Source organism: uncultured Roseobacter sp. (assembly GCF_947495025.1).
Classification (GTDB): Bacteria; Pseudomonadota; Alphaproteobacteria; order Rhodobacterales; family Rhodobacteraceae; genus Roseobacter.
Window position 1 is genome coordinate 512,063 of the sequence record NZ_CANLXG010000003.1, and the last position, 115,343, is coordinate 627,405.

The following is a 115,343-nucleotide window of genomic DNA, read 5'->3' on the forward strand; positions in this document are numbered from 1 at the left end:
CCGCGCCATGCGGACACTGCATTGCGCCAGCCATACCAGATCAGAAACGCCGCGCCACCATACCGCATGAGTGGTTCCAGCCACGGTGCCCGGGTCGACAGTGTGCCAAATCCCGCAACCCCGGCAGTAATCAGCAGCGCATCGGAAAGGCCACAGGTCAGGCATACCCAGAACACGTGCGACCGGCGCAATCCCTGGCGCAGGACGAAAGCATTCTGAGCGCCGATCGCGACAATCAGCGACACGCTCAGCAGGTATCCGGGCAGAAAATTCGTCAGCACAGCAGGCCTTTGCAACGGGTGTCAGCTTGACTAAGGCAGGCAGAACGCATTATTCAAATTAATTTAGTGATATCAGATTAAGTAATTCTTATGCGGTATGACCCTGCTCAGCTGACGGCTCTCACTGCAATTGTACGGCACGGCAGCTTTGACCTGGCCGCCGCCCGGCTGGGGGTGACGCCGTCTGCGGTCTCCCAGAGGATCAGGGCACTGGAAGAACAGGCAGGGACAGCACTGGTTGTGCGCAGTCAGCCATGTGAAGCGACCCGGGCAGGTATGGTCCTCGTGCGGCATGCTGAAAACGTGGCTCTGCTGGAGGCTCAGGTCACGGCGCACCTCGGCGCGTCAGGAAATGACACCGAACAGCCGGTGATCAGGCTCGCGGTCAATGCGGACAGTCTGGCAACCTGGCTGGTACCCGCGCTGTCAAAGGTTCCGGATGTGATATGGGACCTGGTGATTGACGATCAGGATCACGCAGCCGACTGGCTCAGGCGCGGCGAGGTCAGCGCGGCTGTCTCGGGCAACCCGGGACCAGTGCCCGGGTGCGACAGTACAAAACTTGGGTCTATGCGTTATGTGGCGACTGCCAGTCCGGCATATATGACCAGGTGGTTTCCGGACGGACTGACGCGAGAAGCGCTGCGTGTTGCTCCCCTTATGGCATTCAACGCCAAAGACCGGCTCCAGCACCGCTGGATCACTCATGCAACGGGCGAGCGGCTTTCACCGCCAACACACCGCATTGCTTCCACGCACGCGTTCGTCGATGCAGCGCTGGCCGGTATTGGATGGGGGATGAACCCCGAACCTCTTGTCCGTTCTCATCTGCAAAGCGGCAATCTGTTGCCACTCGCGCCTGATATGCCGCTTGATGTGCCGCTGTACTGGCAGGCCAGCCGCCAGATGGCACCCGCCCTGAAACCCCTGAACCGCGCAATTCGTGACGCCACGGCAACCAGACTGCAACAAATCATCACATGACTGTTATTGCTAAAATTTTATTCACGGAAATCTGAACATGCCTGATTGGCGTATACACTTTTAATCCCCATATGATGGGAAGTGTAAAAAGGATGCTCGGCCATGTTGGAAAATCTTCGCAATATCGATCTTACCGCTAAGGACATCGAACTGATCGAGTCTGCCCTGCACACACAGAAGAAAATTCTTTCGGTTCAGAGCCAGGCCGGAGGCCGTGGCGCACGCAAGAAACTGACCGATCTCAAGCACCTGATGAAACGTCTGAACCGGGCGACCCCGGTATGCGATGAACCACCGGTCGGTTTCTTTCAGACCGCGCGGGCTTTTTTCAGCACTGGCGACAGCTGCCCGCACACACGGTGAAGCACTGCCCCGTCCGTTAAACAAAAAGCCACCCGCGCATCCCGGGTGGCTTTTTCATTCAGAGGCCGGACGGCACCGCTATGCTGTCAGAGCTGCGCCATGACTTCGTCTGTCGCTTCAAAGTTTGTCGTCACGCGCTGAACGTCATCGTCATCTTCCAGCGCATCAATGAGACGCATCAGCTTCTGCATCCCGTCCAGATCCATTTCGGTCGTCGTTGTGGGTTTCCAGACCAGCTTGGTGCTTTCACTCTCCCCCAGTGCGGCCTCAAGGGCGGTTGCCACATCGTTCAGGTCTGTATCGGCACACCAGATAACGTGACCGTCTTCTGAACTTTCGACATCTTCGGCGCCCGCTTCGATCGCGGCCATCATCACGGTATCCGCGTCGCCCGCGTCGGCCGGATAGCTTACCTCACCCTTACGGTCGAACATAAATCCGACAGAGCCGGTCTCACCGAGATTGCCGCCGTTCTTGGTGAACGTAGAGCGCACCGTCGACGCCGTCCGGTTTCGGTTGTCCGTCATTGCCTCAACAATGACAGCCACGCCATTCGGACCATAACCCTCGTACCGGATTTCCTCATAATCCTCGCCGTCACCACCCGTCGCCTTGGTAATGGCGCGTTCAATGTTGTCCTTGGGCATGGACTGCGATTTTGCTTCCTTTACAGCGAGGCGCAGACGCGGATTTTTGTCCGGGTCAGGATCGCCCATTTTGGCGGCAATTGTAATCTCCTTGGACAGCTTGGAGAAAAGCTTTGCCCGCACCTTGTCCTGACGGCCTTTACGGTGCTGGATGTTTGCCCATTTTGAGTGGCCTGCCATTGATCAATCCATCGCTGTTTTCCGGTCCCGCTCCGTATAGTCCAGGAGCCGCCGGAGGAGCAAGACCAGGCGGACACGGGCAATTCCGTTTCCCGGCCCTCTCTTTTCATGTATGATCGGCCCCATGTCAGGTATCCATCAGATCACGCCGTTCATTATGACCCATGATCTTGATGGTGCGCTCCGGTTTTACTGTGACATCCTCGGGTTCAGTTGTGGTTTCCAGCATGAAAACTATGCCTTTGTGCGCTGTTCCGGCGGCGCTCTGCGCCTGCTTGAGGTTGCGCCCGACTGCGAAATCGGCGCGCAGATGGTTTATCTTGATTGCGAAGATGTGAATGACGTCTATGCCTCCATGAGAAACCGTCTGAACAGCCTTGGAAAAGCCCGTGTCCGGGCCCCGTTTGATCAACCATACCACCAGCGCGAATTTCACGTACGGGACCCGGACAACTGTCTGCTGATGTTCGGTACAGGTACGCAGCAGACTGACTGATCCCCCAAAGAGCCCGGAAAATCACGCATGACCACGGACCAGATCATCCTGTTCGCCCTTTTCGGAGCGGTTTTCGGACTGCTGCTCTGGGGCCGGTTCCGATACGATATCGTGGCGTTCTCGGCGCTGATGGTCGCGGTAGTCCTTGGGGTGGTTCCCACGGCGGATGCATTTGCGGGTTTCGGCCACCCCGCGACCATTGTGGTGGCTCTGGTTCTGGTGGTTTCCGCCGGGCTGGTCCGGTCGGGTGCGGTTTTTCTGATCACCCGCACTCTGGTGGACGCTTCACGCAGCCTTGGGGCGCATATCGCCCTGATGGGGGCCGTAGGTGGTGTGCTGTCGGCCTTTATGAACAACGTGGCCGCCCTCGCGCTGCTGATGCCCGTTGACATCCAGACGGCCCGCAAAGCAGGGCGCGCTCCGGGCCTGAGCCTGATGCCGCTGTCGTTTGCGACGATCCTCGGAGGCATGGCGACCCTCATCGGCACCCCGCCCAACATCATTATCGCATCAATCCGCGGAGATGCCCTGGGCGAACCCTTTGCAATGTTTGACTTTGCGCCGGTGGGTGGTGCCGCGGCCCTTGCAGGTCTGATTTTCGTGTCGCTCATCGGCTGGCGCCTGATCCCGCAGGGCGACGGATCGGACGCGGAACCTACTGATATTTCACAGTATATCTCTGAGCTCACTGTGCCCGACGGCAACAAACAGATCGGAAAACGCGTGGCCGAACTGACAAGCGCTGCCGAAAAGGCGGACGTTGCAGTAATCGGCCTGATCCGGGACGGCAAGCGGAGGTATGGGCAGGCACGCAACACAGTGATCCGGGCCGGCGACGCGCTGGTGATCGAGGCGACGGCCAGCGCTCTGGATGAGTTCCGCACCAGTCTCGATCTGGCTGTTGCCGACGCCCGGCGCGAAGAGCTGTTACGCGCGGACGGTGACGGTGTGGAGATACTCGAAGTCGCGGTGCCGGAAGACGCACGCATCCGTGGCAAGACGGCCCAGGCAATCGGGCTTGCCTGGCGGCAGCGCACAGTGTTGCTGGGTATCTCGCGTCAGGGCAAACGACTGACAAAGAACCTGCGTCAGACGCCAATTCAGACCGGCGATATCCTGCTTCTGCTGGTGCCCCGTGATACAGGCGCGGACGTATCTGAATGGCTCGGTGTCCTGCCGCTGGCAGACAGGGGGCTTGCGGTGACCGAAAACCGCAAGGTCTGGCTGGCCATCGGCCTGTTCGCAGGCGCTGTCGCCGCGGCGAGTACCGGTTTGATATACCTTCCGATCGCGCTTGGTCTGGTGGTCGTGGCCTATGTGCTGGCGAAAATCGTACCGCTGGCAGAGCTTTACGATCACATAAACTGGCCGGTTGTTGTGCTGCTCGGCTCTATGATCCCTTTAGGGGCAGCCCTCGAAACATCGGGCGGTACCGAGCTGATTGCCGGCGCACTGGTTGCGTGGACGGACGGCCTGCCCGCCTGGGCCGTTCTGACTGTGCTGATGATCGTTACGATGACCCTTTCTGACGTTCTGAATAACACGGCGACTACCATCGTTGCAGCACCCGTTGGCATCCAGATGGCCCTGACCCTCGATGTGTCCCCGGATCCTTTCCTGATGGCAGTGGCCGTGGCCGCGTCGAGCGCATTCCTCACGCCGATCGGACACAAGAACAACACACTCATCCTCGGTCCCGGTGGCTATCGCTTCGGCGACTACTGGCGGATGGGCCTGCCTCTGGAAATTCTGGTGGTTGCGGTTTCGATCCCGGCTATTCTGCTGTTCTGGCCGCTCTGAAAACCCACGTTTGATAAGAGCGCATTCGCGTTCTGAACAGTTCTTACCGGCAGCCGGCCAGAAAACACCGGCGCGCGTGCTGAAACGCCGGCTTTACAGACCGAAACAAGAATTCATTAACAGGTCAATGCTACACGTCATTGTCGGAAGCATGTCGGGCCCTGCGCCTGGCAGCGCGCCGTGATCACAGCTCCGGATCGGAAATGCACCAGAACCGAAGACCAGCGCATGAAGTAACCCCGGCCTCCGAGGATGCAGGGCTGTTTCAGAATGCGATCAGCAGTCTGGTTGTGGAACTGGTGCCCCAGACCCGGAGGAATGACCGCGGTGATCTGATTATCCGCGGATTTGTGAACTCAAAATACGACGTGGATGTCTTTTTCGCGGGACGGCGCGCAAAGGAGGCCGCACCCATTGAACGCCATCTCAAAACACTGTTGTCACGCGCCCGCACCGCGGCGCGGGCAGAAGGCATCGCACAGACAGACACTGACAGAGTGCGCTGGCCCATTCGTGTCGAGGGTGCATGGCGCCGCCGCGTCCAGCGGGACGAATGGGGCTGGGAAACGGGTACCTATCATCTCGTTGTCTCCCGCTGGTCAATCGTCGACGACAATGGAGTTACCAACGTCTTTGGCGCCCCCCCGATCATTCGCGCACCCTCAGAGGGGCCAGATTAAAGGGATTGTGAGCGAGACAAGTACCGCTGTCGACAGGTTCAGCGGGAGGCCGACGCGGATAAAATCAGTGAAACGGTACCCCCCTGGTCCGTAAACCAGCGTATTGGTCTGGTATCCTATCGGCGTGGCAAAGGCACAGGAGGCCGCGATCATCACGGCGACGACAAGCGGCCTGGGGTCAAGGCCCAGCGCCAGAGCCAGCCCGATGGCCAGCGGCGTCATGATAACAGCGACCGCATTGTTGGACACAAGCTCTGTCAGTGTGGACGTCATTACAAAAACAGCCAGAAGCACCGCGCCCGGTGGCAGCGAGGCAAGAAACGGCGAAACAGCATCCACAATGAGTGCTACCGCACCGGAGTTCTGCAGCGCTGCACCCACGGCAAGCATGGAAAAGATCAACGCCAGAAGTCGCCCGTCAATGAACGAGAAGGCTTCATCGGCATCAATACAGCCGCTGACCAGAACCAGCGCCACAGCCAGCACGGCCAGCAACAGGATCGGGGCCACGTTCAGCGCCGCGAGGCCTACAATCCCCACCAGCACTGCGATGGCAACCGGAGCATGGCTGCGCCGGTACGCCCGTTCCGACGGTTGTGCCACGTCGACCATATCCATATCCGCAGCCAGGCGGCTGATATCCTCAGGTGCTCCTTCGAGCAGCAGCGTGTCCCCGACACGCACCACCAGATCGTCCAGCTGGCGGCCGATGTTCTGGTTCCGCCGGTGCACCGCCAGGGTGTAGACACCATAGCGCCGCCGCAACCGCAGAGATCCCAGCATCCGACCGATCATCCGGCAGCCCGGCGTTATCAGCACCTCGACTGTTGTGGTCTCGACCGATGACACCTGGTCGACCGGGCGCAGTTCGCGGTTGTTCTGCAGGCTCAGCAGTTCGGTCATCCTGGTACGCAGCACCACACGGTCACCAACCTCCAGCGTCACCCCCTGAAGATCGCGCCGCAGCGACGCGTCGCCCCGGATCACATCGACCAGACGGACGCCCTCGCGGCGGAACAACGGTACTTCAAGCGCGACCTCCTCAATCAGGTTGCTGTCTGGTGGAATGACGACTTCGGTGAAAAACTTTTTCTGTGACGGGTCCGACAACAGACTTGCCATGCTGTCCCGTTCCGGTAGCAGACGTGGCGCGATCACGCTGAGATAAAACAGTCCCCAGACACAGACCACAAGACCCACCGGCATGATTTCGAAAATGGTGAAAGCCTGCAGCCCCTCGCCGCGCGCCACACCGTCCACGAGAAGGTTGGTCGAGGTACCGATCAGGGTCAGCGACCCACCCATGATTGCTGCATAGGACAGCGGGATCAGCAGTTTGGATGCCCGTGTCCCCAGCGTTTTGCTCAGCTGCACGACAACCGGGATCATCACAACAACCACAGGTGTGTTGTTCATAATGGCGGATGCGCCCATAACGGACAGGATCACCCCTGCAACGGCCGACCGCGGATGGGTCCGGGCGTAGCGCTCGGCAAGGCGCGTCAGCACGTCCAGTGCGCCGGTGCGGACCAGCGCACCCATCACGATAAACATCGCAGCAATCGTCCAGGGTGCCGGGTTGCTCAGAACTGCAAGCGCGTTGTCATAAGGTAGCACACCAACGGCCAGCATCAGCGCCGCCCCCGCGATGGCCACAACCTCGGTCGGAAAGGTTTCCCGCACGAACAGTGTGAACATGACAGCCACCACCAGCAGGGTCAGCAGGGCACTTGTTGTCTGGGAAACATCGAACAGGGAAATCACGGACAGCTGGTCCAGTTCTTTTGGGTCATACCGCTCCAGTCTCGCTGATTGCTCAGGATGCAGCAAGCGCCTCTCTGGGTCGCGGTTGCACCATGTACATTCCTGCGAACATCAGAGCCATGGCTGCCCAGATACCGGGCGCATAGGCCTCGCCCAGGATCATTTTAGCCCACAGAACGCCAAATCCGGTCACCAGATAGCTGACCTGCACTGCAAAGACCGCACCGGCACGCCCGACGAGCCAGACATACCCTGCATAGACCAGAACATGAATGACGGACGCCAGGACATGCGCCTGGCCTTCAATGGTCAGTGCTGCTGCGGGGGGGATCCATTGCCCTGACAAAACCGCGACCGGCAGCATGAGGACAGCGCCCATCAGAGACGCGCCATAGAGCACCTGAAACGGGTCCATGCCCGCGGTGCCTGTTTTTGCCACCAGATTGCCTTCCAGCCCGTAACACAGGCTGCTGATCAGAGCGATCATCACCCAGAACACTGGCAGGTTCAGCGCCTCGGCACCGGGCAGCGCAATCAGCAGCACACCGGCCAGGCCGCATCCCAGACCCAGCAGCCGCCGGACAGAAAAACGGTCGAGACCAAGCGCCAGCGCAATCGGAAAAGCCCACATCGGCACCATGGAGAGCAACAGGGACAAAACACCCGATGGAAGGTGCACGGCAGCCTGATATGAGGTCGAATTCGGCAGAACCGTGCCGATCACCAGCACCATCAGGCAGATGCCGAGCTGCCGGCGCGCGCGCGGCAGACGGGTCCCGCGCATCAGACCGATCACGGCCATGAGGGCTGCACCAATGGCCAGCTGCCAGAAGATGAGACCGAAATGCCTGTAGCCTGTTGAAACCGCGATTTTGGTCAGCGGCTGTGTCAGGCCCCAGCCCGCCCCCATCAGCACCAGCATACCGGTAAAATACCACAGCTCCCTGCGCGTCAGCGTTGTCATGGTGCGGCAGGTTCGAGGATGCCACCTTTTCGGATCATCGCGATCCGCGTGGTCACGCCGGTGCGGTCATCGGTTTCGATATAAACGCCCGAAAGGGTCGCCTCGCCGTTGGCAGGGGTGAAACGCTCTTTTGGCATCCCGGTGATAAACCGACGCAGTGGTTCGGTCTTTTCCATGCCGATCACAGAGTGATAATCGCCGCACATGCCCGCATCGGTGATATACCCCGTGCCCCGTGGCAGAACCATCGCGTCCGCCGTAGGAACATGTGTGTGCGTTCCCGCCACCAGGCTTGCACGCCCGTCACAGAAATGGCCCATCGCCATCTTTTCCGATGTCGCCTCGCAATGGAAATCCACGATAACGGCCTGGGCCATTCCCCCGCGCGGATGGGTTTTCAGAACCGGTTCCAGTGCCGAAAACGGATCATCAAACGGGCGCTTCATAAAGACCTGGCCCAGCGCCTGTGCCACGAGTACTTTGCGGCCCGAGCGGGTAGTGAACAGCCCCGCACCTTTGCCAGGGGCCGCTTTGGAAAAGTTCAGCGGGCGGATGACGCGCGGTTCCTGCTCGATAAACTGCAGCATATCCTTCTGATCAAAAGCATGATCGCCAAGGGTCAGGCAATCCGCACCCGCATCCAGCAGCGTTTTCGCATGTGAGCCGGAAAGCCCCATGCCCGATGTCGCGTTCTCGGCATTGACGACGACAAAGTCGAGTTTCCAGTCCGTCCGCAGACGCGACAGGTTTTCCGTGACTGCGCGCCGTCCGGCACGCCCCATGACATCTCCAAGAAACAGGATTTTCATACCCCAGCCCTATGGTGGCCCGTCAGACAGAGCAAGTGCCAGCGCGAAATTATTTGCTCCGCACAGCGCAGCCACGCCATTGCAGGCCTGACTGCGGGGCGCACCTGTTGCATATCGCAGTGCGGCCATGCGAACGTGAATGCCTCACAGATCACGTTGCGCTGGCCGGACAGGCTGCGCCGTCACCAGCGGGGAACCACTATGACCTGGACAGAAACCGAAAAACTGGGCGGCCTTGCGGTCATAACCGGTGGCGCCAGTGGCGTTGGACTTGCCGCCGCAGAGCTGCTGGCAGCGCGCGGCTTTGATCTGCTGATCGCGGATCGCAACACGGACAGCCTGAACCATGCTGCAGAAAGCCTGCGCACCGCCGGGGCACAGGTACAGACCGCCGAAGTGGATGTCGCCGATGCAGACGCTGTCGAAGCGCTCGCGGACCGGGCCTTTGATACAGGACCTGTCGCGGTGCTGATGAACAACGCCGGCATGGCCCGCCCGACCAGCACCACAACCGCTCCGGATGAGTGGCGCCAGATCTTCGACGTGAATTTCTACGGCGTCCTGAACGGTGTGCATTCTTTTGTGCCGCGTATGACGCAAGCCGGGCGTCCTGCCACGGTCATCAACACCGGGTCAAAACAGGGCATCACAACGCCCCCGGGCAACCCGGCCTATAACGTCAGCAAGGCCGCGGTTCGTGTCCTGACGGAACAGCTGGCGCATGAGCTGCGTGAAGCTGGCAGCCCTGTCAGCACTCATCTTTTTGTGCCGGGATTTACCTATACCGGCATGATCGCAGCTTTCATGCCTGAAAAACCCGCCGCGGCCTGGACCAGCGAGGAATGCGTGGAATACCTGTTCATGCGGGTCGCAAACGGGGATTTCTATGTTCTCTGCCCGGACAACGATGTGACCGAGGCAAAGGACGCCCGGCGCGTGCTGTGGTCGGCCGGGGATATTGCTGAAAACCGCCCTGCCCTTTCCCGGTGGCACCCGGACTGGAAAGACGCCTTTTCAGCATTTGAGAGCGGGTGATCAGCGCAGGTCGGTGATGCCTTCGTCCGTCACCATCAGATCAAGCGGCTGGTCGGTTGGTTCCAGCGGCAGATTATCGGTTTTTTGGGCAGCATAGGCAAAACCGACTGCCAGTGTCGCCCTGCGTCCGCGCAGCATCTGAAGCGTCCGGTCATAGAACCCGCCGCCATAGCCCAGGCGCCCGCCCGACCCGTCAAAGGCCACAAGCGGCACGATCACAATCTCCGGCTCAAAATAAACCGGATCAGCGGGGACCTGCGCGCCAAAGGGGCCCGCGGTCATCGCAACCCCCGGCTCCCATCCGGCAAACAGCAACGGCGCACCGGCAGCAGTTATCACAGGCACCCCGACAGGTCCGTGAGCGGAGGCCTCCTCCATCGCAGGAAGTGGGTTTATCTCGGTACGGATCGGCATGTATCCCGAAAGCGGCACACCGCGGTAACCGGCCAGCAGCGCAGACAAATGCCCCGCGCCCGTACCCCGGTCTGCAGCATGCGCGGCCTTGCGGCGGGCAAAACCATCCTTGCGCGCAGCCGCCTTGAGCGCCGTAAGATCAGCTGTCACAGCAGCACCATAACCGCCAGACCAAGGAACGCGAAAAAGCCGACAACGTCCGTCACCGTTGTGACAAAGGCACCCGATGCCAGTGCCGGGTCCACGCCGATGCGGTCAAGGATCACCGGAATAACCGTACCGGCGAGGCCCGCAACGACCAGATTGATCACCATCGCCGCGGCCAGGACGTACCCCAGCGCCGGAGAGCCGAACCAGATAAAGCCAACGATCCCCATAACCACGGCAAAAATTGTGCCGTTGACCAGCCCGACCAGCACCTCTCGCCGGATAACCCGCCAGACGTTGGCACCGGTAAGATCCTTGGTCGCAATCGCACGCACAGCCACGGTCAGCGACTGGGTGCCCGCGTTTCCGCCCATGGAGGCCACGATGGGCATCAGCACCGCCAGCGCGACAATCTGTGCCAGAGCGACCTCGAACTGCGCAATCACCAGCGATGCCGCGATGGCCGTGACCAGATTGACCGCCAGCCAGGGAAGCCGCTGTTTGGTTGTTTCAACAACACGGTCTGACAGCGAACCATCGCCGACACCTGCAAGCCGCAGGATGTCTTCCTCATGCTCTTCGTCCAGCACCACCATGGCATCGTCAATGGTAATCATACCGATCAGACGTTCTTCCTCGTCCACAACCGGCGCCGAAATCAGGTGGTACTGGTTGAACGCATAGGCCACATCCGACTCGTCCTGCGTGGCCGGGATCACCTGAAAGGTCTCTTCACGCAGGTCCATCAGCCTCGTTTCGCGTTTGGACCGCATAATCTTGCCCAGCGTCACATTGCCCACGGGATGCAGCCGGGGGTCAACGATGACCATGTGGTAAAACTGCGCCGGCAGATCATCCTCGGGCGTCGCGCGCAGATAATCGATTGCGTCACCTACGGTCCAGTGCTCGGGCGCCATGACCACTTCGCGCTGCATCAGACGGCCGGCAGAGTACTCCGGATAGCTCAGCGCCTGTTCCACGGCCGCTCTGTCGGATTCCTCGAGCGCCTCAAGAATGGCTTCCTGCTGATCGTCCTCGAGGTCTTCGACCAGATCAACGACGTCGTCGCTGTCCATATCGCGCACGGCCTGATTGAGCACCTGCGGCGTAAGAACGGAGATCACTTCCTCGCGCAGGCCCTCGTCGAGTTCCGACAGTATTTCGCCGTCAAACTCACGATCATACAACCGGATCAGACGCGTCCGGTCAAAAGCGTTGATCTGTTCAAGAAGGTCAGCAATGTCCGCTGCGTGCAGCGGTTCCATCAGCTCTGTGAGCTTGTCCTTGTCCTCAATATCGACAGCATAGAGGATTGCCGCGATTGCCTTTGGTCCGAGCAGATAGGCATCTTCTTCTGCCTCCGGCTCAATCTGATCCGTCTGATCCGACATCGCTGTGCTCCCCGTCTGTGTGCGGACCATAAGGGTGGCATGGACGGGATACAATGGGGGCGCGCGCCCCGTTGTGGCGCCCCCGCGAAGTGCCTAGTATTGCGCCATGAGCATGCAGACCCTCCTCACCGGCGCGACCTTTGAGACGACCGGAAACCCGATGACCGCACCGTGGCAGGATGTGGTCCGCATCAACACTTCAGGCGCCGTGCTGATAGAAAACGGCCGGATCCTCGCCGTTGGGGATGCCGAAGCACTCAGAGCTGCTCACCCGACAGCGGAGCACACGGATTATGGGAACAGACTGATCTGCCCCGGCTTTGTGGATGCACATGCCCACTATCCGCAGACAGCGATGATCGCGAGCTGGGGCAAGCAGCTGATCGACTGGCTCAACAGCTATACGTTCCCCGAAGAAATGCGGTTCGCCGACCCTGATTTCGCCCGTGAAACCTCGGCACGCTATCTCGATCTGATAACGGCTCACGGCACCACGACCGTCTGCTCATACACCACCGTCCATCCGGCAAGCGTCGACGCCTTTTTTGAGGCCGCGCTGCAGCGTGGCATGGCTGTTGTCGCGGGCAAAACCTGTATGGACCGGAATGCTCCGGACGGTCTGAGGGACACAGCCCGTTCCGCCTATGACGACAGCAGCGCCCTGCTCGCGCGCTGGCACGGAAAAGACCGCCTGCGGTATGCGATCACGCCGCGGTTTTCACCCACGTCGTCACCCGAGCAGCTTGCTGCCATGGGCGCACTCTGGGCCGAAAATCCGGACTGCCTGATGCAGACGCATCTTTCAGAACAGCCCGGCGAGATCGCCTGGGTCGCCGAACTGTTTCCACAGGCCAGGGACTATCTGGACACTTATGAAGCGCACGGCCTGCTCGGACGTCGCGCTGTTTTCGGTCATGCCGTCCATCTCACAGCCCGGGAAAAGGACCGCCTTGCGGAAACAGGTGCGGCGCTGGTGCACTGCCCCACATCAAACACGTTTATCGGATCGGGTCTGATGGATGTCGCAGGACTTGCTGCGCGCCGCATTCCTCTGGGACTTGCAACCGACACAGGCGGTGGTTCATCGTTTTCAATGCTGCGCACAATGGCCGCGGCATACGAAATCGGCCAGTTGCGCGGTACGGCACTTCACGCCGCACAGCTTCTGTGGCTGGCGACCGCCGGCTCTGCAGACAGCCTGCACATGGGCGATGAAATTGGACGCCTTGCCCCCGGTATGGCCGCGGACCTGACAATCCTCGATCTTGCATCCACACCTGCGATCGCACAGCGTCACGCGCGCGCGGGCGACATATGGGAAGCTGTTTTTCCAACAATCATGATGGGTGATGATCGTGCCATTGCGGATGTCTGGATCGGCGGCAGACGGACGCCCCCCTGGCAAGCCGCTGCAATCAGCAACCCGGGCGGGCAAGCACCATAACCCAGGTGTCTTCTGCTGCATGCACGAGAGCGAATTCTGTCACCTCGCGCGACAGCATATTGCGCCTGTGCCCTTCTGACCCCGCCCAGGCGGCCATGACCTCAGCCAGATCATTCTGTCCCTTCGCAATATTCTCTGCGACCACGCACCACGCGTAACCCGCGCGCGTAACTCTGTCAGAGACGCCCGAGCCGTCACTGCCTGTGTGCGCAAAGAACTGTTCCGCGATCATGTCACGGGCATGCGCCAGAGCCGCCGTCTCCAGCATCGCAGAATACTGCAGAGCCGTCCGTCCGTTTTCGGCACGAAATGTATTCACAGACCGCAGTGCTGCAGGATCCGCGCCGGCCGTTCCCGTGAGCACCAGAACAGCCGCAACGGCAAGAACAGCCCGCATTACAACGACTCCCGAAGGGCCCGCGCCAGCGTATTCTGACGCGCGACAAGGGACTGCAGATCGACCGTCTGCATCTGGCCATCCCGAACAACCGCCCGGCCTTCGACAAACAGATCGCGGACCGTCACAGGCCCTGCCAGCAACAGTGCAGCAGGATCCCAGCTTCCGGCCGCTTCAATGCCGGAGACGTCCCAGATGGCAATGTCTGCCCGCGCGCCCGGAGCAATACGACCACAGTCACCACGTCCGAGCACATCCGCGCCCCCACGCGTTGCAATCTCCAGTGCCTCACGTGCACTCATGGCGTCCGCACCGGATGCCACCCGCTGCAGCAACATGGCCTGTCGCGCCTCTGCCACGAGATTTCCCGCGTCATTGCTGGCTGATCCGTCGACGCCCAGCCCGACCGGCACACCCACGTCGCGCATAGCCCGCACCGGTGCAATTCCACTGCCGAGCCGGCAATTGGAACAGGGACAATGCGCGACACCTGTTTTTGTGCGGGCAAAGAGCGCCTGTTCGCTGGCATCCAGCTTGACGCAATGCGCATGCCAGACATCCGGCCCCACCCACCCCAGTTCCTCGGCATACTGGCCGGGCCGGCAGCCGAAAGTTTCCAGCGAATAGGTAATGTCCTCGTCATTTTCAGCCAGATGCGTGTGCATCATAACGCCCTTGTCCCGCGCCAGCAGCGCCGCGTCACGCATCAGGTCACGGCTGACGGAAAAGGGCGAACAGGGCGCGACACCGACGCGACACATTGATCCCGCTGAGGGGTCATGAAACGCGTCAATCACCCTGATACAGTCTTCGAGAATATCTGCCTCGCGTTCCACCAGATCATCTGGTGGCAGCCCTCCCTGCGAAACCCCGATGCTCATCGCACCTCGGGTCGGATGAAACCGCAGACCTACGTCCGCAGCGGCGTGGATTGTGTCTTCGAGCCGCGCCCCGTTGGGATAGAGGTACAGATGATCACTGCTGAGAGTACAGCCCGACAGCGCCAGTTCGCACAAGCCGACCTGCGCCGAGGTAAAGAAATGCTCCGGCGTGAACCCGGACCAGATCGGATAAAGGGTCTGCAGCCAGCCAAAGAGCAACGCGTCCTGACCACCAGGCACAGCCCGCGTCAGCGTCTGATAAAGGTGGTGATGCGTATTCACCAGACCTGGGGTCACAACGCATCCCGCGGCATCGATGGTCTGCACTCCGGACTGCAGACCAACACCCACTTCCGCAATTGCGCCGTCCTGTACCAGAACATCTGCGCCCCTAAGCTCGCGTCGCTGGTCGTCCATTGTCAGCAGACAATCTGCGCCCCGTATCAGCAGCTCGCTCACGCAGGCACCCTGCTCAGGATGCTCAGAGCCTCTGCATGTATCTCTGCATTGGCCGCCGCCACAGCCCTGCCCCCCATATGGGCAGGGCCACCCTGCCAGTCAGTGACAACACCCCCCGCTGCCTGCACTAGCGCGATCGGCGCCTGAATATCATAGGGCTGCAGTCCGGCTTCGATCACCAGATCTGCATGCCCGCCTGCCACAAGCGCATAAGCATAGCAGTCCATACCATACCGCGTCAGTGTTGCCTGGCCTGCGACAGCATGGAATGCCGACTGTTCATCTGCGCTTCCGACTTCCGGAAAGGTTGTGAACACCGTCGCATCACGAAGTGCCGTACCAGACCGGGTGCTCAGGTCACGACGTCCCAGCGGACCGTCGCAGACGGCACCCGCGCTGCTGCCCCGGAAACGCTCACCGATGTAGGGCTGATCAATAATGCCGAAAAAAGGGCCCTGATCATCAGACACGGCGATAAGAACGCCCCAGGTCGGCGTGCCGCTGACAAAGCCGCGCGTCCCGTCTATCGGATCCAGAACCCAGGTCAGACCTGTCGTGCCGGCCTGCGTTCCATATTCCTCACCAAGGACTCCGTCATCCGGGCGCCTCACCGACAGGATTTCGCGCATCGCGCGCTCGGCCGCACGGTCTGCTTCCGTTACCGGGTCGTAACCGCCATCCAGCTTGTTGTCGGTCGCGATGTGAGAGTTTCGGAAAAACGGAAGAATGGCCGCACGCGCAGCGTCGGCCATTTCGTCAGCTATCTGATGTATTGTGTCCGGATCGCAGGCGGCACGGGCGTTAACTGTCATGCCGACAGGAGTGCCACCTGCGCCGCGTCCGTGCAAGAGCCCGGGCGCGGTTTTGCGCGGATCAGGCGACGTCGCTCAGCACACGGGCAAGCTCAAAAAGACGCCGGCGCTGGTTTTCAGGAATTGCGTAATAAGACCGGACAAGGTCCATCGCTTCTTTGTCGCCCATCATATCCGCCGGGATCGCATCGGCCTGCGCATCATCGTCAGCTTCAGATTTGAGCCCTTCAAAGAAAAAGGCCACGTCAACTTCCAGAGCATCCGCAATGTCCCAGAGCCGGGACGCACTCACACGGTTCGCGCCCGTTTCGTATTTCTGGATCTGCTGAAATTTGATTCCGACGGCTTCCGCCAGCTTCTGCTGGGTCATACCAACCAGCCAGCGTCTCTGGCGAATTCTCTTCCCTACATGGACATCCACTAAGTGTGCCATTTGTATTTCCTTAAACTAGCCCGGTTACCCCCGGGCGCGAGGCGATGTAGTCCTGAACCGTGACATCGATCGCCACAAACTGATTACTGCCAAAATAATATGGATATTGGCTCACAGATCAATAAAAATGACGTGACAGGCCGCCCGCGTGAAGCTGGTCTGCGGGGATTTCGGAGATCGAAATGCCCGGAGTTATGAACCATAATGTCTCAAAACCCGGCCTCAGACGCGATAATTGCGCGCAATCATTCAGATTTTTCGTTTTTCACGGCACACTTATGAGTTGTAGCGCCGCGATGCGCAAATAAGCGTGATGGTTAACGTAATGTGCGCATTTGCAGATATATGTCTGCAAATGCGCGCAAATAAGTCTGAGAGTTCAACGTACAATAGTAACCTTCCCCAGGCGTGACGTTACGTCAACAAACAGAAGGCAAACGGTTTTTGCGAATCTTACAGACAGGAAGCATCACCCGGCGACAGATCGCAGACGGTGCGAGTCTGCGCCACCAAAAGCGCGGCGGAGCAGATCGGCGAGGCTGTCATGCACCAGGCCTTTGCCAGACTGCGCACCCAGAAGGTTGATCATCTGCATCGGCAGTTCGGGCAGGGAACCGCCATGCTCTATCCGCTCAAGATGCGGCGGTTCTGTGCCTTCGATCATCGTGTGGATGGCAAGATCGGCACTGACCGTCGCCTCAATCGTGCGGTCGCTCTCGGTTTCCACGATCACATCCCATGAGATATCCGCAGCATCCAGCGCTTCCACAACGCGGGGTCGGAAAGTACACAGCCGGCCAAACGCAAGCTTCAGTGGCCGCTGTCGCCAAGCTGCACCTCCCGGTGCGCCGATCCAGCGAAGTGGCTTCCGGCAGATCGTTTCAGCACCGGGATCGACCAGTGTTTCCGTTGTCAGGATCATATCACATTCCCCGCGCCCGAACTGTTCTTTGAGCGCACGTGTATAGGACGATATCAGCTGCACTTTGACCCGTGGAAAAGCTGCGTGAAACTGTTTGAGCACCTGCGGAATGGCGGGATAGACAATATCGTGCGGCACGCCGAGCACGATCTCCCCCTCATATGCCTGATCCGTCAGACGGCTGATCACCTCGTCATTGAGCGCGATCATGCGGCGTGCATAGACCAGCAGTTGCTCACCCGAAGCAGTCAGAGCGATGGTGCGCCCGGACCTGTCCAGCAACTCAAGGCCCAGCAGCTCCTCCAGCCGCTTCAGCTGCATCGACACGGCTGACTGCGTCAGATGCAGAAAACCCGCGGCGCGAGTCACGCCGCCAGCATCCGATACGGCCACAAATGAGCGCAGCGTGGTGATGTCCAGATTTCTCATATCAATTTTCCTGATACTTCATGTAACAAACATTCTCTTTTCAAATGAACCACAAGGCGACATATAAATCAACAACGCTGATGAGAATTAGCGAATACATCACAGGATCGAAAGGAAAGCTCTGATGTCGATGACCGAAACACGTGCCCGCCCCGCAGCCCGCAGGAACAGCAGCATATCTTTTCTGACCCGGTTCAGCCTCTGGCGGTCAAGACGTGCCCTGGCGCGCCTTGATGCTGAGGGCCTCGCGGACGTGGGACTTTCCGAGCGGCAGGCGCGGCAGGAAGCTGCGCTCACCATCTGGGATGTTCCCGACAGCTGGAAATCGCGCTGAAGCGTGGGCAATCTGCGACACGTTTACCGATTATTTACCAAATCGTCGCAAACCGGCGCATTCCTGACCGAAAAGCCTTGAAATAGACACCTTCGCCACCGATATTTGACCCGAGAGCGCGCAGAGGGTCTGACGCGCCTGTTGGTTTAACTGGAGGTCTTTAAATGGCTGACGTGAATACAATCCGGTCTGCGGCCGGATCCCGCGCCGCCCAGATTGATGAGGGACTGCGCGCCCATATGAACAAAGTCTACGCGACAATGTCCGTAGGCATGCTGATCACTTTCGCAGTTGCGTGGGCCGTCGGCACGGCGCCTTCGCTGATGGCGGTGTTCCGTGATCCGATCACGCTGCAACCCAACATCCTCGGCTGGATCGTGATGTTTGCGCCGCTGGGCATGGTCTTTATGTTCGGCGCGATGATCAACCGCTTCTCGGCCGCGGCGGCACAGCTGTTCTTCTACGCCTTCGCGGGCGTGATGGGCCTGTCGATCTCCTGGATTTTCGTCGCCTTTACGGGCATGTCGATCGCTCAGATCTTCCTGATCACATCGATCGCCTTTGCCGGCCTGTCCCTGTGGGGCTACACCACCAAGAAAGATATTTCCGGCTGGGGCAGCTTCCTCATCATGGGCGTCATCGGCCTTGTTGTTGCGTCCATCGTCAACATTTTCCTCGGCTCGACGGCGATCATGTTTGCAATCTCGGCGCTCGGCGTGCTGATCTTTGCCGGACTGACGGCGTATGATACGCAGAACATCAAGAACACGTACCTGGCACACGCCCATCACGGCGACCAAGAGTGGCTGCAGAAGTCGGGTATCATGGGCGCACTGAGCCTGTATCTGAACTTCATCAACATGTTCATGATGCTGCTGCAGCTGTTCGGTAACCGCGAATAAGCTGCCAGCTGATGCTGAAAACAGAAGAGCCGGGTGCGAAAGCGCCCGGCTTTTTCTTTGGGAGATCTGCATGACGATCATCAGAAACGGACAGGCGCAACAGGATACCGGCGCAGCGGATGACCCCCTTGGTCAGTATACCGCAGAGTTGCTGAGCGACAGCGGTGGGCTGTCGCAGTTCGGTGCCTTCATTGAGGAACTGGCACCGGGCGCTTCGTCCTCGTATGACCACTGGCATGCCGTGGAAGATGAAATGGTCTACATCCTGAGCGGAAACGTCACCCTGCGGGAAAACGATGCCGAACACACCCTTTATCCCGGAGACACCGCCTGCTGGAAAGCCGGCACCCCCGTGGCCCACTGCCTGATCAACAACACGTCGGGACCCGTGCGGTACCTTGTAATCGGGTCGCGCGCGCAAGAGGACACCGTGACCTATCCGGGGCTCGACCGCATCATGCGCTACGACAGGAAAACGGATACCCGTCGCTATACCACGCTCGACGGTGTCCCGGCGGACAAACCCTTCTGAACCGGTCCGGACACAGAAAAGCCGCGTCCGTTTCCGGCGCGGCTTTCAGTAAAAACTGTCAGGCGATCTTACTTGATCTTGCCTTCTTTGTATTCGACGTGCTTGCGCGCGACGGGGTCGTACTTACGTACGACCATTTTCTCGGTCATGGTACGCGCGTTTTTCTTTGTGACGTAGAAATGGCCTGTCCCCGCCGAGGAGTTCAGACGAATCTTGATCGTGGTTGGCTTGGCCATGTTAAGTCTCCTGCTGCTGCCCGGCTCCGGTGAGGGGCGGCGTGAAATCCTGAAGCCCGGCTTTTACCCGGATGCCGCCCCGAGTCAACCGCAAAAGCCTGCCGGAACATGTAATTCCCATGCCTTTGCGATAAAAGGCCGGAGCACTCTGCACCCCGGCCCTTTCAGCTCTGGTTTCTGCGTCCGTCAGGACGACATATCGTAAGCCCGCTCGCCGTGCGATGTCAGATCGAGGCCGCTTGTTTCGTCTTCTTCAGAGACCCGCAGAGGCACCACGGCGCGAACCACAAGGATGATCACAACCGTTGTCACCAGCGTCCAGGCTCCGACCACTGCCAGCCCCCCCAGCTGCGCTGTCCAGGATGCATGCCCGAAGACCGCCAGCATGATGATGCCGAACATTCCGCCCACACCGTGCACTGCAAAAACGTCCAGCGTGTCATCGATATTCAGCACGTTTTTCACCACGCCGCACAGCTCCTGACACATGATGCCTGCAACCGCGCCGATCAAGAGCGCCTCAACCGGGCCCACCGAACCAGATGCCGGCGTGATGGACGCCAGACCGGCAATCGTACCGGTGACCATGCCCACCAGCGAGGCTTTGCCATAGCGGATCTTTTCCCAGCCAGCCCAGGTCAGCGATGCCGTAGCGGCCGAAATATGGGTCACCGTCAGCGCCATGGCCGCACCACCGTCGGCTGCAAGCTGCGAGCCTCCGTTAAAGCCAAACCAGCCCACCCAGAGCATCGCCGCCCCGATCATCACCATTCCCGGATTGTGGGGAGGTACGTTTTTGTTGCGGCGCGGCCCCAGCATGGCGGCCAGCACAAGTGCTGCAATACCCGCGGTCTGGTGCACCACAATGCCCCCGGCAAAATCATTCACGCCATCGGCGAAGAGCGACCATTCCGCGCCGGCCAGCAGACCACCGCCCCAGATCCAGTGCGCGACCGGGGCATAACAGATCAGCATCCAAAGGCCCGAAAACATGAGAACGAAGGCATAGCCGATGCGCTCCACATAGGCGCCGACAATGAGTGCCGGCGTAATGATCGCAAAGGTCATCTGAAAGGCAAAGAAAAGGACCTCCGGAATAGTGCCCGACAAAGTGTCCGCATCCACCCCGTTGAGGAAAGACTTTCCAAGTCCGCCCCAAAATGCATTCCCGTCACCGAAAGCGATGGAATAGCCCGCGGCCAGCCACAGGATGCTCATCAGACAGGCAATGGAAAAACACTGCATGAAGACGCTGAGCACATTTCTTGCCCTCACAAGTCCGCCGTAAAACAGCGCAAGGCCGGGCAACGTCATAAACAGCACCAGTGCTGTCGCCACGATGATCCAGGCGGTATCCGCTCCGTTCATGATTCTGATCCTCCCCAATTCAGATTTGCAGAGGAGGTGAAACAAAGAGGTGCCGAATAAAACAGCAGAATTGGATGATGCTGCCCGAATTGACGCCGTTTATAAAAAAGCCTGTTTTTTGAGCGATATTTTTCGAACTTGATCAGAAATCAGGCTGAAAATGTTTGATCTGCCTACCTACAATTCGACGCGGACCTCGTGCATCCACAGCTTTGGTGGCCGGGACAGCATAAACACAACCACGTCTGCCAGATCATCGGGTTCGGTGAAAATGTGATTGGGAACATCTTCTCCGGCCTTGGCAAACATGCCTGTATTGGTGCCCGACTGATAGAGACCGGCAATTCGCACACCCGTTTCTGCCTCGTCAGATTTAAGAACATCGGTGAAACCACGCATGCCGTATTTGGTGGCCGTGTAGACCGACTGGCCAGCCTGAGCGACCACACCGGATTTGGATATGACGTTCAGCACTGCTGCCTCGTCGCGCTTTCGAAGGTCGGGCAGAAGCGCGCGGGTCAGCTGAATGGTCCCGGTCAGATTGGTTCGGATCGTCTGCTCGACCATGTCTTCCGGGATAGTATCGAGCGGCCCGGTCCTGTGCCAGATGCCCGCGTTGTTCACCAGGATGTCAGGCGCTCCCAGCCGCGTCGGGAGTGTTGCGGCAACAGAGGCAATGGCGGACGGGTCAGTCATGTCGCACACCAGACCGGCGGCCTTCGGCGCCCCTGCGGCAAGCGTTTCTGCCTCGACTGTGGCAAGCCGGTCAGCGTTCCGCCCGAGGATCGCCACGCCACAGCCGGCGGCGGCAAGTTTCAGGCAGATGTGGCGGCCGATTCCGTCGCTGCCGCCGGTTACAACTGCAAGTTTACCCCTGAGATCCATCGCTGAAGTCCTTTCTGTTTCTGACGCGCGGAAGGCCTGTAAGCCGGATTCTGTTCCCCGGAGCGAACCCCGGTTCGATGACCATTCCTCTGACTGCCCGGTTGCCCGGACAGCTACAGCTGCCAACCCGGATCTGCGAGAGCAAAAGCGGCCCCGTCCGGTCACCCGGACACGCGATCCCTATTTGGCATTGCTCCCGGTGGGGCTTGCCATGCCGCGCCTGTTGCCAGGCACGCGGTGGGCTCTTACCCCACCGTTTCACCCTGACCAGATGACGGTTTCGGTTTCCCGACCTGACACCTGGCGGTCTGTTTTCTGTGGCGCTTTCCGTCGGGTTACCCCGCCCGGGCGTTACCCGGCACCGCTGCTTCTTGGAGTCCGGACTTTCCTCGACACCGGCAAGCCGGCGCCGCGGCCATCCGGCCTTCCGCGCGCCTGACTGGCTACGCCTGACCTTTCACGGGGTCAATCAGAAACAGGTTGCTGCGCTGCCGGTAAATTCTGCCAGACCGGAAAAACAAGGCAGTGAAACACCGGCCCGGCCGGCAGAAGCGGACCTGGCAGACCTCCGCAATCAGTTTTCTGATGCAGGCGCGCAGCCCGATGCACGGGCCATATCTTCCTCATCGAGCGGGCCGAGAGCGCCCTGTCTGTGACGCAGTCTGAAGGCGGCAAGCAGGTCTGCGTCGCTGCAGGGCGCAGTGTATCCGGCCTGTACCAATGCGCTGCGAAAGGCAGCACTGTCCGGCGCCTGTGGACCTGCCCGGCGGGTTTCCACTGCCAGACCGTACGCGGCAAGTCGCTGCCAGTCGAACCGTGTACCGGGGTCGTGTTTGCGCCCGGGTGCCATGTCTGAATGCCCGATGACATTTTCCGGGGCAATCTGCCAGCGGCCCATGAGCCTTCTGAGCAGTTCCTCCAGCGCCACCATCTGGGGTTCGGGGAAAGGCTGCGCACCGGTATTGTCGAGCTCAATACCGATCGAACGTGAGTTAATGTCATCCAGACCGCGCCATTCGCCAACGCCGGCATGCCAGGCCCGGTGTTCCTCGTCAACCAGGCACGTTACCTGTCCCGACCGGTCAATCAGATAATGCGCAGAAACCTCCGCCTCGGGATCACACAGGCGCTCTTCGGCGGCGGCGGCATCCTGCATGGCTGTATAGTGGATGACAACAATCGTGGGCCTGAGGCCCTGCCTGCGCTCTCCGAAATTGGGGGACCGGCGATGGCGCACGGGCGCGTCAGCCCTGAGACGCCTTGCGGAAAGGTGTAGGGTCCCATGCACAGGCGTAGCCATCTCCATCCGGATCGAGGCCCAGCCTGTCGCGAGCGGGCCCGCCCCGTTCCAGAAAATCGATCTGCGCCAGATCAGGCGACGGGTATTTTGCGCAGTTGCGCTGTGCCCTTGCGGCCCCGTTCAGCCCGGCACGTGAATAGACACGCGCGCCGACAGGATGGGTGGTCTGCAACGCAAAGGCCACGACATTCGGCTGACTGCTGCCGCTGCGCTCCGGGAGCGCTTCCGGCTCAACCACCTGGTACTGTGCCCGGTTGCGTTCAATCCGGGCGGCATCACTTTCTATGGTCTGACGACCGGCGACGGCCTCGAAATCGTTTTCGTCCGAAATACCCGGGTTGTTTATGACCAGCGGTGCCGGGTTTGACGGGCTCGCCTGGACCGGTGCCACACCGGAGTTCAGTGCGGCACTGTCGGCGGCTGCGGTTCCGCCGGTCTGCGCGAGAATACGTGTCGTCTCTGCTGCAGTTGCCTCGGCGGATCCGGGCACGGGGCTGACACCCGTCACAGGTGGCGGCGCGCCGGTGCCACCGATCGGCGCACGCACCGTTTCAGACACACGTATCTGGCTGCCCTGAAGCGCTGCGTCCCGCGCCTGCTGTTCCTCAAAGGACGTACCGAAACCAACGCCACGGGCGCTGTCAGGGATTTGCGGTGCGCAGGCCACAAGGCCCGCCAGCACGATTGGAACAAAGACGAAACGAAAACGCATGAGACAGCCTGCCGGGTTTCTGATTTGCCTTCAGGCTACCACCATTTTCCGGGCTTTGCCACAAAGCCCGCAGACTGTTCCAGGCGCCAGGCGGCCGACAGCAGTTCGGCTTCGGCCCATGGCTGCCCGATCAGCTGCAGTCCCAGCGGCAGACCCTGATGATCAACCCCCGTCGGAACGGCAACCCCCGGCAGGCCAGCCAGGTTCACCGTCACTGTAAAGATGTCATTGAGGTACATCGCGACAGGATCGGCATCGGTCATTTCGCCAAGGCCAAAAGCCGAAGACGGTGTCGCCGGTGTCAGGATTGCGTCGATGCCCTGATCGAAAACCTGCTCGAAATCGCGTTTGATGAGCGTCCGGACACGGCGCGCGCGATTGTAATAGGCATCATAGAAGCCCGCAGAGAGAACATAGGTCCCGATCATCACGCGGCGCTGCACTTCCGGGCCAAACCCTTCGGCGCGGGTTTTTTCATACATCTCGGTGATGCCGTCGCCCTGTTCCAGCCGCGCACGGTGGCCATAACGCACCCCGTCATAGCGTGCCAGGTTCGACGACGCCTCCGCCGGGGCGATTACATAGTAAGCCGGCAAAGCGTATTTTGTATGTGGCAGCGAAATATCGACGATCTCGGCGCCCGCATCTTTCATCATTGCGATGCCCTCCTGCCAGAGAGCCTCGATCTCGTCGGGCATACCGTCCATACGGTATTCCTTCGGGATGCCGATTTTCCTGCCACGGATGTCACCGGTCAGCGCCGCTTCGAAATCAGGCACCGGCAGGTCGGCGGATGTGCTGTCCTTGGGGTCATGCCCGCACATCGCCTCAAGCATGATCGCCGCATCACGGACCGATTTGGTCATCGGACCGGCCTGATCGAGTGAAGAGGCAAAGGCGACAATGCCCCAGCGCGAGCAGCGACCATAGGTCGGCTTGATGCCGACTGTGCCGGTAAAGGCGGCGGGCTGGCGGATGGAACCGCCGGTATCGGTACCCGTTGCGGCAAGACACAGGTCGGCCGCGACCGCAGCCGCAGAACCGCCGGACGAACCGCCGGGGGTCAGCGGGGTATCATCGTTTCCGCGCCGCCACGGGTTCACCGCATTTCCATAGACAGAAGTTTCATTCGACGAGCCCATGGCGAATTCGTCCATGTTGAGCTTGCCCAGCATAACGGCGCCTGCGTCTGCAAGGTTCTGGCTGACAGTGCTTTCATATTCCGGCAGGAAGCCTTCAAGGATGCGCGAACCGGCCTGGCTTGCCACACCCTTCGTGCAGAAAAGATCCTTTATCCCGATCGGCAACCCGCACATTGCCGGCGCGTCACCGGCTGCAAGGCGCTGATCTGCAGCCGCCGCGCGCTCCAGCGCCAGCTCGGGCGTCTTGTGCACAAATGCATTGAGGACGTCAGCCTCATCAATCGCTGTCAGGCAGGCTTCGGTAAGCTCGCGTGACGTGGTCTCGCCCGCACGCAGCGCATCGCGTGCCCCGGCCAGGCCCAGTTCATTCAGCTTTGTCATTATTCAACCACCTTCGGCACAGCAAAGAAGCCCTCACGCGCATCCGGCGCATTGGAGAGAATTTTTTCCTGCTGATTGCCGTCCTGCACTTCATCCACGCGGCGCTTCAGTCGTTGCGGCGTCACAGACGTCATCGGCTCGATTCCGTCCACATCCACTTCACCCAGTTGCTCGATAAAGCCCAGAATGGTGTTGAATTCCCCGGCCAGTGCCGGCAGCGCTTCGGGCTCAACCCGGATGCGGGCCAGTTTGGCCACACGCGCAGCGGTGCTCTCGTCAATCGACATTCCGTCATCCTCTTTGCTCTTGCCGCCGTTTACCGCGCGTCCGCGCTGTTGCCAAGCCTGTGTGCATGGTAAACGGCGATCATCCAGCCCAGCATGAACCCGTTGAGCAGATGCCATGCAAAATGTGTACCCAACGGGAATGCAGCACAGAGCGGCGCATCGATGGTCCGGAAAGTAAGCGAAACAATCAGAATGACCGCGCCGACAGCCATGCCACGGGCCAGTTTCGGAGCCCGCCGGTACAGCAGCGCCGCGTAAATCAGGATCAGCAGCGGCACCGGCGCGTAGCCTGCAGATGATCCAAGGCCGGGTATCTGGTCGAACACAGGTACGGTCAGACCTGCATAGGGAATAAATAGAGCCGTGAGTCCAAATGCCCGCCAGCCCCGCAGTCCCCAGCCATCGCGATTGATCGCAAAAAGATAGAGCAGAATGAATACGCCGATCGGGATGACGTCGGCCAGCGCCGACCAGACCTGAGCATGCGTGTGGAACAGATAGCTGCCAACGCCGATGGCAAACAGCACGACACAGAGCGCCTGCGCCATCATATTTCCGCGCGTCCGGCGTCCCATAACCAGAGCGGCGATGATAAAGGCCAGATTTGTCACCGCATTCACCGGCTCTGCCCAGTAGCCGGGATCCAGCCGCTCGCAATACGCATCAATCTGACGTGTCAGTTCCAAATTTAATCCTTTTGAGCACGGAAATATCCCGATGAAGACTTTTCTGGGCGGATTTCCCGGTTACTGTGCCACCTAAAGCAACGTCGGAGAGGTTCAATGAATATCATCTGGATGGGACACGGAAGTTTTCGGATCGAAATCGGAGACCAGATTCTGCTGGTGGACCCCTGGCTGACAGGCAACCCGATGCTGACAGAGGACCAGCACGAGGCCGCCACGGCAGGTGCGACACATATTCTGATCACCCACGGACATTTCGATCACACCGCCGACCTTGTGGCGCTGTCAAAATCACTTTCGGCGCCTGCTGTGGGCATCTACGACCTGATGGGCCACTTTGAGCAGACAGAAGGCCTGAGCACCGTCGGGTTTAACATGAGCGGCAAAGTGATGCTGGGCAATGTGGCCGTCAGCATGGTCCCGGCCATGCATTCCACGTCGCTGCCCGGGGCTGACGGCGCGCCCGTCGGGCGCGAGTGTGGGTTTATCATCGAAGGCGACGGGCGCACGATCTATCTGTCCGGTGACACCGGCATAATGGCGGACATGGGATGGATTGCCGAATACTACCGCCCGGAAATCGGCATTCTGAGCGCCGGCGGACATTTCACCATGGATATGAAGGGCGCGGCCTGGGCTGCAAAGAAGTACTTCGATTTCAAAACCGTAATCCCCTGCCACTACAGGACGTTTGATTTTCTTGAACAGTCCGCGGCTGACCTCGTCGAAGGGCTGCCCGGGGTGAATGTGATTGAACCGGAAGTCCTGCAGCCGATCAGTCTCTGACAGGCCGCCGGGCCTTCTGTCAGCGTCGGTAGCGGAAAAAGGCACGCAGCATCACTTCAGCTTCTTCGGCTGCTATGCCGTCAAAAATCTCCGGCACATGGTGACACTGCGGATGGGTGAAAACCCGCGCGCCATGCGCCACCCCGCCCGATTTAGGATCATCCGCGCCATAATAGAGCCGCCCGATCCGCGCTGACGATATGGCCGCGGCGCACATCGGACAGGGTTCAAGTGTCACGTAAAGATCATGTCCGGTCAGCCGTTCGCTGCCTGCCGCCCTGCAGGCCGCCCGGATGGCCAGCACCTCGGCATGTGCCGTGGGATCATTCAGTTCACGCGTCCGGTTTCCCGCAGCAGCCACAACCCGGCCATGGGGATCCACGACGACGGCGCCCACCGGCACCTCATCGCGTTTTGCTGCCGCCCGCGCCTCTGACAGGGCCTGTTCCATATGCGACGTAAAACTCATACCCGGTGATGCCCCCAAAGCCGTCCCTTTCGCAAGACCCGCAAACAGGATATGCCGCCGCCATGAGCACAGACGATACACCCGCCGGCGACCGCATCGCCAAAGTCCTCAGCCGTGCCGGTGTAGCCAGCCGCCGCGAAGCAGAGCGTATGATTGAAGCCGGGCGTGTCACCGTCAACGGCGAAAAGATCACCTCGCCCGCCCTGAACGTCACCGCTGCCGATAAGATTACCGTGGACGGGAAAGACGTGGGCGAACCCGACCCGCCGCGCATCTGGCTCTATCACAAACCCACCGGCCTGGTGAGTACGGACAACGATGAAAAGGGCCGCGACACGATTTATGACAAGCTGCCCGCGGACATGCCGCGGGTCATGAGTATAGGCCGGCTCGACCTGAATTCCGAAGGACTGCTGCTTCTGACCAATGACGGTGGGGTCAAAAGGCGGCTGGAACTGCCTTCGACCGGATGGCTCCGCCGGTACCGCGTGCGCGTGAACGGCCGTCCCACTGATGAGACGTTCGAGCCATTGCGCAGGGGAATTTCTGCCGATGGCGAAAATTTCCAGCCGATGACCGTCAGCCTCGACCGCCAGCAGGGCGCAAATGCCTGGCTGACCGTTGGCCTGCGCGAGGGTCGCAACCGTGAAATCCGCCGCGCCATGACAGAAATCGGGCTGTCTGTGAACCGGCTGATCCGCATCAGCTATGGCCCTTTTCAGCTTGGCGATCTGAAACAGGGCGAGGTCGAGGAAGTGCGCCGGAAAATCGTGCGCGATCAGCTTGGCCTTGAGGCCGCCCCGGAAAAGCCGGCACCCCGTACCCCACAGCGCGGAAAAGGTGCAGGACGACCGCAGGTGCGCCGCGGCCCGCGCCGCAAAGGTGGTCCGGGCGACCGGAAAAGGCCCGGCTGACAGGCGCAGGTGAAAAACCTGCCTGCTTTCCCCCTGCCGTCCCGTTTCTTCAGCCATCACATTAAAGCCATCGCCTGCTGCGCAAGCACAAACCGCTGAAAACACGGCCCGGACGCCTGATCCGGACAGAAAACTGGCGCGGTTGTAAATGTGCGCATATATTCGCAGAGTGTCCGGGACGAGGGAGAGCCATGACGCCCACAACATTTCAGAAAACGGCCTATGTGGCGCTTTTGCTTGTGATGCTGGGTGTTTCATCCGGCTTGCTGACTGGTCTCTGACGGCATGGCGCAGAGATACGGCGGAAAATACAGCCCCGATGGCAAAACTGACAACGCGCCGTCCCGACCGGGGGCCTATGCGGGCGCGCGTGTTGATCCTGTAGGCGCCCGCGCAAATCTGATGTTCCTGCCTGCAATCGTTCTGCTGTTTACAGCGATTTTCAACGGTGCTCTGGGGCTGGCCACCGGTGTTGCCGGAGCGGGTGTTCTGAGCCTGGGTGCCTGGCTGTTGCGCGGTGGCCTGCAGGCCGAAGCGGCATGGCATGCCCGCAAGGTCGCACGCCGCCCTGCCGTACCGCGCAAAATACTGGCCGCGCTCCTTGCGGGCGCCGGCATTGCGCTTGGCGCTTTCAGTCACGGGGCGGGCATTACAGCCGCCGTTCTGTTCGGAGCCGTGGTCACCGGGCTTCATTTTGCCGCTTTCGGCGCAGATCCGCTCAGCGATAAGGGCATGGAAGGGATAGATACTTTCCAGCAGGACCGCGTAGCCCGTGTCGTGGACGAAGCCGAAGATCACCTGCGTGCAATGAATGATGCACTGAAACGCGCGGCGGACCGCGACGTCAATGCGCGGATGGAGCAGTTTCAGGCCGCCGCGCGCAGGCTTATCGCCACGGTTGAGGACGATCCGCGCGACCTGACAGCGGCCCGGAAATACCTCGGCGTCTATCTGATGGGCGCGCGCGACGCTTCTGCCAAATTTGCCGACATCTACGCACGCTCGCGCGATGTACAGGCGAAAACGGATTACCTCGTCCTGCTGGATGATATGGAAAAGAATTTTGCGGCACGCACAGAAACGCTGCTGCTTGATGACCAGACCGACCTTACGGTCGAGATTGAGGTCCTGCGGGACCGACTTAAACGCGAAGGGGTGCGCACGGAATGACGCAGCCCGCACAGGAGAGGAACCGGAATGTCTGAGACGATACGCGAAAAAGCCCAGGCCGCGCTGGCCGAGGTCGAAGAAGTGACTGCCGTTGTGCTGCCCGAACCTGCTGAGGCCACGGCGATCGTGCCTCTGGCAGAAGCAGACGCGCCGGTTGGTGCCGAGATCACCAGGCGCATGGCCGAGATTGACATGGAAGACACCAACTCCATCGTTTCCTTCGGCAGCCGCGCACAGGTGGAACTGCAGGAAATCAGCCAGGCGATGCTGGGCGGAGTGCGCAACAAGGATGTGGGCCCGGCGGGTGACAGCCTGCGCAACATCGTCTCGACCATCCGTGGCTTTTCCGTCTCTGAACTGGACGTCCGCCGTAAACGCAGTTTCTGGGAGAAACTGCTGGGCAAAGCCGCGCCCTTTGCGCAGTTCACAGCCAAATTCGAGCAGGTCCAGGACCAGATCGACCGGATCACCGACGATCTGCTCAAACACGAACACACCCTGCTCAAGGACATCAAATCACTTGATATTCTGTACGACAAGACGCTGCAGTTCTACGACGAGCTGGCGCTCTACATCGCTGCGGGTGAGGAAAAACTGCGGGTTCTGGACGAAACCACCATCCCGGCGAAGGCGGCAGAAGTAGATGCAGCACCCGAGGGCGATCAGGTAATGGTTGCGCAGGAGCTGCGTGATCTGCGTGCGGCGCGGGACGATCTGGAACGCCGGGTACACGATCTGAAACTGACGCGTCAGGTGACGATGCAGTCCCTGCCCTCGATCCGGCTCGTTCAGGAAAACGACAAGTCGCTTGTTACCAAGATCAATTCGACGCTTGTAAACACTGTGCCCCTGTGGGAGACGCAGCTGGCTCAGGCTGTGACCATCCAGCGCTCTGCCGAGGCTGCGGCGGCCGTACGGGACGCCAATGATCTGACCAACGAGCTGCTGACCGCAAATGCGAAGAACCTGCGCGAGAGCAACAAGATCATCCGCGAGGAAATGGAGCGCGGCGTCTTCGACATTGAAGCGGTCAAACAGGCCAATGCCGATCTGATCGGCACTATCGAGGAAAGCCTGCAGATTGCAGATGAAGGCAAGGCACGCCGTGCCGCCGCCGAAACAGAGCTGCAGGAGATGGAAGCCCGTTTGCGCGATACCCTCGCCTCTGCCAAAGCGCGGGGTGACGGCACGGGTGATAACGCCGGCACTGCCGTTCCGGGCTGACCGGCTGTGCTGCGTGGCATGTGGAAGACAAGTGCTGCGGTGCTGGCTCTGCTGGCTCTGGCTGCCTGTGACGTGCCGCTGGCCACCAGTGCTGTCCCAAAGGCGCGCCCGCCACAGGGCGCGCCTGTCGAGATACGCCCGACATCCGAGAAAAGTGCCGCCCTGCGCAGCTACTTCGGACAGGTTCAGACAGCTCAGCTGAACCAGGGCCTGCTGCGAACGGACGGTGGCGGGCCGGACACGCCCTACACCGCTGACATGCTGGCGCGCAATTTCGAGCAGATCGTCTTTTTCAACGAATACGCCAGCGCGCTGCAGGGGCGTGGCGGAGAAAGCCCGCTGCGCAAGTGGCGTTCGCCGGTGCGCATGAAAGTGATCACAGGGCCCGGCCTTCCACCATCGCAGGCCAGCGGAGATACCGAAGCAATCCGCAGCTATGCACGCCGCCTGGCCAGCATCACCGGGCACCCGATCAGCTTTTTCGGTCGGCCGAATTTCGTCGTGATTGTTGCCTCAGAGGATGACCGGGACATGGCGCTCGACATGGCCGCCGCAGAGATTCCCGGCATCACAGCCCAGAGCCTGGACGCATTGCGCAACCTCAATCGTGACACCTATTGCGCGGTCGCCGCCTATGCTTCGGGCGCAGGGGCCAACACCTACACGGCAGCGGTGGCGCTTATCAGAGCAGAAAACCCAGGGCTTCTGCGCCAGAGCTGCATCCACGAAGAACTCGCTCAGGGGCTCGGCCTTGCCAATGACAGCCGCGACGCGAGGCCGTCAATTTTCAACGATGATGACGAATTTGCACTGCTGACCGGCCATGACGAACTGCTCCTGCGCATGCTCTACGACGACCGGCTGACCCCGGGTATGACGGCAGACCAGGCAGCACCAATAACCCGGATCATCGCACGCGAACTGACAACCGGGCCGCTCTGAAAACCTCATGTGAAACATGAGAAGGTACAAACAAAGGACTGATTAAATGGGAATATTTGATTTTCTATCCGGAGAATTCATCGATGTCATTCACTGGACGGACAACACCCGTGACACGATGGTCTGGCGGTTCGAACGCGAGGGGCACGAAATCAAATACGGCGCCAAACTGACGGTCCGCGAAGGTCAGGCTGCCGTATTTGTACACGAAGGGCAACTTGCAGATGTATTCACCCCCGGGCTCTATATGCTCGAAACCAACAACATGCCGGTGATGACGACCCTCCAGCACTGGGATCATGGCTTCCGCAGCCCCTTCAAATCCGAAATCTATTTCGTCAACACCACCCGGTTCAACGATCTGAAGTGGGGTACAAAAAATCCGATCATCTGCCGCGATCCCGAGTTCGGGCCGGTGCGCCTGCGTGCCTTCGGGACCTATTCCATCAAGGTTGCGGACCCCGCGAAATTTCTTGTGGAGATCGTTGGAACAGACGGCGAATTCACCATGGACGAGATCAGCTTTCAGATCCGCAACATCCTCGTACAGGAGTTTTCGCGCACACTGGCCCGTGCGGGCATTCCGGTCATGGACATGGCCGCAAACACACGTGAGCTGGGTCAGCTCGTCGGACGTGAGATCGCCTCACAACTGGCGGAATATGGCCTTGCCATGCCGGAATTATATATAGAAAACATATCTCTGCCGCCCGCAGTTGAAGAAGTGATGGACAAGCGGTCTTCCATGGGCGTGATCGGCAATCTCAATGAATATATGCAGTTTCAGGCAGCCGAGGCGCTTGGGCGGGATGGTGCGGGCGCCGCAGCTATTCAGGCCGGTCTCGGAGCGGGACTGGGGATGCAGATCGGACAGGCCGCAGCGCAGCAGCAGGGGCCGTGGGGCGCACGTGCAGCCGCACCGGCGGCAGTTCCACCGCCACCGCCGCCCGTAGAACATGTCTGGCACATTGCGGAAAGCGGTCAGACCAAAGGCCCGTATTCAAAAGCTGCCCTCGGACGTATGGCGACCGACGGATCGCTGACACGGGAAACTCTGGTCTGGACACCGGGCCAGGACGGCTGGCTGGCGGCCGGAGATGTCACCGAGCTGGCGCAGCTCTTTACGGTGCTGCCGCCCCCCCCACCGCCCCCTGCCGGCTGATCCGGTATGCGGCGGAACGCCACCATACTTCTGCACTGGTCCGTGCTGATCCTGCTGATGCTCCTGCTTGCGGCGGGCACCGGCAGCGCGGTGCTGTCGTGGCTCTTTGGTGTCGCGGGTCTGGCCATGTGCAGCCTGGCGGTGGTCTTTGGCCTGTTAAACGGGCCAGGACCTGCGCTTGCAGGGACCCTGCGCCGTGTGCATCCCTGGGCGCACCGTGGCATGTATCTGTTTCTGGGCATCTGTTCTGTGTCCGTACTGGCGGCCCGTTTTGGCCTGACACTGCCCGGTCCGGCACCGCGGGAGCTTCTGATCGGTCTGCTGGGCGCGGGGTTGTTGCATGGCATCTTTAATCTCTGGCGAAGCAGCGCTCTGAATGACGGGGCGTTAAGGCGCATGCTGCCAGGAGGCTGGCTGTGAGCGATACCCACATAGGCGGCACGCCCCCGGTGCCCGAAGCCGAACACCACTTCCCCTGTGACGCCTGCGGCGCGGACCTTCGGTTTGATCCGGCGGGCGGGCAGATGAGCTGTGACCACTGTGGCAACACCGAAGCACTGGATCACGGTCCCTGGGCTGCGGCGTCCATCCGCGAACTGGATTTTCAGGACGCCCTGGGCAATGCGCTGCCTCAGGCCGATATGGAGGAAACCCGGGTTTCCAGATGCCCGAACTGCGCGGCAGAGGTCGAATTTGATCCGGCAGTGCACGCCACGGAATGCCCGTTCTGCGCGACACCCGTTGTCGCAGATACCGGAACACACAGGCACATAAAACCGCGCGCGGTCCTCCCCTTTGCCTTTGATGAACCTGCAGCCCACGCCGCCATGAGTGACTGGCTGGGCGGTCTGTGGTTCGCGCCGGGCGGACTGCAGGCCTATGCCCGCAAAGGGCGCCGGATGCAGGGCATCTACGTGCCCTACTGGACTTTTGATGCGGACACCGCCTCGCGTTACACGGGCGAGCGGGGCACGGTCTATTACGAAACCCGTACGGTCACACGGAACGGAAAAACCTCTCAGGTGCGTGTGGCCCGCGTCCGCTGGAGCCCCGCATCAGGTCGCGTGGCCCGGTTTTTTGACGACGTCCTGGTGCTCGCCTCGCGCAGCCTGCCAAAGAAATTCACGGACGGTCTGGCCCCCTGGGACCTGTCGGCGCTGGAGCCCTATACTCCCGAGTACCTCGCCGGATTTCGCGCCGAAGGATATGCCGTAAGCCTCGAAGAGGGCTTCCGCGAGGCGCGGGGCCTTATGGATGCTACGATTGCGCGCGACGTCCGCTTTGACATCGGTGGCGATCGTCAGCGTATACACAATGTCGATACGACTGTTCGGGACGTGACCTTCAAGCACGTACTGCTGCCTGTCTGGCTGGCGGCCTATAAGTACCGGGGGGAGACGTACCGGTTTGTCGTCAACGGACGCACCGGCAGAGTTCAGGGCGAACGCCCCTGGTCTGCCATCAAAATTGCGCTGGCCGTTGTCGCCGGAGCCGTACTGGCCGCGGGCGCGGCCTATATCTATGCGATTAACCAATGACACGCTACGACACGCTTTCCGCCCTTCTTGACGAGCGCTATTCCTGCAGAGCCTTTCGCCCCGATCCGGTGCCCCGGCAGGACATCGAGCGTATTCTTGATGCAGCCCGACAGGTGCCGTCCTGGTGCAATGCACAGCCCTGGCAGATCTCTGTGACCTCGGTCGCGGCCACCGACCGGTTCCGCACAGCTTTGAAAGCGGAAGTCGCATCCGGCACCCCTGCCCCGGATCTGGATGCCCCTGAGGGGTATCCGGGTGTCTACGGCGACCGGCGGCGCACCTGCGGCTGGCAGCTTTACGACGCCGTTGGGGTGGAAAAGGGTGACCGCACCGGTTCCGCAAAACAGATGCTGCGGAATTATGATCTGTTTGACGCACCGCATGTGGCCATTGTCACCAGTCCACGGGCTCTCGGACCTTACGGCGCCATGGATACCGGCGGATTTGTCACCGCATTCACCCTGGCGGCCCGCGCCTGTGGCGTGGACACAATCCCGCAGGCGGCTGTTGCCTTTTACGCGGAATTTGTGCGCAGCCATTTCGGGATAGCGGATGACCGCATGGTATTGTGTGCCATTTCCTTCGGATACGCAGACCCGCACCACCCCGCCAACAGCTTCCGCACCGACCGCGCAGCACTGGCTGATATCGTGGACTGGCAGACGTGAGAGCGCTGCTGCAACGGGTGCGCCATGCGCAGGTTGAAACCGGCGGCGAAGTCGTCGGGCGCACCGGGCCGGGCCTTCTGATCCTGGTGTGCGCAATGCCTGGTGACAGCACGGAAACAGCCCGGAATCTGGCTGCGAAAATATCAAAGCTGCGCATCTTTCACGACGAAAACGGCAAGATGAACCTCTCAGTGGTCCAGACCGGCGGCTCCGCTCTCGTGGTAAGCCAGTTCACCCTGGCCGCGGACACGTCGCGGGGGAACAGACCGGGCTTTTCCGGCGCGGCGCGGCCGCCGGAGGCCGAAGAGCTTTATCTGGATTTCGCAGGCCATCTGCGCGACCTTGGCGTGGCGACTGAAACAGGCCGGTTCGGTGCAGAGATGCAGGTCAGTCTTGTGAACGACGGGCCGGTGACCATCTGGCTGGACACTGAAACCCCCTGATCAGCATTGCCATTCGCCGAAAATCGCGACACAAACCCCGCATGCAACAGGACGATCTGCTTCAAAGGCTTTTTCAGGCTGGCGTGCGTGCGGTGCGCGGCGATGTTTCGGTGACCCAGTCACTGGAAGAAACCCCCTGCCCCGCACCGGATCAGATCATTGCCGTCGGCAAAGCGGCGACAGCCATGGCCCGCGCAGCGGCCCTGCTTTTCGGCGATGCGCCGATGCTGATCGTTACCAAATATCAACACGCAGATGGTGCACCCGGGCATGCCGAAGTGATCGAGGCAGCGCATCCCGTTCTTGATGAGAATTCACTGCGCGCCGGACGCAGAATACGTGAAACAGTGGCCGCTATGGCTCCGGACAGCCATCTGCTGATGCTGGTTTCGGGTGGTGCCTCGGCGCTGGCCGAAGACCCGGTGGACGGGCTTGACCTTGCCGGGCTGAGTGCGCGCGCACGCGACATGCTTGCCTCGGGCGCGGACATTCACGCGATGAACGCCGCACGCAAAAAGCTCAGCCGGATCAAGGGCGGGGCGCTGCTGGACAGTTTCCGGGGCGCGCGGGTGACAACTCTGGCCATTTCGGATGTCGAGGGTGACGCTTTGTCGGTCATTGGTTCCGGCATCGGGGATGCACGGGAGGGTGTGCCTTTTGAATTTGCCCCCCGGATTGTGGCCAGCAACGCAATCGCACGCGCGGCGGTTGCCGCCGAGGTGGCGCGTCTGAATATACCTCTGATAACCAATGACGAAACGCTCTACGACGACGTGAATACCGTTGCAAAACAGGTCGCGGCGCGTTTGCGCGATGGTGCTCCGGGGCTGCATCTCTTTGGCGGGGAGCCTACTGTTGTACTGCCCGAAACGCCCGGTGAAGGTGGCCGGAACCAGGCCCTCGGGCTGCTTATTGCCCGCGAAACCGCGGGTATGGGTGATCTGCAGGTCCTTGTTGCGGGCACCGACGGGACAGACGGACCGACAGATGCCGCCGGGGCTGTGGTGAGTGGCCGGACATGGGACGCCAGCGGACAGCAGGCGCTGGACCGGGCGGATGCGGGGCCATGGCTCGCAGAGCGCGATGCGCTTCTGAAAACCGGACCCACAGGAACCAATGTCATGGACCTTGTCATAGCGTTAAAGCGCTGAGGCTTGACAGAATCTGTCACCAGCGCGACCGTCGCGTCATGACTGCTGCCAACACTCTGCGCGACATCGAAGAACTGCCCGATATGGGCATCACGCTATCCGACGGCTGCCGGCTTTCTGCCAGGGTCTGGCGACCAAAAGACGCCAGCGACAGCCCGGTTCCCGCGATCCTCGAATACCTGCCCTATCGCAAGCGCGACGGCACCTGCGCGCGCGACGCGCTGACCCATCCGTGGTTTGCGCAACGTGGATATGCCTGCATCCGGGTGGACATGCGCGGCAACGGCGACAGTGAAGGCATCATGGAGGACGAGTACACGCCACAGGAGCTTGCCGATGCCGTTGAGGTCATACACTGGCTGGCAAAGCAGGAATGGTGCAGCGGCACGGTCGGTATGATGGGGATCAGCTGGGGCGGGTTCAACGGGCTGCAGGTCGCGGCGCTGGCCCCGGACCCGCTCAAAGCTGTGATCACGCTGTGTTCCACGGTGGACAGGTTCGCCGACGACATCCATTACAAAGGGGGCTGTCTGCTGAACGAAAACCTTGGCTGGGGTGCCACGATGTGGGCCTATTCGTCCCGCGCACCCGACCCGGCCCTGCGTGAGAACTGGCGGGACCTGTGGCTGCGGCGGCTTGAAAACGAACCCTTTCTGCCATCAGTCTGGCTGCGACATCAGCGCCGCGACGCCTACTGGCGGCATGGGTCGGTGATCGAGAACTACAGCGCAATCAAGGCTAAGGTGCTGGCCATCGGCGGCTGGGGCGATGCCTATAAGAACGCCGTCCCACAACTGGTCCAGAGCCTGCCCGGCGCCAAAGGGATCGTTGGCCCCTGGGTACATAAGTATCCGCATTTTGCTGTTCCGGAACCGCGCATCGGCTTTTTGCAGGAAGCGCTGCGCTGGTGGGATCACTGGCTGAAAGGCGAGGATACCGGCGTTGACGATGACCCAGATTATCGCGCTTATCTGATGGACGGCGTACGCCCCGCGCGGTGGTACGAAGAGCGCCCCGGTCGCTGGGTTGCGGAACAGGATGGCGCAACGGCCCATCTGCCCTATCGCTCACTGTACTTTACCCGTGACGGCCTGGCCGATGGCCCTGCCCGCCTTGCAGCGACGGTGTGCTCTCCGCAGGATTGTGGGGCAGAAGCCGGAGAATACTGCGCAATCTGGCTCGGTCCCGAGATGCCCGGTGATCAGCGGGACGACGATACCAGATCGGTCTGCTTTGACAGCGGTCCGCTGGAACGGGACACCGACGTCTTCGGAGGACCTGTTGTACGATTGTCCGTCGCATCCGACGAACCACAGGCACAGGTCGCTGTCCGGCTTGGCCATGTGCATCCCGACGGTGCCGTGACAAGGATCACCTATGGCGTGCTGAATCTCAGCCACCGCAATGGCTCGGCGGCCCCGGAGCCCATGCAACCGGGAGAAATTGTGGACGTCGAGCTGAAACTGGATCAGATCGCATACAGGGTGCCCGCGGGACACAGGCTCCGGGTTTCTGTTTCCACCGCATACTGGCCTCTTGTCTGGCCGTCGCCGGTGAAAACTCAGCTTACGCTGACCGGTGGTGCGCTGCATCTTCCGGTGCGAAAAACGGCAAAACAGGCTGAATACACCTTTCCCGAGCCAGACGCGGCAGCGCCATGGGAGACAACGACCCTGCGTGAGTCCGCCAGCAGCCGGCGGCGCGAAACGGATATGGCTACGGGCTTTGTGCACCTGCATATTGAAGATGACTTTGGCAAGGTCCGGGATAACGATCACGGTCTCATTTCAGGATCGGTTGCGCGCGAGACATGGAGTATTCATCCGGATGATCCGCTGTCTGCCCGGGGTGCCTGCCACTGGACCGAAGAACTGGAGCGGGACGAAATACGCCTGCGGACCGAGACCACCTGCGAGATGTGGTCCGATGCGACCACCTTCTATCTGCGTGCGCGGCTGGAGGCCTGGGAGAATGACGAACTGATCTACGCGCGGGATCACACGGACCAGACAGAACGGGATCATCTGTGAAAGTGGACTCATGATAATTAAATGACAGGCCTTGCGACACGCTCAGAAATGCGCAAGCCTGTTGCCATAACCGAAAACCAAGAAAAAATGCGTCTCAAACGCTGTTCCAACCGGGAGAAACCAATGAACGATCAACTCAAACACCTCAGTGAACGTGTGACCAAAGGCCTGATGACACGCCGCGAATTCGTCGGCCGCGCTGCGGCACTCGGCGTGACGGCGGCCGTTGCCAACTCGATGCTGGCCACAGCGGCCAAAGCCGCAGGCCCCGTCCGCGGCGGTACGATCAAGCTCGGCGCATCCGGCGGCGAAAGCACGAACACTCAGGATCCGGCACTGACCGCCTCCGAGGTACCGCTCTACAACCTGCGCCACTGGGGTGAAACGCTGGTGGACGTCGGCGCCGACGGCAACCTGGAAATGCGGATGGCCGAGAGCGTCGAAGGCTCGTCTGATGCCAAGCAGTGGGTCTTTAAGATCCGCAAGGGCATCCCCTTCTCCAACGGCAAGGACATGACACCCGAAGACGTCATGCTGACCATGCAGCGCCACTCCAACGAGGACAGCCAGTCGGGCGCTCTGGGTATTATGCGCGGTATCGAAAGCATGAAGGTCGATGGCGACAACTTCATCGTTGATCTCAGCACCGGCAACGCCGACCTGCCCTATCTGATGGCCGACTATCACCTGATGATCCAGCCCGGCGGCGGCATGGACGATCCGGCAGCAGGCATCGGCACAGGCCCCTACACCATCGAATTTGATGAACCCGGCGTGCGCCACGGCTTTAAACGTCGCGATGACTACTGGGATGCGGACAACCGCGGCTTTGCCGAATTCTCCGAACAGCTGGTGCTGAACGACGCCACAGCGCGGACAGCCGCCCTGCAGTCGGGCCAGGTGCATATGATCAACCGCGTTGATCCCAAAGTGGCCAGCCTGCTGGACCGCGCGCCCAGCCTCAGCGTGAAATCCACAGCCGGTCGCGGCCACTATGTCTTTATCATGCATGTGGACACAGCGCCCTTTGACAGCAACGAACTGCGTCTGGCGCTGAAATACGCGATCAACCGTCAGGAAATGGTCGACAAAATCCTGCGCGGCTACGGCTCCATCGGCAACGACTTCCCGATCAACGCAGGCTACCCGCTCTTTGACAACACCATCGAGCAGCGCGACTACGATGCGGCCAAAGCGGCAGAGCACTACAAGAAATCCGGCCATGACGGCTCGCCGATCATTCTGCGCACCGCAGACGGTGCCTTCCCGGGTGCGGTGGATGCCGCAGCGCTCTTCCAGCAGTCGGCACAGGCCGCCGGTATCCCGCTGGAAATCAAGCGTGAACCCAATGACGGCTACTGGTCCGAAGTTTGGAACGTACAGCCCTTCTGTGCGTCCTACTGGGGCGGTCGTCCTGTGCAGGACCAGATGTATTCGACAGCCTATCTGTCGACCGCAGACTGGAACGACACACGCTTCAAGGTACCGGCATTCGACGACATGCTGCTCCAGGCCCGCGCCGAGATCGACGAGGTCAAGCGCAAGGAAATCTACTCCAGAATGGCCGTCATGCTGCGTGACGAAGGCGGCCTGATCCTGCCGATGTTCAACGACTTTGTGGGCGCGATTGCCCAGAACGTCGGCGGCTGGGTAGACGATCCCAACGGCCCGCTGATGAACAACAAGGCCCCGATCAAGTGCTGGCTGACGGACGCGTAAGGCGCGGATCCAGCAGATGCACCCGATCCTCAAACTGGTTGCCCAGCGCTTAGCGCTGGGCTTCCTGCTGCTCATCGCGGCCTCGGTTCTCATCTTTGCCGGCACCTCTATCCTGCCCGGCGACGTTGCTCAGCAGATCCTCGGCCAGTCCGCAACACCCGAAGCGCTGGAAAACCTGCGCCGCGAACTCGGGCTGAACGAACCAGCCCTGTCACGATATTTCTCCTGGCTCGGAGGCATTCTCCAGGGCGATCTCGGCACCGCGCTGACCAATGGCCGCGACATCGCCGAAAGCCTGGGCACCCGCCTCGCCAACACACTCTTTCTTGCTTTCTGGGCGGCTCTGATCTCTGTCCCGCTGGCAATTTTCCTCGGCCTGCTCGCCGTCCGCTACAAGGACCGCTGGCCCGACAAACTGATCTCCGGCGTCACGCTGACCACGATCTCGATCCCGGAATTTATGATCGGCTACGTTCTGATCTACTGGATTTCCATCAAGTTCGGCTGGTTCTCTTCGGTGGCCATTATCAACGACAGCATGACGCTGGGCCAGAAACTCAACGCCATTGCCATCCCGGTCATGGTGCTGACCCTCGTGGTGCTTGCACATATGATGCGCATGACCCGTGCCGCGATCCTTAATGTGATGCAGTCGGCCTATATCGAAACGGCCGAGCTCAAAGGCATGCCGATGCTCAGGATCATCCGCAAACACGCCTTTCCGAACGCCATCGCGCCTATCGTGAATGTGGTCATGATCAACCTCGCCTACCTTGTGGTGGGTGTCGTGGTGGTCGAGGTGGTCTTTGCCTATCCGGGCATGGGGCAGTACCTCGTTGATCACGTGGCCAAACGGGACATCCCCGTGGTGCAGGCCTGCGGTCTGATCTTTGCGGCTGTCTATATCGGTCTGAACCTCGTCGCGGACATCGTGTCGATCCTTGCAAATCCAAGGCTGAGGCATCCGAAATGAGAATACCCATTGCAGCCCTCGTGGGCCTTTTCTTCACCTGTCTGTTCTTTGCCATGGCGATCTTTGCGCCCTTCATTGCGCCCTACGGCATGGCCGAAGTTGTGGGCGATGTCTGGGAGCCGCCGTCAGAGCAGTTCCGGCTCGGCACCGACAGCATTGGCCGTGATCTGCTCAGCCGCATGATCTATGGCGGGCAGACCACCATCTTTATCGCCACCGCCGCCACAGCGCTGAGCTTTATCACAGGTTCGGTGCTTGGGTTTTTCGCGGCTGTCTCAGGTGGCTGGATTGACCAGGCCATCTCGCGCTTTGTCGATCTTATCATGTCGATCCCCTCGCTGATCTTTGCGCTGGTGGTGCTCTCGGTGATGCCGACGACCATCACCATCCTGATCGTTCTGATGGGTCTGCTGGACAGCACCCGTGTCTACCGTCTGGCGCGCGCGGTCGCGGTCGATATCACCGTGATGGACTATGTCGAGGCTGCGCGCCTGCGGGGCGAGAAAACCGCCTGGATCATCTTCCGGGAAATCCTGCCCAATGCTCTGTCACCGCTGGTGGCTGAAATGGGGCTGCGGTTCATCTTTGCGGTGCTCTTTGTCTCCACCCTGTCGTTCCTGGGTCTCGGCGTGCAGCCGCCACAGGCGGACTGGGGCGGTATCGTGAAGGAGAACAAGGAAGGCATCAACTACGGCATCTCGGCAGCCCTCTATCCTGCCTATGCCATCGCGGTGCTCTGCATCTCGATCAATCTGGTGGCAGACTGGATCCTCAACCGGACCACATCGCTCAAAGGAGGCCGGGGATGACCGAACCACTTCTCAAAGTCCGCGGCCTCAAGATCGGCGCAACGATCTATCCACCCGGCGAGAAAGCCCGCGATATCGAAATCGTGCATGGTGTGGATTTTGATCTCGAACCCGGCAAAGTGCTGGGGCTCATCGGCGAATCCGGCGCGGGTAAATCCACCATTGGCCTTGCCTCCATGGCCTATGGCCGGGGCGGCGTAGAAATCACCGGTGGCTCGGTCGAGGTCAATGGCCGCGACGTGCTGCAGTCAGGCATCCGCGACATACGTCGTCTGCGCGGGGCAGAGGTGACCTATGTGTCCCAGTCTGCTGCTGCTTCGTTCAACCCGGCCAAAAAGATCATGGAGCAGGTCACCGAGGCCGCCATTCTCCAGAACAAATTCACAAAAGCCGAGGCCGAAGAACGCGCCGTCACGCTTTTTGCGAAACTTGGGCTGCCTGATCCGGATAACATCGGCCAGCGTTACCCGCACCAGGTTTCAGGCGGGCAGCTTCAGCGCTGCATGACGGCGCTGGCACTCTGTCCTGAACCTGATCTGGTGGTCTTTGACGAGCCTACGACCGCGCTGGATGTGACAACGCAGATCGACGTGCTGGCCGCCATCAAGGAAGCCATCCGCGACACCGGTGTTGCCGCCCTCTATATCACCCACGACCTTGCGGTTGTGGCCCAGGTCAGCGACCACATCATGGTGCTGCGGATGGGCGATATGGTGGAATACGGCACCGTTGATCAGATCATCAACCAGCCGCGCGAGGAGTACACCCGCGCTCTGGTATCCGTACGCTCCATCGAACACGAGGAAAAGCAGCCCTCGCCCGATCCGGTGCTGAAGGTCGAGGGCATCACCGCCCGCTACAAAGGCACCGATTTCGACGTTCTGAAGGATGTGAATGTGGAGCTGCACCGGGGTCAGACTCTGGCGGTTGTGGGCGAATCCGGCTCTGGCAAATCCACGCTGGCACGGGTGATCACCGGGCTGCTGCCCCCCTCTGCGGGCAGCATCACCTTTGACGGGCGCTCCCTGACACCGGATATGCCGTCCCGGCCCATTGATGACCTGCGCGAACTGCAGATGATCTACCAGATGGCGGACACGGCAATGAACCCACGCCAGACCGTTGGCACCATCATCGGCAGGCCGCTGGAATTCTATTTCGGGCTCAGGGGAGCGGAGAAACAGAAGCGCATTCAGGAACTGCTGGACGAGATCGAACTGGGAGACGGGTTCCAGGACCGGTACCCTGCAGAGCTCTCGGGTGGTCAGAAACAGCGCGTTTGCATCGCGCGTGCACTGGCGGCCAAGCCCAAGCTGATCATCTGTGACGAGGTGACATCAGCACTGGACCCGCTGGTGGCGGATGGTATCCTGAAACTGCTGCTCGATCTGCAGAAGATCGAGGATGTAGCCTATCTCTTTATCACCCATGATCTGGCAACGGTGCGCGCCATCGCAGACAGTATCGCCGTGATGTACCAGGGAGAAGTCGTCCGCTACGGACCCAAATCACAGGTCCTGAGCCCGCCTTTTGACGACTACACCGACCTTTTGCTCAGCTCGGTGCCGGAAATGCGGCTTGGCTGGCTGGAAGAGGTCATCGCAAACCGCAAGATGGAGAGCGCCGGTAACTGAGCCGGCGACCGGGTAAAAGAAAAAGCCCCCGCGCCGCGGCACGGGGGCTTTTCCGTTCCCTTGTGGCAGTTCAGAACCGCCGGCGCTGTATCAGGAGCAGTCCACCCAGCCCCAGAATCAGCATCGGGAAAGATGCCGGAAGTGGTACTGCGGAAAGAGACGGGCTTGTCGCAGTCGTCACGTTGTCGACACCAAAAACATCATTGGCAAGCGCCAGAAAGTCGACCTGGTCGAAGGCCGTGTCTGACAAGAAGCCAAAGAAGGTCAGTGTGTTGTCATCGGTCGCGGGCGGATCGATCAGTTCACCAAGAACACCGATCTGCGTACGCAGGAAGTCATCGTTGAAATTGTAGAAGTCAGCCCCAAATGCAAATACCGGATCTTCGAACGCGATCGACGCATTGGCCCCGTCAAACGTGAAAATGTTGAGCGCCGTCGTTCCGTTGCCGTCAACTTCCGGGAAGATCGGTGGCGTATCAATACGGTTGTAAACACCGGCACCATTACTGTCAGCAGAGATTGTCAGCTTGCCAACGGTTGCTGAACTGGCTCCAAAGGGAACATCAGCATCGGGACCCGAGAAATCCTCGGTCTCAACCTCACCTGTCAGCGCGGCCTCAAAAAGTGCCCGGTCTGTATAGACACTGATTGTCGCCGCAGACGCATATCCGCAGGTCAGCGCCACCGCAAAAGCCGCAAGAATCGATTTCATTACACCACCTCCTTCAGTCCGGGTACCAACTTACGGTAGTACGAGTCGCGGGAAGGAAGTCATGCTATTTTCTATCTATGCGGGAAATTGCCTGGCCTTATGCCGCACGCGCAAAAGCTGCAGCGCAGAACCGAAAGATTAACAGAAATTTCAGCATGTTAACGCTTTGGTAATGTATCAGCCGGAAACCGCCTGGTGCGATCGGAATACCGGCAGGAGCTGATCGCTGCTGTGCATACCAGACAGCGTCTGTACACGTTGCCCGTCTCCGTCAAAGAACAGAAGTGTGACGTGAGGCACGTTGTGCTCCACGGCAAATCTCTGGCCCTCGTCCGTTTTGATATCCGCAACCAGATACACCAGATCGCATTCGCCAAAGTTCTTCAAAGCCCTGCGCGCCTGTTTCTGAAGTGCAGTACATGTCGGGCATTGTGGGTCATGGACCTGGACAACGACTGGTTTGCCCTGCCCGATCCGGCTGAGGTCATGTTCCGCCGCGTAGGCGCGGAATGATCCCAGCGCAAAGTATCCGCCACCACCGACCACCAGCGCCGCCCCTGCGCCATTGCGCACCAGCCTGAGAACGTCGCGCCGCGTCGGCTTGTCAGAAACCGGTTGCGCCGGTTGCTGCACCTTTTGTCTGGCTTTGCGGTTTTTGCGTGATTTGCTCATGACACGGCCTTTCAGACTGCGCCAACAATGCCTCCCGTGCATCACGGGCGGCAAATCTCTTGTTATAACATCGGGTCACGATACCGTGTTCTGATCCGCACCCCTGGTGTTCCGGCATCCTCGTCCGACAGGCCGGCGGCTAAGGTATGTAACTCCACCGTCGCAGGCGACACAGCAAAACGACGCTTTTCGTCTTGCACGCCTGCGACCATTGCCGCCAGATACACACGTCAAAAGGGGGCCCTGCGCGATGAACAACCAACTGCTGCTGATCATTCTGGACGGGGTTCCCTGGCGCAACTGGCGCCGCCTGTTCGGAAACCTCGAAGGCTGGGTAGAGACCGGCGAGGCCCGCGTGTGGAAAATACGGTCGGTTATCCCGTCAATTTCCGCCAGCTGTTATGCCTCTATCCACACGGGCGTTATGCCCGCCGAACACGGTTGTACAGGCAATGGGAATGTCTTTCGGCTGTCTCATCCGGATGTATTCTCGCAGGTGCGTTCCGTCGGTGGTGTGACCGGTGCCGTGGCGCATTCTTTCTGGTCGGAGTTCTTCAACCGTGCGCCGTTCGATGTGGTCCGGGATATCGAATACGATGAGCCTGACAGCGATACCATCTGTCATGGCCGGTTCCATACGATGACCGGCTATAACCTGAAAAATCAGATGACACCTTCTGACGTCGATCTGTTCGCCACGCTCACCAACCTCTGTGAGCGTTTCTCACTGGATTACGGAATGCTGCACACCTGTACGCTGGACAGCATGGGCCACAGGTTTTTCCACGAGTGCCAGGAGATGGACCATGCCTGTTTCGTCATGGATGAAATGCTGGCACCTTTCATCCGTCGCTGGCGCGAGGCAGGCTATGAAATCATCGTCACCGCAGATCACGGTCAGGACGACCGCGGCCACCATGGTGGCCGTGGACCATTACAGCAGGAAGCGGCGCTGTATTACTTTGGCGACGCCGAAGGGCCCGCACCCGACGTTGTGCTGGACCAGCTGCAGCTGGCCCCCACAATCCTGCACCGCCTCGGTGCGCCCGTGGCGGATACCATGCGGGCCGGTTCGTTTCTGACCTGATCAGCCGGCGGCGACGGCTGTGCCTGCCAGCTCCCAGGGCCGTACAAAATCGCCAAGGACAGCGCCAATCGCATCTTCGCTGGCGCCGTTGGGCTCGATCTGGGCAACAAGACCGCGCTTTTTGTCGTCCTTCACAGAAACGACCCGCGCTGCCACACCCGCTTTTTCCAGCGCCCCGTTATAAACACGGGTGATCGCGTTCTTGCGCAGATCTGGTTTGAAGATCTTGCCCACGGCCGTTTTGGGCAGCTCGGACATGATTGTCATGTGTTTGGGCTGCGCAGCCCGTTCGTGTACGCGTTCTTTGCAGAAATTCAGCAATTCCTCTTCGCTGACCTGTGCGCCTTCGACCAGTTCCACGAAAGCACAGGGCACTTCGCCGGAATGCGCATCAGGCTGGCCGATGGCTCCTGCAAATGCCACAGCCTCGTGGTGCAGCAGTGCTTCCTCAATCTCGGCAGGATCAATGTTGTGACCGCCACGGATAATCAGATCCTTGGCTCTGCCCGTGATCCAGACATAGCCATCAGAATCGACCCGCCCGAGATCACCTGTACGCAGATATTCACCGAAGTAGAGGTCCACGTTCTTGTCGGTTTCTGTGTAGGTGTTGCCGACATAAACGCCCGGATTAGCGACACAGATTTCGCCAATCTCATCCGTGTCAGCCTCGACGGGACCATCGGGGGTACCTTTGTAAATACGAACGTCGCAATAGGGCAGCGGAATACCGATGCTGCCAACCTTCTTTTCACCATCCGTCGGGTTGCAGGATACCAGACAGGTTGCCTCTGTGAGACCATATCCCTCGACCAGAGTAACGCCGGTCGCCTTTTCAAAGCGCCGGAACAGTTCAAGCGGCAGTGGAGCGGACCCCGAAAACGCCGTCTTGACCGTGCTCACATCCGCATTGATCGGGCGCTGCATCTTGGCAGAAATGGCCGTGGGTACAGTAATGATAAAAGTGACCTTCCAGCGCTCAACGAGCTTCCAGAAATTGTCCATGACGCCTTCACCGCGATAGCCCTGCGGCGTCGGGAAAACCACATGCGCCCCCGATGTCACCGCCGCCATCAGGATCACGTGGCAGGCAAAGACATGAAACAGCGGCAACGGGCAGATGATTGTATCATCGGCAGAAAACAACAGCTTTGACCCCAGCCATCCGTTGTAGATCATACCGGAATAGCGGTGCTGTGCCACTTTTGGCATGCCAGTCGTGCCGCCGGTGTGGAAATAGCAGGCGACGCGGTCTTCCTGTTTATCCTCAAAACCGAGCGTCGTGGCCTGTTTTGCCAGCTCGCCCATGAAATCAAGATACTTTGCCTGGTTCTGAACAGTGCGTTTGGGACGGATCAGCGGCACGATCCACGATTTGGGCGGGGTCAGATAACGCAACAGGTCGACTTCGAGCACCGTCTCCACCCCAGGTGCCAGCGCTACGGCCTCCGCCGCCTTGTCTGCGACGTCGGTTTTCGGGAATGGTTTCAGGGTGACGACAACCTTTGCACCGGTTTCGCGCAGGATCGAACCGATCTGTTCTGCATCCAGCAGCGGGTTGATCGGATTGACGATCCCGGCAACCGCGCCCCCCAGCAGCGCAAACACCGTTTCGTTCGCATTGGGCAGGATGTACGCGACAACGTCATTCTCGCCAACGCCAAGCGAACGGAAAAGATTTGCTGCCTGCGCAGTCTTGCCCAGCAGCGCAGACCACGTCAGCGTTTCCGCCTTGTCTTTGGGACCAGAGAAAATCTGGTAACTTACCGCGTTGTGATTTGGAAACTTTTCCGCTGTACGGCTCAGCTGAGCGAAAAGCGTGACGGGCAGATCGCGGTCTGTCCACGGCATTTCATCCTGAATCGCATCGCGATCCGTGATCCCGGCAAAACTCATCAGTCTCTCCTCCCAGAGCACCCGCATTCAGGCGTTTTTGTTATCTGACGGGCAAAATGCGGGTTTTGCCCCGTTTCTGCAAGCCATTGCACGCAGCGTTCATGCCCCGGGACGTCACGTAAAAAGAGCAGAACCTATTCGGCCGCGATCCCGTCAGTGAACTGAAGCCGCGCGAGGCGCGCGTAAAGACCATCTTCGGCGACCAGCTGATCGTGCGGCCCGGTGGCAACCACGCACCCCTGATCCATCACAACGATCCGGTCCGCCTTTTTCACGGTTGCCAGACGGTGCGCCACAATCAGCGTCGTACGACCTTCACTCAGGCGATCAACAGCAGCCTGTACCGCGCGCTCGCTCTCGGCATCCAGCGCGCTTGTGGCCTCATCAAGCAGCAGAACGGGCGCGTCTCTCAGAATCGCCCGGGCAATGGCGATACGTTGTTTCTGCCCGCCAGACAGCATCACACCGCGCTCGCCCAGATAGCTTTCGTACCCATCAGGCAGCGCAGAGATAAAATCATGTGCTGCCGCTGCCCGCGCTGCGGCATCAATCTCGGCATCCGTTGCGTCCGGCCGGCCAAACCGGATATTTTCACGCGCTGAGGCTGCAAAAATCACCGGATCCTGCGGGACAAGCGCAACTGACTTCCGGAAGTCATCGCGACGCAGCTCCGCGAGGTCCTGGCCATCAAGGGTAATGCGCCCGGACGCGGGATCGTAAAAGCGCAGGATCATCTGGATCACAGTGGTTTTGCCTGCACCAGACGGCCCCACGAAGGCGACGGTTTCCCCTGGCTCTATCTCAAGGGTTACACCATCCAGTGCGTTGATGCCCGGCCGCGAAGGGTATGCAAATGTGACATTCTCAAAGGCAATGCGTCCCTGAACCGGTTGCGCCAGAACCTGGGGCGAAGCGCTGTCGCTCACACTGTCTTCGGTCTGCAAAAGCTCCACCAGGCGTTCCGTCGCCCCGGCGGCACGCTGCAGTTCACCCCAGATCTCAGAGAGCGCGGCGACACCGCCCGCGACCATGACTGCGTATATCACAAACTGCACCAGAGCGCCCTGTGTCATCTCCCCTGCCCGGACATCGCGCGCGCCGATCCAGAGCACCCCGACAATGCCCGCAAAAACCAGAAAGATCACAATGACGGTCATCACCGCCCGCGTGAATACACGCCGCCGCGCCGCATCATAGGATTGCTCGGTCATGTCCGAAAACTGTGTGCGGCTGGCGGCTTCATGCGTGAAAGCCTGAACCGTCTGCACCGCGCCCAGAGCCTCAGAGGCATTCCCGGATGACGCGGCAATCCAGTCCTGGTTTTCGCGGCTCAGAACACGGAGGCGGCGACCCAGCACAAGGATCGGAACAATCACCGCCGGAACAAGCAGCAGAACCAGGCCGGTCAGTTTAGCCGATGTCAGAAGCATCAGAACCAGTCCGCCGGCGAATATCAGCAGGTTTCGCAGCGCAATTGACACCGACGAACCAATAACCGAGAGGATCAGGGTTGTATCCGTGGTGATCCTGCTCAGAACCTCGCCGGTCATTGTCTTTTCATAAAACGCCGGACTCATCCCGATCACCCGGTCAAAAACAGCTTTGCGGATGTCTGCGACGACCCGTTCTCCCAGCCGCGTAACCAGTGCATACCGCAGGCCTGTCCCAACAGCGAGAAGCGCGGCAATGCCCAGCGCTGCAGCGAAATAAAGGTCCAGATCACGCGCGCTCTTGGTGTCAAAGTTGTCGACAACCCGGCGCACAGCGAGGGGCAGCGTCAGAGACAGCATCGCCGTGACGACGAGCGCCAGAAGCGCGGCAGCCATCAGACGCCGGTACGGCCACAGAAACGGCATCAGAGCCCTGAGTGCGCCAAGCCGTTTGGATTTTTCGCGTTCATCGCTCTGCCCCGGCACGCCGGGTGCGGGAGGGTTTGGCCGGGCCATTTGTTGTCCTTCAGTACCGTGCCCTTTTGTGGCCGCAGCATGCACGGGCGTCAAGTCGCCCTGCCCCGTCAGCGGCGTCTCACCGCACCACATTGTGGCCTATAGTAAACGCAGGCCCGGTGCTGAATATCTGTGCCCCGGAAATCAATACGACTGCAGCAGCTTCACATCGCGTGACCAGTGCGGTTTTCCGGGTGCGAACAAGGGAGAGATTATGCGTTGGCCTTACCGGCTTTTTACATGGAGCGGGCGGCGGGAATCGAACCCGCGTCATTAGCTTGGAAGGCTAAGGTCTTACCACTACACAACGCCCGCTCAGTGCGTTCACCTACTATTTCATACCCATTCGGGCGTCAAGCGGAAGCAATCGAATGACCGTCTGACGCCGCAAACTTCTGCCAGTGCAATTCGGCCCGTTCGGGATATGTGATTGCGGGCGGGTTTAATCCGTCGACGTCCCGAAAGCCGTCACTGGTACAGAGCGCAGCATCCTGGCTTGCGCGAATGACTGCACTGCGGACCGGGCAGAAATGCAGTTGCTCGAATTCAGATTCCTCGTTGCCTTCATCGCGAAGGCAGTCAGTGCACCGATGGCCGGAACCGGTTGGTCTCTGCAGACGCAGCATTGTGGCTGCGGCAGACCCGGAAACGTCGCGGCATCACCCAAATGGGTGTTTTGCAAGGGTGTGCAATCGTTAACGATCACTCCGTTCATGGTTTACGGAGTTATGACAATGAAAACTACGCTATTGCTTTCAACGGTCGCCTGCTTGTTTTTCAGCGCGGCTCAGGCAACGACAATTGGGTCGTTCACATTCGACGACAACGCTTTTGCAGATGCAGCTGAAATTTCGACCGGCGTTGGCGGGGCTGGTGTGCCTTCCGCCGCTGCTGATGGTGACCTGGGAACTGAGTTCCAGCTGAATTTCAATCTCGGTGGAAATCCAGAAGCAACACTCGCATTTTCCTTCACCGACAACGAACTTTTCAACGGTCCCGGTATCGATTTGATAGCGTTCGGGGACAACAATAACGGACGTCTCCGTTTGGAAAGAATCGGTGTGACTCTTCCTGTTCAGGGCGTCGGGCTGGGAACATTTAACATAGGAGAAGGCGGTTCGCGTTTCGGAGGGGGGATCAACGGTTGGGACCTGTCTGATTTTGGCTATGCTGATGGCGAAGCATATACAACCGGGTTGCGCATAGCGCCGGAGGGCATTTTTTCCCGTGTGTATGACATCGCCGCACTTAATAGCCGCGCGAGAGTCATCGACCCCGGCCCGGACCCGAGCGCGGTTCCGCTTCCGGCGGCGGGGTGGCTCTTGCTGGGTGGCCTTGCCGGGATGGTCGGGCTTCGCCGACGTCGTGCCGGTTCCTAAAGGGGCCAGGGATGCGGGGGTGGTTGCGCATTTGTGACATGCCGGTCCTGCAGGGTCACCCGGAGTGTTGCATTCGTGATCTGGATTGCCTTTTCGCGGATGCGACCGGTTCAGCCTGCTGATCCGGGGCGCCTTTTTTTGCAGCCTGGGGACGTTTTTTTGTCTCAGTGACACGATTGCTTATCTGTCATCTTGCCCTTTGACCGGAATGATTGCCCCGTCAGGAAGACGCGGTGTATTTTCATTCAATAACTTCATTTCTGACTGGACGCAGTTCGTACTGAGCGAACTGCAAAATTGCAGCGAGAGCCCAGGGCCTGGCCATGAAAACCAACGATGCCTTTTTTGAAGAAAATGTCCGAGATGTTTTTTCTCTGGTTCCAACGGATGTAGCTCTGTCCGCCAGCCGCGAGGTTATAGCCCGGTATGAGGACGGCGCCCGTCCCATCTCGAGCGCCGTAATCTGGTGTGATTTTCGCAGTGATGGGAAATTCCTGCGTGCAGGTGTGAGCGATGTCGGAACCATGGAGACGCGGTCCGTTCTTTCAGCAGAAGCCGAGCCGGTTGTTCAAGAGATTGTCACCTACGCTGAAAATCACCGGCTACAGGCCGGGATGCTGACCCCGTCAGATCTGAACGGTGGGTTCCATTGGTGTATCCCATACACCCCCCCGACGCAGAACGCGAAACCGAAAGCGGGCTTTCGAACACTTCTGATTACCGAAAATCTGTTCCGCGAAGTTTTCGACCTGTTCAACAGTGCAGGTAAGCTGACGCCCGCTGAAAAACGATGCGTTTACCAACTTGTTTCAGGTCTCAGGCCGACCCACGCTGCCGAGGTCGATGAGGTATCGGTGGAGACAAAACGGAGCCACCTGAAGCGGGCGATGAACAAACTGCATTGCTCAAGTCAGTCTGAGCTGATGCGGATGATGATCAGTCAGATGATCCACGTAATTTACTTATGTGAATCAGAGACATCGGGAAACAAGGTCATTGAAGCATTCACAATGGATCATCTTCATGGCTCAATCCGCCTGCTGTCGCAGCGATTGCCCAATGGACGCCTTCAGCGAGTCTGGGAAATGGGGCCGGCAAACGGAAAACCGCTTCTTCTGCTTCATGGCGTCTTGTTTCCGTTTCTGTTGCTGAATGCGCAGGAACAGCTTGAGCGCATCGGTATCAGGCTCGTTATCCCCGTCCGCCAAGGGTATCTGGAGGATCAGACAAAAACAAACAGCTTTGACGAAGGCAATCTGGTAGAGCAGACCCTCGAAGATCTTGAAGAGTTTGTTCGTCTGACCTGGAACGGTGCAATTGACGTACTGTGCCATTCGAGCGGGTCCTTTCTGGGCATGTACCTGACCCAGCGCTGCCCAGACCTGATTTCCCGGCTTGTGGCGGTTTCGGTGAACCTGGCACAGGAAAATCCCGAAGAAAGGACCTATGCTGCCAGTTTCTTCAGCGGCATTCGCAAGCTCTCCAACCGCACCGGCATACATGATGCGCTGGTAAGGCAGTTCCAGAAAACGACCTTCTCCAATGCTGCAGCAACACGTTTTGTCCTGCGGCGGCTGTTCAGAGAAAGCCCGACAGATCTGGAAGTTCTGAACGGAGTTTTAGGGGCAGGAGAAGCCTTTGACTGGTATCAGGCGATGTATGCCAGCTCGATGACTGGGATAGCGTCAGATTTCCGTATGGTTTATTCTGACCCCGGTGAAGCGATCTCGAAGATCAGCGTACCAACGTTCTTTCTGCACGGTCCGGACGACGGGTTTACCAGTCCCGACCTGATGGAAGAGTACACATCAGGAAATGAAAATGTGTACCTGAAGGTTCTGCCCGTTGGTGGCCACCTGGTCGCAGCAAGCCATCCAGAGCTTTTCTGGACAGAAGTCGACGCACTCCTGCGAAACTAGTTGCGGCCGCGAGGAATACTGCTTTGTCCTTAGGGCGAAACGCAGCTGTGGGCGGAGCTGATCGTCGCTTGTGTCTGCTCCCGGTCAGTTGTGTCACCGGTTTAATCGAAGAGATACTGCCGCCCGGCCAATGTGTTCATTTTCGGGAAACGCGCGCCTGGACAGTCACCTGTTCCCGGACGGCTTCAGGTCACTGAAGGCTTGCCCTGTCGCACTCTGGTATTCCTGAGCATCCCAGAACCCGATGAGAATTCCATCTTTCGCGGCTGTTTTCTGGCGTGCCAAAACAGCAGGTGTGGCCGTAATCCTCGTGTGGTGACGGGTCGCCCACCTGAGCAAGGCTGCTTCCATTCGCGAACGCACCTCGACATGCTGCGGCGCGTCGGAGCGTCCGAGGTCGTCAAGTTCGTCAGGATCCTTTTCAATATCAAAGAGGACCGGCGCGAACCCTTCACAGCAAATGTATTTCCATCGGCCGTCAAAGATCATGGTCGTGTGGGCATTTTCCTGTCGCACGCCAAGTGATGCTGCCATCTCGGACCAGTGATAATCATGCTCGCTGATGACGAACTGGCGGGAAAACCCTTCGGTCCCGTGCAAAAGTGGCGTCAGATCGCGGCCCTCGATCACGTGGGGTTTTGGCGTACAGCCAAGCGCATTCATGAAGGTCGGTGCGAGATCAATCATCTCGACAAGCGCGTCCGACACCATCCCACGGTTCGCATCGGCTTCGGGACGGGGATCAGCGATGATCAGCGGCACCTTCACCGCCATCTCGTGATAGAAATCTTTGTCCCCCATCCAGTGATCGCCCATGTAGTCACCGTGATCGGAAGTAAAGGCAATGATTGTGTTCTCGCTGAGCCCCTTCTCATCCATCCAGGCGAACAGCCGGCCGAGGTTGTCGTCCAGCTGTTTGATCAGGCCCATATAGGCGGGGATGACGTGTTCGCGCACATGATCACGCGAGAAACTGCGACAGACACGGGCGTCGAGATAGGCGCGCATCAAGGGATGGTCGGTTTCGCGTTCGGCATCTGACCGGACGGGGTCGACAATATGCGTCTCGTCATACATGTCGTGATAAGGGGCCGGAACGATATAGGGCCAGTGCGGCTTAATATAGCTGAGGTGGCACATCCACGGACGGCCGTCCTGCATCGCCTCTTCCATGAATTCCATGGCCCGGTCCGTCATGTAGGCGGTTTCCGAATGCTCTTCGGGGATGTTGGCGGGAAGGCGGGAATTCTTGAGCAGCCAGGCCGACAGAAGCTCTCCGTTCTGGTCTTTGCCGGAATTGGCGAAGTCTTCCCATGGGTTGTCGCTGTCATAGCCATGGGCCACGAGATAGTCGTCATAGGCAGACCATTGCTGCCGAGCGCTGTCGGGATGAAGGCCATCATCACGCTCGAATGGCTCGAAGCCACATTCCGACCGATGCACTCCGATTTCACTTTTGGGATCTATGCCAAGCCAGGCCATACCTTCTTTGTCAGCGATCATATGTGTTTTTCCGACGAGCACAGCACGGGCACCGGCTTCGCGCACGTGATCGCCCAGCGTGGGTTCTCCGACCCGAAGCGGCATGCCGTTCCAGGTTGACCCGTGGCTGCGGACATAGCGCCCTGTGTAAGCGGACATGCGCGACGGGCCACACACCGGCGATTGCACATAGGCACGATCGAAACGCACGCCGCGCTCAGCCAGCGCGTCAATATGGGGCGTGTGCAGGTGAGGATGGCCGTAGCAACTCAGATAGTCAAAACGAAGCTGATCTGCCATGATCCACAATATGTTGGGCCTGTCGGTCATGCTGTTCTCTCCGTAGCTGGAGCGGCTGATTTACGGTCTTCTACAAAATGCTCGAAACGGTCGATCAGACCGAGAAATACGTCCAGCTCAGCCTCGGTGAAAGCGTTTTTAAGGGCTGCCCGCCGCTGTGACATAATCACGGATGTGTCCTCGAAAACGGATCGCCCGGCGGCCGTCAGCGCGACCAGAGATGTCCTGCGATCCGTTGAGCCCGTTCTGGTTGCGACATAGCCCTTGTCAATCATGGCCGGGATGGTGCGGCTGATCAGGGCGTGATCGGTTCGTTGGATCGAAGCCATCTCTGTCACTGTCAAAGGACCGGCCTCGGCCAGATCCCAGAGAACGCGCCATTCGGTAATCGAGAGGTTTCCTGCGGTCGTGAGCAAGCGTTTGGCCTGCGTGCGGGAGGCCAGCGCCGCCGCCTGCAAACGTCCAAAAAGGTTACGCTCCTGCGAGAGGCACCGCGCCTTGTAGCGATCAACGCGATCATTCTGAACTGTTGTCATGTGTCCTCCTGCCCACAATAAGATCAGTATTTTTTTTACGTGACAAGTCACATAATTTTTGCAAATCTTTCCCGGAGACCCATGACAAGCGGGAATACCGTGCGACCACGCGCACCGTTCAGGGAGGAAAAAATGTTCAAGAAATCCATCGCGGGGGCGGTGCTGGCACTGTTGCCCGCTGCAGCTTTTGCTCAGACAACGCTGACGGCGGAAACCACCTCGCCCGGGTCAACGCCACATTACATCGACACAACGCTTGCCGCCATTCTGGACGCGGACGGTGTGGCGACGATGCAGATCACCGAAGGGGCCACGCTGACGAACTCAGTTCAGGCTGTAGCAGAAGGTCAGCTCGATATGGCGCCTGCGCCGTTGATCCTGCCCTTCCTCCTGTCGCGCGGCGTTGGCCCCTATTCCGGCGTTGGTGCCGAAAAGGGTGCGGAACTTGCAGGCAACCTCCGGGCACTGTTCTTCTCGGCCCCTTCTGCCCAATTGTTCGGTCATTACAACAGCGGTTCCATTCAGGGGATCGAAGATATTGAAGGCAAGCGCATCTACAACGGCCCGCCTCGCGGTGCCGCTTTGACAACGGGTCGGGCGGCAATCCAGCTTTTGTCCGGCCTCAAAGATGGCGAAGGCTATGAAGGCGTCCAGACACCCTGGCCCGACACGGTTTCGACGATCACCGGTGGCGCAGTCGATGGCTGGACGCTTCCCGAAGGTCTGCCCTCTGGGCGCCAGATTGCGATTGCTGCCGCGGGTGGCACAACGATCTACGATATGCCGTCTGACCTGCTGAACAGCGAGCTGGGGCAACAGATCGTCAATGCGCCCGGCAACGCGCCTTACTCGATCCCGGTTGACGAATTTCGGGCGGCTTATGCCGGAAACGATATTACCATCGTGACCGATGATGACACGTTTGACACCTTTGCCCTGGCATTTGCCCAGATCGTGCCCGCCACGATGGACGAAGACCTCGCCTATCAGATCACCAAATCGTACCTTGCTGGTCAGGAACGTTTCAAAACCGGCTCGCCCCGTGGCCCTTACCTTTTCCTCAGCTTCGGCGACATCGACGGCAAAAGTCAGGGCGTGTGCGGTGCCGTGACAATGAAGCTGCATCCCGGCGCTGTCCGCGCCTATGAAGAGGCAGGGCACAGCATCGCGGATTGCGTAAAACCTTAAGGTCTCCGGCTGGTCAGAACAGGGTTAGGTCATGAACGAGACGACCACCACCAGATCACAGGGGCAGCGCATCGCGCTGCTCCTCGCATTTCTGCTCGTCCTGGTCGGCATGGTAAACACCCTGCCGGAGATACCCGGACTTCAGAACTGGGCCCGCGACGTCACCGGCATTCGGTTCTTCCGTATCTCGGGCTTTCCAACCGAGTATTTGTTTCCGCCGCTCTTCGTACTGATGATGGTCATAGTCGCACTGGATGCGAGCCTGTATCGCACCTGGCGCGTGACCCGCCCCAAACGGGCGTGGCTTGGGGCCGCCCTGGACATCGGTCTGGTCATGGCGGCGCTTCTCGGGGCTTTGGGGTACTGGATCGAAATCGACTCGGTCTGTTTGATCGACCAGATCACAGGCGAGCGTGCGCGCCTGATCGAAGACGCCCTCAACCGGTCCGCGGGTTTGATTCCCGGCTTGACCCTTGAGGCGGAGGTACCCGCCTGTCAGGCCCGGCTTGGGGTCTGGAGCCTGCCCCTGCTCTTCACGATCATCCTGCTCTTTTTTCTATACAATATCCGGGTCTGGGGCCTGCCGCTGGTCATCGTGGCAAGCGTGGTGGTGCTTTATACTGTTGTCACCGCGCTGGTCTGGGTGTTCGGCCTGAGCGACAATAACTTCCTGCTGACCAAATTGGGGGCCGATGGCGGCGATGCCATGGCGGCAGCGGTTCAAAAGGCGACGAATGTTTTCATAACGCCGGATGGGTTCATGGGCCGTTTCATGGACATCATCATTAATCAGGTCTTTCCCTATGTGGTGCTGGGCGCATTGTTTGGCGCGTCGGCGGGCGGCACATCCCTGATCAAGCTGGCAGTGCGGGTGACACGCAACCTCAGAGGCGGTCCCGCGCATGCTGCCATCGTCTCATCAGCGATGTTTGGCACCATAACTGGTGGCCCGGTGACAAACGTGCTGTCCACGGGTCGGCTTACTATTCCGATGATGCGGCGCAACGGGTTCTCTCCGCAATTTGCCGGCGGGGTTGAGGCAGCAGCGTCCTCGGGCGGGCAGATCATGCCGCCGGTCATGGGCATTGCGGCCTTCGTCCTGGTGGCGCTGACGGCTGTACCCTACACCAAGGTGATCACTGCGGCCTTCATACCCGCAATAGCATTCTTTGTTTCGATCTTCCTTGCGGTCATGTTCCAGGCCCGTCGCGAAAACGTAGCACCGATGCGGGACATTCCGGACGACCTGATCATGCAGCGACAGGACTGGCGCAACCTCTGGATCATCTTTCTGCCGATCCTGACAATCCTGTTCCTGCTTTTGGGCAATAAGGACACGATCAGTCAGGGTTGGATATCTTCACTTCTGCCACAGGTGGTGGTGCAGACGATTGTGAATGCTGCCGGGGATGCAGTTTCTGCTGGGTGGTGGGCCGTCGCCCTCCTGGTGCCGCTGATGTTCATAGACCCCGAAACCCGCGCCAGACCAGGCAAGCTTCTGGCCGCGCTCGGAGAGGGCGGCATTCTGATCTCGCGCCTGTTCCTGCTCCTGTTCGCGGTGTCGATCATCGCGGCCTTCCTCAATGAAAGCGGCCTGACGGGCGAGTTGACCCGCGCCGTTACATCCTGGCTGGCCCAGGTCACGTCGCTCAGCCTTTTCGGATTCGAGATCCCCATCACGGGAGGCGTTTACCTGATGCTGGCACTGCTTTGTGCCATGCTCTGCGCGATCCTTCTCGGCATGGGGATGCCGACGGTTCCGGCCTATGTAAACGTGGCTTTGTTACTTGGCCCGCTTCTTGCCCAGCTGGGAGTCAGTTTCTTCACCGCCAATATGTTTGTGTTTTATTTTGCCGTCGCCTCGGCCATCACACCCCCGGTCGCTGTGGCAGCTTTTGCCGCGGCATCGATCACCCGCACCGAGCCAATGCGGACAGCCTTATCGGCTGTTCGGGTCGGCGTCGTGATGTTCACGATCCCCTTCGTCTTTGCGTGGTATCCGGAACTGTTGCTGATCCCAGAGGCGGTCACGATCACGGACGAGACCGGGCGGCGTATCCTTATGGAAGGGTATTCGGAACAGACCGATATCGGCGCGCTTTCGATACTCCTTTGCCGCCTGCTGGCTGCACTCTATCTGATCGCCTCTGCATTGGCGCGTTTTGACCGGGCAACTCTCAGGCAATGGGAAGTGATGCTCCGCATCGTGGCAGCAATCCTCATTCTCTGGAAATCACCTGTTGTGATTGCAGCTGGTGCTGCGCTCTCCATTCTGTTGGTCGGGTCTCATATTTTTGCGACCTCGAAATCCGACAAGGAGGCGCGGGACAACGCCTAGCTGTGGTTCGTACAAATTACAGCATCCGTTAGAACCTGCTCACTGCCCCCATTGGCAGCACTCCAGCGTGTTGTGACAAACTGCCGTGATCAACATCGGATTGTCGTTCCGGGAGGGAATGGCGGACCGGATGATCAGTCATGGAAACACCAGACTTGCCTGCCATACATACGCTACGCCCAGCCTCGAACGAGGGCCGCACTGTCAGCACAAATCAACGCACGTCTGCGCCAGGCCCGTGTTCGGAAAGCCTCCGGAAATCTCCAGAATAAGCTTGCGCCGGATCGCCTGGGCCAGGTCTTCCTGGCTCTCTGCGGTCACGACAAATGCGCCGCGTCCGCCTATTATCAGGTCTTTATATATTGCACCAAGGTCCGGATATCGCGCGGGCGTATCGCAGAAACGGCACAGAATGGGCAACGCATTGATCGTTATCCCTGATGCGACAACCTCCTGTCTTGCCGCTTCTATTGGCGGGCCAGAGAAGCTGTTCGGGCTGTCGCCGGAGAAGTCGATGACTTTGCGCCATCCGTCAAAAGCATTGTTTTCAATCAATCGTTTGCCATCAAGGAGGGCAGCGCCGATAGCGTTTCGGCCAAAGGCACTGCGTCCCGCACCCGAGAGCGCAGCGGCAAATTCTGATGCGCTCTTGGGACCATCAATCTTCATCCAGTCGACGACGACAGCAGTGTTTGCAGCCCATTCCACGTATGTGACCGCAATAGCGCCATAGGCCGAGTTGGATATTGCAGACAGCACCCGGGGATCAGTGATCGCCTTGGCGTAACCTTCTCTTTGAAATGCAATCTCAGCCTGGCTGATCGAACCGGAGGCGTCCGCCAGAAGAACCAGCTCAACTTCGACGTCCTGTGCGACTGCCTGGCCCACGCCCAGCGAGAGAAACGCCCAGACCCATATCCATCGCAACATGTCGACCACGTTATTGCCCACCTACGTCAAATAGGTGTTGAACCATCCCAGCGTGCGTTCCCAGGCAAGTGCGGCCTGCGCTTCATCATATCTGGGCGTGCTGTCATTGTGGAAGCCGTGGTTGGCCCCTTCGTAGATGTAGGCCTCATAGGTCTTGTCGTTTGCCTTCAGAGCAGCTTCGAATGCTGGCCAGCCTGCATTGATGCGTTCATCCAGTTCGCCCATTTGCACCAACAGTGGTGCCTCGATCCTCGGAACATCCGCTGATGCCGGTTGGCGGCCGTAAAACGGAACGCCGGCGGCCAGTTCGGGATACGCGACCGAGATAGCACCCACGACGCCACCGCCGTAACAGAACCCGACGGCACCCACTTTGCCTGTGCTGTCGTCGCGGGCAAGCAAGTGCTCGAAACCTGCGAAAAAGTCATTCATGAGCGCGGTCCGGTCGACTGTCCGCTGCAACTCGCGACCATCCGCATCATTTCCGGGATATCCGCCGACGGAGGTCAACCCGTCCGGCGCAAGCGCCATGAAGCCGGCCTTTGCCAAACGGCGTGCCACGTCTTCGATATATGGGTTCAGTCCGCGATTTTCATGGATCACCAACACCGCTGGCAAACGCCCTTCGGAACTGGTGGGCCGCACAAGATACCCCCGAACATCTCCTGTTCCATTCGGGGATGGATACGTGATGTAGTCGGCGTGTATGTCGGGATCATTGAACGACACCTGCTGGGCCATGGCGTAGTTTGGGCTGAGCATGTTCAGCAGCGCCATGGCTGTTACACCGCCCACGGCAAACCTGCCCGCTTTCTCAAGAAACTCGCGCTTAGTGATCTTGCCGTGCGCGTAGAAGTCATACAGGTCCAACAGTTCCTGATCGAAATCTTTTGCAGTCATGCGGTTCATGGCACCCTCCCGGATTGCTGTGCTTCGAATGCACCCGCCGGTGGACGTTTTGTCCAATCAAATCTTTCTGTAACTCTGAGGTGCGGTATCAGGTGAACGCACCGCAATACAGCGGTCAGGAGCCATTGCTTTCACAGGCAATTGTCGCGGTCGCGGTTCTTGCCGGGTGAACAACACGCCCCACATGTCCCACCGCAGTGTTGCGCAAACGGCCATTCAAGCCGGGCAGACTGTTCACAAAGGCACACTCGGGAATCCGTACAGGTCAGCCGGATTGTCGACGAGTATTTTCCTGCGAAGTGCTGGATCACATCCCCAGTCGGCGAGTTGTTCCAGCAGTGAGCCATCATTCGGCATTATCCCCCTGTGGCGCACATGTGGCCAGTCTGAGCCCCAGATCAGGCGGTCGGGATTGGCAGAAATCAGTGCTCGGGCCATATCGGCAACATCGGAATAGGGAAACCGGTCCAGCGTACTGATCCGGTAGGATCCCGTGAGCTTGACCCATGCCTGCCCCTCTTCAAACGCTGCCAGAAAACGCTGGTACCCGGGATCGTTCAGGCCCTTCGTCGCCGTGGTATATCCTAGGTGCCCAAATACCACTGGTACACGCGAAGAGGCGAGGACGACGTCAATGTCTTCAAACGTTTCGACATGGGCCAGAAACTCTATGTGCCATCCCATATCAGCAATCCGCTCGGTAAACTTCAGGGCGTCCTTGATTGAGGGGAATGTCATTCCGCCGCTATCGACGACGTTCACCCGAATGCCGCGCGCACCAGCTGCGTGAAAAGCCTCCAGTTCGGCGTCGGTGACCTCTGGTCTGACGGAGACAACCGCCCGAAGCCGCTCGGGATCAGCACCGGATACCTCCAGTGTCGCGGTATTGTCCTCGGCATAGACACTGGGCTGGACAACCACCGCGCGTTCAATTCCCAAAGCTCCCACGACGCGATCAAAATCCGTGATTTCCAAAGGCGGAGGTGTATAGCTGCGATCCGGCACATAACGATGCTCGTGCCCTGAGGGAAAAACGTGAAAATGCGTGTCGCATGCCCCGGCGGGCATTTCAAAAGCAGGCGAATTCGGGTCCGGATCCGGGCTTGCACAGAATGAAGTGTTGTTTTGCTGCTGTGACATGCGTTGCCTCCCGCTTTGACAGTGTCGTGGAGTCCACCGGAACACCACACAAAAGCAAGTCTAAAGCAGGTTTGCGGCTTTGTTGCTTCGGTCATTGTCGCAAGATCGGTGCTGAATGCGGCCCGTTCCGGTCAGTCGACTGCGGTCGCGTTCAATCGTTTGCGCTGCCGAAGGCCGTCATTAGTACAGGGTGCAGCATCTGGGCCCGAGCGGATGACGGCACCGTGGAACGAAGCCACCGATACTGCTCGAGCAGCCTCAATGCATTTAAGTATCCAACGATCCTGATTTTTATTGCGCGGAACAGCCGCCAGATCGAGCGGCCACGGTTGTGCTGGCCGGCACCAAACCTGCTGTTTCGGCGTCAACAGCTGCCGCTGGCGTATCGTGTCGATCCGAAGTTCGGAAAACGCATCGGGTTGGTCGGGTGTTTGTGCATAGATGCGCGTCCCGCAATCACCACAGAAACTCAGACACCGACGCCGACCACTTTCGGCAATGGTTTCGAATATCGTGAGACTTCCGCTGGCCAGTGCCCCCCGGCGATCATGGCTATGAACCACCCGGCCGAAAGCTGTGCCGGAATTGATCTGGCAATTCTGACAGTGGCAGATCACGCAGCCTTCGGAGTCTGCAACAGACAGATATGCGATAGCCCCACAAAGGCATCCTCCGTCCACGTCCATTCGTTGTTTCTTTATGGCTGATCTGGTCTGAACCTGTCCTGACGTCTCGCACCTGGACAGATTGCAGTCATTCGGCTCAGTCAAGAAGGGCTGATTACGGGCTCCTTGCATATCCCGGAGACAGCGCAGCATCTTATTGCAGACTGACCGGGTCAAAATCGGGCAGTCGTTGCGGGAAAGCACGGTGGAGCGGAGGATCGGTCATGGAAATGTCAGTCCTGTCTGCCGTCAGAGCGCTTCGCCCTGCAGGGAACAAGGGACGAACTGTTGGCCCAAAGCGACCACTGAAACCAAAGCATGTCTGTGCGATCAGCGTTCCACCAGAACTGACCGAAAACCATCACGACCTGGCGCTGTTTCACATAGCAATCGTCAACAACCCCGAGGTAGTGATCAGCTGAAGATGAAACTGGGTGATGTCAGGGCGCCGGGCCGGATCAGAGAGCGGGCTTCCGTCCTGCAAAGAAAACCCAGAAACCAGTGCGGTTTGAAACACCTGAAGGCACCTGTGCATCGCCCGGGGAGTGGATGGAAGACGATCTGACGACAGGATCCAAATGTCTGTGGCCCGACCAGTTTCGCAAGTACCCACACATCTTGGTGCGACAGAATGCACAGATTGTCATATGCTGCGCTACGTCGATCTGCCCGGAGGCCAGTGCGTATTGCACACACTCGATGCAGCGAAAAAAGAGCACAGGTGATTTCGAGGACACGTGCAATCTGCGCTCGGATCAGCTGTTTTTGGGCTGCACAACGACGGGCAGCACCGCTGGAACTCTTGGTGCTGCCCCTGAAGATGCGCTCGCGGTTGCGGAGGCTCTTGAAATCCACGAACGCGCGTCGTTTCGACAGGCGACCCCAATCGGACCGTCAGCTCTTTGTCCGAATGCTGCTGTTGCAATCGCCGTGGCCGCCGTTCGCAGCGCGGGCCAAATCTGCAACCGCCTGAAATCATGGTCTGTCAGGCTTTGATGCACATAGACACTGTTTCATCAGCGTTCGGTTACGTTATGTGGCGGTATCTTCAGTGTTGTTTCCAGCTCAACGCTCAGAGCTGCAGCCAAATCAAAAAACTGTCGTCGCACTTTTTCCGCGTAAGGATTGGCCTTCTCTATTGCTTCGAATACTTCCGGCGCATCGTGCTGCACCATGGAAATAGCCTCAGATAACAGGTCAAAGCTCCTGGTCGTCATGCGCGTTGGAAGCGGACCCATTCTCAAAAGTACTTTGGCGATCAGATGGGTGAGCCCCTGAACAACTGCTGCCTCCCGGTCGTGCTCTTCTGGTGTGGTCATAATGACAGCCAGCCCCAGAACCTTGCGCAAAAATGCAGCAAGCCTCACGTGTCGTCGTCCCCGAATGGGGCAGAGTGCGATTTTCAGACCCTCAATACCTGCTGACGCACTCTGAGGGCCAAACAATGGGTGAGTTGCCACGATGTCTGCGTGACTGGGCAGCAAACGCCGCATGATTTCCGTGGGAACGACCTTGACTGAGCCAACATCAACAACCAGCGCGCCGGGTCTGCAAGCAACCGCAATCTGGCCGACCACCTGCTCAAATGAAGGCACTGGTGCCGCAATGAGGATCACGTCGGCCTGCGATACCGAGTGCAGAGAAGACAGGCGCACCCCAAGTTGCCTAGCAACCATGGTAACGTCCGGGGACGGATCATAAGCCGTTATTTCGAAATATGGGGCGAGATGAAGGGCTGCAAGTTGTCCGAATGCACCAAACCCCACGATGCCGACCGAGGGGTTTTGACTTCTGCTGTTGTTGTTCATTTTTCGACCTTTGAATATGCCGCCTGGCACAAGGTCGAGTTAACGTTGACCGCTGTCAGGGGCAGCGGAAAACACATGATGAAGTACCCGCAGCTATTGAAGCGGAGGATAATATTCCTGCGATGCGGAAACCGGTTTCATCATGCGTTCAGTCGTAAGGTACTCAAGACAGCAGTGTCAATGAAATCACAACAGAGCATCCATTGAGTTCCGGGTAGTAACCGGACGAAGATCGCTCGCAACGAACTCTGCTGCAAGACCGTATGATTGGCGGTTGAGCCGTGTCCGTTACCATGCCGAAAAGGTAAACTACCTCTCCTGCAGCGCGAGGCGCACGCCCAGTGCGCAGTAAATGCAGCCAACAACCTTGCCCTGCCACTTAAGAACAGTCGGATTGCGGCGCAGAAAATTGCCAAGACCACCGGCCGCTACCGAGTAGACGATCGTGCTGACGAAGCCGATTAACGCAAATACGATCCCAAGAACTGTAAGCTGCGCGGCCACGAAGCCTTTCTCCAGGACAACAAACTGAGGCAGGAAAGCGAGGAAGAACAGAGCGGTCTTTGGGTTAAGCACTTCGGCAAGGATCGCCTGTCTGAAAGCTTGATTTGCCGTGACAGGGACACGACCCTGGCCAAGATCGACCGAAGCCTTTGCGAATATCGCCCTCAAACCAAGGTAAACCAGATACGCCGCACCGAGGTATTTCACGATTGTAAACAGAGTGGCTGACGTCGCAACAATGGCGGAGATTCCGACCACTGCCATGATTGTGTGGAGCAGGTCACCCGCCGTGATACCCGCACCCGTCGCAATACCGGCTTTTGTTCCAGAAGTCGTGGCTCGTGCAACCGTCAGAAGAGTTGCGGGTCCGGGAACGAACACAAAGCCCAGAACAATCAACGAATAGGTCAGCAGCACGGTGGGGTCGATCATTCTGTTTTCTCCAAAAATCCTTTAGCCTGTAGCCATCCACAGGTCAGGAAGAATGGCAAGCCCGGGAACCGGTCGTTCGCTGCATCCTCTCGTTTGAGAATGTCCAACGCACTGCAAATCTCAGATGGACCGCCGGCTCTGCCCGGGGCTGAGCGAATGGCTCTGCAGACAGCCCCAACCGGATTATGATCCCAAATCTCGGTACGGCGGTGGGCATTCCCCGTTTCGATCTTTACGGAAGGTCAAGGCAGTTTTCCTGGAAGCACTCTCTAATCGCATCCTGGTGGGTGTCCAGGGCCCGGGACGTCAGGTTTGCCAGCACGAAAGGACGCAGGCCTGCGGTTTTGAGCAATAACGGAGCGGTCGAGAAAGTTTCAGATATGAGGAAACCCGTCTGATTTATCCAACAGGCCCCGACCGTCTGGGTCATCCTTTGCAGTGACGTTAAGTGCGCGCAGGATCGCTTTTCTACCGGCGTGATCCTTCGCCGCAGCAATGACCGTGCGAATCCAATCTGGTTCGAGCCCTGGATAAACAATGCAAATCTTTGGGGAAAAAGGGACACCGACCATCTCGCGGGACGGCTGGAAGTCATGTCGCTTGCAGCTGAGCCTGTCGTCTCTCGGATATTTGGCGACCCTGATCAGATCATTGAGTGGACGCGCCGGATTTGCACCGTAACGGCAGTCATTTTCAGGAAGCGAGAGACTGTCATTATGGGCCCGCTTCTCACGATCGAAGAAAAAGCTGGCGATGTCGGCAGCGATCATAAAGCTTGTGCAGTACGGTATTGCGTCGACGTCGGCGGGCCAGGCTTCGATCAGGTCCACATTCTTCACGCATGTCGAGATGGCTTTTTCATTCAGGCGCGCAAACGCATTGGCGACAAAAATAATGGTGTCGACCTGTCGCGACAACAGCGGTGCAAGGCCCGGGTTGTCCTCATGCCCCCCGCCCCCTTGAGCTCATTTCTTCGGGAACAGTTCATCTGGTCGGGCGAATGCCTCCGAACAGGGTAAGATTTCCTGATCCAAAGGAATGAAGTGCTCGGGAAATCCGACATTCGACATTCGTCAGCAGGAACGCCCTTAGAGTGAAGGTCCAAATCGCTTCGACCGGCGGCGCACCAGAGACCGCAGTCACATTGACTGACGAAAAGCTCAGTCTGTATCGATCAGTGCGGTTTCCATATTGAGGGTTCTTCAGGCAAAGCTCGGTAGTCTCACAATCGCGCTGCACGTATCTGGTGGCGTCGTCGTATCCATAGCTTTTCACAAAGTCACCGCCAAACGCGGCGCTCGATACCTCTGAAGTCAAGGACCTTGGGCACGCCGGAATTCAAAGGCGTCATTTCGAAACGATACTCCTCGTCCGGATCCATGTTCCAACGCTGTGTCAGGAGCGCCCCGCCCTCAATAAGACATGGCCGGGGCCTGCCTCCAGTGCACGGAATCGAGGTGCAACTAAACCCGGAATTGGCTGAGATTTAGCGCACATCATCATTCCTGCCCAAGTCAGGTGAGGTTCAGATCTGTCCCCGCGCCGCCGGCGCCGCTGCCGCGCCCTGGAAAACGACCTCGAAGGACGCCCGTTGCCTGATCTGGGCATTCTGCATCCCGGGACAGCCGATGCCGCGCTGCGGTGTCTGCCAGTATCCGGCGGTGAAGCTTCTTCACATGAATTGAAAAAGCGTTCCTGAGCTCTGATGAGAAGGCAGAAGGAGTGACCAGGGCAGCAAAGACGGGCAGCCTGGCGACGACGCTCTGAAATCGGGCTCCGGGCACTGGAGATCCCCGTGATCGGGCGTGACGGCGAACTCCGCGCCATCTCGCACCGGTTCGTCGCAAGAAGCATGACTTGCCAGGCCAAGCCGGTTCAGCTTGCTCAGGACCACGTCGTTTCGTGGATAAATTGACACGATCAAAAACAACTATCCCGCGCGAATAAATCCATCGACAATGATCCGTGTCCGACCATCCCACAGCCGAAAGCTTTGCAAGCCAAGGAACGGCATTTCGGTTCCTGCGCCCTAGAATGGAGTCGTGGCGCCATTCCTCCTGTTCCAATCCCAAAAATCTTCAGACTGGGAGTTGCAAGACGGTAGGACCAGCAGAGCGAGGCGACCTACCAGGCACCGAAGCGGACTTTGTGCAGTCTTTACCGTGAAGCAAAAGCTGGCCGAAATTCCCTGCCAAAGCAATTTACTTATCCGGGGACATCATCCGTCTCTCCGGTATCCGTTTTGCGCTGATCCGGAGAATTGTGGCCTGCCCAAAAATGACATCCAGAGAACCAGAACAGGTCAGCCGTTAATTCGGCACAGTCCCTCTCCTGCCACTGGCCAGGCGCTCGTATCGCTGCGTTGCCGCCCGTCGAAAGAGACATTCGCTGCGACGCCACAATCGAACGGGCGGCGATCAGGCTGTCCGCGGGACCGAAAAGACCCGTGCAGTTGCGGCTGGTGCTTACGCAGCAATCCCTTACTCTTGCAGTGCATCTGTCGCTCAATCGCAGTCCAGGTCGTCAGAGCGGTCATAAAAGACTGGTCTTGGCGGCCAGATTTGAGCCCTTCATTCACGGCCCGGCTGGTGCGACCCGATCCAATGGATGGCCGATGCGTGAGAACTGTTGTGCTTTGCAAAATTTCCACTTCCGGCTCCCAAAAGCGTCCCATGTTGACAAAAGAGTGTGCGCGCACCTAAAAATATCCAATGTTTTCATTTTTGCGGAACAAAATTGCTTTTCTCAGGTAAAAAAGCGGATGACGGGACGATTGTTGAGCTGTTGGCCTCGACCTTACGACGCGACATCGCGTTCGGCACTCTGCTGCCCGATCAAAAGCTGAAAATCGAAGAGTTGCGCGCACGCTACGGCGGGTCGAACCATTCGATGCGCGAAACACTGAGAATTCTGTCCACCGAAGGCCTGGTTGAAGCAACAGCCCAGCGTGGGTTCCGCGTGACCTCTGCCACCGAGGACGATATGCGCGACATTCAGATGGTCCGCTTTGAAGTTGAGAAGGTGGCTCTGTCCCGCTCCATTGCTCTGGGTGATGTGGCCTGGGAGGGCCGCGTGATGGCCGCGCATCACGCTTTACAAAAGGCTGAAGCCGAGGCGGTCTCAAGCCCGGATACTCTGACTGCATTGCGGTGGGATGAAGCCTGCCGGGCCTTTTCCTATGCCTTGATTGAGGCCTGCGACAGCCCGCGTCTGATTGATTTGCACCGAAAGTTTTTCGACCAAAGCCGCCGGTTCAGATTGGCAAAGATGCGCGAAGGCCGGCTGGACTGGGCGGCGCGGAAACAGCGCCAGCAAGGCTTGCTTGAGGCCGTGCTTGCTCGAAACGAAGACGCCGCATTACGGCTTTTGCGGCAGGATGTTGATGCGGAGTTACAGCACTAAACGACGACAAGTGATCTTTCTGGGAGGACAACATGACACTTTTTAATCGCCGCAAGGCACTGGCCCTGATGGGGGGAACAGTTGCTGCCTCAGGACTGGCAGCACCGGCATTGGCCGCAAACAAAAAGATCAAGGTGGGCGCGCTGCGCTTCACCTCGCATTCGGGTAACTTTGTGGGCTTTGAGCGCGGATATTTCGCAGACGCTGGTCTTGATGTCGAATTTGAATTCTTTCAGGCGGCACAGCCCATGGCGATCGCGATTGCCTCCGGTGATGTTGACTATGCAGTCACCGCTGTCTCTGGCGGGTTGATTAACCTTGCGGAGAAGGGTGCGATCAAAGTGATCGGCGGCGCGTTGAGCGAAGAAGCTGGCATTGACGGTCAGAAATACCTGATTTCAGACGCCTCCTATCAGGCCGGTATCAAGACATTGAAAGACCTTGACGGCAGGAAATACGCCATCACGCAGGCAGGCTCGTCGTTCCACTACATGGGATCGAAAATGGCGACCGCTGAAGGGATCGACCTGAGTTTTACACCGCTCCAGAAAGTCGGCGCAATTATCGGCGCCATGAAATCCGGCCAGGTCGACGGGTGGTCCATTGTGCCCCATATCGCCAAGCCGCTGGCCGCGGCAGGCGCCTGGCACATGGTTGCGAATGTGTCGGACTATATCCCTGACTATCAGGTGACGACGGTCTTTACCTCCGCCAGAAATGCTGCTGAAGAGCGCGGCATGACCGAAGGCTTCCTGAACGGCTTCTCCAAAGGTGTCGATGATTACGCGGCTGCAATGATCGACGGAACCGCGGATCAGGATGAGATGGTAGATCTGATCCACAAATACGTCTACACCGACCGCGAACGCGCCAAGGCGGCTCCGTCCATCATCAACGGTACGATGCGCATCAATAAGGGTGCGGCACTGAATATCGCATCGATCCGGGATCAGCTGTCCTGGTTCCAGTCCGAAGGTCTGGTGGATGCTGGTATCTCGATCGACCAGCTGGTGGATACGTCCTACGTGGACATCATCGGGGCCTGATTTTCTTCTGATGGAGGGGCTGGCTGCGCGCTGGCCCCTCACATCTCATATAAAAGGTCCTTGATGGATATTCGACTGGACGGCATTGGCCATTCCTACGACGATTTTGAAGTGATGCGTGACATTTCGCTGGATATTTCCAGCGGGCAGATTGTTTGTATCGTCGGCCCATCGGGTTGCGGAAAGTCCACACTTCTGCGCTTTATCGGCGGGTTGGAGCGGCCCAGGCAGGGCCGCGTGCTGCAATTGGGCGAACCTCCCAAAAGCTGCCTGAACCCACTGACCTACATCTTCCAGGACTTCGCACTGCTGCCGTGGCGGTCTGTGTCCGGCAATATCTCACTTGTGCTCGAAGATCACGGCATCAAGGGCCCGGTTGCGAAAGAGATCATTGCGGACGTGCTGGCGCGCACAAAGCTGACCGACTTTGCCAAGGCCCTTCCAAAACAGCTGTCCGGCGGGATGAAACAGCGCGTCGCCATTGCGCGCGCTCTGGCTGTAAACCCCGCCGTGATGCTGATGGATGAGCCGCTCTCCGCGCTCGACAGCCAGACGCGCGAGCTCCTGATGGATGACCTGATAGAGCTTTGGACGCGCAGGCCGTTTACCGCCGTTTACGTCACTCACAATCTGGCTGAGGCCGTGCGCCTGGGCCACCGCGTCGTTGTGCTGTCACGTCGCCCGGGGCAGATCCGCGAAGTAGTCAACATCGACAAGCCTCTGGCCGCGCGCGAGTTCGGGGATGCCGATCTGGAAAAAACCCAAAAATACCTGTGGCAGTTGATGCGCGACGAAGCGCGCGCTGCAGATGCGGAGCTGCTTCATGGATGACAGCGGAAAATCTGTTGCCTTTCGCGGCGGCGGCTTCGCACCGAAATCGCGCCGCTGGGTCGGTGTCGTTGTATTTGTAACTCTTGTACTATTCATCGAATTGGGCACGCGGGCGGGCTGGATTTCATCCCTGTCCCTGCCGCGCCCTTCTGATGTGTTCGAGACATTCCGCCAGCTTTATGACAGCGGGCTGCTGTTTAAACACCTTGGCCCCAGCCTTTCGCGCCTGACAGTGGGTGCCATTATCGGGGCCAGCGTCGGGATCAGTGTGGGCATCCTGATCGGCCTGTTTTCATATGTCCGCTCGGGACTTGTGCCACTCGTGGCTGCAATTTTTCCTATTCCCAAGATCGCTTTGCTGCCGCTGTTTGTGATCTGGTTTGGCATCGGCGAAGGCTCCAAATACGCGCTCATTGCCTTTGGCACCTTCACTCCGACAGTCGTGGCCACCTATGGCGCCGTGGACAATGTGGACCGCACGCTGATCCGCATGGGGCAGAGCTTTGGCCTGTCGTGGTGGTCCATCGTGCGCAAGATCGTTCTGCCCGGCGCGATGCCGGGGATATTGTCAGGCCTGCGCATCAGTCTCGCCATTGCGATCATTCTGCTTGTTGCCGCGGAAATGCTTGGGGCGGAATACGGCATCGGGGCTTATATACTTGAGGCCGGATCGCTTTATGATCTTGAAAGGCTCTTTGCGGGCGTCGTGATCCTGTCCCTGCTGGGGGTTCTGGTCAGCGGGATCATCGGTATGGCCGAACGCCGTCTGCTGGGCTGGCGGACATGACGGGCAGGTCCGAAACCGACCACGAGGGCGTAGTTGCCAGCTGCGGCATCGACGGCACCGGGACTGCGGCTGTCACGCGCACGACGGAGCAAACCCGTTCCGTCACATTGGCCGGCTTGGCTTTCCGTTCCTGTAGCGAGGCGGACAACGCGGTCCTTTGAGCACACCACGGCAAGGGCCGAAATGTCCTTGCCGCAGCGCTCATAAATGGCCGGTTGTCGCATCAACGCAGCGTGAACAGCGGAGCATGTGTATATTTTTTCGTGCTCCGCTCAGGCGCAGCAAAAAGTGTCGTGTGTGCATGTTCGGCTCGTAGCTGCAATCAGAGTCGGTGCGGTATCACCCCCTGCCCCTCTTCCATCGAATCTCGTGGACGGCCGGTTCCGGACTCGCCGATGCAGTGAGGAGCCGCAATGCAGCTTGACCAGGCCGGACTATCGTCAGATACCGGAATTGTTGCGGCCCCTGTTCGGCTGTGCACGGGATACAGACGCCGCTTCTGAGGTGAGACATCAGGCGGCAGAGGGCCTGGACAACCGGATCCATCACCAGAACTCCCCGGGACGGACCGCCCGCCCGGGTGGATGTTGGTGGGTTCAGTTCACTTTGGATTAAGCGGTTTGCAGGCGGACCACTGGAAGAAAAGTGGTGTTCAGCCCGCCGGTTTCGCATTGCGGATTTCGCGGGACCTGGCCCAGGAAATGAAGTCCTGCGGAAGCATGGGACGACCAAAATGGTAACCCTGCAGAATATCTGCACCTGCCGAGACCAGGACTGCGGCTTCGGACTCCGTTTCGACCCCTTCAACTGTTACCTCTGCGGCTACGCTGTGAACCATCTCGATCATGCCCTTTAAAAAGTTTGCCCGTTCTCGGTTTTTGTCGATGCCGGGTACGAAGACCCGGTCTATTTTCACCCTGTCGGGTTTCAGCTCGAGCATCCCGGCGATACTGGCGTGCCCGGTACCAAAATCGTCAATTTCGATGCGCACAGCGTGATTTTTCAGTGACCAAAGACGGTCACGGAGTTCCTCGCTGAAATTGTCCATGAAAGCCGTCTCGAGAATTTCGATCGCCAGTTCTCCGGGCAGCGGCCCCGCCTGATTTATGTCTGAAATCAGAGACGGATCAGAAAGACGTTCTGCAGAAACATTGACAGAGATACTTGGCAGGTCCATTCCGGCATCCTGTATGTCAGCCCAGGTTGCCAGAGCCAGCTTTAAAATCCGGGAATCGAGTTCAGCGGTCAGACCCAGTTCTTTTGCCAGTGGCAGGAATACGTCAGGAGACAGCCGGCCCCGTTTCGGATGATCCCAGCGAGCCAGAATTTCACATCCAAGCAATGCGCGCGACCTCGCGGATACCTGTGGCTGAAGATGGATGCAGAACTCTTCCCTCTCGAAAGCGAGTTTGAAATCTCCAAGCATTTCGAGACGTTCTTCATGTATCGCACCCATAGTTGATGCGTAGGCTACGGCACAGTTCCTGCCATGGGTCTTTGCTTCGTAGAGCGCCATGTCTGCGCGTTTCCGGGTTTCGATGTTCTGTTCATCCTGATCAGCTATGGCAAATCCGATCGATGCGCCGGCACGGAGTTCTGTTGTCCCGAATTCAACCGGCTCGCAAAGCCGGTCAACGAGGTTGTCACAGAACACCTGCGCATCACCCAGATCACCATCGAAGTCTGCAAGTACAATGAATTCGTCGCCGCCAATCCGAAACGCAAAATCCCTTCCGTGTTTCAGGTGCGCGCGCAGGCGATCTGCCGTGACCGCCAGAACCCTGTCTCCGGCCTCGTGACCATGTGTGTCGTTCACGTCCTTAAACCGGTCGAGGTCAATCGCCAGAACGAGGAGATTGCAGTTTTCTGATACGTCCCCGGAAAGCGAGACTTCATCAAGCAGGATGCGATTTCCCAGACCGGTAAGCGCGTCGTGCCTCGCGGCCCATGCGCTTTCTTCCTGAACCTTGCGAAGAGCTGCGAACGAATCTTCGGCAAGTGTGCGCATTTCGCGTTCTGTGTTCAGCCGCCTGACCTGCTCTGCAATTTCGTTCTCAATCCTGTCGAGAACGTTATTGAAACTGATCGCCAGAGCGCCGTTTTCGGTGGACCGTTCAACTGCGAGCCTTCTACCCGGCTTCTCCTGACGATAATGCGACCTGATCTGATGAACAAAATCAGAAAATGAATTTTGCTCGTGATTTTCTGCAAGGTTGAGGCCTCGTACTTCGTCACGTCTGGAGGCACGGAACAATCCGGCATGTTTCAGGGCGATTGCAAGTGGGGTAAGAGTCAGAACGACCCAGAACCCAATAGCCAGAATGCCCATCATCTGAATGCCAAGCTGTTCCGCACGTGATTCTGCAGGCAGGAGTGCCACATCACCAAACAATGCAACGGCCATGGTTCCCCATATACCTGCCCCGAGATGAACCGGCACGGCGGACACCACATCGTCGATATGCAGTGCTTCCAGCAGTTCCATTGCCAGTACCATAACGAGAGCACCGGATGCGCCGACCAGAAAAGCATCGCTGGCCGTGTAAATATCGATGCCCGCCGTACCTGCCACCAGGCCCGCGAGAACCCCGTTGATGACGACATCAACACGAGCGTATCTGTAGATGATGAGGCAGATAGCAATTGATGCGACACCACCTCCGGCGGCCCCGATCGTTGTTCTGGCAATAATCGGACCAACCGCTTCCCCGAAAAACTGTGCGCTTCCCCCGTTGAACGCACCCCAGCCTATCCAGAGAAATACTGCACCAAGGGCTTTCATTGCCGTTGAGCTGCCCTCGAACCGGCGACCGACATGCGAAAACCGGCCCAGCCGGGGGCCAACGACACAAACCGCAACAAGCGCGGCCCAGCCACCTACGCTGTGAACGACCGTAGCACCGGCGAAATCATGAAAACCCGCTTCTTGCAGCCAGCCGACCTCTTCAGAAAGAATATTGCCGCTCCAGACCCAGTGCCCGACGACCGGATAAACCAGTGCACCGAGCGCTATGGAGAACAGGACATAGCCAATATAGCGTTCACGTTCAGCAACTGCTCCTGACACAATGGTTGCCGCAGTCGCCGCAAATGCCAGTTGGAAGAAAAACAACGAGGCCAGTTCGCCCGTGGTGTTATCCAGAGGCAGCAAAAAGCCAGACGTCCCGAAAAAGCCTGCATAGCTTGCACCAAACATAAGGCCAAACCCAATAACCCAATAGGCTGTTGCAACACAGCAGATGTCGCTGATGTTCTTCAGGGCGACATTCCCGGCATTTTTTGCCCGCACGGTACCTGCCTCAAGACAGAGGAAACCACACTGCAGGTCCAGTACGATCAACCCGCACAGGATTATCCACAGCTCGCTTACTTCTGACATTGAGAACCTGCAACCAACTCATATCCGGGAAATTTTTCTAAGCGCGCTGCTGATAAGAATTCGTGAACTGTGTATGGCCCGGCGCCGGTAAATCCGGAAAATTTTGCATAACTGTGTCCATGGTCACGCGGTTTTCCACCACAATAATCCATGCTTCAAAACCTGTGATCCAGCCGCTGGTTCAGGCCTCTGAGGTGTGAGCAGATGGACCCGGGAGAGGATGGACCGGGTAACGCTGCTTCAGCGGCGGACTGATCGTGAGCGTGATTGCTCTGCATGCATAAGCGCAAAAAAACCTTGCTCTATCAGAGGTGACAGACCGGCGCGGCGCGCCCGCACAACAGATGTAAAAGCCCGCTGATTTTCGCATCTCTGCTTTTTAGCATCACAAGCAATGCAGTTCGGTCGGATGAACAATCGTTGGCGTATCTTGAGAAAAAAAGACCTCGGGTTGGTCCCGTATGTCTATTCCCACATGCCATAAGGTGGGGACGGCATCTTTCTCGACAACTTTTGCTGTTTGGTCGCTGTGCAGAACATGAGCCTCAAACCGGCCAGTCACCTCGCAACGGTCTGGGTAAATGCGTTCGAAGCAACCGAGCAAGCATTGTTCCGGGGCACGACTGTCCAGAACCAGGTCCTGCGACTGCAGGCCCTCACTGAAACACGCCAGATCCAGATTCACATTCTTCGGTCCACGCCACATACCGACGGACGCGGCGCCGCAATTGTTCTCCAACGTCAGGGCAGAGGCGATAGCTGACTGCTGCTGATCACCATTGTCGGGTGTCCTGTCATGGGTGCGTAACACGCTGAAGAACACGCCACTGAGCTTAAACCGCGCATCGCAGGATCGCACCAAAAGAGGAGGTTTTCCTGCCTGTTTCTGCGATCTCCCCAGTTGCAAATCGCAGGAGGAATCACCCGGAGTACAGTCACATATGCGGTCCGAAAACTGTGTGCCGCGCATAGTTGTGAAAAAAGTTTTACCACCGGAAACGAGACCCGAATCCCAATCAAATGAGCAGCTTAGCTCCCCATAAATGTATTCGTTTACAGAAATAATGTAAACGAATACATTTAAAGTGATTACTACATCGACTGGAGGATACGATGAGGAATTTTTTTGGCACTGCCACGGCAGTCGGGCTGCTTTGGTGCATGCCGGCAATCGCACAGGCACAAAGCGAAGTCATCGTCTGGGTGGCGGGAGAGCCCGGGCAGACGACCATCTACGACGAACTGGCCGAGGCATTTAACGCGTCCCAGTCGGACGCAACAATTACTGTCGTCAAGAACTCGTCTGATCTGTTCAATCCAGCGCTTATCCCTGCTTTGTCCGCAGGCGAAGGACCGGATCTCTTTACCTTTGGCACAGGTCCGGGTCAGCCCGCGGCGCTCATCGCAGGCGGCCTTGTTGCCGATCTGACGGATGCATACCGCGAGCACGGCTGGGCGGACACGATCCCCGAAGGGATCATCGTGCAGACATCCAGCGACGGTAAACTCTGGGCGTTCGGGAATGAGGTCGAAACGACTGGCATGTTCTACAATCAGGCAATCTTTGACGAAGCCGGCGTTTCAGTGCCGACCACATGGGCAGAAATGGAAGCGGTGGTTTCTGCCCTGCAGGCCGCGGGATATGATACGCCAATTGGTCTCGCAGCAGCGGACAAATGGCCGGTGTCCCACTGGCAGTCCATGATGTTCGGCCGCTACGCTGGTCCGGAAGGCATCGAGAACGTCCTGTTCGGGGACGGGGAATGGACCGATGCACCATTCGTCGCTGCTTCTGCAAAACTGCAGCAGATGGGCCAGGCCGGCTGGTTCGGGCCCACGCCCGTGGCAATTGGCTATGGCGAGTTGATGGACAGCTTCTGGGCAGGCGACGTGCCTATGACTTTCACCGGGCCATGGGTCATCGGTGGCGGCATCCAGGCGACGGGGGACCGTATCAGCGACTACAGTGTCTTTGCGGTACCGCCTTTCGAAGAAGGTCAGGCTATTCACCCGACCAACTCAATCGGCAGCGGCTGGTACGTCCGGGAAGGATCAGAAGTGAAGGAACACGCCATCGCTTTTCTGAACAGCATGTTTCTGGAAACCGAAGGACGCGTCGCATTGCTGAATGCGGGTACGATCCCTGTCGGACCCCTGGAGGACGCTCTGGCGCAGGCCGACCTGTCGCCACTTGCGCAGGACATCTGGAAAACGTCTGACGATCACGCCGGCAACGGCACTGTTCCGGCGTTTCTTGACACCATCACTCCGGGTGGACTGACGACCGTCTCTTATGACGGTCTGCAGGGACTGCTTCTGAATGTCATGACACCTGAAGAGTTCACGGCAGAGATGCAGAGCGCCTGGGCCGAGGCCAAGGAAGCAGGAGAGATCATGCTGCCCGGCGGCATCGCAGACGAGTAATCGCGCGCATCCACCGCCAGCTGCGGTTCCCGGGAACCCTCCCCCCCGGGAACTGCCACCCGACGATAATCCAGTGTGCAGGCGCCACCTGTGGCGTGTCGCAGGCAATTTTCATGTGGAGAAGAGGCCATGTTGCTCGATCCGAATTCCAGACTGGCGCAGCGGTTGAACCCCATTCTGTTCCTCTTACCCGCCCTGTCGATCTATGTCGTCTTCGCGATCTATCCGACAGTTTCCGTCATCGAGTATTCGTTCACGGACTGGGACGGGATCAGCCCGGAACGCAGCTACATCGGCCTTGAAAACTACCGCAAGATGTTTTCGGACAGGGTTTTCTGGGAGGCTTTCCGAAATACCTTTGTCTGGTCAGGTGTTATCCTCGTGATCAATGTCGGGCTGGGTCTGGTCATCGCGGCGATGCTGGCGCGCGTCTGGAAGGCGCGGCTGCTCATCCAGACCTGCATCGTTCTGCCTGTGGTCATTTCGCCCATGGCAGTCGCCACAATATGGCGCTGGATGTACCAGCCCAACGGCGTTATCAACCAGCTTCTTGACGGCATCGGTCTTGGCGCTCTGGCCCGGCCCTGGCTGGGTGATCCCAGTGTTGTGCTCTATGCGTTGGCGTTCGCGCACAGCTGGTCAACCATCGGGCTCAGTGTGATCATATTCCTTGCAGGCCTGCAGGCCGTGGACGAAGACCTCTACGAGGCGTCCAGGGTGGACGGGGCGACCCCGTTACAACAGTTCCGCTATGTCACGATGCCTGCGTTGCGCCCGGTGACGGCCGTGGTTTTCATTCTGACCCTTACCCAGTCTTTCAAGGTCTTCGACATCGTCTGGGCCACGACGCAGGGCGGTCCTATCCGGTTCAGCGAAATCCTCTCGACCTACATGTACAAACGTGGCGCGCTGGAAAACGACTACGGCTACGGATCGGCGATTGGCGTTGCCCTTCTGGTGATCGTCAGCATCGCCACCATCATCTACCTCCGGCTTCAGAACAGGAAGGACCAGTAAGATGGCACGCAAATGGATCCTTCTGTTCATCCTCGGCGTCATCGCCGTACTGATGGCCGCACCGCTGGTGCTGACCGTGTTTACATCGCTCAAGCCCACGACAGAACTGGTGAACCCCGCCTGGTATCCACCACGGGACATGACCTTCGAACACTACCTGCGCGTCTGGACGGAGGGTGGCTTCAGCCGTTACTTTGCCAACACTCTGATCATCTCTGCGGTGGATGCAGTTGTCATGATCGCCATCGCGTCGCTCGCGGCATATGCGATGGTGTTTATGGAATTCCGCGGCAAGATGTTGCTGCAACTCCTTTTCGTACTCGGCCTCATGATACCTGTAACGGCTGTCGTCCTGCCGCTCTTTCAGATCGTCCGGTCAATGGGTCTGCTGAACACACATCTGGGCGTTATCCTGGCGGATCTTGCCCTCGCCGTTTCTGTCTTTGTGTTCATGTTCACCTCTTACTTCGCCGGTGTACCGAAAGCCCTGCACGAAGCCGCCCGCATTGACGGCGCGACCGAATTCCAGATTTACCGACGTGTGGTGATGCCGATTGCCACGCCAGCGGTGGTTACGACAGCGCTGTTGGAATTCCTCTGGAGCTGGAATGATCTTCTGTTGCGTTTGCTCATTATGACACGTGAAGAAATGCGCACTTTGTCTGTCGGCCTGCTCAACTTCCAGGGCACAATGACCCGCGACGTTACGGGCCTGTCCAGCGGGACCGTTATCATGGCGATCCCGGTTGTCCTGTTGTTCCTTGTCTTCCAGCGCAGCTTTGTCCGCGGCATGACTGCGGGAGCAGTCAAATGACCAGAAGCATCCTGATAATGGACCAGCATTTCCGCCAGCTGGAAGAACTGTTCCGCCCGGCAGCCTACAGCGCGCTCAAGGAGACCTGCGATGTGGTCGGCGGCGCAAACTGGCCACTGCCGAAAGATGATCTGGCAATGAGCCTGCCGGATGCCGAGTTCATCATTGCCGCCAGACCGGAGCTGACCCGTGAACAGATTGGAATGGCCGGAAATCTCAGGGCCGTGATCGAGGTCGCCGGAACGTTCCAGACCGGTATCGACTATCAGGCCTGTTTTGACCGCGGGATCGAGGTTTTGTCCTGCGCGCCGGGGTTTCGGTATTCGGTTGCGGAAATGACCCTTGGGCTGATCCTCGCGGGCGCGCGGGGCATCGTGGATGAACACGAAAGGTTCCGCGCGGGATCCGAGCGATGGCTGCATGATAACATGGGCACGGACTTCTCACTTTATGGACAGACCATCGGCTTTGTAGGATACGGATCAATTGCGCGGGAAGCGGCGCGCCTGCTCACTCCGTTCGCCCCGAAAATCAAAGCATTCGATCCCTGGCTCGAAGCGGCAGGAACGCTCGATGATGTGGAATTCTGCGATCTGGAAGAGACGCTGACCTCCTGCCGCTGCGTCGTCGTTGCAGCAACACCCACCGAAGAAAACTATCATCTGGTGTCCCGTGAGCTGATCGCGAAAATGCCGCGCGGCACCCTTGTGGTGGTTATCAGCCGCGCGCATCTGGTAGATTTCGAAGCGCTGGTCGAAGCCGCCGATGCCGGACGCCTGCGGATTGCGAGCGATGTGTTCCCGCGCGAGCCGGTGTCCAAACGCGATGCCATGCGCCAGGCTGAAAACGTGATCTGGTCTCCACACCGTGCCGCCGCTGTCGAAGGCGGGCGTCACCCGATCGGTGACATGATCCTGCACGATATCAGGGCTATTCAGTCGGGACGGCCGGAACGCCGGCTGCAGACAGCTTCGCTTGAGAACATTCGGAAAATCATTCGCGCACCGCTGGTGGCGAGCTAAGGGAGGTATCGATGGCTGGAGTCGAACTGAAGAACCTGTCGAAGGCTTATGGACAGACAGAGGTACTGCACGACATCAATCTGTCCATTGCAGATGGCGAATTCATTGTCTTCGTCGGCCCATCAGGCTGTGGCAAATCAACTTTGCTGCGCATGATCGCCGGACTGGAGGAGATCACGGGAGGGGAGTTGCTGATCGGCGATGCCCGCGCCAACGAGCTGTCGCCAAAGCAGCGTGACATCGCCATGGTGTTCCAGTCCTACGCGCTTTATCCGCAAATGACAGTCGCGGAAAACATGGGCTTTTCACTGAGCCTGGAAGGCAAATCGAAAGCTGAGATTGCAGAAAAAGTGCAGGAAGCAGCAGATGCGCTGCAGCTTGGACCCTATCTGGACCGCAAGCCCGGCCAGCTTTCCGGCGGGCAACGCCAGCGTGTCGCAATTGGCCGCGCCATCGTACGCAAACCCAAGGTATTTCTGCTGGACGAACCGTTGTCCAACCTCGACGCCGCATTGCGGTCAGAAACACGGGTCGAAATCAGCGAACTGCACCAACGTATGGAAACGACAATGATCTACGTCACGCACGATCAGGTGGAGGCCATGACCATGGCCGACCGGATTGTCGTCCTGAACGGTGGCTGTATTGAACAGGTCGGCAGCCCGATGGATTTGTACAATAATCCGGCATCCGAGTTTGTGGCGGGTTTCATTGGCTCCCCAAAAATGAACTTCATCAAGGGCCCACAGGCAACAGCCGTCGGCGCCACGACATTGGGTGTGCGCCCGGAACATTTTGAGGTTGGCCCATCTGACGGGGCATGGGCTGGCAAAGTAGCGCTGGTTGAGCGTCTTGGGCACGACACCGTCCTGTATGTACATGCAGAAGACGCCGGCGCACTTACTGTCAGCCTCAGCGGTCAGCACCAACAGCAGGTCGGGGACACGGTTTACTTGAAGCCGCGCCCCGAGTTCATCCATAAGTTTGACCAGAACGGTCGCCCGATAACGATGTGACCCGATGAATGTGGTGACCATGAGCACAAAAAAACCGACCGTAAAAGACGTGGCCCGGGAAGCCGAGGTATCCATCGCCACGGTATCGCGCGCCATGTCGCGGCCCGATGATGTAAAGCCCGAAACGCGTGACCTAGTGTTCGAGGCCATGAAGCGTCTGGGCTATCGCGCCAATCAGGCCGCTGCAGAATTGCGCCGTGGCAGCAGCAAGACACTGCTGGTTCTGGTGTCTGACATTACCAATGCTTTCTTTGCTTCGTTCTTTAAAGGGATTGAGGAGGAAGCGCGCGAACAAGGCTATGTTGTGCTGATCGGCGACACCTCAGGCGATACGCAGACCGAAAGAGCCTACACGGACATGCTGTTGATGAATCAGGCCGGTGGGATGATCATCAACACGCTCAACATACCCGAAGACCTGCTGCCCAGCGACGACAACGGGACTTATTCCGGACCGCCGCTGGTGTCGTGTGGCGGGCACCGCGAACTGGAGTTGCCGACAGTGCGCACCGGTGACGAGCTCGGGGGGCGTCTGGCAGCTGAACACCTTATCGGGCTGGGTCATACCAGTATCGTGCAGGTCTGCGGCTCGCTTGACATTCCGGCTTTCGAGCGACGGTATCTAGGGTTCCGGGATGCTCTGCTCAAGGCAGAAATTGATCCGCAGGATGAACGTCGCATTCTGGGTAATCTGTCGATTGAATTCGGGCAGGATGCGGCAAGATCCCTGGTAGCTTCGGGAAACCTGCCAACTGCGGTCTTTGTCCACAATGACGAGACCGCTACGGGCGTTCTGCACGGTCTTGCCCGCGCGGGGCTGCGCGTGCCCGGGGACATATCCGTAATTGGGTATGACGACATGCCCTATTCGGCCGTCTTCAACCCCGGTCTGTCTTCGATCCGGCTTCCGCGCCGCGAATGGGGCAGACTGGCGGCCCGCAAGTTAATCGCTGTACTCGAGGGTCAACCGGGCGCGGGAGAGCCGCTCATCATTGATCCGGAGCTGATCATCCGGGACAGCACAGGCGTCCCGCGCGATGCACTCTGACAACACACAGATCAAGGAATTCAAACGATGATCCAGGCAGTTGTCTGGGGCGAGAACGTCCATGAAAAGAAGAGCAGTATCGTCGCCGATCTATATCCCGATGGCATGCACAACTGCATTGCGGACGCACTCAGGACCGGCGGAATCGATGCCACGACGGCCACCCTGCAAGAGCCGGAGCACGGCCTTCCACAATCGCGGCTGGACAGAACGGATGTGCTTTTGTGGTGGGGCCATGCCGCCCACGGAGATGTAGACGACGCGGTTGTGGACCGTGTCGCCGACGCGGTCTGTGCGGGCATGGGGTTGATCGTGCTGCACTCGGCGCATTTCTCGAAGATATTCAAAAAGCTGATGGGCACCCCCTGCAATCTGACATGGCGTGAGGCAGGCGAGCGTGAGCGGCTCTGGGTCACTTCCCGGCACCACCCGATTGCGCGCGGACTGCCCGATCATTTCGAACTTGAGCAGGAAGAAATGTATGGCGAACCTTTCGCTGTGCCCGAACCTCTTGAGACGGTCTTTATCAGCTGGTTTCAGGGCGGCGAAGTCTTTCGCTCCGGGCTCACCTACCGGCGCGGTGCGGGCAATATTTTCTACTTCCGCCCCGGCCACGAAGCCTATCCGACGTACCATGACCCCAATATTCAGAAAGTGCTTGTGAATGCCGTGACCTGGGCCGCCAGTCCGGAGACCCGCATCACTGATGTCCATGCGGCACCCAACACAGACGTCGCGGATGCGCTGGAGCCGATCACCGCACGCGGCCCCAAGCTCCACGCCGACGGCGAAGAAGGGTATCGCTGATGAGCCGGAAGATACGCCCTGGGATGGTCGGGGGTGGCGAACCACGCCGGATTCCGACCCGAGGGGGTACCGACCCTGGAAATCATGCCGCTGACCGGACGCGAACGCCCGGAGTCACCCGGAGGACTATCATGAAGGTTTCGTGAAAATTTACGTCGGTGTGGCAAACCGGATCACGCGCCGGCCTTCTGGCGCTGACCTTCCCGGAATTCAGGACGGAATTGACAGTATGGCCCTTATCGACGCCTGTTTCAGGTAGAAACGGTTAAAAGTGCATGGGTGCCCATTTCAGCCTGATTGTCGACCATGGCTGTTCGGACCAGACCGCACCTGTCCCCCGTTGCGGTCATGCCGCAGTGCGGCCAGCCTGACCAGGCGTGCATCACAACCGGACATGCGACTTAAGGATGATCTTGCAGTTGGCGGACAAGGAGAGACTGCGAGTTCACCCTGCAAAAGGGGAAATGACCTCAGGGCATGTGGCCAACGATAACTGGCAGTTAAATGAACCCGGCCACTTCCGTTCAGAACTTGGCGACCAGGTTCACGAAAATTCCGCTGCTGTCATAATCGAGATCTGTAAGGTCATCAGAGACGCGCCCCCATTCATACCCAACACCGATTTTTGCGTTATTGCCCACGTGACGATAGACACCCAGCAGAAAGCCGTGCTCATCAACGTCTGTGTCTTCCGAGACAAGCATACGCGCTTCGGCAAGCGCATCCCATTTGTGCACCACATGCCAGTCAAACCGCAGGATCGCCAGATGGGCGGTATTGTCTACAAAGGTATCTGTGCCACGGTCCGCGATCTCGGACATCCGGTACCCGTATTTGCCGCCGACACTCAGGCGCGGGCTGATGTCGTATATTGCATCAACTGACAGAACATGGCTTCGTTGTGACGGGCCGTCTGCAGAGCCACTGGCCGTAACCTGATCTTCACCCGGCAGGTCCTTGAGATAGGTATACCGGAACAGCATATTCAGCCGCTCGTTATCAACAGGCCGGTACGCATACCCGACACTGGCCTCAACGTATTCTCCGTCCCGGAAGGAGGACTGATCCGAACTCGAGATCAGCGCATCAACGTTCAGCAGAAAGCGCCAGTCTCGGTCCAGCTTGTGCGAGTATCCGCCCGAAAGAGCCCAGGTGTCACGGTCCTGTTCAATCCCAACCCCGTCGTCTGTCCGGTATTCCAGCCGCAGGCGCGCATCGCGTTTATCCTCGAACGCATAAGCCGCGCCAAAAGAAACTGCATCCCTGTCGAAGTCACCGGAAATATCATCCCGAACCGTGCCGCTCTCGACCGCGCCGGAAAAGGTCCAGCGCGCGTCGGGCGTATAGTTGACACCATAGGCGCGTGTCAGCGAACGGCGGTTCCCGAACAGGTCCCAGTTGTTCTCACCATAGATTTTCGTAGTTTCGGAAACCTTGTACCGGGCGCCTACTGTGAACTCTTCTTCTGCTGACCCCAGCAGGGTGTCCGAGCGAAAACCGGTACGGGTCGGATCAAGCGTATATCCCAGATAAATCTCATTGTCCGCGGTCGGGCTGTAGCCAAGACGTGCCTTTGCGCCAAAACCGCCGTCGCCGCCGGAAACTTCGGCACCCAGAGACAGTTTTTCGCTCAGCTGAAGCTCAAGCCCGGCTCCGATGCGGTCATTTCTGTCAATCTGACCAGACCGGGCGATGGTGCCCTGCCCGTACACGTAATAGAGCTGGTCTTCATCCGGCTCATAGTTAAGGCGAAGCGCCACATCGGTCCGCCGCCCTGTGTCTGACGGACTTGAGACTGCGTCCCGGTCAAGATGCGCCAGGGCTGCATCAACGGACCATTTATCATCCAGCTTATAGCTCAGTCTGACTTCTGCCTCTGTGCGCGCGTCGCCGGTATCGCTCTGGAAATCCTCGAAATCGACACCAAGGGTCAACCTCTCGTTCAGCTCTGCATCGGCTGTAACACCCCAGAGCCTCTGATCGCTGGTGATGTCTTCGGAGAGTGTCGAAAAGCCTGCCTGTTTCCGCTCGTAGTAAAAGTCGATACTGCCGGGCACTCCGAGGCCGATCTCGGTGGTGTCGAGGTAGGCATCAAGGCTGTAGGCCCGCGCTTTTTCACCGCTTCCGGTTCCCACAGTGGTATTGGACAACCCTCCGTCGGTAGACAGGGTCCGGCCAAAACCCGGGCCTTCAGTCTGGGCAATCTCGGCCTCGATATAGCTCTGCTCACCCAGTTCATACCGCAGGTCGACGCCATCGAGCTTCTGATCTGCCGTACCGGTGTTCTCGCGCATGCTGGTAACACCAACGCGCAGATCGTCGGTAGCCCAGTATTCGACGCGACCGCCGGTGGATGCGCCATCCAGCGTTCCGGCGACCGGTGTGTATTCGTACTGCGCAACCAGATCGACATTGAGCTCTCCCGACGAGCCACTGGTGACAAGCGAGCCATCAGACGCCGAGGAAGAAAGGGGTTCGGCCAGGATGACCACACCCTGAATGTAGTCGATTTCGTAATCCACCCCCTCAGTCAGGGTACGGGAGCTGACTGTTCTGCCTGTGACCGGGTCCGTTACCTGAACGGCAAGGGTTTCGGATCCACCATTGATGTCCTGACGGCTGAGGAAATACACCGATCCTCCGGTGCCACGCAGCACATCCCTCTGAGGCAGTGTTTCCGGTGATGCCGCATAGACGTTCACGCTCGTTCGCGCGTTCCCGTCCTCTGTGACTTCCAGCGATTCATGGCTGATTTCAGCGCCATACAGTGACCTCGTCGAAGACAGCAGGTCCGTGCCCGTGATGCCGGCCTTGAAGTCGCCGAATGTAAACCGCGTCCGGTCGCGCTCGACTCGCAGGTAAAACCGTCCGGAGGTCGGCGCGTCATCGTAGGATGAGCTGTCGTCTCCGTAAGTCGGGTACACATCATCAGGATCCAGACGCGAGATCACACGCCGCGGATCTTTTTCGTCCAGGCGGTCAAAGGCTTCGTTCAGCGGGCCGTTCCCGGTGTCCACAGACGCCGTATAGCGATATCCGGTGACCGTCGTACCTTTGACGAAACCCGCAATCCGGCCTTCGGCATAGGTATCGTCATACTCCGGATCACCTTCAGCAAGATCATCGTCAAATCTTTTGCCAAACGTCAGGTCGACAAGCCCTACCCCAAAGAAATCATGCTCGGGAATTTCCACGTTGCGGACGATCGTCTCGCTGCGGCCGTTCTTGATGATCTCGATGGGCACCTCGTAAAATCCGGCGGGCAGAATACGCGTTGTGACAAACCGTCCCGACGGGTCCACCGGCACTTCTTCGCCGCGGATGATGACCCGGGCTCCAGGAGCGACCTGCCCGGATGCAGTCACCCGCCCGCCGCCTGTCGGAATGTTGCGCAGGCGCGTTCTGTCTTCCCCCTCGCCCGCCGCAATATTCTCACCGCGCACGGTCTCATGCGTATCAAAGGCGGCAGTTGTCCGGGTCAGTTCAAGCGGCTGTGTCTCGTCAAAACGCCCGGCCGCATCATAGACACGCAACACATAGGCAAGCTGCGACGCGCCATCCTGCGGCATGGTCCAGCTAACCGTGCCGTTGGCGGCAACCGGCAGACGCGCAACCGTCGGCCTGCTGCGCTGGCTGAGATCAACAATACGGATCTCAGCCCGTTCAATATACGCAGGGTAGTTTGCGGAAGCGCGGAAACGAACCTGTTCTCCGGCGCGGTAAGCCGCGCGCAGATCTGACGTGCTCACATTCAGCAGCCGCTGTTCGTTCAGCCCGTCAAACCTCAGGTCAACGTTTCGGCGCGCGTTTGCAATATCAGCAGGACGGCGCGGGTCGACCGGCGCAGGCGCGCCGGCGACGGTTTCGTTGTCTATCGAGATCGAAAATCCCTGCTCCTCAAAGCTGCCACCGGGCGAGGTGTCGATCTTTTCGGTATTCTCACCTGGGGGCATTGCCACCACGAGGCCCGCGTTTGCGCGGTAACAGTCTTCGGGCTGGGGAACGACAGCGTCATAACAGTCATCGTCCCGCGTATCCTGAGCATGAACCGGTGCGGCAGACACAATGGTCATACCCAGCATCCCGGCGCTGAAAAGAGCCGCGCGTGAAACCGAAAGCATAAGGGGAGATCTGATCATGTTACGCCCCCTCACTGACTGCGACGGACAAGCGTCCGCTCGATGGTCAGTTTGACCTGCCCGATGTCGCGCCAGGCCTTGCGGATATGTCGTTCAACGAGCCGCATCCTGGTGCGCGCTGCGCGTTCCTGCACACGGTCAGCCGACTGTGGCAGGTGGAAAGCGATGCGCAGATGGACCGGCGTGTCCGCAATCTGTTGCAGCATCCCGTCAAGGCCATTCGCCAGCGGTGCCGACAGCGCGAGACGCCCGTTTTCCGTCACCTCAAAACCGGCCATGTTCAGATCAACCCGGACCAGACGCGTGAGTGCTGCGCCAAAGTTCATCTCGGTCAGTTTACCCGGTGTCAGACGCACAACCCGCGGATTTTCAGTGGTCATCCGGAAGCCGGTGGGCAGCGTCCGCGTATCCAGCTTGAGAATGAAGTTCGAGCCGCGATCTTCTGGCAGCATGGCGCACGGCACATGATAGCGGCCGTACTGGTCGGTGATGATCGTTGTTCCGTCAACGCCCACCAGACGCACGTCGGGCAAACCGGGTTCTCCCTCGCGGCGACCGGTGTCTGCCAGCGTATCGCTGCTCTGAGGCGTTGAGCCCGCCGGATTCTGATACCCGTCACGGTTTCTGTCGTCAAAAACCTTGCCGATGACATCGCCACAGTCAAATACAGCTTCCGGCATAATGCGGATCGTTGCCGTCGCAAAGGGAGGTATCAGCGCCCCGGTCGTCGGGTTGCGCACCGATGCGGTATTGACCAGCTCGCCCGGGCCCGCGCCATCAGTAACCCGGCCCCGCAGCGTCAGGTTCACTGTTGTAAACGGCGGCACCGGCACGCCGATCCATGTCACGGTGCGACCTATGACCGTCGCAGTAAACGGAGAGCCATTCAGCGTCGCACTGTCCGGCAGATACAAAAGCCCCGGCGGCAGCACATCCACGATGTTGAACGAACCACCAACGACCGGGTTCTCGTTACGGATGGTGATGGTGTAAGGCACCACGGCGCCGCGGGTCACGACACCCAGCGGGGTGGTCTTTTCCAGTGTCAGGCCGGTCGCCGCAAGCGATGGCGCAATCGACAGCTGCGTCGGATCGTCGGTGGTGTTTCCATCTGTGTCGATCCCGTCATCAGAAACATCGTCGATTGTGGTCGGCGTACCCGGCACACCAGCCGGGATCACTGTCAGCCCTGACGCTGTTACCGTGTTGCTCATGCCGCCATCAGTCACATCTGCGACTGTCAGCAGGTAAGTCGCCGTGTAGGTGGCAATTTCGTCGATAAGCAGGTCACCCTCGACAGAACCAAGACTGGCCGAGTCAAAAACCGGTCCGGTACCAAGCGGTACGGTTCGACCCGCCAGTGTGCTGAGCGTGTCCACCAGGGCCACGTTTTCGAGCACTGTATTGCCCGTATTTTCCACCAGAATGGTGTAGCTGATGGTGTCGCCCACGCCCGTCACACCATCTCCGTTGTCCAGAACGGTCTGTGTTTTTGTCGTTTCTATTGCCGGCAGCAATCCCTGGGTCACCGTTTCAACCGCCGTGTCACAGATCGTCGGATTCAGCGCGTCACAGATCTCGTAGGTGACATCATACGTGCCCGCCGGATTGCCCGGCGCCAGTGTGATCAGACCTGTGGCCGGGTCCAGCGTTACGCCCGGGTCCTCAGATACGACTGAAAGATTGACGTTCGTCAGTGTCGCCGGCTGATTGCGCACTGTGTCAGAGGCCAGGATCGACGTTGTTGTTCCCCCGTCCCCGGTGAAGGGCGGAAAGACTTCTGAGACAGCATCAATAGGAACCAGCACTGCGGTTGCGTCGTCGTCATCCGTGGTTGTCTGCGGGACCCCGAAACCATCCGTGTAGTTCCCGGTTACTGTCGCGATATTGTCGATCTGGCCCGCCGTGATGTCCGCCGGGGTGATCGTATAGGTCCCGACGAAAGTGGTGTTATCCACTGCACCCGGCGCAAGGCTGACAATGGGGCCGGGTGTGATGGACAGACCCGGAAGCGGATCCGAGATGGTGATATTATTCAGCGTTTCCAGGCCCGTGTTTGTCACCTCAAAACTGTAGGTCAGGGTGTCACCCGGTACAGCCGCAGTGGTCAGAAACGCGCTGTCGTCCACGGATTTGACGAGGGTTATCGCCGCCGACTGGTTGATCAGTGTCACTGTTGGTGTGTCGTTGGAAATCGTGGTGCCCGAGATATCAGTTCCGGGCGGTGGGCCCGCGGTTGGCGTGCCTGTTGCAACCGCGCTGTTTTCCACGCGGCCATTGTCCAGATCCGCCTGCACAACGCTGTAGCTGCCGGTGAAGGTTGTTGTATCCGTCAGGCCCGGCGCCAGGCTGGGGATCGGCCCGCCAGAGAGTGCGACACCCGGCAGTGTATCAGTAAGTGTGATATTGTTCAGCGTCACATTACCCGTGTTCGTGACCTCAAAGCTGTAGAGGATCACATCGCCGATCATTGTTGGTGTTCCGATCCCGCTGTCGTCGTCAATCTTTACAAGGGCGAGAGCAGGATCTGATGCCAGCGGTGTGACAAGCGGGGTGTCGTTTCCATTATTTGTTCCCGAGGGGTCTGTCACGACCTGATCGAACGGATCAGTGCCGGACACAGTGGCCTGGTTTTCCACCTCGGTCCTGTCAAGGTCATCCTGGGTCAGAACATAAGTCGCGGTGAACGTGCCGGTATCATTCGCGCCCGGAAGCAGGGACGGTATCGGCCCGCCAGACAGCACGATACCCGGCAGCGGGTCTGTGATCGTAATGTTGGACAGCGTGACATCGCCGGTGTTTGTGACCTCAAAGTTATAGGTGATGGTCTCTCCGGCGACCGGCGGGCTGGACAGCGCACTGGTATCAGCAGTTTTGATCAGCGCAATGCCTGGTGCAAAAGCAGGAGCAACCGGGGTTGGGTCATTTTCGCCCGCCTCGGTCGCATCACCATTGCCGTTCGGGTCTGCGCTGGTGCCATTGTCCGAACTGTCGCTGAGCAGCGGGTTGGTGGCCGAGGTCTGTCCGGAGGTCGCGCCCTCGCCCGTAACTGCGGCCTGGTTTTCGTAACTGCCGCCTGAAGCAAGGACGGGTGGCTGCGGCACAGTCGGCTGAACCCGCAGGCTGACGTCGATGGTACAGGTGCTGCCGGCCGGCAGGGTAAATCCGGTTGCAACTGTCTGCGCGCCACTGCCGTTGAACCCTGGCTGGAGGCCACCACAGGTGCCGGAGGGCGCCGCAAGAACGGTGTAATTGCCGCGCGCAAGCGGATCGCTGGCCGGTGATCCCAGCGCAGAAAATATCCCGAACCGGGGCGCGGCACCTGCGAGGGGGTCCGTCACCACGATGTTGTTCAGCGCCTCAAGGCTGAGATTGTCGACCAGCAGGCGGAACGTCACGCTGAACGAACCATCCGCATTTGCGGTCGGGCCGGACTGCACCGCCTTGGCAATACCGATCCGCGCCTGCGGGATCACCGGGAACAGGTAACCCGTTGCGGCGGTTCCTGCAGGCAGGCTGATACCGGTGGTCTGGGTCGGCGAGGCCGTCGTTCCGCCCGCAGAGCCCGCGCTGCTGGTGCCATCGGTCAGAAAGTCCTCACCCGTCGCACCCCGGGTGATCGAGTAGGTCCCGGCGGGCAGAAAATCAAAGGAATAGCTGCCATCAGCGGCCGTGGTCACAGTACGGGTTACAGTGTTGCCGTCAAAGTCGGTCCCTGTCAGCGTCAGCGGCACGCCCCCGACCCCACTGTCGATCCCGTTGATCGCAGCATTTGAATCGAAGTCCCGGAAGACATTCCCGGACAATGACGATGAGCTGACTGTGACCGATCCGCTGTTTGTGTTGTTGCCCGGTGTGACGTCAAGCGACGATGTTTCGATGGTCGCCGTGTTGCTGACCGCCTCTGGCAGTGACGCCACAGATGTGACCTCGACCGGCACGGTAATCTGCGCCTCGGCGCCGCTGCTGAAGGTCCCGAGATTACACTCAAACGCGCTCCCGCCCGCGGTGCCGGTGCAGCTGCTGAGTGTCGACGTGCCCGCGGTGACCAGAATGGTCGGCGCACCGGTCAGCCGCATGTTTGATGGCAGGCTGTCGCGTACAATTACGTCATCGGCCTCGGCCAGACCCGCGCCCGCATTGTTGCGCACGGTGATCACGAAAACAAAGTCATCCAGCAGATCTACCGTGGCCGGTGTCGCGACCTTGCTGGTGACCTCGACATCTGCGCGCGTCCGTACTGTGGTGTTTTCGGTCTGACTGTTGTTGGCGGTGTTGTTGTCAAATCCGCCGGCAACCTCGTCCGACGTAACGGACACCTGGTTGCCCACAGTGCCCTTGGACACACCACGCGCTGTGACGGTAATCGTCCCTGTGTCACCGGCCGGCAGTATTGCAAAGTTACAGATCAGCGTTCCGTTGAGATCGCCCGGCGACGGCGCGGTCGGACAGGTGCCGCCCGTACTGATGGTATGCGACTGATAGTTGAGACCCGTCGGCGGCAACAGATCCGTAACCACGACATTTTCCGCAGCAGAGGGTCCGAGGTTACGCACAAGAACGGTGTAGACAGTGTCATCGCCCACGGCGACCGGGTCAACGCTCTCTGACTTGTTCACCAGCAGATCAAGGTTTGGGTCGTTCACGGCAACGGTTGCCACAGCATCGTTGTTACCGGTGTCCGTTTCGGTTGTGCTGGTGCTCACACTGGCATCGTTGTCAATCGAACTGCCCCGCGTCGCGAGGTTTGGCCGCACAATGACCGTGACGGTGCGCTGCGCGCCGTTGGCAATCGTCCCGAGCTGGCATTCGATCAGGTTGTTGCTGCCCGCAAGCGTTGTTGTGTTGGGTGTCGGTGTTGTCGAACACGCGCCCGCCGAGGGCGAGGCGGAAATAAAGGTGACGTCAGGCGGCAGCGTATCGGTCACTTCGACGTCGTCTGCGGCACTCAGGCCATTGTTCTCGTTCTGTGCAGTCAGCACGTAGGTCAGGTTCTGACCTGCCCCGACAGGTGATGGCGAAGCGACTTTGGTAATGGTCATGTCCGTGCGCGGGTCAACCGTGAAACCAACTGTGCTTTCATTGTTGGTCAGGTCAGGGTCGGCAATATCCTCTGAAATGACCTCGGCCGTGTTGCTGCGTGCGCCACCGTCACCACCAGGGGTCACTTCAACCACAAAAGTGGGACAGCCAGCGCCGGAACAGACCGGCACGGTCAGACCCGTACAGGTCAGCGCAATGCTGCGCCCACCCGCCGACGGCGAGGCACAGGACGCACCGGGGGCGGAAACACTGACCAGTCCGTTGCCCACACCACCGGAGACATTGTTGACGAGGTTTGTCAGCGTGTCGGTGAATGTGACGTTCGTGGCCGTCTGAGGGCCGGCGTTGCTGATGACGAAGGTGAAAGTCTGGGTTTGCCCCGCGACGGGCGCTGCGCTGGATGTCTTGGCAACTGCGATATCCGCCGACGCACCCGGCGTACTGCCTGAAACAGAAGTGCTTGTTGTGTCGTTGCCCGGATTCAGATCCGCAATGTTCGGATCGGGTGAGCTTACCGTCACGGAATTCGAGATGGAACCGGTCTGTGTTACAGTTGTCTGAAGCGTAACAGCGGGCGTCGTTGCGCCTGCAGCAAGCGGACTGCCCGCCGTATAAACGCGCTGACAGGTGATCGCAGCGGGGCCAGTGACAACCGGCGCTGGTGTACAGGTCCAGCCATTCAGGGAAAAACCGGTCAGCTGCAGGCCAGCAGGCAGATTATCCGTCAGCACAACTGTTCCGAAAAAGTCGGCTGTGCCCTCGTTGCGCGCGCTGATCTCGAAGTCGTAGGGGTTGCCGACAACGACGAGCGATGGTGTCGGGCCCGTCTTGATCGCGGCCAGATCGACTGTGGGCTCCTGGATTGTCGCCCCGCCATCGCTGTCCGAGTTGTTCGACGGATCAGGATCAGAAGGACCTGTTGCCGTTATACCGGCCGTGTTCACTGGATTACCGACGGACACAACCGTCGTATTGATCGCAATCGTTGGCAGCGCCACGTCCGCCCCCGGCCCCGAACCGCCAACCAGCGTGCAGGTCACCTGCTGGCCGCTGATGGTACAGTCCCACCCACTGGCAGGGACGACACTGTCGATTGAGTAGTTCGATGGCACAACATCGATAACGGTCAGTCCGGTCGGGTTGTCGCCGGTGTAGGATGGCGCCAGCGTGAAGACAGCGGTGTCACCGACAAGCAGCGAACCGGACGGGCTGCGGCTTTTGTTCATCGCCAGATCGCTGCCGCCGGTAATTGTGGTGTCCAGGCTGTCAGTCCCGTTGGCGGTGTCAGGATCCGGGATGGAGGCACCGGTGATACTCGCGACAGGCGTCACGGTCGATGACGCCGCCGCGCTGATCTGTCCGTCAAAACTCAGCTGAGCGGTACCGCCCACTGCAACCGGCCCCGGTATGGTACAGGTGTATGTGCTGCCGCCAAGTGTGCAGCCGGGTGGCGGAGATATGTTGATGAGGCCTGTAGGTATCGGAAAATCAACGACAATATCCGACACTGCGTCCGGGCCATCATTTGTCACCACCAGGTCATAGGTCACCGTGCTGCCCGACGCGGCCGTGGCTGGCCCCTGGACATCAATGCGCGTATCAGCGCCCTGCGTTACAGTGGTCGTTTCAGACACAGTATTGTTGACAGGGTCGGTATCACCGGCGTCAGGAACGCTGGCTGTCAGTACAACAGAACCCTGCTGAGCCACTTCGAGATCCAGCAGGAGACTGACGGTTCCACCGTTCGCAGGGATCGCCGGAACATCGCAGGTTACGGTAGTGCCGCCCGCTGCAGGCAGCGGCGCGCACCCCGTGATCGTCCCTGACGCCGCAAGCAGCTGCGTTGTGAGCGGAACCTCGATGTCCAGTGTGGTTACCGGCGCATCTGCCGGGCCAAATCCGTTGTTGGTGACTGTCAGATTGTATTGCGCTGTGCTGCCGGCAGACGTCGGATCGAACCCGGTATCATCAAGGTTCAGCAGCCAGTCGACATTCTGGGCCCGCGCAGAGGCAGTGAAGACCAGAAAGGTAAGAAGAACCAGACTGATACAAAAGGTGAAGAACTTCCTCCGCAGGGAGGTATACTCGATAAAGCCTGTTGACATTGCTATCTCTTCGGAAGCTGTGTTTTCGCGAGAACTAGCAAAATCGATCCGCCAAGTCTCATATCCGGGAACAACGGCTTACATTTTTTTTGATCATATCCGTTCCGCCCGCACCGCCCGTGATTTTTTTGTCACAAAATGACCGGGTTCGGCGACCCGGTCCCCTGCTGCAGCACTTTGGCGTGCGATTGCTCCTGCAGTGATTTTCGGTGCAGCTGGGCCTGTTACCACCGTCCGGCAGTCCCCCGATACGTTCCTGCGCACTGCAGCATTGCAGGCAGGCAGGAATACCGGCTCAAAAAGACCGGGTGGCACCAACAGGGCCGGCTTCATCGCCCGCCCGGTCACAGCGAATTTTGGCGATCTGCCGGCAGTCTTCAGGACGCTGCGTCCGGTTGCCTGGATGGAATTTGTTGCGACAAAGCCGATGCATGCCATTGAGCAGCCGTGCAGCAGGCAGATCCGCAACAGCGCTGTGATATGCACATCTGATGAGGGCGCCGCTGTGCGCGGCTGCCGGCCCTCTTTGCCTGCAGGTTTTCGCAATACCGCTCCTGACGCGTACAGGCCGCGCCTATCGCTTCAGCCAGACGAAGAGCGCGTCGAAAGCCCGGAGTATGTAAAACGCTTTCATGCGCCTGCCCGGTCAGACTGCCAATCAGTCTCCGCTCAGGCGTCGGGTTGTGCAGGTTCTTCGGCAGCTTCCACCGGAATTTCCTCGAACTTCAGGCGGGTCGGGATTTTCATACCCAGTTCAGCAGCCTGTGGTTCGTCATCCAGCATTTCACACATACCGTCCCTCTTCACCAGAAAGTGGGACCAGAACACAGCATCCGAGTAAAAAACCGATGCCTCGACATGGAACCCATCATCGCCTTCCTTAACGAGCTTTGCGGGTTTCAGAAATTCCGCATATTTCCCTTTGGGCCAACCGGGCGGAAGAATACTCTCACTGTCCGATCCGACCAGACCGAACATACCTTCATCACCGTGCACAAAAGTACAGAAATAACCGAGGTACGAGATTACATTCTCGCTGTTCAGCTGGATGCCAACCTTGGCGTTGGTCGCATGAATAGGCCCAGAGCTGCCGTCAAGTCGGGTCAGTCTGTTTGTAGCACTGTTCAGCACCCACGCGCCCATGACATCGCCCCAGTCGGGGGACTGCATCGTAATAAGTTCGCAGTCTTTGAGCCAGTCCAGCATTTTTGACTGAATAATGCCACCATCCGGATCAAAAACGCCCTTGTCATCAATCCAGCCTGTTCTGCGCGCAAAGCGATCGGCTTCATCCGCTGAATATCTTCTGAAAGGTGATTCAAACATCGGGACTTCAAATGGCGTCATTGGACAATCCTCTGGCCTTCGTATTTCTTTTCAATAGCGGCAAAATCAGCCTGTGACGCATCCGGGGCCAGTTCGGAAGGACGCCTTCCGAACGCGTCGAGCGGGACAGAGCCTGACATCCCGAAAAGAACTTCTGCGAATATGGCTTCTTCGTTGCGAATGGCCAGACGGTGCAGAAATGGCGCGATCTCACCATCCTTGCCGCCCATTTCAATCAGCCTGGCAAATTCTCCGGTTTCCGGATCATCCAGAAACCGCAGGACCAGTTCATGCAGCGCAGTCCGGTCGATACCAATGAACAGATCCTTCAACGGGGCTTTGACCTGGTCTGCCCAGTTTGTCTCGTCAGAACCCTTTTTGTAGGCAGTCAGGATACGCAGGGCCGCCTGGAGGCTGAAGAGCGCGGGGTCCATGACACCCGGCAGAATTTTCTTGCGCAGGGCATGCGACAGTACACCCGGTTCAGCATTCTGCAAAAGCAACTGCGCGCCAGTACGGCCATCCTCGAAAAGGAAATCGAGAATGTCCGGCCTTTTGCTCAGTGCCGCGCGCGCGACCCGCTGCCGTTTGCTGCACGCAAAACTGAGCAGAACAGGTGGCGGAACACCTTCGAGGTTTCCTTCAAGAATGAACTTGTTTTCAATGATCCTCCGCGCGGCCGGAATGTACTGTGTGAACTCCAGCGCCCTTTGCAGCGGCAGTTTACGAATGCGGTCATTATTCAGGAGCAGATTAAGGCATTCGATAACCCTGTCCTGCACGGAGCCGGACGTTGACGGCACGTTGTGCTTATGGAGCAGCGCTTCTACAAGGTTCATTCCATCTGAACTGTGCGCCGCGTCCGTCGGATCCGGACAGTGCTCCAGCAGCACCGCCATTGCTTTGGGCGCGGCCAGTGCAGCCGCAAGCGCCAGCGGAGACAGTGATATCCTGTCGTCGGAGAGCTGTGCGCCGGTCAGAAGCAGCGTCCTGTCACCGTCGTCCAGATGTTCGCTTTCCAGAATGGTCCGGACAGATACGCCGTGATCACCATGTACCGCTCTGTCGATACACGTATTGCCGCTGGCATCTCTCTCAGCCACGCCACCAAACGGCATCAGCATTTCGATGTGTTCCACCCGGCCCGCAGCCGCAGCGATCTGCAGAGGCGTTATTGCATAGACCTCGTCCGAGGCCGGCAGCGGGGCTTCAAACTTCTGCACCAGATACTCCAGCGGGCCAGTCTGAGTGCTTCTTGCCGCTTCATGAGCAGCAGTGAACCCACTCGGTCCGATAACCGGATTGGTTGTGCCGTAGAGCGGCAGCAGTTTCTGAACGATACCAACCTGACCGGCCTGGATTGCGCCCGCCACCGGATGCCATCCGGCTTTATCTTCCTGATTAAACCTCGCGCCATGCTTCAGAAGCACTTCGACTGCTGGCTCACTTGCCCAGGATGCGCTCATCAGAGGCGTGCTGCCTTTGGGCCTGTAGGAACGGTTCACGACATCTTCCCGTGGGGCAAACGAGGAACGCAGACGCTGCATCAGGCTTTTCGGGCGCAGTCGGTCCAGCCATTTATCGATCAGATCCGCCTGGCCATAAATTGCAGCAATCTTCAGCGGGCTGAGTTCCTGTTCCTCGACTTCAAAGACTTCCGTCCCATCCGTTTCAGACGCGAGAATCTCAAAGCAGAAATCAATGGTGCTCTGATCCTCTTCTTTCAGATCGCCCAGATTGCGGATGCCCCAGACAGACTGCATGCCATCCAGAACATACAGGGCATCAACGACCAGATCCTTTGCTGCGGCCGCGGTCCGCTTTTCCAGCTCAGACCTGTCTCTGGACAGGCTTTCCAGACGCCTGCGCCGGTCGAACTGTTCAGACCTGGACGCAAACCAAAGCCGCCCGGGCAGCCAGTTATCGATGACAGCCTGATGTACCAGACGCACCCCGTTCTCACCGACCGGCTCGAGCAGCCTGCGCGACAGGTGAGAGTTTATGAGCCGCTGAATTGAATCGACTGAGCTGTTCCCGGGCATATCAATCAGGCGTTTGTTGGCAGAGCCATCAAATTTCACAAGGCCGCTGTAAAACCGCCCGAGCGAAAGAAGTGCTTCCTCTGAGAGTTCTTTGGGGTTTTCTTCAACCCCGGGCATTGTTCTGGCGAAATCTTCAACAAGGGCACCCAGAAAAGAGGTGCTGTCGAACCCCGCCGGCGTGTTGCAGTGCGCGACCAGCGCTTTGATCTGAGAATTCTGAGCAGACAAACGGGAGATATGGTCTCTGAAGCTGTCAAAATCAGTAACTCTGAATTTTCCGAGCCCGGCCAGTTCTGATGCCAGCTCCGGGCTGGCTTCCTTCCAGGCATCCTGTACCAGGTCAGAGACAAGGTTCTGCAGATCAAACTGCAGCCCGCGTGCAACGATATCCTGCGGTTCTATCAGCTTTGTCGACGTGTCGAAAACGCCGGTGATCCCGTCATCGCCCGGTGCGACGATGCGGTCCCTGAAGCTCGAGAACAGGCGGTGCATCCACAAAGACAACAATGGCAGGAACGATGCCTGGGACTGGCCCGCGGAGCTCTGCACCTTTTGCTTTTCAAACCCCTCAACCATGCTCTGAAGGGCTTCGGCAACAGAAATGTCCAGCGGCAGTCCTTTGTCCCTTGCTACATGCAGAACAAAATGTCTGACGGTGCCGACCTCGAACCCGACATGCTCAGAGTCCCACAGAAGAACACCGTCCTTTCTGAGACCCATCTCTTCCAGCCGGTCCTTTCTCTGCGTCTCGAGCGTCGCGGCAACCCAGATGCCGGGTCCCTGCGCAATGCGTCCGATAAACCGCAGTAACTGCCACCATGAACCCGGCCGGCTTTTCTCTTCCTCCCCTTCGAGCGATGCGTAGTCCAGAATCTCCTCAAACTGGTCGACACCAAGGACCAGTTTGTGCCCACCTGCGACGAGCGTATCCAACAGGCCGGATGCTGCTGCATCCAGCTGTTGATCGGTTGAACCCGCAGGCACCCTGCGGAGCTTCTGAAGACCGGCAACACCCCGTTCTTCGAGCACGTCGAGCAAAAAGCCATAGAATTTGCGGAGCGGCGTTTTTTCTGTCCGCGGTGAAAAATCGGTGGGCCTTACGGCAACCGCGACCGCTTTTGCAAGCTGACCCTTCAGCTCCCCCAGCAGACCCTTCTGCAGAAGCGACGACTTGCCACAACCGCTCGGCCCGGTCAGAAGCAGCACGCGACCGGCCTCACCATCACCGGTGAATCGCTCGTGAAGGACCTGCCGCTTCTCCCAGCGGTCGGGCAGTTTCATAATGTCGTCGAGCGAGAAATGACTGAGGTCAGGTTTGAACGCCTGCTCGCCGTGTTCGGCAACAGCACGGCGGCGCAGGCTTTCCTCTGCAACAACTCCAAAGGCGGCGGCCATTTCCTCTTCTGTATCATACCGATGCGGTTCAAGCTGAACTGCTGACCGCATAAGCGCCTGAAACAGATTGATGATACCATGCGTCTGCTGTTTGTACTCGCGCTCTGCGCGGTCTCTTTCCTCCGAACCACTGTTGCCTTCAAGGGAACGTTCCAGCCGGCCCCCGTTAAAACAGATATCGCCCAGTTTCGTCTCCGGTCTTAAAGGCTTGTCAGCAACATAACCCACTTTCAGCCTCAGTTTGCGGTCCCGGCGTTCGACCCCCAGGGCAACAAACATTTCGTATACTGTCCCTGTCAGTGGAAATTTCCCGGCATCCAGCGCAGCCTTACGGTCGGCCTGATCATCGGGCCATGGATGGGTCAGACCATACGCTTCCCACTCCTCAAGAATACCTGCCGCGTCGGGCGGCGGGTTCAGACCGAGGCTCTGACCAATTCGTTCGCCAAACATGACAAACGTCAGCTCAATCCGCCCGTCAAGAAGCTCGTTGATCTGGTTCTGAATTGTCTCGCTGCTTCTCAGTGACAGTCCGTCTCTGGTGCTTTCCTTCCACAGAAAGGACTCAACCTCTATGCGAAGATTTGTGGCAATGCGCGAAATCCGGGCGTCCAGCATTTCCCGTGCAGTGTTGACATCATTGGAAGACGAAATGAGTACTGCCGGTGGCGCAGCATCCTGATAACCGCTGGTACGCAAAACTGATCCTTATTCCTGCTTTTCAAATTGCCTTTGGTGTAATGCGTCCAGTCTGCACAGTTATGGGCATGGCAAAAGTAAAAAGTTAACGGCGTCCGGCTTTTCTGAAATCTGCTCCGGAACCGCAGTGAATTTCATCAAAATCGCGTCGAGGATCTGCCGCAGGAAACCCGACCGTCTCTGTCAGTTCAGTCACCGGGCAAAAAGCGCTCTGACCTGAAAACGGAGCATTCCGGCACTGTCTGATCCCTTGTACAAGCGGGGTTGCTGCTCTGACGAAGCAGAGTGCAGGATGCCGGTCTGGCCCCATCGGCGCACCGGGAGGCGGATGCGGGCCGCTTTCGTGTTTTTTGCACAACCCCTGCAGCCCCGGACAGTCGTCAGCGGCACCATACGCATAGCCTGGTGACCTGATCGACCAGCATGGGGTTAACGCTGCGTCCCTTCCGGTGCCATTCGCCCGGTTTGTGCATCCCGCCTTTCGAACCTTGACCCCTGCCTCCGGTGGGCGCTTCTGAATGCCCGATGTCCGGAGAAAGTTGGATGTGTCGCCAAAACCGCGTAGAACAGTGCCTGAAAGACGAGCAGTGGAGTGTGTGCCAATGTTGAAATCTCAGGTTCTGGCAGTTTTCCTGATCATATCCGGCTTTGCCGCCCGGGCCGACGGGGATTCTTCTGACGCCGGAACCGTGAAAGCCGACGATCCGGTCATCATGGAGCAGGACATCGATTTCGAGTCAGCAGAGAAGATCTTCCGTAAGTCCTGTCGTGCGTGTCACGGCAACAAGGCACAGGGTGCTGCAAGCTATCCGAAACTGTCCGACAAAGAGCCGGAACACATCGCAGAGATGCTTGAAAGATACAGGGCCGGTGAGAAAATCGGCCCGAATTCTATCCTGATGATCCAACATGCCAAAAAGCTGTCTGATGAAGATATTGCGAACCTCGCAGTCTACGTCGCCACGGCGTTCGACTGATCTCTGAACAATCTCAGGCAGCTTTACCCTTGGTAAATTTCCCGTTGACCGGGAATTATGCCGCGCCGTAGGATGGGTGCCTCGGGCTGCACGGTTTTCAAGAGTGAGTAATCACCCCCGGGTGGCGCGAGACAACATCCAAGGGAGGATACTATGTTTCGTTCTATGAATAGTCCGGCGCTCTCGGTCTTTGCGTCGCTTGTCGCCGGAACGGCGGTTTTGTCATCACCAGCACTCGCCCAGAGCGGGATGAACACAACAAATCTTCAGTCGGAAGCGGTTCTTGAGGGGCTGGAGAACCCCTGGGATATGGCCTTCCGCGATGATGGCACGATGCTGTTTACCGAAAAATGCAAAGGCCTTTCTGTGCGCATGCCGGACGGCACAATCAACGCGCTTTACGGTGTTGGAGAAACAGCGGGCTATGCCTCAAACGGGTCTGACCTTTTCTGCGAGGGACAGGCCGGAATGATGGGCGTCGCTTTTGACCCGGACTTTGCGGATAACCGTCGTATCTACGTGTATTCAACATCGAACATGTCGGACCCACATACAAACCGGCTGATGCGGTTTACGGTGAATGATGATTTCACCGGTGTATCGGACCGGACGGACATTATCGACGACGTCCCCTACAAAATGGCCGCATCCAACCATCCGTTCGGGGGACCGGGCGCCCATAACGGCGGACGCGTGCGGTTCAGCGCGGATGGTGCACTCTGGCTGACCACGGGTGATACGCACAATGGTCAGGTGCCGCAAAGCCCGACGATGATGGGCTCGAAAATCATCAGGATCGATACGGATGGCAACGCGCATCCCGACAATTCGCCGCCCGATGGCTTTGACAGCCGTATCTTTACGTACGGGCACCGGAACGTGCAGGGCATCGCTTTCCACCCTGAGACCGGACAGGCAATTGCCGCAGAACACGGACCCTGGCACTCGGACGAGATAACCATCCTGGAAAACGGCGGCAACGCCGGGTGGGATCCGCGGCCGAACATGGCGGGGCGTGGCGATTGTCCGGACGATTACTGTGGCTACAGCCCGAACCAGGAAGACGGCATGAACCGTTACGAACGGGCTGCCTGGATGCCGATGACGGATTTCGACACCTACCCCGATGCCATGCCGCCGATCTGGAACAACAACGGCTGGTCACAGGGCATGTCGTCGGCGGCCTTCCTTGAAGGTGATGCCTGGGGCGACTGGAACGGGGCAATGGTAGTCGGCATCATGGGTATCGGTTTCGGTGGCACGCCGATCGGACAGCGTATCGACGTTATCCAGTTCAACGACGAAAACACTGACGTTGAAGATGTGACCGAAATGACGTTGCCGATGGACACCGGACGGTTCCGGTCGGTCGTTATGGGACCGGATGGCAGCCTGTACACGGCGATCGATGAAGGTACGATCTACAAGCTCACGCCTGGCGGCTGATGGCCGGGACGGGTCGCCCGGCGGGACCGGGCGGCTTAATCTTTAAAGATCAGCGTTTCGGGAATTTCGAAGCGCTGGTCATCAACACGGATATGATACACACCGTCAGACCGGTGCCAGTCCGTATCAGTCCCGACGCCGGACATCGTCGGATTGCCCCGCAGAAATGCCCGATCCGAAAAAGTCAGGGTCCGCGCAAAGCCATTCGGGAAGGATACGACGACCGCAGCCGATGCGCCGCTGCGGGCGACATTCGCGTCGCATGTGCCCGGTGACTGCCCGACCTCCTGAGAACACCGGACCTCACCGGATTCCTCAAACGCGCCCGATCTGGCACGTTCGACCGCTGTGGACACTTCAGCTCCGGCGGCCACCGGACTGAGCGCAACAAGAATGAATACCTGCAGCGTCGCAAAACGCATAGCATATCCCCCCGTATTGCCGTGCAGTATCGCCACAAATTCTGCCTCCGGCAAGATCACAGGGCCTGCGGCTAACGCCCCGCCTTGGCCGTCAGGCGCGTGCAGGCATCCGATTCCCAAAAGGTATTTGCCCGGCCAGCCGGACCAGCCCTGCCTTCGACGCATGCGCCGAGCGACCCGATTGCCGGGCTACAGGGCTGCGGATCATGCGGTCAGGATTGAGTGCATAACACCGATTTTTCGTCGGGATACGACATCACCTGTGACGGGTTCCGAACCAGCAGGGGCCTCGCCGGTTTGCCTGTTGGCCGGGTTTTCAGGGGATGGACATTGGCTGTGGGATAAGTCCCTCTGTTACCCAGAGCCGACAGGAAGACCCGCGATGCCCACGATTGAGCACACCTATGCATATGCCGCAGCTTCCTCTCTCAGCGGCACCGCTGAAAATCCATTGCTGGCATTGTCCAGCGACATGCCACAGCCCGAATGTGCGACCCGCCGTTTCCTGACCGCGCGGGCACTTTTCCCCGATGTCACAGCGCGGTGTCTGCGCGCGGTTTCTGAAACAGTCGCGTCACGGTTTTATATACCCCCGTCCATGCTGGCGCGCATTCTGCGTGAAGCAGACCCCGTTGTTACTGTCAGCCCCGGCGCTGTCCGCTTTGAAGGGTTCTCAGCCTGTTGCAGCGCCTACATGCGCCTGGATGTCGGGGATGCGGCCCTGGATGTCAGCCATCGGCAAAGCGGTACAACGAATGTGGATTTCGGCGCGCCGCTGCGCGGTGCGCTGGCGACTGTCGGAAAGGATGCAGTGTTTGATCTCAGGGTCGGGTCAGATGCCGTCGAAGTCGTTCATGGCGGCCAGTCACTTGTGGAAAAAAAGGTTCCGCTGCCGCTGCGATGGATCAGGGGATTTGCCGAAGTACAGATCGTCATGAGCGGAATGACCCCCGCCTTCCGCCTGTCGCGCGTTGCCGCACAGAAATTTTTGCGCAGCCTGCCACGCAGCAAAGACAACGCTCTTTACTGGGTATCGGTTTCCGGTGGCCTGGCACGGTTGTCAGCGCGGGAAAGCGCTGGTGCCGTGCCGCTGCGTGCCGCGCATCGCCTGCGCGTGCTGGAGGCACTGGTTCCAAAGCTCGACGCCCTTGATGTTTTTATCAACGCCGGAACGGGTGCAACGGCGTGGGTGCTGGATTTTGGCTCACAGCGCCTGAACATGGTTCTGAATGCTGATCCATGGCAGGGCTTTTCGGGCGATGGCGGCCTGCTCAGTCAGATCGCGGTTTCCGACGGGACCGCCACAGCGGCTGTTCGTGCACAGCTGCACTGGCAGGACAGGATCGACCCGGCCGCGATGGTCACTGCAACTGGTCTGCCGGAACCTGCTGTCAGGGCGGCGCTTGCAGAACTGGCTGCCATGGGGCTGGTGGGTTTTGACCTGGGCGCTGAGACCTTCTTTCATAGGGTACTGCCTTTTGATCCGGACCGTGTCGCATCACTTAATCCGAGGCTGGAGGCAGCAGAAAAACTTCTGGCCACCGGTGCGGTACAGGTCGCCGGCGAATTGGCCGAGATATCGAGCGGAGGCGTTACACACCGTGTAAGACGCGATGGTGAAAAATGGCGCTGCACCTGCCCCTGGTTTGCGAGAAACGGCGGGCAACGCGGACCATGCAAGCACGTGCTGGCGACTGAGATGTATCTGGAGCGACAAGCATGACCGAAGAGGAGGTGCTTGGGTTCATCTGTGCAGAAAGCGCCGTCCGTGTCCTGAACCTGATGTCCGGGATGCCATGGTCCGATCGCCGGAAACATGCAAAAGCTGTGATCCGGTTGTTTAAAGACACGATTTCGGTTTTTCACAACGAACCAGGCCGGCCCAAAGTTAAAGATGACGATGCTGTCGTGATCGCGGTCCTTGCGACGGCAACTCTGTCGGACCTGAAAGCGCTCCGGCTGTGGCAACTGCCCGGAAAACCGCGCATTGATGAAGTATTACGCGTTCTCCAGCCCGACTGGGTCGAAGAATGGGTGACGGATCTGATCGAACACAATCCACACATTGTTCCCCGTTTGGCCCCTGTCTGGGAAACCGGGCTCTGCCCGCGACCCACCAGTGACGCCTTCATTCTGGGGTATTATGCGCAGGGGTATGTGAGCAGCGATGGTGAGCTCGAAGAGGATGTCTTTTTCTCAACCGATGTCTGGCGGTTCTTTGAAGTTGAGGGGGGTGGAGAATTCAGCCTCGCGGCATGCGACAAATACCTGCAACCCTCATCCACATGGGCTCATCGATTGCTGAACTGTGCAGAAACCGGCAAACTGGATCGCGGGAGGTTGCTGGACGCCTCGCTTGATGCCCTCGACCGCGACTTTGGCCAGTTCGTTGCCGGATGGTATTCGCGCTTTCACAGCTTGCTCAAGCCTGCGCCAGAGGAAATTGCGGAGAGAGCGCCACGATATCTGAGGCTGTTGTCATCGTCGGTCCCGCCGACGGTTACATTTGCAGTCAAAGCGGTGCAGATCGCCGACAAAGCCCGGGCCATTTCGCCGGCCGCGTTGCTGGACGCTCTGGAACCTGCCCTTCAGGCACGCGCAAAAGGTACGGTGACTGCAGCGTTGCGGCTGGTGGCATCTGCGGCAAAACGTGATCCGTCCCTGTCGCTGCGTGCGGCCGGCGTTGCGACATCTGCACTCGTCAGTGAGGACGCTGGCGTGCAGGACAAGGCGCTGGACCTCATTGAAACCCTCGGCGGGACACAGGACGTTTCCATACGTTCGGCTGTTGCTGAGTTTGTCCCGCTCGCCGCTCCTTCGGTCCGGGCGCGCATGGCGGCATTGTCCGGTCTGAAGCAGGTGCAGCCCGATGATCTGAAACCGGTCAGACACGCTGTCGCTGCCTCCGTTGTGTCGCCTGTAACAGGCCCGGAAGATGCGCTGGCCCTTTTCCTGTCAGTCCTGGAAAACCACCGCGACCCCTTTGCGGTTGAGCGCGCAGTGGATGGTCTGGCACGGTTCGGAGCAGCACTCCGTAAAGACAGCCATGCCCTGTCGCCACTGAAAAAGCGCGCGCGCCAGTTCTTTGAAAACAGGAATGACAGCGTGGTACGGCTGGTACTGGCTGTGACAGGATGTGATCTTGCGGAGGGCACTCTGCAGCACATGCCGTGGCACCAGCGGGAGATGAACGCGCAGCGTCCGGTGCTGATCCCCGGAACATTCGGGCGTCTGCTGATGGACCGGAACGCGGAAATACTAGCACAGGTCATGTCCGGCCATTCTGTACCGATGTTGTCTCTGCCATCTGATACGTCCGGCCACATTTCAGCCGACGACCTTGTGTCCCGGCTGAAAATCTGGCGCGACAAGGGGCTGGAGCCGGGTAACACTGATCTGCAGCTCGCGCTGTTGCGCCTTGCCCCTGAAAGCAGGGCAGAGGCACTGCAAGATTTTTCCGACCGTACAGAGACCGGGCGCGCAGTGATGTACGCACTTGGTGCAGACGAGCAGCCTGGCAGCAACGCGGCGCTTTGGGCGGCGGCCTGGGCGGCACGTCAGCCCGGCAGGGCGGACCCGCGTATCAGTGGTCTTTTCGAAACAGAATTACCGGATTGCGGCACGCCTGCGGTGTCCGTTTTAAAAGCATGGAGAGAAGATTCAGATGATGGGTCGTATTTCTGGCCGCGCATCGCTGTTCCCGTAGAAAACATCGCCGGAAAAAACCCAGGCGCCGCTATTCCCGCGCTGTTTTACCCGCCAGATCCGGAATATTGTTTTGCCGGCACATTTTGTGGGACGGTGTTCGAGGATGTGGCCTGGGCATCGCTGGTACGCCCGGGCTGGCAGGAACCATTTTTACGGCAGGCGATCCTTTCGCTCGACACCGATCAGAAGCTTTCGGACCATTATTGCCTGGGTTTTCTGGAACCTTTTCTGCGACCGGGGGTCAGAGTTGGCCCTCTGGGACATGCGACCCTGGCCTACTATCTGGCGTCACAGGACAAGTCCGTAACATCGCTCGCATCAGATGCGGTCGCGGAACTGGCCCTGACCGGTAAACTGGATGCAAAGCAGTTTTCAGATGCACTGGCGCAGTTTCTGATGACTGGTGCGCTACCGACCGGCCGCTGGACAAAGGGGCTCTCTGCTGTTGCACAGGCCGGGGCCGGCGATTTCTGCCGCCATGTTATCACGCATCTGCTGAACTTTGCGCCAGAGCAGACCCCGCGTGACATGGGTGGCATGCTGGAATTGCTCTATGAACTCCACATAGCCAGCAACACCAGACCCGAACGCGCGGAAACACTGGATTGCCTCGGGGGCCTGCCCGGGGGGGGCAAGGTCGCCAGGTTTGCAGGCAGGCTCCTGAAGCTGGCGCACCAGGACTGATAGGTACGTCAGGCACGCAATATGAATGCAATGCCTCATGCCGATGCCACAGTGCACCCGGCCAACCCGGAGTGAACGGGCATCCACAGCGCCAGAAGCACCGGCCCGAACGGCAGCGTCAAACGGGGGCGAACGGTTTTAGAAGATGCCATTCATCCGGCCGGCATCGGGTATGATGTTGTGGAAAACGAACGGCCGGGCCACCGTTTCAGGAAAAAGCGGACCGACGCTTCAGAACGCAAGCATTGGCATGTGGCCCGCCTGATTCCAGCCGGATGTCACTTCCGAAAACGGATCTTCGCCAGGGGCCAGAACCTGCCATCGCATAAACAGAACGTGAGCACACTTATTCTTCACGCCCGGTTTTGCTACTGATCGGTGGAAACCGGGTGGACCACTATGAATTTGCGCGACCTCGAATATGTCATGGCAGTTGCAAGGCTGGGGAATTTCAGTGCCGCAGCGAGCGCCTGTCATGTTTCTCAGCCTGCTCTGTCCAACCAGATAAGAAAGCTTGAAAAAGAGCTGGGAATGGACCTTTTCATCAGGATGAGCGGCGAAACACGGCTTTCAGCCTTTGGACAGCGTGTTGTCGCAATTGCCGGGGACATGCTGACCGGTGCACAGAAAATCAGGGACGCTGCAACCGAATTTCGCGACCCCGAGGCGGTGCCGTTCCAGATTGGTCTGACCCCGACACTCGCCCCGTATCTGACAAAATACTTCTCGACGCTGTTCAGCGATCTGTTCCCGACCATGCAGGTGACAATGATCGAGGATCTGCCTCAGAACATGTTGCAACAGGTCGAGGATCACACCCTTGATGTAGCCCTCGTGGCGCAGCTCAATCATAACCCGACACTGGATTTCACCTCGATCTGGTCCGAACCGCTTTTTCTGGCAATGCGGCGCGGGCATCCGCTGGAAACTCTGACGTCAATCCGTCCCGAAGAGGTACCGGTTGACGATTTCATCCGCCTGCCGCACTCTTTTGGCTATGAGCTGGAGGCCCGTCTGCCCACACCGGACAGGCAATCCCGTGCGAGCAAACGCTTTGATCTGACCGCGCTGCGGTTCGAGACGATCTGCCGGCATATCTGCCATTCAGACGACTGCACAATCGTGTCTGCGCTCGCTGCTGAGCAGTTCCGCCACGATGACTGGCCCCTGTCCTTTGTCCCGTTTGAGGCACCGGGCCACCTGCGAAACCTCGGGGCGGCGTCGCGGCTGAACTGTCCGCGCAAACCGCTGCTGGCAAAGATCGGGGCCTATATCCAGCGCAACCCGCCCAAAGGCGTCACGCCTACTTTCGAGGCGTGACGTGATGTTCATTCGATGAACGTGCGCGCCAGACGATTGCTCAGCGGCTGGGCCAGATAGCTCAGTGCTGTGCGCTCGCCGGTGTTGACAAAGAGGTCCGCGGGCATGCCCGGCACCAGGTCCAGCTCTGTGATCTGATCGGGCTGATCCTGATCCAGACGCACCCGCGCCACATAATAGAACTCGCCTGTGCGCGCGTCTTCCAGACTGTCCGCCGAGAGGCTGACAACCCGGCCCGTGGCCTCGGGAACCTCGCCCTGATCAAAGGCTGACAGACGCACGCGCGATGCCTGCCCAACGTGCAGCTTTTCGATATCCGCCGGGCTTACCCGCGCCTCGACAATCAGCGGCTGATCCACCGGCACGATGTCCATGATCGGCGCACCCGGACGGACCACGCCGCCCGCGGTAAACACCGTCATCCCCACAACGCGCCCGTTCACAGGGGCCGTAATGGCCACCCGCTTCAGCCGCTCGGTCGCGCCGAGATACTGCGGCACGAGCGTGGCCTGCAGGGCTTCGACCTGGGCAAGCTCAGTCGAGGCGCTCTCATCGCGCAGGCTCTGAGTGCCGATGGTGGCCAGCTGCAATTCGCTGATCTGGTTGCGGGCCTGGATTTCCCGGGTGGCGAGCGTGGCATCAACACCGTTGAGCCGCTCGGCCTCGACCCGCCGGGAGTTGACACGGGCGGCGGCGACAAGGCCCTTGTCGAGCAGGGTCTGCAGGTTCGCCACTTCCTGCAGGGTGATGTCCAGCTGGCGCGTGTTGGAGGCGCGCTGCGCCTGCAGGCCGCTCACCTGATCTTCAAGGTTCGACACCCTTTGCGCCATCAGCGCGGTTTCAGCCCTGCGCGAGCGCCGTTCCACATCAAAGAGCAGCTTTTGCGTCCGGTAAGCCTCGGCCCAGTCGGACGGCTCCATCGCCACGCCCAGCGACGCGGCCACATCCTGGTGGGTAAAACTGTCACGGCCTTCCAGCTGCGCCAGCAGGCGCGCGCGGCGCACCATCAGATCGCCGAGCTGGCTTTTGATCACATCCAGATCGACGCCCAGATCGGTGCTGTCCAGTTCCAGAAGGGTCTGCCCAGCCTCGACCAGATCACCATCGCGCACAGCAATGGTTCTGACGATCCCGCCTTCCAGATGTTCGACCGTCTTGCGGTTTCCTTCGACCACGAAAGACGCATGTGCAACAACCGCCCCGTCGAGTTTGGAGGCCGTTGCCCAATAGACAGATCCGCCGATGAAACCGGTGACTGTCAGCACGCCAAGCACAATAAAACCCATGATACCCGTGCGGGCGGTTTTTGTCTGAACGCGGTTGTAGTCTTCGAGGCGCAGAGTGCTTTGAAGGGACGGGTTGGAGAGTGCGGGGGTCATTGAGCCGCTCCTTGTTCCATAGGCTGCTGTGGAGAACGCGCAGCGAGTTGTGGGGATTTTGACGGGGCAACCTGGCCCGGCTGACGCGGGCGCAGGATGTCTTCCTTGTCGCCAAAGCCTGATTGCATGCCCTTGTTCAGGGTCAGCACCTTATTGACTGCCTCCAGCGTGCTGGGGCGATGGGTCATCACAAAGGTGATCGCACCCCGCGCGCTGGCAGCACGGATCGCAGTGCGCAGGGCAAGCTCGCCCTGCCCGTCAAGATCCGAGTTGGGCTCGTCCAGCACCAGCACAAACGGGTCATTGTAAAGCGCGCGGGCCAGTGCGATGCGCTGGCGCTGACCGCCCGACAGGTGAAAACCGTTGCCGATCTCGGTGGCATACCCGTCGGGCAGGCTGCTGATCAGACCATGCACATCCGCCGATACGGCAGCAGCCAAAACTCTGGCATCGTCTATCGAGGTCGAGAACCGCGCGATATTTTCGCGGATTGTGCCATCAAAGAGCTGTACCTCCTGCGGCAGATATCCGATCAGCCGCCCCAGCTCTTCGGGGTCCCATTTGTCCATGGGCGTACCATCAAGGCGGATCGCCCCGCGCTGCGGCACCCAGATACCCGCCAGCATGCGCGCAAGCGTCGACTTACCCGACCCGCTGTGCCCGATGACCGCCACCACGTCGCCGGCAGAGAGACCAAACTCGATCCCGCCGATCGTCGCGTTCTTTGCGAGCGGCGGTCCCGCCTGGGCAATCGCCGCGTTCAGGGAAATCTGCGGGCGTGGCATGGCCAGGCGCTTGTCCGGTGCAGGATAGGTCTCTGACAGGGCCCGCAGGCTTTTGTAAGAACCACGGGCCGCCAGAAACGTCCGCCATTGGCCGATCAGCTGGTCAATGGGCGCCAGTGCACGGGCCAGAACGATGGTCGCGGCGATCATCACGCCTGCGGTGGCCTCTCCGGCCACGGCCAGTGCGGCCCCGAGACCCAGCATGCCGGATTGCAGCGCCATCCGGATGGTTTTGGACATCACCGAGAAACCGGCCAGCCGGTCGGCCACGCGGGATTTCAGGTGATGCGCATCATGTTGCAGAGCTGTCCAGCGACGGGCGAGATCACCAGTCATACCCATCGCGTGGACGAGCTCTGCATTCTGTTCACTGGAGGTGAACAAACTGTCGGCCCGGGCGCGCGCGCGGGATGCATCCTGCATCACGTCCGAAGAGCGCGCGTTGTTGATCAGGGCCATAAGTGTGAGAAGCAGCGCACCGGCAAGGCCAAGCGCGCCAAGGTAGGGGTGCAAGAGGTAAAGCACTCCGAGATAAAGCGGGATCCAGGGCGCATCAAAAAAGGCGATCAGCGCAGGGCCCGAGATAAAGTCGCGCAGACCGTTCACGTCAGCCGCCGGGTTTTCAGCGGGCGGTTTGCCCTGCACACGGCGGCGCACAGAGGCCTGCAGGATGGGCGCGCCGACCTGCAGCTCAAAGCGTGCGCCGAGGCGGGCAAGGATGCGCATCCGGATCAGATCGAGCAGGCCGGTGACCACAAAGACACCGCCCAGAAGGACAGTGAGGGCGATAAGTGTATCGACATTCTGGCTCGTCAGGACCCGGTCATAGACCTGCAGCATGTACAGCGGTCCGGCGAGCATCAGGACATTCAGAGTCAGGCTGAAGAACCCGATGGCGGTAAATCCGGGGCGCAACGCGCGCCAGGAGGAAGTGACAGTGGATTTTTTCTGAAACATGGGGGTGATCTCTTTTCAGGGTGAAGAGGTGGCGACACGCGCCGCCACCCCGGGGATTTTGCGGTTACGCGACGAAGTCGTCGTCGAGCAGGTCTGCCTGGCTGACCCCCTCAAGCCGCACAGAGGCGTCCGAGGAGAAGCTCAGCACCGCGTCGTCTCCGTCCTGGGTGACCTGCAGGCTGTCTGCAAAGTCCGGGCCAAAGTCGGAGAAGTCCAACCGGTCCACACCCACTTCAAAGTCAGCGATGGTGTCGGTGCCAAAGAGCCCTTCGAAGACGAAGGTGTCCGCTCCTTCACCGCCCAGCAGCAGATCATCACCGCCCTGGCCGTTCAGCAGGTCATCCCCGTCTTCACCGCGCAGGGTGTTGGACTGGTCCGAGCCGAGGATGACATCGCCATCGTCCGAGCCGATCACGTTCTCAATAGAGCTGAGCACATCGACCTCGATCTGGTTGTCGATGACATCCGGGCCGACGATGCCCGTGGGCGCGCCCGCATCGAGGATACCACCGGCATCCACCAGCGTGTCCTGCAGGATCGGGCCGTTCACGCCAGCCGGTGCATTGTGCACGTGGATGGCCGATGCCCCGCCGGGGACGGGCGTCTGCAGGTCAGCTTCGTTGAGACCCACAACGCTCAGCTCGGAGGAATAGAACACCTCTCCTGCCTCATTGAACGAGATCGTGATGGTCCCTTCGCCGGTGGCCGCACTGTCGGACGTCGGCCCCGGCTCCTGGCTGGCATCCAGCGATCCGGCAAGCTCGATCACCCGGTCATGGCCTGTCCCGGTATCGCTGACAATCGTCAGCTGGCCGCGGATTTCACCACCCGGGAACTCGCTTGTGTGGACGTTGAAGTAGAGATTGCCTGCTTCAGCCGCCGCAACGAACGCCGCGCCATTGCTGACAGCCTGATCCCTGACTGACACATTGAACCCTGTGTCACGGGTGGCCGTACCATTCCCGTTTGCACCCAGATCAACCCTGACCGCCACGTCCAGATCCGAGAAATCCGCCGTGTCAATACCGTCGCCGCCTTCGATGAAGTCATTGCCCAGGCCACCGACGAGTACATTGTCGCCGCTGCCTGCGATCAGAACATCATCGCCCGCGCCGCCATCGACAACACCGTTGATCTGACCGAGGTCCACAACGATGTCGTCTCCGGCACCAAGTAACACATTACCATTTACAACACCCTCGTCGTCATTGACGAAAGTCACATCACCTGCTTCGCGCGCATCGATGGCATTCACCGTACCGGTGATCTCACCCTCGTTGACAATCGCGCCCAGCAGGTTCAGCCCACCATCGATCCGGATACCAGCGGCGGCATCACTGTCCGAAGACCCGGCAATGACGCCTTCGTTCTGGACCAGACCGGCAAAGTTCGCGCCTTCCTGGTTGCTGAAGAGCCGCAGGCCGTCACCAACTGTGTTGCCCTCGGCCGCGTCGCCGCGCCCCTGGAAAACACCCTGGTTAAAGATGGCCGCCGATACGACATCACCTGCCACATCACCCGTCTGCAGTGCCACGGCAGAACCGTTGTTCCCGGTTCCCGCATCCACAAGCCCGGTGTTGGTGAACGTGTAGTTGTCCGCCGTACCATCGGCATAGACGGTGCCATTGCGCTGATCGCCGGTGCCCAGAATGGCGCCGGAGTTTTCGACCGAGAGACCAAAGCCATCGATGTTCAGCGCACGGCTGTCTGAGGACACGATACCGGAGTTGACGAACGAACCGCCCGTGTGATCACCGGTGCCAAAGTATACACCGTTCTGCACACCCGCGATGGTGCCCGCATTGGTCAGCGTGCCCTGGAAGTTCACGCCATTGACGACGCGCAGACCGGCAACAGTGCCATTGGCCCCTTCGGACAGGATTGCGCCGGAGTTCGTGATGGTGGCATCCGTCGTGCCTGTATTGCCGACATTGCCGATGCGCACACCGTCGCCCGCAAGACCTGTGCCAGCGGCGGCATTGCCACGGCCCTGGATCAGACCGGCGTTCTCCAGCGAGAAGCTGTTGGCACCATCCGCGGCCCCCCCGATCTCTGCACCAAAGCCTGAGCCCTGGTTGCCTTCGCCGGCATCGATTGTGCCGTTTGCCAGGTTGGAGACCGAGAAGTCATCGGCCGTCCCGTCTGCATAGACCGTCCCGTTGCGCTGATCACTTGTGCCCAGGATGTCGCCACCGTTGGTCAGGTCAACGCCAGTGCCGTCGATGTTCACCGCCCGGCTGCCGGACTGGATCGTACCAAAGTTCAGCACGTCCAGATCGTGCTCGCCCTCCCCAATATAAAGGCCGTTGCGAACACCCTCGATTGTACCGGTCGAGGTGTTGAGAATGCGGCCCTCGGCAGCAACGCCATCCGCGATGCGGATACCGCCCGCCGTGCCCTGATTGCTCTCGGAGGAGATCAGGCCGCTGTTGACGATGTCTGTGTCGGAAACAGCGCCCTCTGCGCCGTCGTCGATGCGGATGCCGTCACCGGCACCGCCCGTGTTTGCGGCAGCCTGGCCACGGCCCTGAATGGTTGCTCCAAAGCCGTTGAAGATGGAGTTGGAAACCACATCACCGGCCTCGTCACCGACTTGCAGCGAGATACCGGCACCGTTGTTGCCGTCGCCCGCGTCGATCGTGCCGCCCGAGAAGTTCGAGATGCTGACGTCTTCGGCTGTCGCGTTGGTGTAAATCGTGCCATTGCGCTGATCGTCGGTGCCGACAATGTCGCCAAAGTTGCGGACACTTATGCCCTCGCCTTCGATCTCAACCGCCCGGCTGTCAGAGGAAATCACGCCGCCGCGGAAGTTATCAAGCGTGCCCGAGCTGTTCGCGCCGCTGAATTCGACACCGTTCAGTTCACCGGCGATGCTGCCAAAGTTACGGATGTCCGCACTGGCGCCGTCGGTCACTTCGATGCCGGTTGCGACGGCACCATTGGCGTCAATGTCGCCCGAACGGAAGTTAAAGACCTGCGTGTCTTCGCCCTCGACCGACACCGCCGCATCGGCGTTGTTGGTCTCGACCTGGCCAAAGTTCAGAAACCGGGCAATGTCATTGTCGAGAATAAACGCAGGTGTGTTGTCGACCACCACACTTTGAAAAAAGCCGTTGGTGAGGGTCTGTCCGTCACGAACGGTTTCCTGAGCCAGTGACGATGTCGTCAGCAGTCTGGCGCGCAGGCTGGCAAGAATTTCGGATAGCATTTTTGAGCTCCGTATAGATTAAATCTGCAGCGGCGATCGAACCGGAATGCCGGTCTCTCCGCTGCCTGACCATGTGCGGAGCCTCCCCGGTCTTTGAAATTCTTGCTCTGAATGGGGCCCATAACCTTTGGAAATACTCACAG

Annotated in this window: 91 protein-coding genes, 1 tRNA gene and 1 other RNA gene (1 of these 93 cut by a window edge); 48 read left to right on the forward strand and 45 right to left on the reverse strand. The window is 59.1% G+C overall.

What is annotated here, in order from left to right:
- Window positions 1-278 carry the start of a LysE/ArgO family amino acid transporter gene (locus Q0792_RS16685; protein ID WP_298843850.1) on the reverse strand. 322 nt of this gene lie to the left of the window's left edge, so 278 of the gene's 600 nt are visible here — the first part of the coding sequence; its start codon is at window positions 276-278; its stop codon lies beyond the left edge, outside the window.
- A gap of 93 nt (window positions 279-371) precedes the next feature.
- On the opposite strand from Q0792_RS16685, the gene Q0792_RS16690 reads away from it, so the two are divergent.
- Together Q0792_RS16690 and Q0792_RS16695 are read left to right on the forward strand one after the other, a co-directional pair.
- On the forward strand, window positions 372-1,265 hold the full coding sequence (locus Q0792_RS16690; RefSeq protein WP_298843375.1) for a LysR family transcriptional regulator ArgP: 894 nt from the start codon (window positions 372-374) through the stop codon (window positions 1,263-1,265).
- A 102-nt stretch (window positions 1,266-1,367) separates the two neighbouring features.
- On the forward strand, window positions 1,368-1,628 hold the full coding sequence (locus Q0792_RS16695) for a hypothetical protein (protein WP_298843376.1): 261 nt from the start codon (window positions 1,368-1,370) through the stop codon (window positions 1,626-1,628).
- Window positions 1,629-1,714: 86 nt separating this feature from the next.
- On the opposite strand, the gene Q0792_RS16700 is transcribed toward Q0792_RS16695, so the two are convergent.
- Window positions 1,715-2,455, reverse strand: coding sequence for a YebC/PmpR family DNA-binding transcriptional regulator (locus Q0792_RS16700; RefSeq protein WP_298843378.1), 741 nt, complete (start codon window positions 2,453-2,455; stop codon window positions 1,715-1,717).
- Window positions 2,456-2,579: 124 nt separating this feature from the next.
- On the opposite strand from Q0792_RS16700, the gene Q0792_RS16705 reads away from it, so the two are divergent.
- The 3 genes from Q0792_RS16705 to Q0792_RS16715 all read left to right on the forward strand — a co-directional run bounded on the left by Q0792_RS16705 (window position 2,580) and on the right by Q0792_RS16715 (window position 5,431).
- Window positions 2,580-2,951 carry a VOC family protein gene (locus Q0792_RS16705; protein ID WP_298843380.1) on the forward strand — a complete coding sequence of 124 codons (372 nt, stop codon included), beginning with the start codon at window positions 2,580-2,582 and terminating at the stop codon, window positions 2,949-2,951.
- Between the two features lie 27 nt (window positions 2,952-2,978).
- Window positions 2,979-4,751 carry an SLC13 family permease gene (locus Q0792_RS16710; RefSeq protein ID WP_298843383.1) on the forward strand — a complete coding sequence of 591 codons (1,773 nt, stop codon included), beginning with the start codon at window positions 2,979-2,981 and terminating at the stop codon, window positions 4,749-4,751.
- 203 nt (window positions 4,752-4,954) lie between these two features.
- Complete coding sequence (locus Q0792_RS16715; protein ID WP_298843386.1) at window positions 4,955-5,431, forward strand: hypothetical protein; 477 nt, start codon at window positions 4,955-4,957, stop codon at window positions 5,429-5,431.
- Here the strand turns inward: Q0792_RS16715 and Q0792_RS16720 are convergent.
- From Q0792_RS16720 to Q0792_RS16730, 3 genes are read right to left on the reverse strand one after another with little or no spacing between them, the layout of a single operon-like run.
- Window positions 5,414-7,195, reverse strand: coding sequence for an SLC13 family permease (locus tag Q0792_RS16720; RefSeq protein WP_298843853.1), 1,782 nt, complete (start codon window positions 7,193-7,195; stop codon window positions 5,414-5,416). The two genes, Q0792_RS16715 and Q0792_RS16720, sit on opposite strands and share 18 nt — an antisense overlap.
- Before the next feature lie 52 nt (window positions 7,196-7,247).
- A complete protein-coding gene (locus Q0792_RS16725) occupies window positions 7,248-8,159 on the reverse strand; it encodes a DMT family transporter (protein ID WP_298843389.1) in 912 nt (303 codons plus the stop codon).
- A complete protein-coding gene (locus Q0792_RS16730; protein ID WP_298843392.1) occupies window positions 8,156-8,968 on the reverse strand; it encodes a TIGR00282 family metallophosphoesterase in 813 nt (270 codons plus the stop codon). The genes Q0792_RS16725 and Q0792_RS16730 overlap by 4 nt, the downstream gene beginning before the upstream one ends.
- A gap of 201 nt (window positions 8,969-9,169) precedes the next feature.
- On the opposite strand from Q0792_RS16730, the gene Q0792_RS16735 reads away from it, so the two are divergent.
- Window positions 9,170-10,003 (forward strand): SDR family oxidoreductase, encoded by an 834-nt coding sequence (locus Q0792_RS16735; protein ID WP_298843395.1) that lies wholly within the window; start codon window positions 9,170-9,172, stop codon window positions 10,001-10,003.
- Here Q0792_RS16735 and Q0792_RS16740 read toward each other — a convergent pair whose 3' ends face one another.
- On the reverse strand, window positions 10,004-10,567 hold the full coding sequence (locus Q0792_RS16740) for a 5-formyltetrahydrofolate cyclo-ligase (protein WP_298843398.1): 564 nt from the start codon (window positions 10,565-10,567) through the stop codon (window positions 10,004-10,006). It lies immediately after the preceding gene.
- Window positions 10,564-11,955, reverse strand: coding sequence for a magnesium transporter (gene mgtE / locus Q0792_RS16745; RefSeq protein ID WP_298843401.1), 1,392 nt, complete (start codon window positions 11,953-11,955; stop codon window positions 10,564-10,566). The genes Q0792_RS16740 and mgtE overlap by 4 nt, the downstream gene beginning before the upstream one ends.
- A gap of 106 nt (window positions 11,956-12,061) precedes the next feature.
- Here mgtE and guaD point away from each other — a divergent pair, with 106 nt between their 5' ends.
- Window positions 12,062-13,399 (forward strand): guanine deaminase, encoded by a 1,338-nt coding sequence (guaD, locus tag Q0792_RS16750; protein ID WP_298843404.1) that lies wholly within the window; start codon window positions 12,062-12,064, stop codon window positions 13,397-13,399.
- On the opposite strand, the gene Q0792_RS16755 is transcribed toward guaD, so the two are convergent.
- The 5 genes from Q0792_RS16755 to Q0792_RS16775 form a co-directional block, all read right to left on the reverse strand.
- Window positions 13,371-13,796 (reverse strand): CAP domain-containing protein, encoded by a 426-nt coding sequence (locus Q0792_RS16755; RefSeq protein ID WP_298843408.1) that lies wholly within the window; start codon window positions 13,794-13,796, stop codon window positions 13,371-13,373. The two genes, guaD and Q0792_RS16755, sit on opposite strands and share 29 nt — an antisense overlap.
- The gene (locus tag Q0792_RS16760; RefSeq protein ID WP_298843411.1) at window positions 13,796-15,136 is read right to left on the reverse strand and encodes an 8-oxoguanine deaminase; all 1,341 of its coding nucleotides are present in this window, start codon (window positions 15,134-15,136) and stop codon (window positions 13,796-13,798) included. Before Q0792_RS16760 ends, Q0792_RS16755 begins: the two co-directional genes overlap by 1 nt.
- Window positions 15,133-15,948 carry a histidinol-phosphatase gene (gene hisN, locus Q0792_RS16765; RefSeq protein WP_298843414.1) on the reverse strand — a complete coding sequence of 272 codons (816 nt, stop codon included), beginning with the start codon at window positions 15,946-15,948 and terminating at the stop codon, window positions 15,133-15,135. Before hisN ends, Q0792_RS16760 begins: the two co-directional genes overlap by 4 nt.
- A 61-nt stretch (window positions 15,949-16,009) precedes the next feature.
- Window positions 16,010-16,381: a helix-turn-helix transcriptional regulator gene (locus Q0792_RS16770; protein ID WP_298843419.1), complete on the reverse strand. Its 372-nt coding sequence runs from the start codon at window positions 16,379-16,381 to the stop codon at window positions 16,010-16,012.
- 469 nt (window positions 16,382-16,850) lie between these two features.
- Window positions 16,851-17,732 carry a LysR family transcriptional regulator gene (locus Q0792_RS16775; RefSeq protein ID WP_298843422.1) on the reverse strand — a complete coding sequence of 294 codons (882 nt, stop codon included), beginning with the start codon at window positions 17,730-17,732 and terminating at the stop codon, window positions 16,851-16,853.
- A gap of 124 nt (window positions 17,733-17,856) precedes the next feature.
- On the opposite strand from Q0792_RS16775, the gene Q0792_RS16780 reads away from it, so the two are divergent.
- The 3 genes from Q0792_RS16780 (at window position 17,857) to Q0792_RS16790 (ending at window position 19,500) form a co-directional block, all read left to right on the forward strand.
- Window positions 17,857-18,066, forward strand: a complete 210-nt coding sequence (locus tag Q0792_RS16780; RefSeq protein ID WP_298843425.1) for a DUF1127 domain-containing protein — start codon at window positions 17,857-17,859, stop codon at window positions 18,064-18,066.
- A gap of 164 nt (window positions 18,067-18,230) precedes the next feature.
- Window positions 18,231-18,968 carry a Bax inhibitor-1/YccA family protein gene (locus Q0792_RS16785; protein WP_298843428.1) on the forward strand — a complete coding sequence of 246 codons (738 nt, stop codon included), beginning with the start codon at window positions 18,231-18,233 and terminating at the stop codon, window positions 18,966-18,968.
- A 70-nt stretch (window positions 18,969-19,038) separates the two neighbouring features.
- A complete protein-coding gene (locus Q0792_RS16790) occupies window positions 19,039-19,500 on the forward strand; it encodes a cupin domain-containing protein (protein WP_298843431.1) in 462 nt (153 codons plus the stop codon).
- Window positions 19,501-19,568: 68 nt separating this feature from the next.
- Here Q0792_RS16790 and rpmG read toward each other — a convergent pair whose 3' ends face one another.
- The 9 genes from rpmG to Q0792_RS16835 form a co-directional block, all read right to left on the reverse strand.
- Window positions 19,569-19,736: a 50S ribosomal protein L33 gene (gene rpmG, locus Q0792_RS16795; RefSeq protein ID WP_011454349.1), complete on the reverse strand. Its 168-nt coding sequence runs from the start codon at window positions 19,734-19,736 to the stop codon at window positions 19,569-19,571.
- A gap of 186 nt (window positions 19,737-19,922) precedes the next feature.
- Window positions 19,923-21,104 carry an ammonium transporter gene (locus Q0792_RS16800; protein ID WP_298843436.1) on the reverse strand — a complete coding sequence of 394 codons (1,182 nt, stop codon included), beginning with the start codon at window positions 21,102-21,104 and terminating at the stop codon, window positions 19,923-19,925.
- Window positions 21,105-21,281: 177 nt separating this feature from the next.
- Window positions 21,282-21,989: an SDR family oxidoreductase gene (locus Q0792_RS16805; RefSeq protein ID WP_298843439.1), complete on the reverse strand. Its 708-nt coding sequence runs from the start codon at window positions 21,987-21,989 to the stop codon at window positions 21,282-21,284.
- 23 nt (window positions 21,990-22,012) lie between these two features.
- An RNA gene (rnpB, locus tag Q0792_RS16810) (RNase P RNA component class A) lies at window positions 22,013-22,420 on the reverse strand.
- A 143-nt stretch (window positions 22,421-22,563) separates the two neighbouring features.
- The gene (locus Q0792_RS16815) at window positions 22,564-23,226 is read right to left on the reverse strand and encodes an N-acetylmuramoyl-L-alanine amidase (protein WP_298843441.1); all 663 of its coding nucleotides are present in this window, start codon (window positions 23,224-23,226) and stop codon (window positions 22,564-22,566) included.
- 7 nt (window positions 23,227-23,233) lie between these two features.
- Window positions 23,234-24,001 carry a hypothetical protein gene (locus Q0792_RS16820; RefSeq protein WP_298843444.1) on the reverse strand — a complete coding sequence of 256 codons (768 nt, stop codon included), beginning with the start codon at window positions 23,999-24,001 and terminating at the stop codon, window positions 23,234-23,236.
- 35 nt (window positions 24,002-24,036) lie between these two features.
- Complete coding sequence (gatA, locus tag Q0792_RS16825; RefSeq protein WP_298843447.1) at window positions 24,037-25,524, reverse strand: Asp-tRNA(Asn)/Glu-tRNA(Gln) amidotransferase subunit GatA; 1,488 nt, start codon at window positions 25,522-25,524, stop codon at window positions 24,037-24,039.
- Window positions 25,524-25,811 carry an Asp-tRNA(Asn)/Glu-tRNA(Gln) amidotransferase subunit GatC gene (gatC, locus tag Q0792_RS16830; protein ID WP_298843449.1) on the reverse strand — a complete coding sequence of 96 codons (288 nt, stop codon included), beginning with the start codon at window positions 25,809-25,811 and terminating at the stop codon, window positions 25,524-25,526. The genes gatA and gatC overlap by 1 nt, the downstream gene beginning before the upstream one ends.
- Window positions 25,812-25,840: 29 nt before the next feature.
- A complete protein-coding gene (locus tag Q0792_RS16835; RefSeq protein ID WP_298843451.1) occupies window positions 25,841-26,497 on the reverse strand; it encodes a ceramidase domain-containing protein in 657 nt (218 codons plus the stop codon).
- Window positions 26,498-26,593: 96 nt separating this feature from the next.
- Here Q0792_RS16835 and Q0792_RS16840 point away from each other — a divergent pair, with 96 nt between their 5' ends.
- On the forward strand, window positions 26,594-27,283 hold the full coding sequence (locus tag Q0792_RS16840; protein ID WP_298843453.1) for a metal-dependent hydrolase: 690 nt from the start codon (window positions 26,594-26,596) through the stop codon (window positions 27,281-27,283).
- A 19-nt stretch (window positions 27,284-27,302) separates the two neighbouring features.
- Here the strand turns inward: Q0792_RS16840 and Q0792_RS16845 are convergent, their stop codons facing one another.
- Window positions 27,303-27,752 carry a nucleoside deaminase gene (locus tag Q0792_RS16845; RefSeq protein WP_298843455.1) on the reverse strand — a complete coding sequence of 150 codons (450 nt, stop codon included), beginning with the start codon at window positions 27,750-27,752 and terminating at the stop codon, window positions 27,303-27,305.
- Between the two features lie 62 nt (window positions 27,753-27,814).
- Here Q0792_RS16845 and Q0792_RS16850 point away from each other — a divergent pair, with 62 nt between their 5' ends.
- The 15 genes from Q0792_RS16850 (at window position 27,815) to Q0792_RS16920 (ending at window position 44,129) form a co-directional block, all read left to right on the forward strand.
- The gene (locus tag Q0792_RS16850) at window positions 27,815-28,666 is read left to right on the forward strand and encodes a pseudouridine synthase (RefSeq protein WP_298843459.1); all 852 of its coding nucleotides are present in this window, start codon (window positions 27,815-27,817) and stop codon (window positions 28,664-28,666) included.
- Between the two features lie 285 nt (window positions 28,667-28,951).
- Window positions 28,952-29,836 carry a 5-bromo-4-chloroindolyl phosphate hydrolysis family protein gene (locus Q0792_RS16855; protein ID WP_298843462.1) on the forward strand — a complete coding sequence of 295 codons (885 nt, stop codon included), beginning with the start codon at window positions 28,952-28,954 and terminating at the stop codon, window positions 29,834-29,836.
- 27 nt (window positions 29,837-29,863) lie between these two features.
- Complete coding sequence (locus Q0792_RS16860) at window positions 29,864-31,060, forward strand: toxic anion resistance protein (protein ID WP_298843465.1); 1,197 nt, start codon at window positions 29,864-29,866, stop codon at window positions 31,058-31,060.
- An 18-nt stretch (window positions 31,061-31,078) separates the two neighbouring features.
- Window positions 31,079-32,002, forward strand: a complete 924-nt coding sequence (locus tag Q0792_RS16865) for a DUF2927 domain-containing protein (protein ID WP_298843468.1) — start codon at window positions 31,079-31,081, stop codon at window positions 32,000-32,002.
- Window positions 32,003-32,048: 46 nt separating this feature from the next.
- A complete protein-coding gene (locus Q0792_RS16870) occupies window positions 32,049-33,164 on the forward strand; it encodes an SPFH domain-containing protein (protein WP_298843471.1) in 1,116 nt (371 codons plus the stop codon).
- Between the two features lie 6 nt (window positions 33,165-33,170).
- Window positions 33,171-33,584, forward strand: coding sequence for a hypothetical protein (locus Q0792_RS16875; protein WP_298843475.1), 414 nt, complete (start codon window positions 33,171-33,173; stop codon window positions 33,582-33,584).
- Window positions 33,581-34,702 (forward strand): TFIIB-type zinc finger domain-containing protein, encoded by a 1,122-nt coding sequence (locus tag Q0792_RS16880; protein WP_298843478.1) that lies wholly within the window; start codon window positions 33,581-33,583, stop codon window positions 34,700-34,702. The genes Q0792_RS16875 and Q0792_RS16880 overlap by 4 nt, the downstream gene beginning before the upstream one ends.
- Window positions 34,699-35,370: a nitroreductase gene (locus tag Q0792_RS16885; protein ID WP_298843481.1), complete on the forward strand. Its 672-nt coding sequence runs from the start codon at window positions 34,699-34,701 to the stop codon at window positions 35,368-35,370. Before Q0792_RS16880 ends, Q0792_RS16885 begins: the two co-directional genes overlap by 4 nt.
- Entirely contained in the window at window positions 35,367-35,813 is a 447-nt protein-coding gene (dtd, locus tag Q0792_RS16890; RefSeq protein WP_298843485.1) for a D-aminoacyl-tRNA deacylase, read from the forward strand. The genes Q0792_RS16885 and dtd overlap by 4 nt, the downstream gene beginning before the upstream one ends.
- 41 nt (window positions 35,814-35,854) lie before the next feature.
- Window positions 35,855-36,964: a DUF4147 domain-containing protein gene (locus Q0792_RS16895; RefSeq protein WP_298843487.1), complete on the forward strand. Its 1,110-nt coding sequence runs from the start codon at window positions 35,855-35,857 to the stop codon at window positions 36,962-36,964.
- A gap of 38 nt (window positions 36,965-37,002) precedes the next feature.
- The gene (locus Q0792_RS16900) at window positions 37,003-38,994 is read left to right on the forward strand and encodes a CocE/NonD family hydrolase (protein ID WP_298843492.1); all 1,992 of its coding nucleotides are present in this window, start codon (window positions 37,003-37,005) and stop codon (window positions 38,992-38,994) included.
- Between the two features lie 123 nt (window positions 38,995-39,117).
- On the forward strand, window positions 39,118-40,713 hold the full coding sequence (locus tag Q0792_RS16905) for an ABC transporter substrate-binding protein (protein ID WP_298843494.1): 1,596 nt from the start codon (window positions 39,118-39,120) through the stop codon (window positions 40,711-40,713).
- Between the two features lie 16 nt (window positions 40,714-40,729).
- Window positions 40,730-41,686, forward strand: coding sequence for an ABC transporter permease (locus tag Q0792_RS16910; RefSeq protein ID WP_298843496.1), 957 nt, complete (start codon window positions 40,730-40,732; stop codon window positions 41,684-41,686).
- On the forward strand, window positions 41,683-42,495 hold the full coding sequence (locus Q0792_RS16915) for an ABC transporter permease (protein WP_298843500.1): 813 nt from the start codon (window positions 41,683-41,685) through the stop codon (window positions 42,493-42,495). Before Q0792_RS16910 ends, Q0792_RS16915 begins: the two co-directional genes overlap by 4 nt.
- Window positions 42,492-44,129, forward strand: a complete 1,638-nt coding sequence (locus Q0792_RS16920) for an ABC transporter ATP-binding protein (RefSeq protein ID WP_298843502.1) — start codon at window positions 42,492-42,494, stop codon at window positions 44,127-44,129. The genes Q0792_RS16915 and Q0792_RS16920 overlap by 4 nt, the downstream gene beginning before the upstream one ends.
- Window positions 44,130-44,199: 70 nt before the next feature.
- Here the strand turns inward: Q0792_RS16920 and Q0792_RS16925 are convergent, their stop codons facing one another.
- Both Q0792_RS16925 and Q0792_RS16930 read right to left on the reverse strand, forming a co-directional pair.
- Window positions 44,200-44,841 (reverse strand): VPLPA-CTERM sorting domain-containing protein, encoded by a 642-nt coding sequence (locus tag Q0792_RS16925; RefSeq protein WP_298843504.1) that lies wholly within the window; start codon window positions 44,839-44,841, stop codon window positions 44,200-44,202.
- A 177-nt stretch (window positions 44,842-45,018) separates the two neighbouring features.
- A complete protein-coding gene (locus tag Q0792_RS16930; RefSeq protein ID WP_298843506.1) occupies window positions 45,019-45,513 on the reverse strand; it encodes a thioredoxin family protein in 495 nt (164 codons plus the stop codon).
- Window positions 45,514-45,763: 250 nt separating this feature from the next.
- Here Q0792_RS16930 and Q0792_RS16935 point away from each other — a divergent pair, with 250 nt between their 5' ends.
- Complete coding sequence (locus Q0792_RS16935; protein ID WP_298843509.1) at window positions 45,764-46,600, forward strand: alkaline phosphatase family protein; 837 nt, start codon at window positions 45,764-45,766, stop codon at window positions 46,598-46,600.
- On the opposite strand, the gene Q0792_RS16940 is transcribed toward Q0792_RS16935, so the two are convergent.
- The 3 genes from Q0792_RS16940 to Q0792_RS16950 all read right to left on the reverse strand — a co-directional run bounded on the left by Q0792_RS16940 (window position 46,601) and on the right by Q0792_RS16950 (window position 50,757).
- A complete protein-coding gene (locus Q0792_RS16940) occupies window positions 46,601-48,496 on the reverse strand; it encodes an acyl-CoA synthetase (RefSeq protein WP_298843512.1) in 1,896 nt (631 codons plus the stop codon). It abuts the gene before it with no gap.
- A 134-nt stretch (window positions 48,497-48,630) separates the two neighbouring features.
- Window positions 48,631-50,442, reverse strand: coding sequence for an ABC transporter transmembrane domain-containing protein (locus Q0792_RS16945; RefSeq protein WP_298843515.1), 1,812 nt, complete (start codon window positions 50,440-50,442; stop codon window positions 48,631-48,633).
- A gap of 241 nt (window positions 50,443-50,683) precedes the next feature.
- A tRNA-Gly gene (locus tag Q0792_RS16950) sits at window positions 50,684-50,757 on the reverse strand.
- A 215-nt stretch (window positions 50,758-50,972) separates the two neighbouring features.
- On the opposite strand from Q0792_RS16950, the gene Q0792_RS16955 reads away from it, so the two are divergent.
- A complete protein-coding gene (locus Q0792_RS16955; protein ID WP_298843518.1) occupies window positions 50,973-51,821 on the forward strand; it encodes a VPLPA-CTERM sorting domain-containing protein in 849 nt (282 codons plus the stop codon).
- A gap of 323 nt (window positions 51,822-52,144) precedes the next feature.
- Window positions 52,145-53,740 (forward strand): alpha/beta fold hydrolase, encoded by a 1,596-nt coding sequence (locus tag Q0792_RS16960; RefSeq protein ID WP_298843520.1) that lies wholly within the window; start codon window positions 52,145-52,147, stop codon window positions 53,738-53,740.
- Between the two features lie 165 nt (window positions 53,741-53,905).
- Here Q0792_RS16960 and Q0792_RS16965 read toward each other — a convergent pair whose 3' ends face one another.
- Entirely contained in the window at window positions 53,906-55,552 is a 1,647-nt protein-coding gene (locus Q0792_RS16965) for a sulfatase-like hydrolase/transferase (RefSeq protein ID WP_298843524.1), read from the reverse strand.
- Window positions 55,549-56,058: a MarR family transcriptional regulator gene (locus Q0792_RS16970; RefSeq protein WP_298843530.1), complete on the reverse strand. Its 510-nt coding sequence runs from the start codon at window positions 56,056-56,058 to the stop codon at window positions 55,549-55,551. Before Q0792_RS16970 ends, Q0792_RS16965 begins: the two co-directional genes overlap by 4 nt.
- A gap of 132 nt (window positions 56,059-56,190) precedes the next feature.
- On the opposite strand from Q0792_RS16970, the gene Q0792_RS16975 reads away from it, so the two are divergent.
- Together Q0792_RS16975 and Q0792_RS16980 are read left to right on the forward strand one after the other, a co-directional pair.
- Window positions 56,191-57,246: a TAXI family TRAP transporter solute-binding subunit gene (locus Q0792_RS16975; RefSeq protein ID WP_298843532.1), complete on the forward strand. Its 1,056-nt coding sequence runs from the start codon at window positions 56,191-56,193 to the stop codon at window positions 57,244-57,246.
- A gap of 31 nt (window positions 57,247-57,277) precedes the next feature.
- Window positions 57,278-59,584, forward strand: a complete 2,307-nt coding sequence (locus tag Q0792_RS16980; RefSeq protein ID WP_298843533.1) for a TRAP transporter fused permease subunit — start codon at window positions 57,278-57,280, stop codon at window positions 59,582-59,584.
- A 204-nt stretch (window positions 59,585-59,788) separates the two neighbouring features.
- On the opposite strand, the gene Q0792_RS16985 is transcribed toward Q0792_RS16980, so the two are convergent.
- From Q0792_RS16985 to Q0792_RS17000, 4 genes are all read right to left on the reverse strand, one after another.
- On the reverse strand, window positions 59,789-60,514 hold the full coding sequence (locus tag Q0792_RS16985) for a DUF1194 domain-containing protein (RefSeq protein ID WP_298843534.1): 726 nt from the start codon (window positions 60,512-60,514) through the stop codon (window positions 59,789-59,791).
- 21 nt (window positions 60,515-60,535) lie between these two features.
- On the reverse strand, window positions 60,536-61,423 hold the full coding sequence (yghX, locus tag Q0792_RS16990; protein ID WP_298843539.1) for a YghX family hydrolase: 888 nt from the start codon (window positions 61,421-61,423) through the stop codon (window positions 60,536-60,538).
- A gap of 234 nt (window positions 61,424-61,657) precedes the next feature.
- Window positions 61,658-62,563, reverse strand: a complete 906-nt coding sequence (locus Q0792_RS16995) for an amidohydrolase (protein ID WP_298843542.1) — start codon at window positions 62,561-62,563, stop codon at window positions 61,658-61,660.
- Window positions 62,564-62,694: 131 nt separating this feature from the next.
- A complete protein-coding gene (locus Q0792_RS17000) occupies window positions 62,695-63,249 on the reverse strand; it encodes a GFA family protein (protein ID WP_298843544.1) in 555 nt (184 codons plus the stop codon).
- Between the two features lie 203 nt (window positions 63,250-63,452).
- Between Q0792_RS17000 and Q0792_RS17005 the strand changes: the two genes are divergently transcribed.
- Complete coding sequence (locus Q0792_RS17005) at window positions 63,453-63,650, forward strand: hypothetical protein (protein ID WP_298843547.1); 198 nt, start codon at window positions 63,453-63,455, stop codon at window positions 63,648-63,650.
- A gap of 594 nt (window positions 63,651-64,244) precedes the next feature.
- Here Q0792_RS17005 and Q0792_RS17010 read toward each other — a convergent pair.
- The 3 genes from Q0792_RS17010 to Q0792_RS17020 form a co-directional block, all read right to left on the reverse strand.
- On the reverse strand, window positions 64,245-65,036 hold the full coding sequence (locus tag Q0792_RS17010) for a prephenate dehydrogenase/arogenate dehydrogenase family protein (protein WP_298843550.1): 792 nt from the start codon (window positions 65,034-65,036) through the stop codon (window positions 64,245-64,247).
- Between the two features lie 309 nt (window positions 65,037-65,345).
- Complete coding sequence (locus Q0792_RS17015; RefSeq protein WP_298843552.1) at window positions 65,346-65,972, reverse strand: LysE family translocator; 627 nt, start codon at window positions 65,970-65,972, stop codon at window positions 65,346-65,348.
- A gap of 374 nt (window positions 65,973-66,346) precedes the next feature.
- Entirely contained in the window at window positions 66,347-66,889 is a 543-nt protein-coding gene (locus tag Q0792_RS17020; protein WP_298843555.1) for a hypothetical protein, read from the reverse strand.
- 1,771 nt (window positions 66,890-68,660) lie between these two features.
- On the opposite strand from Q0792_RS17020, the gene Q0792_RS17025 reads away from it, so the two are divergent.
- The 4 genes from Q0792_RS17025 (at window position 68,661) to Q0792_RS17040 (ending at window position 72,038) form a co-directional block, all read left to right on the forward strand.
- Entirely contained in the window at window positions 68,661-69,374 is a 714-nt protein-coding gene (locus Q0792_RS17025; protein WP_367276782.1) for a GntR family transcriptional regulator, read from the forward strand.
- Window positions 69,375-69,406: 32 nt separating this feature from the next.
- On the forward strand, window positions 69,407-70,420 hold the full coding sequence (locus tag Q0792_RS17030; RefSeq protein WP_298843558.1) for an ABC transporter substrate-binding protein: 1,014 nt from the start codon (window positions 69,407-69,409) through the stop codon (window positions 70,418-70,420).
- A gap of 63 nt (window positions 70,421-70,483) precedes the next feature.
- Window positions 70,484-71,251 carry an ABC transporter ATP-binding protein gene (locus tag Q0792_RS17035; protein ID WP_298843560.1) on the forward strand — a complete coding sequence of 256 codons (768 nt, stop codon included), beginning with the start codon at window positions 70,484-70,486 and terminating at the stop codon, window positions 71,249-71,251.
- Window positions 71,244-72,038, forward strand: coding sequence for an ABC transporter permease (locus tag Q0792_RS17040; RefSeq protein ID WP_298843563.1), 795 nt, complete (start codon window positions 71,244-71,246; stop codon window positions 72,036-72,038). Before Q0792_RS17035 ends, Q0792_RS17040 begins: the two co-directional genes overlap by 8 nt.
- Window positions 72,039-72,690: 652 nt before the next feature.
- Here the strand turns inward: Q0792_RS17040 and Q0792_RS17045 are convergent.
- Window positions 72,691-75,417 (reverse strand): EAL domain-containing protein, encoded by a 2,727-nt coding sequence (locus tag Q0792_RS17045; RefSeq protein WP_298843566.1) that lies wholly within the window; start codon window positions 75,415-75,417, stop codon window positions 72,691-72,693.
- 1,113 nt (window positions 75,418-76,530) lie between these two features.
- On the opposite strand from Q0792_RS17045, the gene Q0792_RS17050 reads away from it, so the two are divergent.
- From Q0792_RS17050 to Q0792_RS17080, 7 genes are all read left to right on the forward strand, one after another.
- Window positions 76,531-77,841, forward strand: coding sequence for an ABC transporter substrate-binding protein (locus Q0792_RS17050; RefSeq protein ID WP_298843569.1), 1,311 nt, complete (start codon window positions 76,531-76,533; stop codon window positions 77,839-77,841).
- Between the two features lie 129 nt (window positions 77,842-77,970).
- A complete protein-coding gene (locus Q0792_RS17055) occupies window positions 77,971-78,858 on the forward strand; it encodes a carbohydrate ABC transporter permease (protein WP_298843572.1) in 888 nt (295 codons plus the stop codon).
- A 1-nt stretch (window position 78,859) separates the two neighbouring features.
- The gene (locus Q0792_RS17060; protein WP_298843575.1) at window positions 78,860-79,672 is read left to right on the forward strand and encodes a carbohydrate ABC transporter permease; all 813 of its coding nucleotides are present in this window, start codon (window positions 78,860-78,862) and stop codon (window positions 79,670-79,672) included.
- Window positions 79,669-80,694: an NAD(P)-dependent oxidoreductase gene (locus tag Q0792_RS17065; protein WP_298843578.1), complete on the forward strand. Its 1,026-nt coding sequence runs from the start codon at window positions 79,669-79,671 to the stop codon at window positions 80,692-80,694. The genes Q0792_RS17060 and Q0792_RS17065 overlap by 4 nt, the downstream gene beginning before the upstream one ends.
- 11 nt (window positions 80,695-80,705) lie before the next feature.
- Window positions 80,706-81,710, forward strand: coding sequence for an ABC transporter ATP-binding protein (locus tag Q0792_RS17070; protein WP_298843580.1), 1,005 nt, complete (start codon window positions 80,706-80,708; stop codon window positions 81,708-81,710).
- Between the two features lie 19 nt (window positions 81,711-81,729).
- Window positions 81,730-82,758, forward strand: a complete 1,029-nt coding sequence (locus tag Q0792_RS17075) for a LacI family DNA-binding transcriptional regulator (RefSeq protein WP_298843581.1) — start codon at window positions 81,730-81,732, stop codon at window positions 82,756-82,758.
- 27 nt (window positions 82,759-82,785) lie between these two features.
- A complete protein-coding gene (locus Q0792_RS17080) occupies window positions 82,786-83,565 on the forward strand; it encodes a ThuA domain-containing protein (protein WP_298843584.1) in 780 nt (259 codons plus the stop codon).
- Window positions 83,566-84,089: 524 nt separating this feature from the next.
- Here Q0792_RS17080 and Q0792_RS17085 read toward each other — a convergent pair.
- The 4 genes from Q0792_RS17085 to Q0792_RS17100 form a co-directional block, all read right to left on the reverse strand.
- A complete protein-coding gene (locus tag Q0792_RS17085; protein WP_298843587.1) occupies window positions 84,090-87,704 on the reverse strand; it encodes an outer membrane beta-barrel protein in 3,615 nt (1,204 codons plus the stop codon).
- A gap of 11 nt (window positions 87,705-87,715) precedes the next feature.
- The gene (locus tag Q0792_RS17090; RefSeq protein WP_298843589.1) at window positions 87,716-94,852 is read right to left on the reverse strand and encodes an SdrD B-like domain-containing protein; all 7,137 of its coding nucleotides are present in this window, start codon (window positions 94,850-94,852) and stop codon (window positions 87,716-87,718) included.
- 669 nt (window positions 94,853-95,521) lie between these two features.
- On the reverse strand, window positions 95,522-96,199 hold the full coding sequence (locus Q0792_RS17095) for a hypothetical protein (protein WP_298843592.1): 678 nt from the start codon (window positions 96,197-96,199) through the stop codon (window positions 95,522-95,524).
- On the reverse strand, window positions 96,196-100,314 hold the full coding sequence (locus tag Q0792_RS17100) for a hypothetical protein (protein WP_298843595.1): 4,119 nt from the start codon (window positions 100,312-100,314) through the stop codon (window positions 96,196-96,198). Before Q0792_RS17100 ends, Q0792_RS17095 begins: the two co-directional genes overlap by 4 nt.
- 602 nt (window positions 100,315-100,916) lie before the next feature.
- Between Q0792_RS17100 and Q0792_RS17105 the strand changes: the two genes are divergently transcribed.
- Window positions 100,917-101,291, forward strand: coding sequence for a c-type cytochrome (locus Q0792_RS17105; RefSeq protein WP_298843597.1), 375 nt, complete (start codon window positions 100,917-100,919; stop codon window positions 101,289-101,291).
- Between the two features lie 153 nt (window positions 101,292-101,444).
- The gene (locus Q0792_RS17110; protein ID WP_298843600.1) at window positions 101,445-102,737 is read left to right on the forward strand and encodes a PQQ-dependent sugar dehydrogenase; all 1,293 of its coding nucleotides are present in this window, start codon (window positions 101,445-101,447) and stop codon (window positions 102,735-102,737) included.
- 35 nt (window positions 102,738-102,772) lie between these two features.
- Here Q0792_RS17110 and Q0792_RS17115 read toward each other — a convergent pair whose 3' ends face one another.
- Window positions 102,773-103,159, reverse strand: coding sequence for a hypothetical protein (locus tag Q0792_RS17115; protein ID WP_298843602.1), 387 nt, complete (start codon window positions 103,157-103,159; stop codon window positions 102,773-102,775).
- A gap of 382 nt (window positions 103,160-103,541) precedes the next feature.
- Between Q0792_RS17115 and Q0792_RS17120 the strand changes: the two genes are divergently transcribed.
- From Q0792_RS17120 to Q0792_RS17130, 3 genes are all read left to right on the forward strand, one after another.
- Complete coding sequence (locus tag Q0792_RS17120) at window positions 103,542-104,882, forward strand: SWIM zinc finger family protein (RefSeq protein ID WP_298843605.1); 1,341 nt, start codon at window positions 103,542-103,544, stop codon at window positions 104,880-104,882.
- The gene (locus Q0792_RS17125; RefSeq protein WP_298843607.1) at window positions 104,879-107,551 is read left to right on the forward strand and encodes a DUF6493 family protein; all 2,673 of its coding nucleotides are present in this window, start codon (window positions 104,879-104,881) and stop codon (window positions 107,549-107,551) included. Before Q0792_RS17120 ends, Q0792_RS17125 begins: the two co-directional genes overlap by 4 nt.
- 399 nt (window positions 107,552-107,950) lie before the next feature.
- Window positions 107,951-108,871, forward strand: a complete 921-nt coding sequence (locus Q0792_RS17130) for a LysR family transcriptional regulator (protein WP_298843610.1) — start codon at window positions 107,951-107,953, stop codon at window positions 108,869-108,871.
- A gap of 8 nt (window positions 108,872-108,879) precedes the next feature.
- Here Q0792_RS17130 and Q0792_RS17135 read toward each other — a convergent pair whose 3' ends face one another.
- The 3 genes from Q0792_RS17135 to Q0792_RS17145 all read right to left on the reverse strand — a co-directional run bounded on the left by Q0792_RS17135 (window position 108,880) and on the right by Q0792_RS17145 (window position 115,200).
- Window positions 108,880-110,250 carry an HlyD family type I secretion periplasmic adaptor subunit gene (locus tag Q0792_RS17135; protein ID WP_298843612.1) on the reverse strand — a complete coding sequence of 457 codons (1,371 nt, stop codon included), beginning with the start codon at window positions 110,248-110,250 and terminating at the stop codon, window positions 108,880-108,882.
- On the reverse strand, window positions 110,247-111,992 hold the full coding sequence (locus Q0792_RS17140) for a type I secretion system permease/ATPase (protein ID WP_298843614.1): 1,746 nt from the start codon (window positions 111,990-111,992) through the stop codon (window positions 110,247-110,249). Before Q0792_RS17140 ends, Q0792_RS17135 begins: the two co-directional genes overlap by 4 nt.
- A 64-nt stretch (window positions 111,993-112,056) precedes the next feature.
- On the reverse strand, window positions 112,057-115,200 hold the full coding sequence (locus Q0792_RS17145) for a CHRD domain-containing protein (RefSeq protein WP_298843615.1): 3,144 nt from the start codon (window positions 115,198-115,200) through the stop codon (window positions 112,057-112,059).
- Window positions 115,201-115,343 lie beyond the last annotated feature (143 nt).

What these genes read in the sequence shown, in the direction of transcription:
- Q0792_RS16690 (WP_298843375.1), top strand. Translation starts at nt 372, where the DNA reads ATGCGGTATGACCCTGCTCAGCTGACGGCTCTCACTGCAATTGTACGG.
- Q0792_RS16695 (WP_298843376.1), top strand. Translation starts at nt 1,368, where the DNA reads ATGTTGGAAAATCTTCGCAATATCGATCTTACCGCTAAGGACATCGAA.
- Q0792_RS16700 (WP_298843378.1), bottom strand. Translation starts at nt 2,455, where the DNA reads ATGGCAGGCCACTCAAAATGGGCAAACATCCAGCACCGTAAAGGCCGT.
- Q0792_RS16705 (WP_298843380.1), top strand. Translation starts at nt 2,580, where the DNA reads ATGTCAGGTATCCATCAGATCACGCCGTTCATTATGACCCATGATCTT.
- Q0792_RS16710 (WP_298843383.1), top strand. Translation starts at nt 2,979, where the DNA reads ATGACCACGGACCAGATCATCCTGTTCGCCCTTTTCGGAGCGGTTTTC.
- Q0792_RS16715 (WP_298843386.1), top strand. Translation starts at nt 4,955, where the DNA reads ATGCACCAGAACCGAAGACCAGCGCATGAAGTAACCCCGGCCTCCGAG.
- Q0792_RS16725 (WP_298843389.1), bottom strand. Translation starts at nt 8,159, where the DNA reads ATGACAACGCTGACGCGCAGGGAGCTGTGGTATTTTACCGGTATGCTG.
- Q0792_RS16730 (WP_298843392.1), bottom strand. Translation starts at nt 8,968, where the DNA reads ATGAAAATCCTGTTTCTTGGAGATGTCATGGGGCGTGCCGGACGGCGC.
- Q0792_RS16735 (WP_298843395.1), top strand. Translation starts at nt 9,170, where the DNA reads ATGACCTGGACAGAAACCGAAAAACTGGGCGGCCTTGCGGTCATAACC.
- mgtE (WP_298843401.1), bottom strand. Translation starts at nt 11,955, where the DNA reads ATGTCGGATCAGACGGATCAGATTGAGCCGGAGGCAGAAGAAGATGCC.
- guaD (WP_298843404.1), top strand. Translation starts at nt 12,062, where the DNA reads ATGAGCATGCAGACCCTCCTCACCGGCGCGACCTTTGAGACGACCGGA.
- Q0792_RS16755 (WP_298843408.1), bottom strand. Translation starts at nt 13,796, where the DNA reads ATGCGGGCTGTTCTTGCCGTTGCGGCTGTTCTGGTGCTCACGGGAACG.
- hisN (WP_298843414.1), bottom strand. Translation starts at nt 15,948, where the DNA reads ATGACAGTTAACGCCCGTGCCGCCTGCGATCCGGACACAATACATCAG.
- Q0792_RS16770 (WP_298843419.1), bottom strand. Translation starts at nt 16,381, where the DNA reads ATGGCACACTTAGTGGATGTCCATGTAGGGAAGAGAATTCGCCAGAGA.
- Q0792_RS16775 (WP_298843422.1), bottom strand. Translation starts at nt 17,732, where the DNA reads ATGAGAAATCTGGACATCACCACGCTGCGCTCATTTGTGGCCGTATCG.
- Q0792_RS16780 (WP_298843425.1), top strand. Translation starts at nt 17,857, where the DNA reads ATGTCGATGACCGAAACACGTGCCCGCCCCGCAGCCCGCAGGAACAGC.
- Q0792_RS16785 (WP_298843428.1), top strand. Translation starts at nt 18,231, where the DNA reads ATGGCTGACGTGAATACAATCCGGTCTGCGGCCGGATCCCGCGCCGCC.
- Q0792_RS16790 (WP_298843431.1), top strand. Translation starts at nt 19,039, where the DNA reads ATGACGATCATCAGAAACGGACAGGCGCAACAGGATACCGGCGCAGCG.
- rpmG (WP_011454349.1), bottom strand. Translation starts at nt 19,736, where the DNA reads ATGGCCAAGCCAACCACGATCAAGATTCGTCTGAACTCCTCGGCGGGG.
- Q0792_RS16800 (WP_298843436.1), bottom strand. Translation starts at nt 21,104, where the DNA reads ATGAACGGAGCGGATACCGCCTGGATCATCGTGGCGACAGCACTGGTG.
- Q0792_RS16805 (WP_298843439.1), bottom strand. Translation starts at nt 21,989, where the DNA reads ATGGATCTCAGGGGTAAACTTGCAGTTGTAACCGGCGGCAGCGACGGA.
- Q0792_RS16820 (WP_298843444.1), bottom strand. Translation starts at nt 24,001, where the DNA reads ATGCGTTTTCGTTTCGTCTTTGTTCCAATCGTGCTGGCGGGCCTTGTG.
- gatA (WP_298843447.1), bottom strand. Translation starts at nt 25,524, where the DNA reads ATGACAAAGCTGAATGAACTGGGCCTGGCCGGGGCACGCGATGCGCTG.
- gatC (WP_298843449.1), bottom strand. Translation starts at nt 25,811, where the DNA reads ATGTCGATTGACGAGAGCACCGCTGCGCGTGTGGCCAAACTGGCCCGC.
- Q0792_RS16840 (WP_298843453.1), top strand. Translation starts at nt 26,594, where the DNA reads ATGAATATCATCTGGATGGGACACGGAAGTTTTCGGATCGAAATCGGA.
- Q0792_RS16845 (WP_298843455.1), bottom strand. Translation starts at nt 27,752, where the DNA reads ATGAGTTTTACGTCGCATATGGAACAGGCCCTGTCAGAGGCGCGGGCG.
- Q0792_RS16850 (WP_298843459.1), top strand. Translation starts at nt 27,815, where the DNA reads ATGAGCACAGACGATACACCCGCCGGCGACCGCATCGCCAAAGTCCTC.
- Q0792_RS16855 (WP_298843462.1), top strand. Translation starts at nt 28,952, where the DNA reads ATGGCGCAGAGATACGGCGGAAAATACAGCCCCGATGGCAAAACTGAC.
- Q0792_RS16860 (WP_298843465.1), top strand. Translation starts at nt 29,864, where the DNA reads ATGTCTGAGACGATACGCGAAAAAGCCCAGGCCGCGCTGGCCGAGGTC.
- Q0792_RS16865 (WP_298843468.1), top strand. Translation starts at nt 31,079, where the DNA reads ATGTGGAAGACAAGTGCTGCGGTGCTGGCTCTGCTGGCTCTGGCTGCC.
- Q0792_RS16870 (WP_298843471.1), top strand. Translation starts at nt 32,049, where the DNA reads ATGGGAATATTTGATTTTCTATCCGGAGAATTCATCGATGTCATTCAC.
- Q0792_RS16875 (WP_298843475.1), top strand. Translation starts at nt 33,171, where the DNA reads ATGCGGCGGAACGCCACCATACTTCTGCACTGGTCCGTGCTGATCCTG.
- Q0792_RS16885 (WP_298843481.1), top strand. Translation starts at nt 34,699, where the DNA reads ATGACACGCTACGACACGCTTTCCGCCCTTCTTGACGAGCGCTATTCC.
- Q0792_RS16895 (WP_298843487.1), top strand. Translation starts at nt 35,855, where the DNA reads ATGCAACAGGACGATCTGCTTCAAAGGCTTTTTCAGGCTGGCGTGCGT.
- Q0792_RS16900 (WP_298843492.1), top strand. Translation starts at nt 37,003, where the DNA reads ATGACTGCTGCCAACACTCTGCGCGACATCGAAGAACTGCCCGATATG.
- Q0792_RS16905 (WP_298843494.1), top strand. Translation starts at nt 39,118, where the DNA reads ATGAACGATCAACTCAAACACCTCAGTGAACGTGTGACCAAAGGCCTG.
- Q0792_RS16910 (WP_298843496.1), top strand. Translation starts at nt 40,730, where the DNA reads ATGCACCCGATCCTCAAACTGGTTGCCCAGCGCTTAGCGCTGGGCTTC.
- Q0792_RS16915 (WP_298843500.1), top strand. Translation starts at nt 41,683, where the DNA reads ATGAGAATACCCATTGCAGCCCTCGTGGGCCTTTTCTTCACCTGTCTG.
- Q0792_RS16920 (WP_298843502.1), top strand. Translation starts at nt 42,492, where the DNA reads ATGACCGAACCACTTCTCAAAGTCCGCGGCCTCAAGATCGGCGCAACG.
- Q0792_RS16925 (WP_298843504.1), bottom strand. Translation starts at nt 44,841, where the DNA reads ATGAAATCGATTCTTGCGGCTTTTGCGGTGGCGCTGACCTGCGGATAT.
- Q0792_RS16930 (WP_298843506.1), bottom strand. Translation starts at nt 45,513, where the DNA reads ATGAGCAAATCACGCAAAAACCGCAAAGCCAGACAAAAGGTGCAGCAA.
- Q0792_RS16935 (WP_298843509.1), top strand. Translation starts at nt 45,764, where the DNA reads ATGAACAACCAACTGCTGCTGATCATTCTGGACGGGGTTCCCTGGCGC.
- Q0792_RS16940 (WP_298843512.1), bottom strand. Translation starts at nt 48,496, where the DNA reads ATGAGTTTTGCCGGGATCACGGATCGCGATGCGATTCAGGATGAAATG.
- Q0792_RS16945 (WP_298843515.1), bottom strand. Translation starts at nt 50,442, where the DNA reads ATGGCCCGGCCAAACCCTCCCGCACCCGGCGTGCCGGGGCAGAGCGAT.
- Q0792_RS16955 (WP_298843518.1), top strand. Translation starts at nt 50,973, where the DNA reads ATGCAGTTGCTCGAATTCAGATTCCTCGTTGCCTTCATCGCGAAGGCA.
- Q0792_RS16960 (WP_298843520.1), top strand. Translation starts at nt 52,145, where the DNA reads ATGAAAACCAACGATGCCTTTTTTGAAGAAAATGTCCGAGATGTTTTT.
- Q0792_RS16965 (WP_298843524.1), bottom strand. Translation starts at nt 55,552, where the DNA reads ATGACCGACAGGCCCAACATATTGTGGATCATGGCAGATCAGCTTCGT.
- Q0792_RS16970 (WP_298843530.1), bottom strand. Translation starts at nt 56,058, where the DNA reads ATGACAACAGTTCAGAATGATCGCGTTGATCGCTACAAGGCGCGGTGC.
- Q0792_RS16975 (WP_298843532.1), top strand. Translation starts at nt 56,191, where the DNA reads ATGTTCAAGAAATCCATCGCGGGGGCGGTGCTGGCACTGTTGCCCGCT.
- Q0792_RS16980 (WP_298843533.1), top strand. Translation starts at nt 57,278, where the DNA reads ATGAACGAGACGACCACCACCAGATCACAGGGGCAGCGCATCGCGCTG.
- Q0792_RS16985 (WP_298843534.1), bottom strand. Translation starts at nt 60,514, where the DNA reads ATGTTGCGATGGATATGGGTCTGGGCGTTTCTCTCGCTGGGCGTGGGC.
- yghX (WP_298843539.1), bottom strand. Translation starts at nt 61,423, where the DNA reads ATGAACCGCATGACTGCAAAAGATTTCGATCAGGAACTGTTGGACCTG.
- Q0792_RS16995 (WP_298843542.1), bottom strand. Translation starts at nt 62,563, where the DNA reads ATGTCACAGCAGCAAAACAACACTTCATTCTGTGCAAGCCCGGATCCG.
- Q0792_RS17000 (WP_298843544.1), bottom strand. Translation starts at nt 63,249, where the DNA reads ATGGACGTGGACGGAGGATGCCTTTGTGGGGCTATCGCATATCTGTCT.
- Q0792_RS17005 (WP_298843547.1), top strand. Translation starts at nt 63,453, where the DNA reads ATGGAAATGTCAGTCCTGTCTGCCGTCAGAGCGCTTCGCCCTGCAGGG.
- Q0792_RS17010 (WP_298843550.1), bottom strand. Translation starts at nt 65,036, where the DNA reads ATGAACAACAACAGCAGAAGTCAAAACCCCTCGGTCGGCATCGTGGGG.
- Q0792_RS17015 (WP_298843552.1), bottom strand. Translation starts at nt 65,972, where the DNA reads ATGATCGACCCCACCGTGCTGCTGACCTATTCGTTGATTGTTCTGGGC.
- Q0792_RS17030 (WP_298843558.1), top strand. Translation starts at nt 69,407, where the DNA reads ATGACACTTTTTAATCGCCGCAAGGCACTGGCCCTGATGGGGGGAACA.
- Q0792_RS17035 (WP_298843560.1), top strand. Translation starts at nt 70,484, where the DNA reads ATGGATATTCGACTGGACGGCATTGGCCATTCCTACGACGATTTTGAA.
- Q0792_RS17040 (WP_298843563.1), top strand. Translation starts at nt 71,244, where the DNA reads ATGGATGACAGCGGAAAATCTGTTGCCTTTCGCGGCGGCGGCTTCGCA.
- Q0792_RS17045 (WP_298843566.1), bottom strand. Translation starts at nt 75,417, where the DNA reads ATGTCAGAAGTAAGCGAGCTGTGGATAATCCTGTGCGGGTTGATCGTA.
- Q0792_RS17050 (WP_298843569.1), top strand. Translation starts at nt 76,531, where the DNA reads ATGAGGAATTTTTTTGGCACTGCCACGGCAGTCGGGCTGCTTTGGTGC.
- Q0792_RS17055 (WP_298843572.1), top strand. Translation starts at nt 77,971, where the DNA reads ATGTTGCTCGATCCGAATTCCAGACTGGCGCAGCGGTTGAACCCCATT.
- Q0792_RS17060 (WP_298843575.1), top strand. Translation starts at nt 78,860, where the DNA reads ATGGCACGCAAATGGATCCTTCTGTTCATCCTCGGCGTCATCGCCGTA.
- Q0792_RS17065 (WP_298843578.1), top strand. Translation starts at nt 79,669, where the DNA reads ATGACCAGAAGCATCCTGATAATGGACCAGCATTTCCGCCAGCTGGAA.
- Q0792_RS17070 (WP_298843580.1), top strand. Translation starts at nt 80,706, where the DNA reads ATGGCTGGAGTCGAACTGAAGAACCTGTCGAAGGCTTATGGACAGACA.
- Q0792_RS17075 (WP_298843581.1), top strand. Translation starts at nt 81,730, where the DNA reads ATGAGCACAAAAAAACCGACCGTAAAAGACGTGGCCCGGGAAGCCGAG.
- Q0792_RS17080 (WP_298843584.1), top strand. Translation starts at nt 82,786, where the DNA reads ATGATCCAGGCAGTTGTCTGGGGCGAGAACGTCCATGAAAAGAAGAGC.
- Q0792_RS17085 (WP_298843587.1), bottom strand. Translation starts at nt 87,704, where the DNA reads ATGATCAGATCTCCCCTTATGCTTTCGGTTTCACGCGCGGCTCTTTTC.
- Q0792_RS17090 (WP_298843589.1), bottom strand. Translation starts at nt 94,852, where the DNA reads ATGTCAACAGGCTTTATCGAGTATACCTCCCTGCGGAGGAAGTTCTTC.
- Q0792_RS17095 (WP_298843592.1), bottom strand. Translation starts at nt 96,199, where the DNA reads ATGACGCCATTTGAAGTCCCGATGTTTGAATCACCTTTCAGAAGATAT.
- Q0792_RS17105 (WP_298843597.1), top strand. Translation starts at nt 100,917, where the DNA reads ATGTTGAAATCTCAGGTTCTGGCAGTTTTCCTGATCATATCCGGCTTT.
- Q0792_RS17110 (WP_298843600.1), top strand. Translation starts at nt 101,445, where the DNA reads ATGTTTCGTTCTATGAATAGTCCGGCGCTCTCGGTCTTTGCGTCGCTT.
- Q0792_RS17115 (WP_298843602.1), bottom strand. Translation starts at nt 103,159, where the DNA reads ATGCGTTTTGCGACGCTGCAGGTATTCATTCTTGTTGCGCTCAGTCCG.
- Q0792_RS17120 (WP_298843605.1), top strand. Translation starts at nt 103,542, where the DNA reads ATGCCCACGATTGAGCACACCTATGCATATGCCGCAGCTTCCTCTCTC.
- Q0792_RS17125 (WP_298843607.1), top strand. Translation starts at nt 104,879, where the DNA reads ATGACCGAAGAGGAGGTGCTTGGGTTCATCTGTGCAGAAAGCGCCGTC.
- Q0792_RS17130 (WP_298843610.1), top strand. Translation starts at nt 107,951, where the DNA reads ATGAATTTGCGCGACCTCGAATATGTCATGGCAGTTGCAAGGCTGGGG.
- Q0792_RS17135 (WP_298843612.1), bottom strand. Translation starts at nt 110,250, where the DNA reads ATGACCCCCGCACTCTCCAACCCGTCCCTTCAAAGCACTCTGCGCCTC.
- Q0792_RS17140 (WP_298843614.1), bottom strand. Translation starts at nt 111,992, where the DNA reads ATGTTTCAGAAAAAATCCACTGTCACTTCCTCCTGGCGCGCGTTGCGC.
- Q0792_RS17145 (WP_298843615.1), bottom strand. Translation starts at nt 115,200, where the DNA reads ATGCTATCCGAAATTCTTGCCAGCCTGCGCGCCAGACTGCTGACGACA.